Source organism: Arthrobacter sp. 210 2 (assembly GCF_059093025.1).
Genome location: NZ_JBNHIE010000003.1, coordinates 164,510 through 279,852, shown reverse-complemented (window position 1 = coordinate 279,852; position 115,343 = coordinate 164,510). Strand labels below are relative to the sequence as shown.

Sequence of the window (115,343 nt, the reverse complement as noted above, 5' to 3'; positions counted from 1 at the left end):
GCATTTGTGGTCTTCAACAAGGTGGGCTCCCCGCAGTTCATGGTGTGGCTCGCCCCCGCCGTCGCGGTCGGACTGGCGCACAGCTGGCGGGAGTGGCGCGTCCCGGCCGCCATGCTAATCGTCATCGCCGTCGCAACGTACTTCATCTACCCGCTGTTCTACGACGCCCTCAGCCACAACAACCCGTGGATGGCCCTGGTGCTGACCATCAGGAACGTCCTCCTGGTGGTCCTGTTCCTCTGGAGCGTCCGCCGGCTGTATTCGCTGGGCAAGAAGACACCGGCGGCAACCCCCGCGCTCAAGGAGTCCTGACATTTCCACGAGGTTCTTTGACCGCCTGGTCAGCATCCGCAGCAGGGTCCTTCCCGCAAAGGTGGTGGACTGGTTCGCCCGCCCTTCCAGCGTGTGGTGGGGCTTCGCCGTCGTCCATCTCTACTTCCTGGGCTGGATGGCGTCCTTCTTCCTGCACGGCGATACCTTCAGCGACACCGAGCAGTACCGCCAGTGGGCCATGGACGGCTACAACCCCGCAGACCTCAACGGCAAAATCAGCCCCTGGGTCTATCCCGTCCTGGCACAGATCCCCATCTTCCTCGCGAACATCGCAGGGCCAAGCCTCTACCTCCTGGTCTGGTTCCTGCTCATCGCAGCCCTCAACGCCGTCGGACTTTCCTACCTCACCCGCGGACGGCGGAAGGCCAGCGGAATAGCCCCCGCCTGGTGGTGGCTCTTTTTCACCGTCTTTATGGGCTACCTCAGCTTCGCCCGGGTGGAAGGCATCACCGCCCCCATTGTCCTGATCGCGCTGCTCTACGCCGCCGAGCGGCCGGTGGTGGCGGGCATCCTGCTCAGCATCGCCACCTGGATCAAGGTCTGGCCGGCAGCGGTGCTCGCACCCATCGTGATCGCCAGCCACAAGCGCATCCAGGTTGTCCTGTCCGGCGTCGCCGTCACCGCCGTCGTAGCCCTGGGCACCTGGCTTTCCGGCGGCCTGCCGCACATCATGGACTTCCTCACCAACCAGGGCGAGCGCGGCATGCAACTGGAGGCCACCTTCTCCACGCCCTGGGTCTGGCTGAGCGTCTTCAACATCGCCGGCTCCAAAATGGCGGACAACACAGCCATCAACTCCACCGAGGTCTACGGCCCGGGAGCCGGCACGGCGGCGTTCCTGATGCAGCCGCTGCTCATCCTCGCCGCCGTGGGGGCCGCCATCCTGCTGGTCCGCGCAATGAAGCGCGGCGCCGAACGTGAGGAACTGTTCCTTGAGGGTTCCCTCATGATGGTCACCGCGTTCATCGTCTTCAACAAGGTGGGCTCGCCGCAGTTCATCATCTGGCTTGCGCCGGTGATCATCGCTGGCCTCACGCACGACTGGGAGCGCTGGAAGGTGCCGGCAGCCCTGCTGATGGGCATCGCCATGACCACCTTCGTGATCTATCCCCTGTTCTACACGCCGCTCATCCATGCGCACCCCGTGATGGCGGCCATCCTCACCACCCGCAACGTGCTCCTGGTGGTCCTGCTCTGGTGGTCCGTGAAGCGGACGGCCGAGCTCGGCCGGAAGACGCCGTCGCCGGTGGCCGCGGGCGCGTAGCTAGCGGTTGCCCGCGTTCTGCAGGCCCTGCCGCCGCTCCAGGACCCAGCGCCAGCCGCGCTTCGCCAGGTCCAGCGGCCTGCCCTCGATCAGCAGCTTGCGTGTATGCACATCGAGGAATAGAAGGTAGAACGTGAAGGCAAGGGCCGTCACGAACGCCAGGGACGACGCATCAATGGGCAGCTCCACGAAGGACCACACGGAGAGCTGGTCCTGCGCGCCGAACACCACAAAGAACGTGACGCCCACATACAGGGAGCGGATCTGCCAGTCGTCCCGGATCCCGGTAACGGCCAGGAACGGCAGGAACCACAGGATGTACCACGGCTGGATGATGGGCGAGAGCATCACGACGGCGGTGAACGCCAGCGCCATCCGGCGCACCGCCCGCGAATAGTCGCCGCGGAACATCAGCAGCAGCACCAGCGCGATGGCAGCCCACTTCATGCCGGTCCGCAGCCAGGTGGCGAGTGTTCCGCCCGGCAGGCCCAGCGCGTTGGCGAGCATTTCCACCTGCTGGCCGAGGAAGCCTGAGGGCGAATAGCCTGTGTAGCCGGGGGTGGGGTCCATGATGGCCCAGGTCCAGCCGATCCCCAGGTTGTAGGGGATACCGCTCAGGAGCAGCACGCCGAAGCTGATCCCCGCCGTCGCGCCCCACATCAGGAACTTGCGCGGCCAGGACGCGGAGGCACCTGCCCACATCACTCCGATGAACGGCAGCAGCAGCACGGTGATCGGCTTGATGCCGATGGATGCGGTGACCAGGAGGATGCCCAGCAGGTAGCGGCGCGTGGCGGCGAAATAGGCGCCGGCCACGGCGAGGCCCACCATCAGGGCGTCGTTGTGGGCGCTGGCGATGAAGCTGATCAGGAACAACGGATTCGCAACGGCGATCCACAGCGCCCGCGCGCCATTGATGCCGTGCAGCCCCGCAAGCTTGGGCACGTAGATAACGCACAGCAGCACGCCGACGCCGGCCAGCAGGCGGAAGAGCAGGACGGACACGTCCGGCTGGGCTCCGGTCAGCCCCACCACGCCGCGTGCCAGCCACAGGAAGTACGGGCCGTACGGCGTCCGGTTTTCCGCCCAGGCCGGATCGGCACCGAGGGCAAACCAGTTGTTGAGCGTGGAGATGCCCACCTCGTAGGGATTCTGGCCCTCCATCACCAGCCGGCCCTGCCCCGTGTACGCGTACACGTCCCGGGAGAACACCGGCACGCAGAAGAGCAGTGGCAGGGACCAGGCAGAGATGGCGATCACCACGGAACGCAGCGAATTTTTTCCCCAGTCCGCAAGCCGTTGCCCCAGCCGCAGCCAGGACCGCATCAGCACCATGGCGCCAACGGTCAGCAGGATGGTGGAGACGGTGACGCCCCAGCCTTCGGTGCGGAGCGCGATGACCAGCGGCTGGCGGATCATGGGTGAACCGTTGGCTATCCAGCCGGTCCCGATCGAACCGACAAACATCATGAGGGAGCCAACAAAACCTTCAATGGTGGCGAGGTAGGCGTGGCCTTTTGCCGGGCCGGAGGCCTTGACGGGCGCGCCAGGCCTGCTCTCCGAAGTCCCGAGGTGTGACCCGCCTGCCGTCATGATGTCGTCTGGTCCCCTACTTCGAATACGGCGCTGGTTGGACCAGCATGAAGGCCGCCCTGCAACCCGGCCATTTTATCAGCCGCCTTCCGTGCCGCCCCGGTCCATGTCCCCCCTTGCAGGCCACAGTTTGACAACGGGGTCCGGCAGGCTGCGGGAGGGTGGTGGCCGGTTACGTCATCCGGTCGCTGCGGGCAGTCCGGTTCCTGCCCAGTGACTTGGCCCTGTACAGGGCGGCGTCGGCCGAGGCGATGAGCTCCTCCACGTCGGGGGTCCGGGAATCGTAGAGGGAGATCCCGTAACTGGCGGTGGGCATCTCCATTCCGTTCACCGTGGGGGCCGACGCCAGGCGCCGGCTGATTTCCTCGGCGATCAATTCCGCCCGTTCCGCGCTGGCCCCCGGAACAAGGAGGACGAACTCTTCCCCGCCGTACCGCCCCACCAGGTCGGTGGACCGGACGGTGGCGGTGCAGGCGTCCGCGAAGGACTGCAGGGCAAAGTCCCCGGCGGCATGCCCGTAGGTATCGTTGACCATTTTGAAGTGGTCAAGGTCGGCCAGGATCAGCGCACCGGAGCCCTTGGTGATGTCATGGTCCGTCAACTGCTCGGCAGCGAGGTCCAGGAAGGCTTTCCGGTTAAGCAGCCCGGTCAGGTCGTCACGGGACGCCACCACCCGGAGGGCACGGGTCTGCTGTTCGCTGCTCAGGGCGGCCATGCTGAAGGAAACCACCACCAGCAGGACCATGGTCACCAGGGTGGTCACCGCCGAACCGAAGACCGTGACGAAGGTGGGCCCGTGCTGGCCTTCCGCCAGGAAAACCAGCCAGCGGAAGAAGTAAAAGACAGCCAACCCGCCAGCCGCCACCGCCATGGGAACCCTGACGCGTGAATAGCCGGGTTCAAGACGCCACAGCTCCCGCGACGCCAGGCCGATGGAAAGGGTCATGGCGGCCAGGAACACCGGGCCGCCGGACCACGTGTTGGTGGCCGGGTCGTCCAGGACCGAGGCAATCAACGTAACCAGGGGGATGCCCGTAAACGCCCACTTCGGCGGCGGCACCGTACGCAGGGAGCGGGCGCCTGCCCAGACCGCCACACCGCCGTGCACCAGCATCACGTTCCCTACCGGGTTGGCCCAGATCTGGTGGGGAGTGCCGTCGAGCAGGAAAAATCCTGAACCGGCCAGGAAAAACACCAGCGCCAGGCACCACCAGCCGCTGTACGGCGACCGCGTGACCCGGTAAGCGGAAAAGTAGAAAAGGACAACCAGCACCAGCGCCATCAGGCCGAATGCGATCCGGAGGGTCGCCGTGTCCAGAGCCATTTTTCCGAAGTCCCCCAAACGCCCGAAATGCTGCCTGCCCCCAGTATCGCACCGCACTCCCCCAGGCAGCAGCAGAACCCGCACCATGAGAAATACGCGACGGACCACCTAGGGTGGTTCATAAGCATGCGTACCATCAGCATACGGACTACCCGAAAGGCCGGCCATGTTCCTTCTCTTTGGCTTCAAGACGGTACAGAAAGCACTTCAGGGCAAGGCAGCGAGCTGCCAGTACTGCCGCTCGTTCGTCCACCACCACCTTGAAGAGCGGGCCACCAAGTTCACCCTGTTCTTCATTCCGGTGCTCACCACGTCCCGTAAGTACCTCATCACCTGCAGCAACTGCGGGTACGTCTCATCCATTTCCGCCCGCCAGAAGAGGGCACTGGAGCTGCAGGGCTGACAACCGCGCGCACTGGATCCGGCTTTTCTTCCCGGGGGTCTGGCCCCCGGCGGAGGCCGCAGCTAGAGTGGGTCCCGTCCCCCTGCCGTGGCTTGGCAGAGTACGGGACCCCGAGGGAATGGAGGTGGTTTTGATGACTGCGATTGCCGCGCGCCGCGAGCGCCCTGCACCCATCAACCAGACCATTTCCCTCGACTGCACCGGCCCCGCCTGACAATTTCCGGGCGGCGTTCCTCAGCCTGGTTCCGCCAGGGCTTCCGGGTGCATCGGGGACCTTCCCGAGGTAACCACAGTGAATACTTCTTCAGGCAACGCCCTGGACAGCACCACAACCAACAATCCTTTACGCACTGACGGACCGTCCGGCTACGGGTACACAGCCGCGGTGGCCCACCATTTTGATGCCCACCCCATGCCGGAAGCGAGCGGCAGGGGGCGCGTGGTCCGGGTAGACCGGAACCTGCTGCTGGTGGCCGTGGACGGCGAACTCCTGCACCTGCCCTACCCGCTGACCGGCGAGGCTGCCGTGACCGGCGACTGGGTGTGGATCGGACCCAACCGCGCCGGGGAACGCCAGATCCTGGGCGTCCTGCCCCGCCGGTCCGAGCTCAGCCGCAAGCGGGCATTTGAGGACTCCTCAGCCGCGCAAATATTGGCCGCCAACATGGACATGGTGGGCGTGGTGGTGGCGGTGGACCGGCCCCTCACGCACAACCGGCTGGAGCGGACCCTCGTTGCCGCGTGGGACTCCGGCGCCACTCCCCTGGTGATCATCACCAAGGCGGACCTCGCCGAGGTGGCGGACGACGTCGTCGGGAAAGTCATCCTGCAGGCCGCCGGCGTGGAGGTGGTCACCACCTCGGCAGAAAGCGGCGACGGCATCGACGAACTGCTGGGCCACATCCCGCCCGGCGGGACCATCGTGCTCCTGGGCCCTTCGGGGGCGGGCAAGTCGACACTCATCAACGCAATGGTGGGGCACGAGGTCCAGCACACGGGGGCGGTGCGCTCCGGTGACTTCAAGGGCAAGCACACCACCACGTCCCGGGAACTGGTGCCGCTGCCCAACGGCACGGTCCTCATGGACACCCCGGGGGTGCGGGGCTTCGGGCTGTTCGACGCCGAGGACGGCCTGGGCGAGATGTTCGCGGATGTGGAGGACCTGGCCGGGAACTGCCGGTTCGCGGACTGCTCCCACCAGGGCGAACCGGGCTGCGCAGTCCAGGACGCCATCGCGGACGGGAGGCTTACCGATCGGCGCTGGCACAGCTACCTGAAGCTGCAACGCGAGCTGGCAGCCCTCGCCCGGCGGAGCGATGTGGCAGCCCAGCGCGCCTACCAGCGGGAGTGGCACCAGAAGGTGGTGGCGGCCGGGAAGTCGCAGCGCTGGGCCGAGCGCGGCATGGCCGAACGGCAGGAACGCTCCGGCGGCAAGGACCGGAAACGGCGCTGACCGCTCCGCGGCGCCCTGCGGACTGCAGGGCGCCGCAGACTGCGGTCCCTGCTACGCCTTTTCAACCCACTGGGACCGCCATTCAGGCGCCTCGAAGGCCTCACTCCAGTACGCCGTTTCCCTGGCAATGCGGCCGTCGCGAAATTCAAAGATGAACACCGTCTCGTACTGCGGTCCGCCGTAATCCAGCAGCGCTTCGGCGATCACCAGGTTTCCACCACTGAGCATCCGCCGCGGCGTGATGGTGGGCAACTGCGGGAAGGCGTTATAGATTCCCCTGCGGTTCTCCGCGCCCCGAACAACTTCCCCTGCCCTGCACCACGGGCCATGTCCGCCAGGGTGGTCTAGAGCTCCCGCGCCGGCTCTTCCGGCAGGGCACCCTCATCCTCCGGGTGCCGCTTCAGGTTGAGCAGCGCCAGTGCGAGCCCGCCCCAGACGGTCACGATCGCAATGATCATCATGGTGATGGCGATGGGTGTCACAGCGCTGCCTCCTTTGCGTCTTCCTCCACCAGGGCGTCATACTCGGGATCGTCATGCGCCTTGGACCTGCGGCTCCAGGGGATGAAGGTCAGCACCAGCGCCACCAGCACAAGCGCCCCGGACATACCCCAGCCAAACACGCCCACAAACCACTCCGGATACCCCTCGTAGGTGGTGGAGATCTTGCTGATGAACTCGTTAGCCACCATGTAGATCAACGCCAGGGGCACAACAGCTGCCACCAGCACCATCCACGTCCCGCGCATCTTGACAGTGGAGATCCGGTTCAGGTGGGCGGACAGCAGCGGGAGCTTGCGCAGGAACCAGGCAAGCACCACTACTGTGACCAAGGCGCCGAGGGTGATCCCGAAGCTGTTGACGAACGCGTCGGAGGTGTCCAGCAGGTACAGGCCGGTCGAGGTCGGAAAGAATGCCAGCGAAACGGCGGCCACCAGGATGCTGACCACCAGGGAGGCCTTGACCCGGCCCCAGCCGAGCTTGTCCTGCACGGCGGCCACGATGACTTCGAGCACGGAAATCAGGGACGTGATTCCCGCGAAGACCAGTGATCCGAAGAACAGCACGCCCATGACCGCTCCAAAGGGCGCCTGCGACACGATAGTGGGGAAGGCGACGAAGGCCAGGCCGATTCCCTGGGTGACCACGTCGTTCACTCCGGTCCCCGCCGCCTGGGCCATAAAACCAAGGGCGGCAAAGACACCGATGCCTGCCAGGATCTCGAATCCGGAATTGGAGAACGCAACCACCATTCCTGAGCCGGTGAGGTCCGTCCTGCGCTTCAGGTAGGACGAATAGGTGACCATGATCCCGTAGCCCACTGAGAGCGAGAAGAAGATGTGCCCGTAGGCTGCTGCCCACACTCCCGGGTCGGCGAGCGCGGACCAGTCGGGAGTGAAGAAAGCGTTGAGGCCTTCGGCTGCCCCTGGAAGAAACAGCGCCTGGATCACCAGGAGGACGAACATCACCACCAGCAGCGGCAGCAGGACGGCGTTTGCACGGGAAATGCCCTTGCGGATCCCGGCAACCATGATGAGGATGACCGCCGCCCAGATCAGCAGCAGCGGAAAGAACACTGACGGGACGAACTCGAATCCGAGGCCCGGCGCCTCGGCGACTGCCAGGAAGTTGCCGAAGAAGAAGCCTTCGGCGTCATCACCCCAAGCCTCCGTGAAAGAAAAGATGGTGTACATCAGTGCCCACGCGATGATCACCGCGTAGTACGCCGCGATCACGAAACAGACCAGCACCTGCCACCAGCCCAGCGGCTCCGCCGCACGGTGTAGCCGCCGGTAGGCCAGCGGGGCGGAACCGCGGAATTTGTGCCCAACGGCGTAGTCCAGGAAGAGCAGCGGAATGCCGGCAGACAACAGCGCCACCAGGTAGGGGATCAGGAACGCGCCGCCGCCGTTGTCGTAGGCAATGTACGGGAAGCGCCAGATGTTGCCGAGGCCCACGGCGGAACCGATAGCGGACAGGATGAAGAGCCGGCGGGAGGAGAAGGTTTCGCGTTTGACCGGTGTGTCCGGGCTGGCCGGGGAGGAAGTGCTCATGCGGTGCTCTCTCAGCTGGCGTTGGAGGTGAGTTCACGGACTACTTCCGGACTTTACTGCTGCCCGCCACCTCGCGGAACCCCTGCTTTGCCGCAGTCCGGATTCGATGGACCGTGGGCGGCCTTGGGCCGGCCGGAGTAGGGTTCCGTCATGGACATCATCCTGGTTCCCGGCTTCTGGTTGGACGCTTCCTCCTGGGAGGAGGTGACGCCGGCGCTCGAGGCCGCAGGACACCGCACGCATCCCCTGACTCTGCCGGGGCTTGAAAGCGTGGACGCCGACCGTGCCGGGATCGGCCTTCACCAGCACGTTGTTGCCGTCACGGCTGCGGTGGACGCCATCGAGGGAAAGGTGGTCCTGGTGGGACACTCGGGCGGCGGCGCCATCATCCACGCCGTGGTGGACGCCCGGCCAAACAAGGTGGAACGGGCCATCTACGTGGACAGCGGCCCCCTTGGCGAGGGCGGGGTCATCAATGATGAACTGCCGGCCGACGGGGACGACGTCCCGCTGCCGTCGTGGGAAGGGTTCGAGGACGCCGACCTGGTGGACCTCGATGACCGGCTCCGCGACGCATTCCGGGCGCGTGCCATTCCGCAGCCCAAAGGCGTTGCCTACGACCAGCAGCACCTCCACGACGAACGCCGCTACGAGGTGCCGGCCACCATCATCGCGTGCGAGTTCCCCTCCGCCATGCTTCAGGAATGGATCGCGGCCGGCCACCCGTTTGTTGCCGAACTGGCCCGCGTCCGCGATGTGGAATACGTGGACCTGCCAACCGGCCACTGGCCCCAATTCACCAAGCCTTCGGAACTGGCCCGGGCCATCCTGGCGGCGGTGGAGCGGACAACGGCCAGCTAGATTGAACGGACCACCTGCCGAGGAGTCCATATGCCGCGCCCCCGATCCCCGCTCCTTTCCGTCGACGCCATCGTTGGCGCCGCCCTCTCCCTGGTGGACGCCACCGGCGACTTCAGCTTTCCCAAAGTGGCAAGGGAACTCGGGGTCAGCCAGGCGTCCCTGTACAACTACATCGACAACCGCGAACACATCATTGAACTGATGCGGGGGCGTGTCTTTTCCGAGCGGAACCCCCTCGATGCCCAGTACCTGCCCTGGGATGAAGCGCTCCGGATCCTTGCCCACAAATACCGTGACTGCCTGGTGGACCACCCCCGGCTGGTGCCGCTGCTCGTGACGCAGACCGTGCAGGACCTCGGTGTAATGCGCATCTACGAGGACATGGCCATCGTCCTGGGCAAGGCCGGCCTGGCAACCCCTGCGATCGTCCCCGCCATCACCGCGCTGGACTACCTGGTCCTTGGTTCGGCGCTGGAACTCACTGCCCCGGACGTCGTCTGGTCTCCCCCGCCGGGGCAGTTCCCGGCACTGTCCGGGGCCATTGCCGACCTCGGGTCCCCGGCGGAACGTTCGGACACCGCGTTTTCCTTCGGACTCGAGACACTGCTGGCCGGGATTAGGGCGGTCACAAAAGCAAGTTTCTGAAAGGCTTTCACAAAAACCCTTGTGCTGGCGGCCAGGCATCTTCATAATAAATGAAGGCCATTCATTTTGTGACGGCCTTCACTCCATCCCAGCAAGGAGAAGCCCATGTCCCCGGACGATAACCACACAGGGCGCGTTCCCCTCACCGCCACCAGGGCGGTTTCCGTATTCGGCATCAGTGTTGTTGGCTTCATGACCGCCAACCTGGTGCCCGTCATGATCGTCGCCCTGACCGGAGAACTCGGCTTTTCCGATACAGAGGCGGGCACGCTGATGACCGGCTCGCTGCTCGCCTGCGCCGTCGCCTGCCTGCTCACCTCCAAGTGGGCTGCCGCGAACGGGCGGTACACCGTGGCCCGGGCCGGACTCGTCCTGACGGCGGCAGGCTTCGGCGCTGCCGCGTTTATCCCGTCCGCACCCGTCGTCGTCGCGGGCGTCCTGATTGGCGGCCTTGGAGCGGGCGGCGCTGTTTCGGCAGGCGGCGCCGCGCTCGGCGCCCTCCGCAACCCTGACCGCGCTTCCGGCATCAGCGGCTTTGCCAACCGCGCCATCGTTTCGGTGGTCCTGTTCATCATTCCCGCGCTGGGCGCAGGTATGGGCAGCGCCTTCGGCCTGCTCGCGGGCCTCGCCCTGGCCGCCCTCTTCACCACCGCCTGGCTCCCGGACCGTCCCGTCAGTTCCGACGCCGCGCCGCTGGCAGTCGCCGCTCCGGCCAAAAATTCAAAGCCCACCACCCTGGCGGGCATCGGCCTGCTGGCCTGCTTCGCCCTCTGGGCACTCAGCGAAGACTCCCTGTGGGCCGTCGCGGCCACCATGGGAGCCGACCAGGCGCAGCTCGACGAGACCGGCATGGGCCTGGTCCTGAGCCTCTCCACCCTGGGCGGACTGCTCGCCTCCGGGCTGGTGGGACTCGCCGGGCGCAGGCTCGGACGGACCGCACCGCTGGCCGTGGCACTCCTTGCCGGAGCCGCACTCAAGATGCTTTCCGGAACCGTGACGGAGCCCAACCTGTACATCGCGGTCATCATCGCCTGGAACACCATCTATATCCTGGCCTTCATCTATATCGTGGCAACCGCCGCCGCCCTGGACGCCTCCGGGCGCTGGTCCGCGCCGGTGCTCGGCGTCTACCTGATCGGATCCTCCTTCGCGCCGTTCTTCGGAACCTTCGTTTCCACTGCCGCAGGGTACGACGTCCTCGGCTATGTCCTGGCCGGGATGACCCTCGTCCTGATGGTTCCGCTGCTCCTCATCTCCCGGATCTCCGTCCGGACCGAAGAAGCCGCCGCCGCGCCGCCGTCGGACATCAACAAAGCAGCCATCGCCTGATGACCCGCCCCTTCCTGAAAGAAAGCACTCCCTTGCCTGCACGCACGCTCTATACCAACGCCACCGTCTTCACAGCCGACGGCTCCCTTTCGGAGGCCTTCGTGGTGGAAGGCGCGCGGTTCCTCTACGTCGGCACTGCAGCCGATGCCCGGAAAGCCGCCGGCGAAAAAGCCGTTGAAGTGGACCTTGCCGGCGGCTTTGTCCTGCCCGGCTTCATCGATGCCCACACGCACCTGCTGATGATGGGCCAGGCCCTGAAGAAGGTCCCCCTCCGCGAGGCCGCGGATCCGAAAGATCTGCAGCGCCGCCTCCGCGAGGCCGCTGCCGCCAGCGACGCCCCCCGGATCCTGGGCGCAGGATGGCTTTACAGTTCCCTGGACGGCCAGCGCCCCACCCGGCAGCTGCTGGACAAAGCCGTGCCGGACCGCCCCGTCTACCTCGATGCCAACGACCTGCACTCGGTCTGGGTCAACAGCGCAGCCCTGGCCGAACTGGGGATCGATGACAATACTCCCGACCCCATCGGCGGACGGATCGGCCGCGACCCGGCCACCGGGAAGGCCGACGGCATGCTGTACGAGACCGCAGTCCAGCAGATCGTCTGGCCCGCCCTGGCCGGCTACCTCACGGACGAGGACCGGGACGCCCACCTGGAAGAGGCCTTCGCGAACTACCTTGCCGTCGGTGTCACCGGAGCCGTGGACATGGCCGTGCAGGACGACGACCTTGCCGCCTTCCGCCGCGCCATGGAACGCCGGAACGGCACCCTGCCCATCAGGGTCAAGGGACACCTCCTGGTGGAGCGCCACGAATCCGAAGCCGACAACCTGGCGCAGGTGGCGAAGGCAGCATGGCTCGCTGCCGAGCATGACGGCGGGTGGCTGCAGATCTGCGGCATCAAGCTGATGGTGGACGGCGTCATTGACAGCTGCACCGCCGCGATGAAGGAACCGTACGCCGACGGCAGCACCTGCGAGCCCATCTGGGACCGGGCATCCCTGACCCCCGTGGTGGCGGCAGCGGACGCCGCGGGCCTCCAGATAGCCCTGCACGCCATCGGTGACAAGGCCTCCGACATCGCGCTGGACGCCCTCGAGGAGGCGTACCTCCGGAACGGTCCGCGGGACCGGCGGCACCGCATTGAGCACCTGGAAACGGTCACCGAGGCCAACGTGAAGCGCCTGGCCGCCCTCGGGGTGGTGGCCTCCATGCAGCCGGTCCACGCGGACCCGGCCATCCAGGACAACTGGCGGAGCGTCCTTGGCGACCACCGCATCGAGCGGGCTTTTCCCTGGACGGAGTTCACGGAAGCCGGCGCAACCCTTGCGTTCAGCACCGATGCACCCACCGCTCCGCACCAGCCGCTGCCCAACATGTACGTCGCCTCCACCCGGCGTTCGGCACTGGACTCCACCCTTGAAGCGAACCTGCCGGACTATGCCATGGAGCTTGCTGACGCGTTGTGCCATGCCACGCGCGACGCCGCCTTCTCCTGCAGGGCGGAGGAGCAGCAGGGCCGGATCGCGGCCGGCTACCTTGCCGACTTCACCGTCCTGGACACCAACCCGCTCCAGGCAGATCCCTCACAACTGCTCACCAACCACGCCCGGCTCACCGTAGTGGGCGGCACAACAGCGTACGACGCCGGCACCGCCGCAGCTTCCCGCCGCACCGCAGCCGCCTAAAGCGCACCCAGAGACAACCAGAAAAGAACGTAGGAAGACAGATGAAACCAGCCCCCGCCCCCGCTGAGGCCGCAACGGCTTTCGATCCGGCTGCCACCGGCTTTATGCCTGCCGAATGGGAAGCCCATGACGGCACCTGGATGGCTTTTCCGCCGCCGAATGAAACCTTCGGCGAAGTGGGCAGTCCCACGCTCGACCGCGCCCGGGCCGCCTGGACTAACGTAGCCCGCACCATCGCACGCTACGAGCCGGTCACCGTCCTGGCCGATCCGCGCGACGCCACCGCCGCCCGGGAGTGGCTGGGCGACGGGATCACCGTGGTGGAAGTCCCGCTGGACGACGCCTGGCTGCGTGACAGTGGACCCACATTCGTCCACCGGCCGGACGGCTCACTGGCCGCCGTCGACTGGATCTTCAACGGCTGGGGTGCGCAGGGGTGGGCCGCCTGGGGCAATGACCAGGAGGTGGCCCGGGCAGTATCGGCGGAGGCCGGGGTTCCGGTGCGGCCCGGTTCACTGGTCAATGAAGGCGGCGGCTTCCATGTGGACGGCGAGGGCACCGTCCTGCTCACCGAGACGGTCCAGCTGGATCCGGGACGCAACCCCGGAGCCACCAAAGAGTCGGTTGAAGCAGAAATCCACGCAGGCCTGGGCACCACCAAGGCCATCTGGCTGCCGCGGGGCCTGACGAGGGACTACGACGAGTTCGGAACACGCGGGCACGTTGACATCGTGGCCGCCTTCGCCGGCCCGGGCACCGTCCTGCTGCACCGCCAGGATGACCCCGCCCACCCGGACTATGAGGTCTACCTCGAACTCCGCTCCGTACTTGCCGGCGAGGTGGATGCCAAGGGCCGTCCCCTGCGGATCATCGACGTCCCCGCACCCACCGTCCTGCAGGACGAGGAAGGCTTCGTGGACTGGTCCTACATCAACCACTACGTGGCGAACAACGCGGTGGTGCTGTGCGCTTTCGACGACCCCAACGACGCCATCGCCGCCGGCATCCTGGAACGCGCCTATCCGGGACGGACCGTAGAGCTGGTGGACGCCCGCGACATCTTCGCCTTCGGCGGCGGCATCCACTGCATCACCCAGCAGCAGCCCGCGCCCGCACCGAAGGGAGCTCCGGCGTGAGCCCGTTCAATATCGTGGAAGCAGGCATCGCCCAGCTTCGTGCAGCCCTTGAGGCAGGTGAGGTGAACAGCGAGGAGCTGGTGCGCCTCTACCTGCAGCGGGTCGAGAAGTATGACTCATCAGGCATATGCCTGAACGCGCTTGTGGTGATGAACCCGGAAGCGCTGGCCGAAGCCAGGGCATCGGATGAGCGCCGGGCCAGGGGCGGCATCCTGGGACCGCTGGACGGCATCCCGTACACGGCCAAGGACAGCTACCAGGTAAAGGGCCTGACCGTCGCCGCCGGGTCCCCCGCCTTCAAGGACCTCGTGGCGCAGAAGGACGCCTTCACCATCGAACGGCTGCGGGCCGGCGGCGCTGTCCTCATCGGACTGACCAACATGCCGCCCATGGCCAACGGCGGCATGCAGCGCGGGGTATACGGCCGGGCGGAAAGCCCCTACAACGCGGACTACCTCACGGCCGCCTTCGCCTCAGGGTCCTCGAACGGGTCCGGAACAGCCACCGCGGCCAGCTTCGCAGCCTTCGGCCTCGCGGAGGAAACCTGGTCATCCGGCCGTGCGCCGGCGTCGAACAATGCCCTCTGCGCCTACACCCCGTCACGGGGCGTGATCTCCGTCCGCGGCAACTGGCCGCTGGTCCCCACCATGGACGTGGTGGTTCCGCACACCCGGACGATGGACGACATGCTGGAAGTCCTGGACGTGGTGGTGGCGGACGACGCCGAAACCCGCGGCGACTTCTGGCGCGTCCAGCCCTGGGTCCCGCTCCCCAAGGCATCCGAAATCCGACCTGACTCCTACGTGGAACTGGCGGTTCCGGACCGGGCCGCGGCTGTCCGCGTGCTGGCCGGCAAACGCGTGGGTGTTCCGCGGATGTATATCAACGCGGACCCGGATGCCGGCACGGCAAGCAGTCCCGGCATCGGCGGACCCACCGGGCAGCGCATCCAGACGCGCGACTCCATCATCGGGCTGTGGAATGCGGCAAGGCAGGACCTTGAAGCCGCCGGCGCAGAGGTCATCGAGGTGGATTTCCCGGTGGTCTCGAACTACGAAGGCGACCGTCCCGGCGCGCCCACCATCGCCACCCGCGGCCTGGTCCCGCCGGAGTACCTGCGCCGCGAAATCGTGGACCTGTCAGCCTGGGCATGGAACGACTTCCTCGACGCCAACGGGGATCCGCACCTCAGCAGCCTGGCCGACGTCGACGGCGCCGCGATCTTCCCCGCGCCGGACGGATCGCTGCCGGACCGCTATCACGGGTTCGACGACGACATCAGCGACTATCCCGCCTGGATCCGGAGGGAGGGGGTTCCGTCCCTGACGGACATCCCGCATCTTAATGACGGGCTCAACGGACTTGAAGAAACCCGCCGCGTGGACCTCGAAGAGTGGATGGACGGCCTGGGCCTGGACGCTGTGGTGTTCCCGGCGGTTGCCGATGTGGCGCCCGCCGACGCGGACCGCAACGAGGCATCCGCCGACCTCGCGTGGCGCAACGGGGTATGGGTGGCGAACGGGAACCTGGTTCCCCGTCACCTGGGCATCCCCACCGTCACCGTTCCCCTGGGAATGGCAGCGGACATCGCCATGCCCGTGGGCCTCACCCTGGCCGGCAGGGCCTACAGCGATGCCGACCTGCTGCAGCTGGCCGCGGCCTTTGAGGCCACCGGCACGCGCCGTGTCCCGCCGCCCCGCACCACGTCCCCGGAAGAGACTGAAGAGGCCTGACGGCCGGCTGCGCAAGAGGCTACGCTGGTGGCAGTGACGTTCATATCCTGCCTGTGACCCACAGCCTTCCGCAGTTCCCGTCGCTCCCCACCGGAGCGGTGATTCCGCGTGCCCAGGAGGGGAACCCGACCACGGGTTCCCCTCCTCCCCGCACCAGCATCGGAACCACTTTCGGGAGACCCCATGAACGCCCACCCAACCCCCGGCACAGCTGCACCCCTCCTCGAACAGGATGCGCTGCGCCCTGACTGCTCCAGCTGCTTCGCGCTCTGCTGCACCGCCTTTGGATTTACCCGCTCGGCCGACTTCGCCATCGACAAGCCGCCCGCCGCACCGTGCCCCAACCTGGCCACGGACTTTTCCTGCACCATCCATGACCGGCTCCTGCCCAGGGGCTTCCGCGGCTGTACCGTCTTTGACTGCTTCGGTGCCGGCCAGGCGGTCAGCCAGCGCCTGTTCAAGGGCATCAGCTGGCGGGAGGCACCGGAGTCCAAGCAGGCCATGTTCGCTTCCTTCAAAAGAATGAAGCAGCTGCACGAAATGCTGTGGCACCTTGCCGAAGCTGAAGCCCGGACATTCAGCCCGGACTCCGCGGACGAGGTCCACCGGCTGCGGTCCATCCTCCAGGCCGCGGCCGACGGCCCCGTGGAGGACCTGCTGGACCTTGACCTCGAGTCCCTCCATCAGCGCACCGGCGGGATATTGCGCGAGGTCAGCGAGGAGGTCCGGGCCGGCTATTTCGGCGGGGAAGACAGCACTGGCACAGGTCTGCGGCCCGGTGCAGACCTGGCAGGTGCCAACTTCCGCGGCGGGCAGTTGTGCGGGGCAGACCTCCGCGGCGCCTACCTCATCGCCGCCGACCTGCGGGGCGCGGACCTCACGGGCGTGGACCTGCTGGGTGCCGACCTCCGCGATGCCAGGCTCGACGGCGCCGACCTCTCCGGCGCGCTCTTCCTCACCCAGGCGCAGGTCACCGCAGCCCGGGGCACCTGGGCCACGCAGCTGCCGCGCATGCTTTACCGCCCCGGGCACTGGGCCAGGCAGGACGCGCCGGGCCCGAAGCAAAAGCACTAGCAGGAGCGGCCAGTACCCTGCCGGGTACTGGCCGCTCCCTCACAAAACCCGACGAGAAACTACTGGTCAGAGGTGCGTGATCCCGTTCCAGTCTTGGGCTCGCCTTGACAGCGCATTTGTTAGCGCTGACAGTAAGGGGAGCCAATTCGACCCCAAGCGGAAAGCCGACCGAATGAAGAACTGGGCAGGAAACCTTGAATACGCCTCAGCCGACGTCCGGCGGCCGGAGTCCGTGGCTGAGCTCGCCGAGGTGGTGGCCCGCTCATCGCGCGTGAAGGCGCTGGGCTCCCGGCACTCCTTCAACCGGGTGGGGGATACCGACGGCGTGCACATCCTGCTGGATGCCCTGCCGCAGCAGATCGACCTCGATTCGGCCAAGGGGACGGTCCGGGTCAGCGGCGGCGTGAGCTACGGTGCCCTGTGCCGCACCCTGGAGCAGTCCGGCGCGGCAATCCACAACCTTGCCTCGCTGCCGCACATCTCGGTGGCCGGGGCAGTGCAGACCGGCACCCACGGCTCCGGCGTGGACAACCAGTCGCTGGCGGGCGCCGTCGAAGCCATCGAACTGGTGAGGCCCTCGGGCGAACAGGTGCGGTTGTCCCGCGCGGACGGGGACGAGTTCCTGGCAAGCGTGGTGGGCGTGGGTGCCCTGGGCATCATCACCGGCCTGGAACTCGCAGTCCGACCCAGCTTCCGGATGCGCCAGCGGGTTCTGGTGGACCTGCCGTGGGACCGTGCCCTGGAAAGCTTCAATGACCTCGTGTCCGGCGCCTACAGCGTGAGCCTCTTTACCAACTACTCCGGGCAATCCATTAGCCAGGCCTGGTTCAAGGCATTGGATGAAGAGCCCGCGCTGGCGGACCTGTTCGGCGCCACCGCCGCCCTCACTCCCCGGCATCCGCTGCCGGACATGTCAGCCGAGAACTGCACGCTCCAGATGGACGAGCCCGGCCTGTGGCTCGACCGGCTGCCGCACTTCCGCCACGAGTTCACCCCGAGCAAGGGCGAGGAGCTGCAAAGCGAGTTCATCCTGCCGCTGGAGCACGCGCCGGCCGCAATAGAGGCCGTGCGCAGCATCGCCGACAGGTTGGCGCCCCTGCTGTTCGTTTCAGAGATCCGCACGGGCGCCGCGGACGAGTTCTGGCTCAACCCCTTCTACCGGCAGCAGAGCGTGGCGCTGCACTTCACGTGGAAGCCGCTGCAGCCGGAGGTCGAGGCCGTCCTGCCGGAGCTCGAGGACCTGCTGCGGCCCTTCGGTGCCAGGCCGCACTGGGGGAAGCTGTTCTCGCCGGAGGGCCACGACTGGGAGCAGCTCTATCCCCGCTTCGCAGCGTTCCGTTCCCTCGCGTCGGCCCACGATCCCGAGGGCAAGTTCCGCAATGCGCTGCTGGACAGCATCCTGGGCGTACCCGCCTCCAGCGCCCGCTGAGCCGTTCACCCGCGCCGGTCCCCCGGCGCACCAAGGGTTAGGCTGGACAGATGAAACGCCGCCTTGCCGCCCTGTCCGCCGTCCCCCTGATGCTGCTGCTTGCCGGCTGTGGTGCCGTGGAGGAAGCAGCAAGCAACGCAGCAAGTGATGCTGCGTCCAAAGTCGCCACCGCTGCCGCCGACGAAGTGAAGCGGCAAATCTGTGCCGTCATCGATGATGGGCTGGTCAGCGTGGAGGACAAGCAGGTGCTGGCAGGGTTGGTTTCCGCTGCCCGGACAGCGGGTGTGCCCACGGAAATTACGAAGCCGTTGGGCGAGATTGCGGCGGCCGGAGACCAGGTGCCGGCAGGCTCGGTCCAGGCCTTGAGGGACGCCTGTTCGGCGTAGGAATTGCCCTAAAAATTCCCTCTTTAACCCCCTGCATCTTGGTGCTACGGTGAAATGACGAACTAGTAAGCCTGTGATACTAATCACGCGCGAAGGAGATCGTCATGGCTGAACGAGGCAACACCAAGCACAATTCCGAGCTGGATGACCAGATGCAGCACGAAACCCAAGGGTTGGTGCGCGGAAACCAGCCCGCCCACGCGGAGGAATGGCGCGAAACCGAGCCCTTCCCGGACGACACGGACCCCAATGAGGTCCGCGAGGCCCTGAATCCCGTGGCATCACCGGACCCCCTCGACGATGAGGAGGGGGAACAGTGACCGGCAGCCTGAAGGAATACGCGGATCTGTACAAGCTGCCTGGCCCCTGGTGCACGGCCTACGTGGATGCGGGCACCGGGACAGTGGACACCCTGGAAGCGGCCGACGTCCGCCCCGGCAACGCACGCGCCCAGCTGGAGGCCCAGGGAGCGTCCGCTGCCGACCTTGACGCGGTGGAACAGTCACTCCAGCCCGAAGCCGGGATTCCCGCCCCGGTCTCAAGGTTCGTCCTGGTCCATCAGGGCAAGGCGGAGATCAATGAAGTCCTCGCGGGAGACCGCGTACTGCCGGAGCGGATTTCGGTGGACCCCATCCCCGACCTTCTGCCGCTGGTGAAACACCGGCCCGAAGACCTTCCCTATGTTGTTGCCGAGGTCAGCCGGGAGCACGGCGAAATCAGGCTGTACCACGCAGGTGCCGGCGCTCCTGACAGCACCCGGGAAGTCCAGGGCGAAACCGAGCATGTGAGCAAGTTCCAGGGCGGGGGTTGGGCGCACCTGCGGTTCCAGCACCACACCGAAGACGTCTGGCGACGGAACGCGAACGAAGTTGCCGGTGAAATTGACCGGGTGGTGGCCGAGAGTGGGGCCCGGCTGATTGTCCTGGCCGGGGATATCCGGGCGCGCGGCCTGGTCCAGGAGCAGCTCTCGAAGGCCAGCCAGGACCTGGTATCGGTGGTTGATTCGCATACCCACACACAGGGTTCCGATGACGCCCTCCTCGATGACCAGGTCAACCAGCGGGTCGCCGAACTCTGGGCAGCAGAGCAGCAGGAGGTCATGGACCGGCTGGCCATGCAGGAGGGGCAGGCCAACCCCGAGTCCGCCACCGGGATCGGCGCCGTTGTGCATGCGCTTCAGCAGGCACAGGTGGACGTGCTGATCCTGAACGATGCAGCCCTGACCGAGCGGACCCTGCTGGCCCTCGACGCAGAACCGTGGATCGCCACCGCCGAGGAGGAATCCCTGGCGGCCAACGTCCTGGGCAAGGTTCCGGCACCTGCAGCACTTTTGCGGGCGGCCGCCCTGACCGATGCACGCGTCCTGTTGGTTCCCGGCCCTGTCCTGCCGGAGGGCGTGGACGTTGCCGCCCTGCTTCGCTGGCCCACGGGACCGGCCGCGCCTGCGTCGTCGTGAGCAAATTCGCATTGCCACCCGCGAAAGTTACCGATCGGAAGGTGAAATCGTGACTACAGCAAATGAAAACCCGGACGCCGTCCCCGGCGTGATCATCCCGGAAGAGGACGCACTCCCCCAGCCCACCCGGACGGGCCATGGAAAAATGCCCGAGAATATCGACGACGACGCTTATGAGGCGGCAGCCGAGCAGGAGCGGGTAGCAGCGGGCCTTGCCGACTACGCACCTGGCGACGTTCCGCCGGCCACCGACCCACTGCCCCCGGAGGCATCAGAAGAGGCCGATCTCGCCCAGCGCGGCCTGCTCGGGGAAGATCAGGAAGGCCAGGGATAGACCCTCGAAACCGTGGTTGAGCCTATCGAAACCGAGCCGGGTTTCGACAGGCTCAACCATCGGCGTTTAACCACTGCTTCTCATCAGGACTGGGAATCCTGGTCCCAGTCCTGATGCTGATCCGGTGCGCGCCGGCCGCCGCGACCGGTGTGCTGACGGCGCACAGAACGGTGTTCGGGCGCCACAAACGGTACAACTTCAGGATCGTGGCCCGCCGGCAGCGCCTTGACGAATTTCGACAGTTCCTCCCGCAGCACCTTCCAGGCAATGCCGGGATCATCCGGATAGGCATTGATTTCGGCCGCCCGGGCGGCCTCCAGGGCTGCGTGCCCATGGTCTGTCAGCTCCACTTTCAATTGCCGGCGGTCTGCGGCGTGCCGGGTCCGGGTGATATGCCCCGAAGCTTCCAGCCGCGTGAGTACCCGGCCCAGCGTCTGGCTCTGGACGCGGACTGCTTCCGCCAGCTGCTCCTGGTTCAGCGGTCCGGCAGCCAATCCTTCCAGGGCGATCACGGCAGCCCTCGTCAGGCCCAGGTGGGCCAACGCGTCATCCTGGCGCCGTTGAACCAGGCGCGCCGCCAGAGTGATGAGGCGGTAGCTGTTCCGGGCATCCGGATCGGGATTGCTGGTCATCGGCCGCGGCCTTCCTGTAGGTGGAAAAGTGCGGGGGTTGCCTCCGTTGCTACCTACCTACAATAAGCATGCTTAGCATCATATTCGCAAGTAGGCTTACTATCCATCGCCGCAACGGCGCCTGAACAGGACGGACATCTTCACTTGCCCCTTGCGCATCAAAAGGGAAGTGTGCTTAGTATCTAATTAGTAACCTTGCTTACTAACCGCCAGCACTGCTGGTTCTTGATCGCCAGCTAACCCTTCATGGAAAGAGAGCCCGATGACAGAGAACCAATGGCCCCAGACCCCCAATACCGCTGCGACCGACCCGTTTGGCGCATCAGAGGTAGGACCTGACCAGAGCTTCACCACCTCCGCCGCCCCGGCTGGAACCGTTCCGGCTGGATCCGGAACGTCAAAGACCCAGGCGGCCAAGGAAGAAGCTTCGAACGTGGCCGGCCAGGCGGCATCGGCAGCCCAGGGTGTAGCCCAGACGGCAAAGGAAGAAGCGGCCAACGTTGCGTACGAGGCGAAGTCCAGCGCGCAGGACCTGCTGAACCAGGCGAAGTCCGGGCTGAGCAGCCAGGCCGGCACCCAGCAGCAGAAGGCGGCCGAGGGCATTCGCACCATTTCCAGCCAGCTGCAGAGCATGGCTAACGCTCCTGAGCAGCAGGGCGTGGCCAGCGACCTCATCCGGCAGGCCGCCAGCAGCACCGAGACCGTTGCCTCCTGGCTTGAAAACAAGCAGCCGGGCGACCTGCTCGGCGAGGTCCAGCGCTTCGCCCGCAACCGCCCGGGCACCTTCCTGCTCCTTGCAGCAGGAGCCGGCGTGCTGGCCGGCCGCCTGACCCGCGGCCTTGCCGCAGGCGCCACCGAGTCCCAATCCTCGGTCCAGGGCTCGCCCTCGCAGCGGTCCGTGCAGCCCGGGGTTGCTCCGCTGCGGCAGGAAACCGTCTATGCCGCCGGCACTGACGACCTCTTCACGGAGCCGGTAGTGGGCTCCCGGACGCCGGTCTCCACCTCGACGCTGCCCTCCGGCACTACGGAAGATACCCCCCTCCGCTTCGAGGATGACCCCTACCGCGATGAGGACGGCAGCTACCACGCTGCAGACGGCACGTACCGGTCAACGGAAGGACGCCAGCTGTGAGTAGTCAGATTCCGGAGATGCCCCCGAGTGAGGCGCATCAGAAGGCGGATAACGCGTCGCTGGGTGAGTTGCTGGGTGATGTGACCCGGGACCTGTCCACCCTGATGCGCCAGGAAGTGGAGCTTGCCAAGGCCGAAGCCAAGCAGTCTGCCACCAAGGCCGGGAAGGGTGCCGGGATGCTCGGCGGCGCCGGTGTGGCCGGACACTTCGTCCTGGTCTTCCTGTCCCTGGCGCTGATGTTCGCCCTGGGCGCCCTGATGCCGCTGGGCTGGGCCGCCGTGATCGTCGCCGTAATCTGGGGCATCATCGCCGCGGTCCTGGCCTCAATCGGACGCAAGGAACTCAAGCAGATCAAGGGCATGCCCCAGACCGGCGAAACACTGTCCGAAATCCCCCCAACCCTAAAACCAGGTGAGGTAAACCGATGAGCGATAACCCGGACGCAATCCGTTCAGACATAGAAGCCACCCGCGCACGCCTGGGCACCAACGTGGACGCCGTCGCGGACAAGGTCACCCCGTCCAACATCGTCCACCGCCAGACCGACAAGGTCAAAGACGCTGTCACAGGGGTCAAGGAGAAAATCATGGGAGCAGCAGACACCGCCACCACCCGGGTCCAGGACAGGGTCCACACCGGCACCGAACACACCGGCAACGCCCTGCACAGCACCGGCGACACCCTCCACGGAGCCAAGGACACCGCCGCGGCCAAACTCAGCGACGCAGGCACCGCGATCTCCCACGCACCGGACCAGGTCAAAGCCAAAACCCAGGGCAACCCCCTGGCCGCAGGCCTGATCGCGTTCGGCGCCGGAATGCTCGTCTCGTCCCTGATCCCGGCCAGCCAAAAGGAACGCGAAGCGGCCGACCAGCTCAAGACCGCCGCGCAGCCCCTGGCCACCCAGGTCACCGACGCCGCCAAGGACATGGTCCAGGACCTCAAGGAACCGGCCCAGGAAGCCATGGAAAACGTCAAGGCCACCGCCACCGACGCAGCCCAGAACGTCAAAGCCGAAGGCCAGCACGCCGCCACCGACGTCAAGGACCGCGCCACAGACGCCAAGGACCACGTCCAGAACACCTAAAACGGTGTCCTAGGCAGACAGGACAGGCCGGCTCCCCCACGGGAGCCGGCCTGTTGTCATGTCCGGTTAGCGCTTGCCCTTTTTGCGTGAGCCCTTGCCGCGGCCCTTGTCCGGGTTGGGGGCGTAGCGCTGGGCCACCTTCGGCGCCTTCTTGGTGCCGCTGCCGCGCCGGTCCGGTTTGGGTTCCTTCTTCACCTTGACCGGCTGCGCCGACGGCTGCCGTGAGCTTTGCGCGGTGCGGCCGCGGACGATCCCGATGAACTCCTCCAGCACCTCGTCGGTGGAATCTACCGGCCACACGAGGGCAATTTCCGTTGCGGGTGCGCCGGTAAGCCGCCGGGCCACGGTGTCCTTGACATTGAAATGGCGGGCCACGGACATGGGCAGGATCACCAGCCCGGCTCCGGTGGCAACCACCTCGAGGGCCGGTTCCGGCCCGCCCAGCGCGTCGACGTCCAGGAACGCTTCCTGCCCGAGGTCGTTGTAGGCAACTTCCTCGAACACCGAGATTTCGTGGCCCTTGGGAGCCACCACCACGGGCTGCTCCTCGTACAGGGGAATGACGCTGAGGCCGTCGCGCTCGATGGGGAGGCGAACAAAGGCCATGTCCGCGGAACCCGCGCGCACTGCCTCAACACTCGTGCCGCCGTCGTGCATAAATGCCTGCAGGGGAATGTCCGGCATGCGCTCTTCCCACCGCCGGATCCACTTTCCGGGCGTCACCCCCGCCACGTAGGCGATGCGGAGGGTCCGGGGCGCAGCCTGCTCCGCGGAGTCGTCAGGCTCAGCGGAAGCGTCAGGTGGGGAGGTGTTGTCGGAGGGCACGTCTTCACAGTACCGTCCGCCCGGATACCCTTGAAGCATGACCTCTGCAAACTCCCAGTCCATGAAGCCGGCCACCGTTGCCAAGAAACTTGGCATCTACCTGCCCGCAACACCCCGGGAGTTCCAGGAATCAACCATCACCCGGGAAGAATTCGCCGAACTCCAGGCCAACCCGCCGGAATGGCTCGCCGAACTGCGCCGCAACGGCCCGCACCCCCGTCCCGTGGTGGCGCAGAAACTGAACGTCTCCATCAGCGGCCTGGCCCGCGGCGGCGTTGAGGAAGCGCTGACGACGGCGGAAATCACCGCGCTGCTCCAGGCTCCCCCGCAGTGGCTGGTCACCGAGCGCGCCACGCACGCCGCGGTGCGCGCCGAAGCCCAGCGCGTGAAGGAAGAGGCCGCCAAGAAGGAAGCGAAGAAGGCCCGCGCCAAGGCGGAGTAGTCCTCCTCGTATCAGAGGCTTGTTCGCGGATCCGGACCTTGAAGGGTGGGATCCGCGAACAAGCCTCTGGCGTTTAAGGGATCAGTCCTGGTGCAGCTGGACGAAGTTGCCGCAGCCGTCGTCAAACACTGCGCTGATGCCGGACGGGTCTTCGGCCGGCTCACCCTTGAACACCACGCCGGCTTCCCGTAGCCGGTCGTACTCCGCCTGCACGTCCGGGACGCCGAAGACGATGGCGGGCATCCCGGCGTCATGGAGGGCATTCATGTAATTGGCGCCGATGGGGTTGTCACTGGGCTCAAGCAGAAGGCCCACGGACCCGGCGTCAGCGCCCTGTTCGTTGGTGCCCGGATCCTTGATGATGAACAGGTTGTACTCCGGCATGGCCATCAGGGTTTCGAAGCCCAAGGTGCCAGTGTAAAAGGCGTGGGCTGCGGCGGGGTCCTTGACGTGGATGCTGCACATTTTGAGTCTCATGGTCCCCACGGTACGCGGCAGCACTGACAGCGGAAAGGTGCTCCGGCCGGGTGCAGGCTTCGAATCCGCCAGCCCATTGACGCTGGTTCCCGGACACTGTGCAATGGAATGACCAGCCCGGGAATCCGTGGCCCGGGCGTCCGCTGGAGGTCAGGTGTCAGCCATGGGGGAAATGTTCGAGGGTTTGATCCAGGGAGCCTGGGCGCTGCTGCTCTGCGGTCCCGTACTGGTGGCCAGCATTGCCGCGACGGTCTTTGTGGTCCGCCGCCGTGCCCTTGCCGGCGGGGACACCCAGGCTGAGCGCTCGGACCAGCTGTTCTGGGACCTGTTCCTGGGGTCTGCCGTTGCGGTTCCAGCCCTGCTGATCCCTACCCTGGTGTCGCCGTGGACCGGCCTGTTCCTGGGCGGCGCGGGCGTGGCTGCCGGCATCGCCGCCTACCGGGGCACTCCCCGTTACCTGGCGCGGCGGGCCGCCCGGCGTGACTACCAGGCGCTGGAATCGGCGCACCTGGCAGCGCAGGCGCAGCATGATGCGTTGATTGCCCGGTGGCGGCGCTACGAGCTGGACCCTGCCTGCAGCATCGACTACCCGTCCCTGACGGACGTGCGGCTGCCGGAGACGTCCGCGCTCATCAAGGCCATGAAGGCTGCGGATCAGTTGCGCGGCAATCCGCACCAGGGATATCCCGACGCCGTCACCAGCCTGGCCGCCTCCCTCGCCGCTGCGGAGCGGGCAGCGGGAATTCCCGCCGAGCAGGCCTAGGCCGCGTACACCGGGGGCCGGACGTTAAGTGGTGTGTCGCCCCGGTGGAAGGGTCCGCGGCCGCGGGGATAGCATCCGAAGATGAAGCCAGAGGAAATACCAGCACGTGACCAGTTCGGCCGGCTGCTGGAGGACCGCGGGGTCTGGCGGCAGGCCACCACCCTGGAAGCCGCCGGCGAGCTGACCGCGCGGTGGCTGGAGGGTGGCAGCTCCTACCAGCCGGGTCACCTGGCGGCGGGCTTCGACGAGGAAACGCGTCCCATCGCCGGAGCTTTGGCAGAGCTGAACCGGAACGGCCTTTTCACCAAGGAATCCCAGCCCGGCCTGCTCACGGCTTCAGCGGCCCAGCGGCAGTATGTCACGGGATTCTGCGGTCCCTCCCTGGCCGGCGAATTGCTGGCACTCAGCACCCGGACGGAACTGGTCACCGTGGCCCACGCCCCCGGTGAGGCCAGCAGCGCGGCCATTCCTGTGACGTTGGCCGGAACGGAAGTAACCACCGTGCTGGGGTCCAGCGAGAACCCCGTGGACGACGACCAGATCAGTGACTGGGCCGACGAGACAAATGACGCCCTGGCACTCCTGCTGGCCGATTCCTGGTACGTGGAAATCCTGGACCCGGTATGGGGACGCAATGACGTGCTGCTGCCGGCAGTCCTCGGGGCACTGACGGGCCAGGGGTAGCGCGGCTGGCTGTCAGCCCGCCGCTACACCCGCGCCTTAGCGGAAACATGCGAAAGGCGGGGCAGCACCAGCTGCCCCGCCTTTGTTTCACGTAAATCTACAGCTCTACCGTGCCGCTTTCGCCGACGCTCATCCTGCTGTGCGTGACCTTGGACTTCACCCACTGCAGCACCGTGGCTGCGGTGCCGCCCGGGCTGGTCCAGTACTCCGCCGAGTCCGAGTCGACGCGGAGCAGGCACACCTCCGGGGTGTCCGGCCCGTCCGGGAACCAAGCCTCCACCGCCTGGTTCCACAGCTCGTGGATCTTGGCGCGGTCCGTTACAACCTCGGCCCGGCCTGCCACTGAAACCCACTCGGTGTTCTTGCCCAAGGCGACGTTGACGCGGGAGTCGGCCCGGACATGCGCAACCTGGGACGTGCCGAGCCCGGTGAAGAACCACATGTCGCCGTCGTCCTTTACTTCCTGGACGGCCAGCGGACGGCTGACGAGTGCACCCTCTTCGTTGATGGTGGTCAACATTCCGATCTTGGAATCATTGATGATTTCCGTAACCTTGCTGATGCTCTGGGCGTCAGTCATGCCTCACCTCTTTCGTCTGGGGTCGGGGACGTTCCCCATCGGCCAGCCTATTAGTAAGCATGCTTATTTACCAGCCGGCGGGAACAGTTACTTTCGCTTCTTCGGCGACCCGGGCGGCGGTGCGAAGGCCCATCCGGATGGCGCCGTCCACGTGCTGGTAGCCCTCCGCCGCCAGGTCGGAGGAGGACCAGTAGATCGGTCCGACCGGGGCGTGCTGGTCCTTGCCATAGCGGTGCAGTCCGCCCAGGTCGTAGCTGGAGGCATAGGCGCCGCGGGTCCATTCCTCCGAGCCCCAGTCGGACTCGTAGTAGACCTCCGGCGTCAGCGCCTCTTGGCCCAGGAAGCCGGCGATGGAGTTGAGGACGGCCTTCTTGCGGTCTTCGGCACTGAGCTCGAACACGGCGTCGGCCTTTTCATCGGAGATGAAGCCCACCAGGGTGCCGCGGGTATCGCCATAGTTGGTGTTGTCGTACACCTCCTGCACCAGGGCGTCGGCACCGAAGCCGGTGCCTGAGAGCCCGGCGTCACGCCAGAACGGCCTGCTGTAGACGGCGTGGACCTTGATGACCAGCCCCAGGGACTGGTGCTGATGCATCTGGTGCTGGCGGCGCGGCAGCGGCGGGTTGAAGGAGACTCGTGAGTACAGGTTGGGCGGCACGGCCATGATCACGAACCGGGCATTGACGGTGGCCTGCTCTGATTCGACGGTGACGCGGTGGCCGCCGTCCGCGTCCGGTCCCCAGTTGATGGTGCGCACCGGGGTATTGAGGACGACGTCGTCGCCGAGTTCCTGCGCCAGCAGCAGGGAAACCTGCTGCATGCCGCCCACCACGCGCCGGTCCAGGATGAAGTCCTCGTCCGTGAGGTGGGTGAAGGAACCGGCCGAGGCTGCCATCAGGACAGCCTGCAGTGCGGAGAAGGCGTGCGCGGGCTTGGTAAGCATGCCGCCGGCGATGAACAGGCCGATGTTCTTGCAGGCCTCCTCGTTGGCGGAGTTCTGCCGCAGCCAGTGATGGAAGGAAATGGTGTCCAGCTCGCGCGCCTTGGGATGCGCCCAGGGTTCGGTGGCACCGATCTCCGCCGCGAGCCCGTCCAGCAGTGCCACCAGCCTGTCCATTTCGACGGCGGTGGCGGGGTCCACCGGGAAGGTGTCGCCGGTGTAGCGAACGGGAATGCCGTCCGAGCCGATGTAGACGGACTCGCCCTGGCGGTACCGGGGGTAGGTCTTGAGGCCCAGCTCGTCCAGGAGCTCCAGGAGTACGGTCTGGTCCGGCGAGACCCATTGGCCGCCGATCTCCAGCATGGCGCCGTCCACGGTGTCCGTCCAGGTGCGGCCGCCCACGCGGTCACGGGCCTCGAGCACGGCGACGGTAAGGCCGGCCTTTTTCAGTTCACGTGCCGCGGTCAATCCGGACGGCCCGGCTCCAACGACCACAACGTCGCGGTTCAGGTTCAGCATGATGTCCTTTCTGCGGCCCGTCAGGTGACCGGGACCACTAAATGAATGCCATTCATTTATTAGAACTATAGCGGCTCTTGGCAGGGACCGGAAGTGCCCGGGTGGAATAATGCTGGAGACCACCAAAGAAAGGGCGGGAATGCCGGCAGTATCAGCCGCACAGGGGCGCGCCACCGGGACCGCCGCCGCGAATGGGTCCGGCAATGCCGAGACACGGCGGCGGCGCGCCGGCAGGCCCTCGGCCGCCGTTCTGGACAAAACCGGTATCACCGCCGCCGCATTGGAGCTCGTCAGCCGGAAAGGCTACGACGGGCTGACCATGGCCGCCCTGGCGAAACAGCTGGACGTCGCCCCTTCGGCCCTGTACAACCACGTGGCATCCAAGCGGGACGTGCTGCTCCTGGTGGAGGACCACCTTATGTCCCTGGTGGACGTCTCCGGGTTCGGCGCTTCGGAGTGGGAGGAGGCCGTGCGGACCTGGGCGTGGAGCTACCGGAATGTGTTCGCCGAGCATACGCCGCTGATTCCGGTGATTGCCGTGCTACCCGTGACGGACGCGCCGCAGACCCTGGCGATGTACGAAGCCATCAGCAAGGGCTTCCTCGACGCCGGTTTTCCAGAGTCGCGGATTGTGTCATCGATCGTGGCGTTGGAGTCCTTCATCTTCGGCTCCGCGTACGACGTCACCGCGCCTGAGGACATCTTCGAGCCCGGCACCATGGCTGAATCAACCCCGCACTTCACCGCCGCCGTGCGCAGCCTGGGCGGGCCGCCGTCGTCGGAACGTCCGGCGGACACGGCGTTCAGCCTGGGACTGGAGGCGCTGATTTCCGGTCTGGGGGCCCTGCGGGGCTGAAGCCTTTCTTACCCGGCCGGCGGACGGGGTGCGGCATCCCGCTCGCTGATGGTGCCGGCGTCGGCGTCGCTGCCGGCGCTATCGTCACCGGCGGCCTTGTCGTTGGCATTCTCCGCGGCTGCCTGGGCATAGGTGGCTGAAACACGCCGGTACACCGGGGTCAGGAAGGCGAGCAGCGCGGCGGCAATCATGATGATCCCGGCGATCAGGAACACCAGCGCGATGCCGCGGGAAACGCCTTCACCCAGCAGCGGGGCAAGTTGCGCAGATCCCTCCTCCGACCGCGCGTACGGAATGATCCAGAACTGGGCGATCGGTGCGATGAGGAACGCGGTGATCGGCGCCGCGGCAGACTCGAAGGCCATGGCGAAACCGAACACACGGCCCTGCCGGTTCAGCGGCACCACCTGCTGGATGACCGTTTGCTCGGCCGCCTCCACCACCGGGATCAGGATCAGGTACAGCCAGATGCCGGCGATGTAGAGCCACGCCCACTCCCGGATGGTGAACACCGCGCCGAGGAACCCCATTGCCACCACGGCGAGCAGCAGGCTGCGGAGCGGGTTGGCGCCAAGTCCGAACTTGCCGATGAGCGCACCGCCGATAATGAACCCGGTGGACCCCAACGCGAAGACGGCGCCCCACACCTCCACGGGAAACATTTCGAGACCGTACGGATCCATCAACGCCATGTAGACGCCGCCGATGAAGTTGTTGAACGTGGAGAACAGAATCAGCGCGAACAGTCCGGTGATGGCCATGACGGCTGCGATGGACCCGCGCAGGTCAAACGCACCGTGGGCGTCGGTGGCGGCAACGCGTACTTCCTCCGGCATCCGCAGGGTCAGCAGGTGCGCGAAGGCCAGCACAGTGAGGACGACGGCGACGACCACCGTCCAGCCCATGCCCAGCAGCCCCACCGACAGGCCGGAGAGCACCGAGGTGACGATAAACGCGAGCCCCTGCACCATGCCCACCATGCCGTTGGCGTTGGCCCGGCGGTCCGGTTCGATGAGGATGGTGACCGTGGTGGAGAGGGCGACGTTGCGCATGTTCTCCACCACCGCGCCCACCAGGATGATCATGGTGAAAATCCAGAACCACGGCTGCGTCAGGTCCAGCAGCCGGGGCGTGGGCGTCAGCAGGAACATCACGCCGGACAGCACGAACATCACCAGGGTGAAGCCCGCGGCGAAGCGCATCACGGCCAGTTTCCGGTAGCGGTCCACGAAGGTGCCGAAGCTGATGCTGGAAAGGGCAATCAGGAGCATGTACGCGCCGCCGATTACCCCGGTGGCAATGACGTTGCGGGTCTCCAGGTACACCCAGAACGTCAGGGCGAACCACAGGTAGCTGGTGGTGATGTTGGCCAGCGCGGTGTTCACCAGGATTCCCGTGAAGGTGCGGGACCGCTGTTCCGGGCTCCGCAGGGACGTGTCGACGGCGGCAGGATCGGTTGGGCGGTCTTCCCCACCCTGGCTGAATGGTGCCGCCGCTTCCTCCGAAAGGTTCGCGCCGCCGTCGTGAGCTTCAGCGGCCCCGGACGGAGCCGGTTCGTGCCCGGTCATGCGTCCCAGTGTAGTTATCGCCGGCGTCCGGGGACATGGTTATTCCGGCAATTAGGGGTAAGGGCCCTGGAAACACTTGTAATACAAGTTAGTAACTTATATCCTAAGGGTGTGGGCGAAGGAGCCCAGCCCCGCCTTTAGGAGAATCCATGAGCACCGTTGACCTGATCCGGCACGTCAAGCTGTCCACCGCCCGCCTTCCCCTCGCTGTTCCCATCAGTGACGCCAAGGTCTTCACCGGCCGGCAGAAACCCATGACCGAGGTGGTCTTCCTCTTCGCCGAGATCACCACCGAACTGGGACACACCGGCGTCGGCTTCAGCTACTCCAAGCGCGCCGGCGGTCCCGCCCAATACGCCCACGCCAAGGAAGTGGCCGAGGGCATCATCGGCGAGGACCCCAACGACATCGCCAAGATCTACACCAAGCTGCTCTGGGCAGGCGCTTCGGTGGGCCGCTCCGGCGTCGCCACCCAGGCGCTGGCCGCCATTGACATAGCCCTTTACGATCTCAAGGCCAAGCGTGCAGGCCTGTCGCTTGCCAAGTTCCTCGGCTCCTACCGCGACTCCGTCCAGACCTACAACACCTCCGGCGGCTTCCTCAATGCCACGCTCGACGAGGTCAAGGCCCGCGCCACCCAGTCCATTGAAGAAGGCATCGGCGGCATCAAGATCAAGGTGGGCCTCCCGGACAGCAAGGAGGACCTCCGCCGCGTTGCTGGGATCCGCGAGCACATCGGCTGGGACGTCCCGCTGATGGTGGACGCCAACCAGCAATGGGACCGCGCCACCGCCCTCCGCATGGGCCGGCAGCTCGAGGAGTTCAACCTCATCTGGATCGAGGAACCCCTGGACGCCTACGACTTCGAAGGCCACGCCCACCTGGCCCAGGTCCTGGACACACCCATCGCCACCGGCGAAATGCTCGCCTCCGTGGCTGAGCACAAGGGCCTCATCACCGCGAACGGCTGCGACATCATCCAGCCGGACGCCCCGCGCGTCGGCGGCATTACCCAGTTCCTGCGCCTCGCCGCCCTCGCGGACGAACGCGGCCTGGGCCTGGCCCCGCACTTCGCCATGGAAATCCACCTCCACCTCGCCGCCGCCTATCCGCGCGAGCCGTGGGTGGAGCACTTCGACTGGCTTGACCCGCTGTTCAACGAGCGCCTCGAAACCAAGAACGGCCGGATGATCGTCCCGGACCGCCCCGGCCTCGGCGTCACCCTCAGCGACCAGGCCCGCGCCTGGACAACCGAGTCCGTGGAGTTCGGCGCGTAACCTTGAAGCCATGAGCCGGAACCTCACCGCGGACCTCGCCGCCGACCTTCGAAACCGCATTGTTGACGGCGTGATCCAGCCAGGCGAGAAGCTTCCGAGCGAAAACACGCTGATCAGTGATTTCGGCGTCAGCCGCACCGTTGTCCGCGCAGCCCTTACCCGGCTCCAGGCCGAAGGGCTCGTGGAAACGGAGCGGGGACGCGGCAGCTTTGCCCTTACTCCGCCCTCCGATGGGCCCTCGGCAGCGCCGGGGGCCCGTCCGGTGGCCACCACCGAGGACCGGCTGCACATGCTGGAATTCCGGATGGGAGTGGAAACGGAAGCCGCCGCGCTGGCTGCCCGCAACCACTCCGAGCGCCAACTGCGGGCGGTGACCTCGGCGCTCGAGGAGTTCACGGCCAGCGCCGGACATCCGGCCCACGCCATGAAGTCAGACTTCGAATTCCACCGGGCCGTGGCCGCGGCATCGGGCAACCCCTTTTACTCGGACTGCCTCGCCGCGCTCGGCCAGACCATGATCGCCATGCCCCGCACGCGGCTGATGACCGACGTCGAGCATTACGCCCGGGACCACTTCGACCAGGTGGTGCAGGAACACCGCTCCATCGCCGAGGCCATTGCCGACGGCGATGAAGCAGCAGCCGCGGCCGCCATGCGCAGCCACCTGGCCAACTCCCGACGCCGGTTCAAGGCTTCCGCGCGCCCGTAGCCGCTGCAGCGGAAGCCTCCCCTGCCGAAACCTAAGCCTGTTCGCAAATCCGGACCATCAAGGGCCGGATCTGCGAACGAGCTTAGGTCCGGCACCCCTGGAGAATGCAAAAGAGCCCCGGTCCTAAGACCGGGGCTCTTTCATTTGCGTGCGCGAGGGGGGATTTGAACCCCCACACCCTTTCGGATACTGGCACCTGAAGCCAGCGCGTCTGCCGTTCCGCCACTCGCGCGCAACTTCTTTCGCCCGACAACGGCCGGTTTCCCGAATCCGCAGTCTTGCAAAAGCAGCGAGATCAAGCATAACGGACTGATGCGGAAAAACACCAATCGGGCTCCGGAAGGACCCGGGAAGCCCCGTTCAACGCAACGAAAAGAGGCCCCTTCGTGCCGCGGCAACCGGTGCCAACCCAGGGCCGGCCGTCCATGAAAACTGAACTTTTCCCGGCGCCCGGCCGTTGTGGATTAAGGTCATTCACAGGCCTGCCCAGTAGTATCGGATGTAGAGGTGGCTGCTGCAGGCAGGCGCACTGTTGAGTTGTGAACTGCACGGCAAGTGGGGTTCCGGTACGCAAACGGCCCCGCACGCGGGGGGAAAGGAGAAGAACCATGGGACTGCTGGACAAAGTTGAACGCGGCATTGAAAAGGCTGTCCGGGGCGTCTTCTCCACCGGCTCGAAGGCCCAGGTTGAACCCGTGGAGATCGCCAGCCGGCTCCGCCGCGAAGTGGACCACAAATCCCTCACGGTAGCGGCTGGACGGACACTGGTCCCGAACGTCTTTGACGTCCGGCTCAGTGACGACGACTTCCGCCGGGCCCAGGAATGGGGCACTCCGCTTGCAGAAGAACTGTGCGATGTTGTCATCAACCACGTGCGCAGCCAGGGCTACACCCTGCAGGGCTCGGTGCGGATCTCATTCCGCCGCGATGCGGAACTGCGCGCCGGGGACTTTGAAATTGCCTCCTCGACCGAAAAATCGACAGGCGCCCCCGGCAATCCACCGGCCCGCCCCAACCTTCCGGCCGCCCCCAGCCGCCAGCCCGTCAGGCTGCAGCCCGTGCTGGACATCGACGGGCAGCGTTACTCACTGAACGCCCCGTCCATCGTGCTGGGCAGGTCCTCGGAGGCCGACATCCACGTCGAAGACACCGGGGTTTCACGCCGGCACCTGGAAATCCGCACCGCAAACGGCGTCACGAGCGCCGTGGACATGGGCTCCACCAATGGAAGCTACGTCAACGGGCAAAAGGTTTCCGGAAGTACTGAACTTACTGACGGATCCACCATCACAATGGGACGGACAAAGATTATCTTCCGCCTGCTTCCTGCCAGCCCTGGTGGCAACGCATGAGCGACCTGACCATCACCGCGCTGCGGTTTGGCTTCCTGCTGCTCCTCTGGGTTCTGATCTTCAGCATCGTTTCGGCGATGCGCCGCGACCTCATGGTGGGCCGCAAGGCTGCTGCCGGGGCACCCACTGCGCGCCAGGTCCGCAAGAATCCGGAGCTCGCCGAGGCCCCGCCGCAGCCCGTCAAGCAGCAGGCCCGGCAACTCGTGGTGGTCGAGGGTCCGTTAAAGGGAACCACCCTTCCGCTGGCTGCCAGCCCCATCCTGCTGGGACGGGCGCAGGAAGCCACGCTGGTACTCGAGGACGACTACGCCTCCGGCCGTCACGCCAGGCTGTTCCCGCAGGGCAGCCGCTGGTTCATCGAAGACCTGGGCTCCACCAACGGAACCTACCTGGCGGACCAGCAACTTACCCGTGCGCTGCCCGTCGAGCCAGGCGTACCTGTGAGAATCGGCAAGACGGTCATTGAATTGAGGCCATAGCCGTGGCCGTCCCCGAGAACCCCGCTAACGGGCAGAAGCCCGCGGAGCGGCCCCTCATCATGCGGTTCGCCGCCCGGTCCGACGTCGGCCGGATCCGTTCCAAAAACGATGACTCGGCCTATGCCGGGCGCCACCTGGCCGTGGTGGCTGACGGCATGGGCGGCCATGCGGGCGGTGACGTCGCCTCCGCTGCCACCGTCCTGGACATGATCCACCTGGACCGCGATGACTACGACGGCGACGCCGGGACCATCCTCGCCGACGAGATCCAGACGGCGAACTCCCTGCTCTCGGAACTCGTGCACATCAACCCCAAGCTGGCGGGCATGGGCACCACGGTCACCGCCCTCCTGCTGGCCGAGGGAAAACTGCACTTCGCCCACATCGGCGACTCCCGGGCGTACCGCCTCCGGGACGGCGAGTTCGAGCAGGTCAGCGTTGACCACACCTTTGTGCAGCGGCTCATTGACGAAGGCAGGCTCAAGCCCGAGGAAGCGGAAACCCACCCGCACAAGAATGTCCTGATGCGCGTGCTCGGCGATGTTGATGCCAGCCCCGAGCTGGATCTGGACACCCTGGACGTGAAGCCGGGCGACCGCTGGCTGCTCTGCTCCGACGGCCTCAACTACGTCGCCGGCCATGCCGTGGAGCGCACCGTCAAGGAAACCAAGGACCTCCGGGAGTGCGTGGAAACCCTCGTTGACCTCACCCTTGAAGCGGGATCCCCGGACAACGTCACCGTCGTGATGGTGGAGATCGTGGAGGAAACGCCCGACGACGTCAGCACGGCCGCCGTCGACGTCATCCCTTCCGTCGGCGCCGCCAAGCCCGCTGCCGCGGCTGAGGCTCCCGGCGCACCGGCCGGGAACCAGTCCGAGGACGACGGCGAGCCCGATGCAGACAGCGCAGCGGAGCCGGCCTCGGAAAGGTCAGGGTCCAGCGTTGTGGAGCCGGCTTCCACCGACCCCCACCTGGGTGAACATCTGACCGCAGAGGTCCTCCGGGAAGAATTGTCCTCGCGTCCCCATGAACTTGTGGGGGCTGCGGCCTCGGCGGCCGAGACCGGCTCCATCCCCACCATCGGCGGACGCACCGTCGCTCGACGGGCGGCCACCCTCCTCACCCACAAGGCAGAACCGGCACAGGGCGACGAGGACGAAACCCTCGTCCCGCTGAAGCCCCGCCGGTGGATTACTTGGTCCATTGCCGGCCTGGTCCTCCTGGTTCTTGGTGTCGGACTGTGGCTGGGCTATGCCTGGACCCAGACCCGCTACTACGTGGGAGAGTTCGATTCGCGCGTAGCCATCTACAACGGCGTGTCCCAGCGGCTCGGGCCCATCCAGTTGTCCCGCCTTGAAACTGTCACGGAACTCCCGATGAGTTCCCTGCCTCCGTTCTCCCAGCAGCGGGTCCGCCAGACCGTTCCGGCCAATGACCTTTATGACGCCCAGCGGATCGTAAAGAACCTGGAGCTCACCGGCACCACGTCGCCGGAGGAGGGGTGCCCCACGGCGTCGGCTTCCGCCCCCGCCACGCAATCCGCTCCCGCCCCAACACCGACGGATCCGGCGGCCAGCCCCGCTGCCGAGGCATCTGCCTCTACTCCGGCAAGCCCGTCCCCCTCAGCCACTCCCACTGTTACCTGCGAGGTGGGCCAATGAGCCAGCTCAGCACTACTCCCAAACCACGCCGCAATGTGGAGCTTGCACTGCTCCTGCTGGCCCTCACCATCGGCATCGGCGCGAACATGCTGGTGGGCGTGGACCAGGAGAAGGCCTTTGACTCCGATTTCTGGTTCCAATCCAGCCTCCTGGCCGTAGCCGCGCTGGTCTTCCACGGCGTCCTTCGCTTCCGCGCTAAATATGCTGACCCGGTAATACTTCCGCTGGTGGTCGCCCTGAACGGTATTGGCCTGGCCATGATCCACCGGCTGGACGCGCCGGGCGACGACACCGGAAACAACCAGCTGCGCTGGACCCTGATTGCGATGGCCGTGGCCATCGCCGTGATCTGGTTCCTTAAAGACCACCGGATCCTGCGCCGGTTCACCTTCATCTCCCTTGCGGCCAGTGCACTCCTGCTCGTCCTGCCGCTGGTTCCGGGCATCAGCGCCGGCGAGATCCTGGGTGCCCGGGTGTGGATCAGGCTTGGCCCCATGACGTTCCAGCCCGGTGAAGTCGCCAAGATCACCCTGGCCATATTCTTTGCCGGGTATCTTTCCTCCAACCGGGACCTCATCCTGCTGGCGGGCCGGAAGATCGGGCCCCTGCAGTTCCCTCGCTTCAAGGACATGGGCCCCATGATCACGGCGTGGCTGGTCAGCATCGGCGTGCTCATCTTCCAGCGCGACCTGGGCTCCTCCATCCTGTTCTTCGGCCTGTTCATCGTGATGATCTACGTGGCCACCAGCCGGATCAGCTGGGTAGTCATCGGCCTGGCCCTCATCGCGGGCGGCGGGTTCGTGGCAGCCCAGGTGTTCTCGCACGTGCAGCTGCGCATCGACGGCTGGCTCAACGCCTTTACACCGGAGGTCTACGACCGCTTTCCCGGCGGAAGCCGGCAGATCATTCAGGGGCTTTTCGGTATGGCCAACGGCGGCCTGGTGGGCACCGGTCTGGGCCAGGGGCGCCCCGACCTGGTTCCCTTCGCCAACAGCGACATGATCATTGCCTCCCTGGGCGAGGAGCTGGGGCTGATTGGCCTCTTCGCCGTCGTCCTGATGTACCTCCTGCTGTTCACGCGCGGCTTCCGCGCTGCGCTGGGCACCCGGGACGCGTTCGGGAAACTCCTGGCGTGCGGCCTGTCCTTCGCGGTGGCGCTGCAGTGCTTTGTGGTGATCGGCGGTGTGACCCGCCTGATCCCCCTGACGGGCCTGACCACGCCGTTCCTGGCGGCGGGCGGTTCTTCCCTGCTGGCCAACTGGATCATTGTTGGCCTGCTGCTGATGATTTCGCATACAGCCCGCGGCCCTGTGGACACCACTCCCTTGCCTGCTGGCAAAGGTTCTGAAGCAACCGGCATTGATACTCCTACCGAGGCGGTGAAGCACCTGTGAACCAGGCAATACGGCATTCATGGGTGGCGGCCATCGCCATGTTTGCCCTCATCTTCGGGGCCATCAGCTACGTCCAGGTGATCGGCGCCGACGAACTCAAGGCGAACCCCTGGAACCAGCGCGCTGTCCTGCAAAGCTTCTGCAACGACCGCGGCGCCATCATCGTGGGTGGATCACCCGTGGCAGAGTCCGTGGAGACCGGTTCGGAGACCTGCGCCTTCCAGCGCACGTATCCGCAGCCGGAACTGTATGCGGGCATCACCGGTTACTTCTCGCAGAATTTTGGTGCCACCGCCCTGGAACAATCGATTGGAAGCGAGCTGGCCGGCGAGTCCGACCAGCTGTTCCTGGACCGGGTGGGGCAGCTGTTCCTCGGCAACCAGCCCAAGGGTGCGTCCGTGGAACTCACCATCGACCCCGAAATCCAGCAGCTCGCCTACAGCCTGATCCCGGACGGGCAGCGCGGATCCATTGTGGTCACCAACCCCAAGACCGGCGCCATCCTGGCCATGGTGTCCAAGCCCTCCTACAATCCGAACCTGGTGGCCACCCAGGACCTCACCGCGGCTGACGCCAGCATGGATGAACTGATCAAGGTTCCCGGAATCAACCTGAACCCGAACGTCAGCGGACCCACCGGTGAACAGCTCGCCCCCGGATCCGTGTTCAAGCTGGTGGACACCGCAGCGGCCCTTGCATCCGGCAAGTACAACAAGGACAGCGTGCTGCCCAACCCTGCGGAACTCCCGTTCGAAGGCATCCAGTACCGCCTGCCCAACTATGCGGGCGGAAACTGCTATACCCGGGACACGGCCAGCTTCGCTTTCGCGCTCCAGCAGTCCTGCAACACCCCCTTCGCAAGCATTGCCCTGGACCTGGGACGGGACGCCATCGCCGAACAGGCGGAGAAGTTTGGTTTCGGCCAGGACATGGGCGACCAGCTGAAGCTGGACTATGCCAGAGGCAACACCTTCCCCGACGACCTCGACGGCCCCGGGCTGGCGCAGTCCGTCATCGGCCAGAAGGACGTCCGTGCCACGCCCCTGCAGGTGGCCATGATGACTGCCGCGATCGCGAACGACGGCGTCCAGATGCAGCCCACCCTCATCAAGACCCTGCGGTCTCCGGACCTGCGGGTGATTGACGAACCGCAGCCGAAGTCGCTGCGGACCTCCACCACCCCGGACATCGCCAACCAGATCACGGAATGGATGGTGAGTGCGGTCAGCGAAGGCATCGCGAACCGGGCCGCCGTTCCCGGTGTCCAGGTGGCGGGAAAGACCGGAACCGCCGAACTGGGCAACGGGAGCAACAACTCCTGGTTTACCGGATTTGCCCCCGCAAACAACCCGCAGGTGGGTGTCACGATCGTCATGGAGGGCGTAGACATCACCACCGGCGCACAGCTGACCAGTCCGAACGCGAAGAGAATTTTTGAGGCGGTGTTGAATAAGTGAGGCCTACAACCGGAATCACCCTCGGCGGCAGATTCCAGCTGACCACGCGGATCGCGATCGGCGGCATGGGGGAAGTCTGGAAGGCGAAAGACCTCGTCCTGGGCCGCATCGTCGCCATCAAGGTGCTGAAGGAGGAATACACGGGTGATCCCGGGTTCCTTCAGCGTTTCCGTGCGGAGGCCCGCCATACAGCACTCCTGAACCATGTGGGCATCGCCAATGTCTTTGACTACGGCGAGGAAGAAGGCTCGGCCTACCTGGTCATGGAACTCGTTCCGGGCCAGCCGCTGAGCAGCATCATCGAACACGAGCAGGTGCTGTCCCCGGACCGGACCCTGTCCATCATCGCGCAGACCGCCCGTGCCCTGTCCGTGGCGCACGCCCAGGGCCTCGTGCACCGCGACATCAAGCCGGGCAACCTGCTGATCACGCCCGAAGGGCGAGTCAAAGTCACGGACTTCGGCATTGCCCGCCTTGCCGACCAGGTGCCCCTCACCCAGACGGGCCAGGTCATGGGCACCGCCCAGTACCTCGCTCCCGAGCAGGCAACGGGCCAGACCGCCACGGGATCCTCGGACATCTACTCCCTGGGCGTCATTGGCTATGAATGCCTCAGCGGGCACCGCCCCTTTTCTGGGGAATCGCAGATCGCCATCGCCCTGGCCCAGGTCAACGATGCTCCGCCGCCGCTGCCGGAAACCCTGCCCACGCCGGTACGTGCCCTCCTGATGTCCATGCTGGCCAAGGATCCCAAGGACCGGCCGGCCAACGCCATCAAGCTGGCCGAAGCCGCCGAAGCCATCCGCAACGGCGACGTCAGCGCCGCGCGCGCCGCCGTCCCCGGCATGCTGCTTTTTGACGCCCCGGATACGGGCCCCATTACTGCCCCTGTGGATACAGCCACGGCACCGACCGGAATCATCGGCGCCTCACGGGATTCATCACCAACTCCCACGTCTGCCTTGCCGGTGCTTGGTGCCGGCGCGGCCGGTGCAGCTGCCGGGGTGGCAGCCGGCGCTGCCGGTGCCTCGGCGGTTGATCCGGAGGGCCCCCAGAGCCAGCTGGCCCGCGCGAATGCCTTGGCCGCTGAGCGTACGTGGGTTCCGGAAGAAACAACGTACGACGACGAGCCCGCCGATGAGCCTGAACGTCGCGGCCGCAGCCCGTGGACTTGGCCGCTGATCGCGCTGATCCTGCTGGTGCTGTTCGCCCTGGTGGGGTTTTTCCTGAACCAGCAGGGAGTCCTCTTCCCCTCCAATAACGCCACGTCCAGCGCGCCGTCCAGCAGCCCGCCCGCCACGAGCGCAACCCCCACCAGCGCAACACCAACTCCCACTCCAACCCAAACGCGGAATACGCCGACGCCCACGCAGGAGCCCACGCCGGAGACTGTCAACGTGATACCTGCTGCTTACCTGGGCAAGGATTACCGCCAGGTCCAGTCGGAGCTGTCAAACCTGGGGCTTGCCGTGACGGTGGAGCCGCTGCAAACCAGCGAGGCCGCACCGGGAAGGGTAGTGGGACTAAACCCGACTGGACCCTTGCCCGTGGGATCGCCCATCACCGTGACCTACGCCGTGGCACCGCCACCAGCCACGACCAGCAGCGCTCCAGTTCCGGTCCAGACTGCGTCGCCCACCACCGCCCAATCTGCTCCTTCGCCCCGGCTGACCCTGCCCACGTGTGCCCCCGGCGAGACCCCGGGAACGCCGCCCACCTGCACGCCATAACCGCCAGGACGATCAGTGAACGAGTCACCGCGCACACCGTTGCACCGTGAGGACAGCCTCCCGGTGGATAACCAGCGTGTCCTGAGCGGCCGCTACGAACTGGGTGGCCTGATTGGCCGTGGCGGCATGGCGGACGTGTACCGCGGTGTGGACACCCGGTTGGGGAGGACCGTCGCCATCAAGCTGCTGCGGCCGGACCTGGCACGGGATCCCCAGTTCCAGGCGCGGTTCAAGCGCGAGGCCCAGGCTGTTGCCGCCCTGAACCACTCGTCCATCGTCGCCATCTATGACACCGGTGAACACCTGGTTCCCGACGGGTCGGCGGAAAACGTCCGGGTGCCCTACATCGTGATGGAGTTCGTCGAGGGCAAGACCATCCGCGACCTCATCCGGTCGAACGACGTCACCATTGACCGGGCCATCGACTACTGCCTCGGGGTCCTCGGTGCGCTGGAATACAGCCATAAGGCGGGCATCGTCCACCGGGACATCAAACCGGCCAATGTCATGTACTGCGAGGGTACCGATTCCGTGAAGGTGATGGATTTCGGCATCGCCCGCGCCATCGCCGATTCCTCAGCCACCATGACCCAGACACAGGCAGTGGTGGGCACCGCACAGTATCTCTCGCCGGAGCAGGCGAGGGGCGAGACCGTGGACGCCCGGAGCGACCTGTACTCGGCCGCCTGCCTGCTCTACGAAATGCTGACGTCCCGGCCCCCGTTCATCGGCGACAGCCCGGTATCCGTTGCGTACCAGCACGTCCGCGAAATCCCCGCGCCTGCCAGCAGCTTGAATCCGGAAGTAACGCCGGCACTGGACACCGTGCTGGCCAAGGCCCTGCAGAAAAACCGGGATGACAGGTTCCAGGACGCTGCCGCCTTCCGGCGTGCCCTGCGCGCCGCACGGTCCGGCGTTCCGGTGCCTGCCGTGGCCGCCTCCGAGGCTCCCACCGACCCGAACGACCATGTACCGGCGGCCGCTCCGGCGACCCAGGCTTTTGCGGCCACAGGAGCCAGCTTCCTGGACGATGCGCCCACTGGCCGGCTGGCCGTCACGGCATACGAGCCCGACGGCGGACCGGCCGTTGGGATGGAGGATCCCCGGGACGCCGAACCGCTGCCCCTGGGCCTTGTTCCGGAACGTGAGCCGACCGCCCGCCAGAAGTCACGCCGTCGTGCGTGGATCGCCACCCTGGTGGTTCTTACCCTGCTGGTCCTGGCCGGAGGCGGGCTGTGGCTGTACAACACGGTAAACCGGCCCGAACCGGCACCGCCCAAGGTGCAGATTCCGGTGGTGGCCACCTTGACCGAATCGGCGGCACTGCAGGAACTCTACAACGCGGACCTGAAGCCGCGGATTGTCCGCAGCCAGAACGACACCGTCCCCAAGGGCCAGGCCATCGGCACCGACCCGGCATCCGGTGTTTCCCTGGATCCCGGCGCCGAAGTGGTCCTGAATATCTCCGAGGGGCCCAGTGCGGTCAAGATCCCGGAGAGCCTCCCGGGCAAGACAGAAGCGGCAGCGCGCGATATTTTGCGGCAAAGCGGCCTGGTGGGGGCGCCGTCCACCACGACAGCCAACAGCGCCTCTGTACCTGCCGGAATCGTCATCACCACCAGTCCTGCCCCCGGGCAGATGGTGGGAGTGGGAACCAGTGTTGAACTGGTGGTGTCCACCGGCAAGGTGGCTGTCCCCGAACTGCGCGGGCGTACCCGTGAGGAGGCCGAGGCTGCCCTCAAGGAGCTGAGCCTGGTTCCCGCCGTCATCGAGGCGGAGAATGCCCAGGTGGAGCCGGGAAGGGTGATGGAGCAGAGCGACCCAGTCAACGCCGCCGTGGAGCAGGGCAAGACCGTGACCATCGTGGTGGCCAAGGCGCCGCCTCCGCCGCCGTCGCCCTCCCCGACACCAACCCCCACGCCCACGCCCACGCCCTCACCCACGTCGTCCCGGAGGGGATGAGCCGGAGCGGGGCGCCCGGGGGCGTGCCAGGGTCAGTGCTGTCAGGCCGGTGCTGTCAGGTTGGGGCTGTCAGTTCAGTGCTGGATGAGCGGGCTCAGTTTGGCTGCCCGCGCGGCTGCGCCCGCCATGCCCAGCGACTCCAGCCAGTTGCCCAGCATCTGGTAGCCGCCCTCGGTCAGGACCGATTCCGGGTGGAACTGCACCCCGCAGAGGGGGGCGGTGCGGTGCTGGAGGCCCATGATGACGCCGGAGGCCGTTTCAGCGGTGACCTCAAGGACATCGGGAATGGACTCCCGGACAGCGGCAAGCGAGTGGTAGCGCGTGGCCGTGACGGGGGAGGGGAGCCCGGCGAAAACGCTGGTTCCGATGTGTTCAACGAGTGACGTCTTGCCGTGCATGAGCTCGGGGGCGTGTGTCACCTTGCCGCCGAATGCCTCCGCCAGCGCCTGGTGCCCCAGGCAGACGCCAAACATCGGGACGCTGTTTTCACCGCACCACTTGATCAGCTCAATGCAGACGCCGGCCTCGGCCGGGTTGCCGGGGCCGGGCGAGATCAGGACGCCGTCGCGGGTGCTGGCCAGCTCGATGGCCTCGGCCAGGGTGACGTCGTCGTTGCGGACCACGGTGGTCTCGGCGCCGAGTTCCTGGAGGTAGCCCACCAGGGTGTAGACGAAGCTGTCGTAGTTATCCACCACGAGGATCTTGGTTGTGGTCATGGCTGGCTTGCTGCACCAATCGTTGAGTCAGTGAACTGGGTGTACTCGGACATCCACGGAAAAAGGAACTGCACCATCAATACCAGTGCGACGGCGATGAGTACCAGTGAGGTGACGATCCTGAGCCACAGCGGCCCGGGAAGGTGGCGGAAGATCCAGCCGTACATGCTCAGCCCTTTCCGATCGCTGCGGCCACCTGGGCTGCGATTTCCGCCGGCGGCCCGGCCGATGCGGGGCGCCAGCTGTCCAGCAGGGCGTAGGCAATGATGCGTTCTTCCGCACCGAAGCGCGGGTTGCAGCTGGTCATGGTCAGGAAGCTTTCGGTGGGGGTGACGCCCGGAAGGGTCGGCACGGGTTCCAGGACGTCGGTGCGGGAGGGCATCACGATCTGGTTGTTGCGGAACACATAGACGTAGTAGCCGTCCTTGGTCTGGACGTAGATCTTGTCGCCGGGGACCAGGGTGTGGATATTATCCAGCACGGCACCGTGCGTCTGCCGGTGCCCTGCGACCGCGAAGTTGCCCACGGCGCCCGGCATGGCGGTGTTGGCGTAGTGGCCCAGGCCCAGGGTGTCCAGGACATCCCCGGTGGTTCCCTGCACGATGGGCCGGGTGTAGTTGGCGCCGAACCGGGGGATGTACATGATGCCGATCGTCCCTGCGTGGCCGGGGGCGGCCGCCACTACGGGCGCCCCGAAATCCTCGACGGCCGGCGGAGCGGCAGCATCAGGGGTTTCGGGGGCTGCGCCGCCGAAGTCCTGGGCGAATTCCTTGATGACTTCACTCTGTTTGGCGTCGGATTCCACGTTGGTCCACCACAGCTGCCAGGCGACGAACAGCAGGAGGATGATGCCGGCGGTAATCAGCAGCTCACCGAGCACCTGGATGGTTCCGCGCAGAATTCCGCCGCCGGCAGCTGGCGCAGCGGCCGGCCTCACCTTCTCCTGCAATACCACGCGTTCTCCTCGGGGCGGTTCCGGTGGGCACCGGCGGCCCGTGAACTCCGGCTAGAATTGGCTGCTAGTAAGAATCCAGATTTGACCAAGATCGCGCAGACCGCTGGCAATTTCCTTCTTGCAGGATATCAAGCCCGGGACGCCGAGCTTGCCTCAGCCCGCCAAGGAGAGCCAGTGCCCGAGTCAAAGCCGCGCAAGAAGACTGCCAGCACAGCCGAGAAGGCTTCCCCCCAGGCATACAAACCAAATCCGGTGTGGTTCAAGCCCGTGATGTTTGGCTTGATGATTATTGGCCTGTTCTGGATCATCACGTTCTACATCAGCGAGGGACGTTTTCCCGTCCAGGCGTGGGAATCATGGAACATCGTGGCCGGCTTTGGCATCGCCATCGTGGGCTTCCTGATGACCACGCGCTGGCGCTCCTAGACTTTTCCACACCACCCACGGGCCCATTCCGCCGGGAGATACGTATGGCAGCTGACACGTCAGGCGTGGTGGTGGGCGACGACGGCCTGGCCCGGCCGGCCTGGGCATCAGTGGATCCGCTGATGCGGGACTACTACGACCATGAATGGGGCCTTCCGGTCACGGACGAACGTGGCCTGTACGAACGTATTTGCCTGGAAGGCTTCCAGTCGGGGCTTTCCTGGGCCACCATCCTGCGGAAGCGTCCGGCTTTCCGTGCCGCCTTCGCGGACTTTAATCCCGATGCCGTGGCGTTGTTTACCGACGCTGACGTGGAACGCCTCCTGCAGGACCCCGGCATCGTGCGGAACAGACTGAAGATCCTGGCCGCCATCAGGAACGCCCGGGCCACTCTCGCCCTGCGGCAAGAGGGCGGCCTGGTGGACTTCGTCTGGAAATTCCAGCCTGCAGAGACTCCACAGCCGGTGGTACACACCGATATCCCCACCCAGTCCGAGGAGTCCGTAGCGCTCTCCAAAGCCCTCCGCAAAAAGGGCTTCTCCTTCGTTGGGCCAACTACCATGTTCGCCTTGATGGAAGCCATTGGAATGGTGGACACACACCTCGTGGACAGCCACCGGAGGGGTTCATCAGGGGTATGGACCGTCTCTACCGGCTAGCGGGTTCTCCCCAGCTGTTGGGAAAGTTATCCACAGTGTTGAAAACCTGCGGATAACCATGGGCAGCCCGGGCCGAGGGCCAGAACTGGGGCCAACTTCCGAATCACGCCCCCGAAATGCAGTTATTAACAGTGTGGAATACCTGTGGATAAACAATCGCGGGCGCGGAGAGCCGCTCCAGGTCAGCGCTCCCGGCGCACAGGATGGTGGCTGGTGATGGAGATGCGGTTGAAGGCGTTCATGCTGGCAGCCGCCCAGCTCACTACCGAGAATTCCTCTTCGGTCAGATAGTCACGGGCAAAACCCTCCTCCTGCTCACGCCGCCGCTCGGAGGGGAGTTCGGTGATGCTTTCGACCAGGGCCAGTGCGGCGCGTTCCTTCTCCGTGAACAGTGCCGTGTCCCGCCACGCCGGAAGCACGGCCAGCCGCTGGGAAGTTTCACCCGCCTTCAGCGCGTCCCTCACGTGGAGGTCCAGGCAGTAGGCGCAGCCGTTGATCTGGGAAATCCGCACGTTGAGGAGTTCCAGGGTCTTCGCGTCGATGCCGGCGTCCTGCGCAGCTTCCTTGATTTTGAGTGCCAGCCCGTTAATGGCCCGCCAGAGCGCAGGATGCTGCTTGTCGAGGAAGATGTGCTTGGTGGTGGCGGTCAAGGTTTCCTCCTGGAAGCCGGCGGCAGGATAAGACCATCAGAAGCTTATCCACTTACCAACATCCCGATACCCACAAGTTATCCACAACTGTGGAAACAGCTGGGGGAAAATTCGGCGTCCGAGGCCTGCACGTTGCCATCCGCCGGGATTCTCCAAGCGGAATGACATGGGCGGAACTTATTAACAGTGTGCATAAGGCTGTTGATTCACACCCTCTCGCGGCACGGCGGGCACGGAAAAGCCACAGCTAAGCGCGACTTTTCCACAGTTCGGCGCAGCAGGGGCATTTTGTCCACTTAAGCACATGCCTATCCCCAAGAGTTATCCACAGGTGTGGAGAAATACAGGCGCCAAACGGGGAAAACCCCGGCAACGCGGCGCGAAAGTTGCTGGTTCTTATGAATCACAGGCGTGTAAGTTACCAACACTGTGGATAACGGCTGTGGAAAACAAAAACCCCCGGCGCCGTGAGCGCCGGGGGTTTTGTGATGGAAACTGTCCAGGTGGGGGTTCGCGGGTATTACATGGAGACGCGGGCCCATACCGCCACTGCGAGCAGGACCAGTACCGCCACCAGGCCTGCGGCCTGGATCAGCCCCTGGCGGCGTCCGCGGGGTGTGTAGGCGAGCACCGCCGCACAGAGCCCGCCCGTGATGAGGCCTCCCAGATGCGCCTGCCACGCGATTTGGGGGATGAGGAAGCCGATGACGCCGTTTATCGCGATCAACACCCACAGCTGGCGGGTGTCGCCGCCCCGGTGCCGCTGGACCAGCAGCATGGCGCCGAAGAGCCCGAAGATGGCGCCGGAAGCACCCACCACACCATAAAGCGGAAGGCCCGGCTGGTACAGGGGAGTGAGCAGGAGATAGCCCACAGAGCCGCCGATCGCGGAAATCAGGTAGAGCGCCAGGAACCGGGCCCGCCCCAGCAGCGGTTCAAGGGCCTGGCCAAACGCCCAGAGCATGTACATGTTCAGCGCGATGTGAAGGATGAACCCCTGGGAGTGCAGGAATGCGGCCGTGAGCATCCGCCATGGCTCAAACTGCCCGTAACGCGGCTCGGCATAGATGTTCGCAAAGCCCAGGCTCTGGTAGACGGCGTCGTTGGGGATCAGCCACTGCAGGACGTACAGCACCGCGCAGACGGCGATGATCCCAAACGTCACCATAGGTTTGCCGGTGGCAACGGCGCCGCCGTAGACGGTCCGTACTTCCGGCGTCGTACGCCTTGTTTCGTTGACGCAGTCAACGCATTGGAATCCGACGGCGGCCGCCCGCTGGCAGTCGGGGCACGCGGGGCGCCCGCACCGCTGGCATCGCACATACGAAGGCCGGTCCGGGTGCCGGGGGCACACCGGGACCTGGGCGGACGGCTCAGCCGACGGAATTCCGTAACTCATGGTGCGGTATTACAGCTGTTCGATGTCGATGCTGTTAATGGTGACGTCCTCCACCGGGCGGTCGCCCATGCCGGTGCGGACACCCTCGATGGCGTCAACAACCTTCTTGGATTCGTCGTCCGCCACCTCGCCGAAGATGCTGTGCTTGCCCTGAAGCCAGTCGGTGGGGATGGTGGTGATGAAGAACTGTGAGCCGTTGGTGCCCTTGCCCATCTGGATGCCGGCGTTGGCCATGGCCAGCTTGTAGGGCTGGTTGAAGCTGAGCTCAGGGTGGATCTCGTCGTCGAACCGGTAACCGGGGCCACCCGTTCCGCGGCCCAGCGGATCGCCGGCCTGGATCATGAAGTCCTTGATGATGCGGTGGAAGATGGTTCCGTTGTACAGCGGGGTGCCGGTCTTGTCCTCGCCGGTTTCGGGGTGGGTCCACGCCTGCTCGCCGGTGGCGAGGCCGATGAAGTTCTTGACGGTCTTGGGCGCATGGTTCCCGAAGAGGTTAACCCTGATGTCGCCGAGGCTCGTGTGGATGGTTGCTGTTGCAGTTGCGATGGCAGTCATAGGGCCCATTCTTCCACGCCGTCCAAGGGCGCAGGCGGCCTCGGCAACAGTTCCGCGCTGGGTGAAATCTGCCTAAAATCCGCCGTGTGAATAGCCGGTGATGACCAAGCCACGTAGGCTAACCACAAACCGTCACATTAATCGGGAGGTAGTTGTGAAGAAATCGGATCGTATTGCCCGTGACCTTGAGCTGTCAGTCATTGGCGCCGTTGAGAATGCCAAGGATTGGGCGGGCCCCCGAGTGGAAGCAGCTGTGGACTGGGCTGTTCCTCGCCTCCAGCACAGCCTGGACACCGCATCTCCCAAGATCCAGGAAGGCCTGAAGTCGGCGGCGCACAACCTGGCGGACGGCGTGGCCACCGTGACTCCCCGGATCCAGGACGGCCTGGCGCAGCTCGCCCCCAGGATCAATGACGCCGTGGAAGGCGCCTCCCCGCGGCTGCATGAAGCGCTGGACAAGGCCACCCCGGTGGTCTTGAGCGCCCGCGACCGCGTCGTCGTGGAGTACCTGCCCCGGCTGTCGGACCAGATCGGCCACGCTTCCGAGGCCGTGCATCGCACCCTGGAGAACACCCCGGCCCGCGTTGACGCCGTCGCGCAGAAGCTTGGTGACGTGGGAATCGTCCACATCATCCAGGAGCAGGCCCAGGCCACGGGCAGCCAGCTGAAGGCGGCCGCCACCGGAGCAGGACGTACCGTCGGCATCCAGCTGGCACAGCCGGAGCCGCCCAAGAAGCAGCGCGGCTGGCTGGTCTTTGGCGTCATCGCCGCGGCGGTCGCTGCAGGAGTTGCGGCCTGGAAGGCCTCCAAGCCGGTCGAGGACCCCTGGAAGACCCCGTCGCCCGTCACGTCCACGCCGGCTCCGGTCCCCGCAACGACGGTCAATGACGTCAAGGAAACCACCCTGGACGCCTCGGACAAGGCGGCAGACGCCACCGCGTCCTTCGCAGCCGCCGGTGGGGACAAGACCTCCGGTGCTGCGGACGCCGCCAAGGAAAAGGCCGAGGACGCTTCCGACAAGGCCAAGCACGTGGCCGAGGATGTTTCCGACAGCACTGCCACGGTTGCCGCCGACGCCAAGTCGGCCACCAGGAGCAACGCAGACAAGGGCAGCACCCAGGCCTAGTCACAGCATGCACCGGAAGGGGTCCCGTTGTACGGGGCCCCTTCTGCTGTCTCCGGGACTCCTAATCTTCATTCGATGTCCTGCTTCCCCTTCCGGGCAGGACTGCCGGGCGGTGCTAGATTTGAGGTGATGTCAGCCGATCAATCCCTTGGGGATGCCTTGAACGACGCAGCCGAGCTGCCCCGTGTGTCCATCGTTATCCCGGCGTACAACGAGGAGAGCGTCATCCGGCAGTGCCTTATAGCTGCCATCTACCAGTCCGTCCCTGCCCACGAAATCATCGTGGTGGACAACCTTTCCAAAGACCGCACAGCTGACATCGTGCGGCAAATGCAGCTTGAGTATCCGGAAAGCCCCCTTATCCTGTTGAGCCAGGACCGGGAACAGGGACTGATTCCCACCCGCAATTTCGGCCTGGACAACGCAACGGGTGACGTCCTGGGCCGCATCGATGCTGATTCGGTGCTGGAGCCCGACTGGGTGGAGCAGGTGCAGCGGGCGTTCCTCGATTCCTCGGTCCAGGCAGCCACCGGCCCGGTGGTCTACTACGACATGCCCATGCGCCGCTTCGGGCTCAAGGCCGACGACAAGATGCGCCAGCTGATGCTGAAGCTGGCCAAGCACCAGTACCATTTCCTGTTCGGGTCAAACATGGCCTTGCGCGCCTCCGCCTGGGCAACCATCCGGGCTGAGACCTGCCGCGATGAGCGGGATGAGATGCACGAGGACATCGATTTGTCCCTGCACCTGGCCGACCACGAACTCAAGATCCAGTACTGCCCGCAGATGGTCTCCGGGATGTCCGCGCGGCGGCTGGAGGACTCACCCCGGGACTACCGCTACTACGTGACGCGGTTCGACCGCACCTACAAGGCGCACAACGTCAAGAAGATGGCGCTGAAGGCTCCCATGGTGGTCTTCTTCTCGGTGTATTTCCCGGCCAAGATCCTGCGGGCCATCCACACCGTCAATACAGCACAGCCGGTCCGCCGCGGCGGCCAGTAGCCGCCACTCTGCTAGTCGGTGCCCAGCTCCGCCAAGGGACGGTCCGACGGCGGTTCGTCCCCGGGTGCCCTGTTCCGCCGCCCTGCCCTCCCGGGCTTCTGTCCGAGGACGACGACGGCGAGTCCCGCCAGGATGAGGCCGAGCCCGGCATAGGTGCCGGCGGGAAGCGTCTCCCCGAGGAAGACGGCCGCCAGCAGGGCGGCGCCCGGAATCTCGAGGAGGATGATCATTGAGACCAGGAGCGGGCTCATGGTGGCCAGCAGGTGGTTGAAAGCAGTGTGGCCCACCAGTTGCGCGCACACGGTGATGGCAAGGATTCCCAGCCATCCCGCCGCCTCGAAGCCCGCCAGCGGCTGGCCTGCCAGCACTGCCATCAGTGCCACCAAGGCAGCGCACATCCCGTAGCACAGGGTTGTGTACGTTCCCGTGGTCATGCTCTGCCGGGCCTTGCCCCCTGCCAGGGTGTAGAGGCCGGCAAGCGCTCCGCCGGCCACGGCGAGGAGGTCACCCAGCAGCACGTTCGGGGACGAGCCCATGTCGAACCCCGTGATGGCCACGACGCCCGCGAAGGCGATGCTGAGCCCCGCCATCACCTGCCAGCGGTGGCGGATGCCGCGGAACAGCTGGAAGACGGCAATCCAGGCTGACTGCAGGCAGACCAGCGCGGTGGCCGCGGCAACGGACGTCAGTTGCAGCGAGGTGATGAAGCAGGCGAAGTGGAGGGCCAATGCGACGGCGGCCAGCAGCGACCAGTGGAACTCACCGCGGGTGACCCTGCCGAACTGGCCGGGTTCACGGACAAGGGTGGGGGTGGCCATAACGGCCGCTCCGATGGCATTCCGCCAGAAGGCGATAGCCAGGGCACTGACGCTGGTGGCACCCAGGGTAGCCGCAATCAGCGGGCCGGAAGAGGCAACACCCAGGACACCCAGGGCCGCGAGTAAGAGGTTCACTGTCCAACCCTAATGTCGGTACCTGCGGGGCAAAACAAAAGTCCCGGCCGGCGTTTCCGCTGACCGGGACTTTCCTATGGTGGAGGCACGGGGACTCGAACCCCGAACCCCCTGCTTGCAAAGCAGGTGCGCTACCAATTGCGCCATGCCCCCATAAGAAGCAACCCGTCAATCATACCCTAGAACCGGAGAGCCTTTGACCAGCTCCCGGGCCGGGCGTCCAGGCTAGTCCACCGTATCGGTTGACTTGCTCCAGACATCTTTCCGGGCTTCGGATTCCTGTGCTTTCCGGTAGACCAGGACGCCTGCGATTGCAGCTGCAAGTACCAGCAACTTCTTCACATGCTCCCCGTTCCGGCCCGGCTGCGGGTTACCCCGAACCAAACCTCCAGTTGAACCTGCACAGGTTCCGTGGGCGTACCAGGACTTGAACCTGGGACCTCTTCGTTATCAGCGAAGCGCTCTAACCGCCTGAGCTATACGCCCCGATGCCTCATCGGGCCGAGACATGACTTTACAGCACATCCCGGCCCGATCTCAAATCGGGCCTTTCCGCCGGCCTGAAGCCGTCGGAAACGGGGTCCTAATCGTCGGTGAGGGTAACGCCGATGCCGCCCACAAGGGTGGCGGAGATGTTGTACAGCACGGCGGACAGCATGGACAGCGCCGTCAGGAGGACCACGTTCACCACGGCGATGATGGTGGCGAATGAAGCCACCTGTCCCAAGGATGCGACCTTCTTCAGTTCGAAGCCGCCGCCTTCGGAGCCGGCCAGCGTGCCGAGCAGGCTGTCCACTTGGTCGAAGATGCCGGTGAGGTCAAGGACGGTCCACAGGACGATGGCAGCCACCACTGTGACGATTCCCAAAGCCACGGACAGCAGGAACGCCATTTTCAGGACGGACCAGGGGTCAACCCTGCTGACCAGCAGCCGGGCCCGCCGGACTTTTGCCTTTGGCGCCGGCTTGACCAGCCCCGGCGTTCCCTGCCCGGGAGCCACAGCGGCAGGACGGGGGCCCTGCGCCGGCCGCTGGCCGGGCTGGCCCTGCGTTCCCTGCGGGCCCTGGACGGGACGCTGGCCGGGGACGGCAGGACGCTGGCCCGGCGCACCGGCAGGCGCTGCCGGCCGCTGCTGCGGACGAACGGGGGCGTTCACGCGGGGCGCCGCCGAGGGCCGGTTTCCGTCGGGAACAGTACTGTTCGGCTTGGGAAATGAGTCGGAATTACTCACTCGTTACCTCCGTGTTGTCTTCGTTCGGCTCAGCGTCGCCCGAGGCGTCCTCTGACTCAACGGCCGGTGATTCTTCTGCCATTGCTGGCGCGGCGGATTCCCCGGGGGTCCCGCCATCTTCAGCCAACGTTACGTCATCCTCCAGCGATTCCTCGCCCTCAAGACCCCGTTCGCTGTTCCGTGCCACTTCGATGATCCGGTCGTTCTTGTCCGGCTTCGCAAAGATGACGCCCATGGTGTCGCGCCCCTTGGCAGGCACGCCGGCCACCGAGGACCGTACAACCTTGCCGCCTTCCATGACCACCAGCACTTCATCTTCCTCCTGGACGATGAGCGCCCCCACCAGGTCGCCGCGTTCCTCGGCAAGCTTGGCCACCTTGATGCCCAGGCCGCCGCGGCCCTGGAGGCGGTATTCCTCCACTGCGGTGCGCTTGGCGTAGCCTCCCTCGGTCACGATGAACACGTAGGAACCGTCTGTGACCACGTTGGCGGCGAGCAGCTCGTCGTCTTCGCGGAACTTCATGCCGGTGACGCCGGACGTGGCCCGGCCCATGGGCCGGAGCGCGTCCTCGGTGGCAGTGAAGCGGATGGACTGGCCCTTGCGCGACACCAGCAGCAGATCGTCGGTTTCGGACACCAGCTGCGCCGAGACCAGTTCGTCGCCGTCGCGGAGGTTGATGGCGATCACGCCGGCGGAACGGTTGGTGTCGTAATCCTCAAGCCGCGTCTTCTTGACCAGGCCGCGCTTGGTGGCGAGGACCAGGTACGGTGCCTGCTGGTAGTCCTTCAGGTCCAGGACCTGGGCAATGTGTTCGTCAGGCTGGAACGCCATCAGGTTGGCTACATGCTGACCCTTGGCGTCCCGGCCGGCTTCCATCAGCTCATAGGCCTTGGCGCGGTACACCCGGCCGAGGTTGGTGAAGAACAGGAGCCAGTGGTGGGTGGTGGTGACGAAGAAGTGTTCCACCACGTCGTCCCCGCGGAGCTGCGCGCCCTTGATGCCCTTGCCGCCGCGCTGCTGGGAGCGGTAGTTGTCGCTCCGCGTGCGCTTGACGTAGCCGCCGCGGGTGATGGTGACCACCATCTCCTCTTCGGGGATGAGGTCCTCCATGGACATGTCGCCGTCGTAGCCCATGAGGATCCTGGTGCGCCGGTCATCGCCGTGCTTGTCCACGATCTCGCCGAGTTCGGTGCTGATGATCTCGCGCTGCCGCTGCTCGGAGCCCAGGATCGCGTTGTACTCGGCGATCAGTGCCTCGAGTTCGGCGTGCCGGTCCTGGATCTTCTGGCGTTCCAGGGCGGCGAGGCGGCGCAGCTGCATGTCCAGGATGGCCCGGGCCTGCAGTTCGTCGATGTCCAGGAGCTCCATGAGTCCGTCACGTGCTGCTTCGGTGGTGTTCGACGCGCGGATGAGGGCGATGACCTCGTCCAGCATGTCCAGGGCCTTGAGCAGCGCCCGAAGGATATGTGCTTCTTCTTCCGCCTTGCGCAGGCGGTAGCGGGTGCGCCGGGCAATGACGTCCATCTGGTGCGTCACCCAGTGGCGGATGAAGGCATCCAGGCTCAGGGTGCGGGGCACGCCGTCCACAATGGCCAGCATGTTGGCGGAGAAGTTGCTCTGCAGTTCGGTGTGCTTGTAGAGGTTGTTCAGGACAACCTTGGGCACGGCGTCGCGCTTGAGGACGATGACCAGCCGCTGGCCGGTGCGGCCCGACGTTTCATCGCGAAGGTCGGCGATGCCCTGGATCTTGCCGTCCTTGACCAGTTCGGCGATCTTGATGGCCAGGTTGTCCGGGTTGGCCTGGTACGGAAGCTCGGTAACCACAAGGCAGGTGCGGCCCTGCAGTTCCTCAACGTTAACCACCGCACGCATGGTGACGGAACCGCGGCCGGTACGGTAGGCGTCCTCGATGCCCTTGTGGCCCAGGATGGTGGCGCCGGTGGGGAAATCGGGGCCCTTGACCCGCAGCAGGAGTTCTTCGAGCAGTTCCTCGCGGCTGGCGCCGGGGTTGGCCAGGTACCACTGAACGCCGTCTGCCACTTCGCGGAGGTTGTGGGGCGGGATGTTGGTGGCCATGCCGACGGCGATGCCGGAGGACCCGTTGACCAGCAGGTTGGGGAACCGGGCCGGAAGGATGGTGGGTTCCTGGTTTTTGCCGTCGTAGTTGTCCTGGAAGTCGACGGTTTCCTCGTCAATGTCCCGGACCATCTCCATGGCCAGCGGCGCCATCTTGGTTTCGGTGTAACGCGGTGCGGCAGCCCCGTCGTTGCCGGGGGAACCGAAGTTTCCCTGGCCGAGTGCCAGCGGGTAGCGCATGGTCCAGTCCTGGATCAGGCGGACCAGGGCATCGTAGATCGCGGTGTCGCCGTGGGGGTGGTACTGGCCCATGACTTCGCCCACCACGCGGGCGCACTTGTTGAAGGAACGGTCGGGGCGGTAGCCGCCGTCGAACATCGCGTAGAGAACGCGTCGGTGGACGGGCTTGAGTCCGTCACGGACGTCGGGGAGGGCACGGCCCACGATGACGGCCATGGCGTAGTCCAGGTAGGACCGCTGCATTTCCGTCTGCAGGTCCACCTGCTCCACACGGTCAATCAGCACGTCGCCTTCAAGAACGGTGTCCGGGGTCCCGGCGTCTGATGCCGGGGTCTCGGGTGTTTCGTCGCTCATTTATTTATTTCCGTTTCAGGTATATGTCAGGTTCTGAATATTTAGGAGCGGCGCTCTAGATATCCAGGAACCGGACGTCCTTGGCGTTCTGCTGGATGAAGTTGCGGCGTGATTCCACGTCTTCGCCCATGAGGACAGAGAAAATCTGGTCAGCGGCGAGGGCGTCGTCCATGGTGACCTGCAACAGGGTACGGTTGTCCGGATCCATGGTGGTGTCCCACAGCTCGGTGTAGTCCATCTCGCCAAGACCCTTGTAGCGCTGAATGCCGTTGTCCTTGGGAATCCTGCGGCCTGCGGCCTGGCCGGCCACCAGCTTGGCGTCGCGTTCCCGGTCGCTGTAGACGTAGTCGTGGGCCGCATTGGACCACTTGATCCGGTACAGCGGGGGCTGCGCCAGGTAGACGTAGCCGTTTTCGATGAGGGGCCGCATGTAGCGGAACAGCAGGGTCATCAGCAGGGTGGTGATGTGCTGGCCGTCCACGTCGGCATCGGCCATCAGGACGATCTTGTGGTACCGCAGCTTCGAAAGGTCGAAGTCTTCGCCGATGCCCGTGCCGAAAGCGGTGATCATGGACTGGACCTCGGCATTGCCCAGGGCCTTGTCCAGGCGTGCGCGCTCCACGTTCAGGATCTTGCCGCGGAGGGGCAGGATGGCCTGGGTTTCGGGGTTGCGGCCGCGCTTTGCGGATCCGCCTGCGGAGTCACCCTCCACGATGTAGACCTCGCACTTCTCCGGGTCCTTCGAGGAGCAGTCGGAGAGCTTGCCGGGCATGCCGAAGGATTCCAGGGGGCTCTTCCGGCGGGCGTTGTCCCGTGCCTTACGTGCCGCCATGCGGGCCTGCGCTGCGGAAATTGCCTTACGGATGACATCACGGGCCGGGCCCGGGTTTCGTTCCAGCCAGTCGCCGAGTCCATCAGTGACCACGCGCTGGACGAAGCCCTTGACCTCGGAATTGCCGAGCTTAGTCTTGGTCTGGCCCTCGAACTGGGGCTCGGACAGCTTGACGGAGATGACGGCGGTCAGGCCTTCGCGGATGTCGTCACCGGTGAGGTTGTCGTCTTTTTCCTTGATGATCCCCTTTTCCCGCGCATAGCGGTTGATCAGGGAGGTCATGGCAGCGCGGAAGCCCTCTTCGTGGGTTCCGCCCTCGTGGGTGTTGATGGTGTTGGCGTAGGTGTGGACGCTCTCGGAGTAGGCGTTGGTCCACTGCATCGCCATTTCCAGGGCAATCCGGCGTTCCTTGTCCTCGGTTTCGAAGGCGATGACGTCTTCGTGGACAACGTCCACCTTCTTGCCGGAGTTCAGGTGCTTGACGTAGTCCAGGAGGCCTTCGTCGTACTGGTACACCACGGTGCGGTGCTCCGCGCTGACCTCGCCTTCGGTGGCGATGGCGTCCAGGTCAAGATCGGCATCGGCTTCATCCTTGGCGGGTGCGCGTTCGTCCGTCAGAGTGATGCGCAGGCCCTTGTTGAGGAAGGCCATCTGCTGGAACCGCGCGCGGAGGGTCTCAAAATCGAACTCGGTGGTTTCGAAGATTGCCGGGTCCGGGTAAAAGGTCTGGGTGGTGCCGGTGCGGTCGGTCTCTTCGCCCTTGACCAGGCTGCCCTGGGGCTTGCCGCCGTCAGCGAAGGACATGCGCCAGACGTGGCCCTGGCGGCGGACCTCGGTGTCCACGCGGCTGGACAGCGCGTTGACCACCGAGATGCCCACGCCGTGCAGGCCGCCGGAAACCGCGTAGCCCGCGCCGCCGAACTTGCCGCCGGCGTGCAGGATGGTCATGACCACTTCGACGGTGGGCTTGTGCTCTGTGGGGTGCATATCCACGGGGATGCCGCGGCCGTCGTCCACGACTTTGACGCCGCCGTCGGCCTGCAGGACGATCTCGATGTGCGTGCAGTACCCGGCCAGGGCCTCATCGACGGAGTTGTCCACCACTTCGTACACCAGGTGGTGGAGCCCGCGCGGTCCGGTGGAACCGATGTACATGCCCGGTCGCTTCCGGACTGCTTCGAGGCCTTCAAGGACAGTGATGTCGCTGGCGCCGTACTCGCGCGGCTTCGCGGATTCAGCCGGGGTGTCAGGGGTACGGGCATCCTCGACTGCGGGTTCAACTGCCAGAATATCTGTATTGTCGTTAGCCACAGGCGCTGTCGACTCCTCTGTTCTCGATGATGGCCGGCCGGTTTCCCTTCCGTCCGGAAAAGTCACCCGCCAACAGGCACAAACTTATGGCGCCGGTGACTTGCTGACGGTTGGGGGCCCGCACTCCGTGTGCCGGATGCGCACGGAGAACGGACTCAGTCAACGTTTCACCCGCGCCCAGTTATCTGCAACGATTCTACCGCGAAACAGGCCATAACCCCGCATTCCAGGGGCGTGGACAGGCGGCAACGTGGCCGTGTGAGGCCGTTGACCGCGCCTAGGGCGCCCCAGAAGGACGGCCTCCGGGTGCCTATACACCCTCCGGCCCTTTCAGCGCTCTACACGCCGTTGGGGGTATTTTCAAGAGTCGGCAGCGAAGCTAGCCGTAGGTATCCCGGGGGCCGCGGCCGTTGACGGTCCGGCCGCCCTTGCGCCAGCTCGGGGCCGAGGGGCCCAGCACCTGGATGCTGGTGACCACTCCGTCGCCGAGTTCCACCCTGAATTTCTCGAGCAGGCTGGCGCTCAGCAGGCGGAGCTGGGTTGCCCATGCGGTCGAATCGCAGCGGACGTGGAGCGTGGTGGCCGTAAAGCTTTCAGGAGTGCAGTGGGCTGAGATTTCCGGTCCCACCAGGGTGGCCCATTCGGCCATGACGGAGCCGACGGCCACAGGTGATGTCCAGCCGCGTTCGGCTACCAGCCGGCCCACCACTTTGCCCAGTCCCAGGGGGTCGCGGCCGGTGGCGTGGAACTGGCTGAAGCCGCGGGTGTCCCGGATTCCGTTTTTGGCTTTTGCGGACCCCGGGCGCACTGCCTTCCTGCGGATTTCGCCGCGCGCCGCGGCGGCCTCCCGCATTCTGTTCAGTGCTGCCTGCGGGGCATCAATGTTGTCGGGATCGCGGCCGGGCTGCAGCCCGCCGTCTTCACTGTCCCTGACCATCAATTCCTCCCGGGATGACTTTCACCCGCCGTCCGGACAGCTCTTCCGGGATATCGGCGTCGACGGCGGCGGTCACCAGGACCTGTTCCGCGCCGGAGACTATAGCGGCCAGTTTACGCCGCCGCTGCACATCCAGTTCGGCAAAAACGTCGTCGAGGATCAGGATGGGGGCGGAACCGCCCGTGCGGGCGTCGTCGAGCATCACATAGTAGGAAGCGAGCCGAAGGGACAGGCACATGGACCAGGTTTCACCGTGCGAGGCATAGCCTTTCGCCGGCGCCTGTCCCAGGACAAGTTCCAGGTCGTCCCGGTGCGGGCCCACCAGTGAAATACCGCGCTCCACCTCCTTTTTCCGTGATTCGGCGAAGGCCCTGACGTAGCGTTCGGTGAGCTCTTCCACGGATAAGGCGCGCAGGTCGTCCGGTTCGACGGCGGTGCCTGGCAATGCGGTGCGTGGCCCACCTGGCAGCGGCGCGCCGTCGTCGTCCATTTGGTTCTGCAGGGTGGAACGGTACGTGGCGTCAGCGGATTTGGACCCGTCAGTCAGTTCGGCATAGGCGCGTGCCAGGTGCGGGCGCAGGCGTTCCACAAGTTCGAGGCGCGCGTGGAGCAGTTCGGCGCCCGCTTTTGCCATGTGCTGGTCCCATACGTCCAGGGTTGCCTCGTGTCCGGAGGTGAACTTTCCGCCGCGCGCCGATTTGAGCAGGGCGTTGCGTTGTTTCAGCACCCTGTCGTAGTCGCTGCGGGTGGCAGCGTGGTGCGGGATGAGGCTGGCGAGCAGTTCGTCCAGGAAACGCCGGCGGTTCGACGGGTCACCCTTGACCAGCGCCAGGTCCTCCGGAGCGAAGAGGACGGTCTGGCAAATGCCCAGCAGATCGCGGGCACGTACCGGGTTGCTGCGGTTGATGCGGCCGCGGTTAGCCCGCCCGGCATTGATTTCCAGTTCCAGGACCGTGGTTTGCCCGCCGCGGACAAGCCGTGCCCTGACGAGTGCGCGGTCTGTACCGAACCGCAGGAGGGGTCCGTCTGAACTGACCCGGTGGGAGCTCAGCGTGGCAAGGTAGCCAATGGCTTCCATCAGATTGGTTTTGCCGATGCCGTTGTATCCCACCAGGACGGTGACGCCCGGTTCGAAGGCAAGGTCAACCTGGGCGTAGCTGCGGAAATCGGTCAGGGAAAGGTGTTCCAGATACACGCGGGTTTCGACAATTCTGGGGACAGCAGCTGTCCCCGGTGGATGCTACTTGGCCGGACGGGTTGCGTGTCCGCCGAATTGGTGCCGGAGGGCAGACACCATTTTCATGGCAGGGGAACTGTCTTCACGGGACTCGAACCTGGCGAACAGTGCGGCCGTGATGGCCGGGGCGGGGATGGCGTTGGCGATGGCCTCTTCCACCGTCCATCTGCCTTCGCCGGAATCCTCGACGTAGTCGTCGATGTTCTGCAGCCCAGGGTCCTCTTCCAGTGCCTTGACCAGCAGGTCAAGGAGCCATGATCGGACCACGGTGCCTTTTTGCCAGGCGCGGAAGGTCCCGGGCAGGTCATTGATGATGTCCTTGGAAGCGAGCAGCTGGTAGCCCTCGGCGTAGGCCTGCATCAGGCCGTATTCGATTCCGTTGTGGACCATCTTGGCGTAGTGGCCGGCGCCGATGCCGCCTACGTGCACAAAGCTGTCCTCGCGTTCACCTTCGGGACGCAGTGCATCGAAGACCGGCAGTGCACGTTCGATGTCTGCGGCGTCACCGCCGGCCATCAGGCCATAGCCGTTCTGCAGCCCCCAGACACCTCCGGAAACTCCGCAGTCAACGAACCGGATGCCTTTGGCGGCGAGGAGTTCGCCATGCTTCTGGTCCTCGGTGAAGCGGGAGTTGCCGCCGTCGACCACCAGGTCGCCCTCGTCCAGCTTCTCCGCCAGTTCCATGATGACGGCATCGGTGACCGCGCCGGCCGGAACCATCACCCAGACCAGCCGGGGCGCCGGGATGGCGGCGAGGAGTTCATCCACCGAGGCGACGTCGGTGACGTCCGGGTTGCGGTCATAACCCGTGACGTCGATGCCGCCCTTGCGCAGCCGTTCGCGCATGTTGAATCCCATTTTGCCAAGGCCGATCAGTCCAATGTGCATGATGGAACTCTTTTCTGCGCTAGGGATGGGAGGTTGCCCAACTGGGTAGCAGTAACTGTCGTTGTGGGCCTCCAAAACGACAGTTGGCGCTATTTAGTTGGGGAGGCGGACGGGCATCACCAGGTAACGGTAGTCATCCTGGTCCTCGCCGTCGGCGTCTGCCTGGGCGGTGATCATTGCGGGCTTGGGAGCCGAGGTGAAGGAGAACCGGACGAACTTGGTTTCGATGACGCTCAGGCCTTCCACCAGGTAGTGCGGGTTGAAGGCCACCGTGATGTCCTCACCGGAAAGCTGGGCTTCAAGTTCCTCTGATGCCTGGGCGTCTTCGCCGGTACCGGCGTCCAGGTTCAGCTGGCCCTCGGTGAAGGCAAGCCGGACCGGGGTGTTGCGTTCGGCCACGAGCGACACGCGGCGGACAGCCTCCACCAGTTCCTGGGTCTGCACCGTGGCGTGGATGGGGGTGGATTCCGGGAAGAGCGAGCGGATCTTCGGGTAGTCGCCGTCAACCAGCAGGGACGTGGTGGTGCGTCCGCCGCTTTCGAAGCCGATCAGGCGGCTGTCGTCGTCGGAGAGGGCCAGGTTGATATCTCCGCTGTTGCCGAGCGTTTTCGCTACTTCGTTCAGGGTTTTTGCCTTGACCAGGGCGCTGGTGGAGATGCCGGGGGTCACCGGCTTCCACGGAACCTCACGCATGGCAAGGCGGTAGCGGTCCGTGGCGAGAAGGGTGATCAGGTCGTCTTCGATTTCCATCCGGACACCGGTCAGGATGGGGAGGGTGTCGTCCTTGCTGGCAGCGATGATCACCTGGGAAACAGCCTGGGCGAAGGAGTCCCCGGGCACGGTTCCGCTGATAGCCGGCAACGCCGGCAGCGGCGGGTATTCGGCTTCAGGCATTGTGGCCAGGTGGAAGCTGCTGCGGCGGCAGGTGAGAGTCACCTTGTTGCCGTCGGTTTCGACGTCGACAGGAGCCGACGGGAGGCTGCGGCAGATATCGGCAAGCAGGCGCCCGGACACCAGGATGGTGCCTTCGTCCCGGATGTCGGCTGCGATTTCCAGGCGGGCCGAGGTTTCGTAGTCAAAGCTCGAGAGGCTGACTGTTCCGGCTTCAGCCTTCAAAAGCAGCCCGGAAAGGACGGGCACAGGCGGCCGCGGAGACAAGGACCGGGCTGTCCAGGTGACGGCTTCTGCCAGGACGTCCCGATCGACTCTGAACTTCACGGAAGGGTGCCGCCTTTCATTGCTGCTGCCATGTGGACTGGAAACTCCCGTGGGGGAATCCCAAAAAGTGGTGCCCCACACCCGGAACGTGCATGGTCCCTGCTGATGGAAACCACGCAGGAACCCGGGGATGGGAGCGCTGCTGACAGCTTAGCCGGAAGATCCGGGATTAACCCATCCCCCGAGTCCGTCCTGGGGAAGGCCGGGGCCGCCCGGCCCGACCCTCCTAGGGTGCGAATCGATCTTGTTGTTTGAGGGATTTCAATTTTCTGGGATTAGTAGTGTTAATAACTGCTGTGGAAACTGTGGATAACCTCGTCCCGCCCCGCGTTCCGGCGGTTAAGCCCTGTTCATGGACTGTGGGCGCAGCAGGTTTTAAACAGGGTGTGGATGGGGATAAGAATTTTGGCGATTTTGCCGATCCACAGGCGGCTTAAGGGTTTTAAGCCCATTAACCGCGGTTGTCCCCTTAACTATCCACAGGCTTATCCACATGCACCTGTTAATAAGGTATAGGCGGGGCGCTTAGGAGTCGCGCTGCTGCTGCTTGATGCGGTTGGTCAGCTCTGTCACCTGGTTGTAGATCACACGGCGCTCGGCCATCAGCTCGCGGATCTTCCGGTCGGCGTGGATGACGGTGGTGTGGTCGCGGCCGCCGAGCTCCTGGCCAATCTTGGGCAGGGACATGTCCGTCAGCTCCCGGCACAGGTACATGGCGATCTGCCGGGCAGTTACCAAAGTGCGGGTCCGTGACTTACTGCAGAGCTCTTCCATGCTGAGCTTGAAGTAGTCGGCCGTCTGCTGCAGGATCTGGCTCGAGGTGATCTCCTGGGCGCCGTCGTCGGTGATGAGGTCCTTGAGGACCATTTCCGCCAGCGCCACGTCCACGGCCTCCCGGTTGAGGCTGGCGAAGGCCGTGACGCGGATCAGGGCACCTTCGAGTTCACGGATGTTGCTGGAGATCTTGGAAGCGATGTACTCGAGGGCATCATCGGGCGCGGACAGACCTTCGCTCAGGGCCTTCTTGCGGAGGATGGCGATGCGGGTTTCAAGTTCCGGCGGCTGGATATCTGTCAGCAGGCCCCACTCGAAGCGGGACTTCATCCGGTCTTCGAATCCCGCGAGCAGCTTGGGCGGCTGGTCCGAGGTGATGACCACCTGCTTGTTGTTGTTGTGCAGCGAGTTGAATGTGTGGAAGAACTCTTCCAGCGTCCGGTCCTTGCCGGCCAGGAACTGGATGTCGTCGATGAGCAGGACGTCCACGTTCCGGTAGGTGGTCTTGAAGCTGGCGCCTTCGTCATCGCGAATGGAATTGATGAAGTCGTTGGTGAATTCTTCGGAGTTGACGTAGCGGACGCGGATACCGCTGTACAGGCGGCGGGCATAGTGGCCGATCGCGTGCAGGAGGTGGGTCTTGCCCAATCCGGAATCGCCGTAGATGAACAGCGGGTTGTATGCCTTTGCCGGGGCCTCGGCGACGGCGACGGCGGCCGCGTGGGCGAACCGGTTGGAGGAACCGATCACGAAGGTGTCGAAGACATACTTCGGATTCAGCCGGCCGAACTCATGGGAGGTGCTGGGAAGCATGGGCTGCGGCTTTTGCTCGATCAGCTGGTCCGAAGCGAAGGACGGCTCGACGGCAGGTTCGGGCTCCTCGTGGATGGGAACCAGGTCCGTGTCGACGTCGATGGCGCACCGGATGTCCTCGGAGAAGACGTTGTGCAGGGCATCATCGAGGGCGTCCTTGACCTGCGTCTGGAGGACTTCACGGGTGAGTTCATTGGGAACCGCCACCAGGAGGGTGGAGCCAATCAGGCCCTGCGCCTGGGCGAGGATGACAAAGCCACGCTGCCGCGGTGAAACACGGTGGTCCTGTTCCAGCAGGCTGACAACGCGCCGCCAGGAACTTCCGACAGTATTGGCGTGGTTGGCTTCGTCTACTGTCATCAATCGGTTCCCTCAAAACTTGCTTTGCCTGCATTGCCTGCAGCCGCAAGTCGTGAACCGCTATCGGTTCAGCTTCATCCACAGGGTTATGCACAGTCCGTGGATAATCGGCTACTGAGCCACTCTAGGGGATGAAAAGCCTAGAAGATAGCTGGCAAGTAGCTTGTGGATAATTACACGGCTGTTGTTCGAAAAAGGGGCTTGTGAGCCACTTCATCCACAGGCACGGCGGGTGGGTTAGGCACAGCTGGGGATAGCGTGGGGGCGACCAGCCGGTTTGACTCGAAGGCTTAAATTGCCCTAACGTTGTGAAGTCCTTTGTGTCCGCTTTTTGGCCCCATCTGAATCTCTCAGGCGCTCCGCGTTTGAGCAGCCGGGGGAAGCGTGCATATACAAAACTTAGCGTCGGCCAGTTCTTCCCCATACTGATCGGGTGGGCGCACCTTTGATCCACTGGAGTAACTAACGTGAGCAAGCGGACTTTTCAGCCGAATAACCGCCGTCGAGCCAAGAAGCACGGCTTCCGCCTTCGTATGCGTACCCGTGCCGGCCGCGCCATCCTGGCAGCCCGTCGTGGCAAGGGCCGTACCGAGCTGTCGGCTTAAATAACTGAACTTTTCGGTAGACATCTCTTTGCGAGTTTAAGGTGCTGGCCACCCGCAACCGCTTAAGGACTGCATCCGATTTTTCAACAACTGTACGTTCCGGTGTCCGCAATGGGCGCCGGAACGTAGTGTTATATGCGGCAGCTATTGCTGCCGACGAACCCAGCCGGATCGGGTTCATCGTTTCCAAGAGTGTAGGGAACGCTGTGGTCAGGAACCTCGTTAAGAGGAGACTAAGAGAAGCAGGTGCTGCGTCGCTGCGCGAGCATGGCACAGGCTTCGCCATAGTGGTCCGGGCGCTTCCTGCGTCCGCGACTGCCAGCTGGGATCAGCTGCTGTCGGACTACAACGCTGCACTGGAATCGACGCTGACCCGGCTGGCCGGCCGCCTCCCGAAGGCTGCCGCCAACGGTTCGGCCGGTACAACACAGGAGGGGACACCGCGTGCGTAACGCCACCGCCGTCGTCGCCCGTCCCCATCCTGTTGCCGCCGCCGTCGGGATGTTCTTGTGGAACCTGCCCAGGAACATCCTCATCGTGTTGCTCAAGGCCTACCGCAAGGTGATTTCTCCCTTGTACGGCCAGGTCTGCCGATTCTTCCCTTCATGCTCGGCCTACGCCCTTGAAGCGGTTACTGTCCATGGAGCCGTCAAGGGCAGCTGGCTCGCAGTCAGGCGCCTTGGCCGCTGCCATCCATGGAATGCCGGCGGCGTGGACCCTGTCCCCGCCGGTAAGCGGGATTGGCCGGAGAGCCAAGCCCCCACAATTGTTGTGCTGAACAACCCGGACAAGTACCTGGCTGCTCGGACTGATGAAGAAGGCCGCAGTGCGGCCTGACGAATAGGGATAAGTATGGACTTCTTTGAAACAATCATGTTTCCGTTCAAATGGCTTGTGTCCATCATCATGGTGGGCTTCCATGAGGGCCTGACTGCTATTGGGCTTCCTGAAGCCTCCGGCTGGACCTGGACCTTGTCCATCATTGGCCTCGTGCTGGTGATCCGTGCCGCCCTGATTCCCGTCTTCGTCAAGCAGATCAAGGCCCAGCGCGGCATGCAGTTGCTGCAGCCGGACCTGAAGAAGCTCCAGGACAAGTACAAGGGCAAGACGGACCAGCTGTCCCGCCAGGCCATGGCGCAGGAACAGATGGCCATGTACAAGAAGCACGGGACCAACCCGTTCTCGGCCTGCCTGCCCATGCTGATCCAGATGCCGTTCTTCTTCGCCCTGTTCACTGTGCTGTCCGGCATTTCGACGGCGAGCCGCGAGGGTGAGGGCATCGGCGCGATGAGCCACGAGCAGGTGGTGCAGTTCGACCAGTCCACCATCTTCGGCGCTCCGCTTTCCGCGACTTTGCTCCATGGGACTCCTCCTGGCGGCAACGTCGTCGCTGTCTGGATCCTCTCCATCCTGATGATCCTGGCCATGACGGCCTCGCAGTTCATCACCCAGAAGCAGATCATGGCCAAGAACATGTCTGAAGAAGCCATGGCCAGCCCCTTCATGCGCCAGCAGAAGATGATGCTCTACATCCTGCCCATCGTCTTTGGCGTGGGTGGCATCAACTTCCCCATTGGCGTCCTGATCTACTGGACCACCACCAACCTGTGGACCATGGGCCAGCAGTTCTTCGTCATCCGCCGCATGCCGACGCCGGGATCCCCCGCCGCCAAGGCCCTCGCCGAGCGCCGTGCCGCCAAGGGCCTTCCGGCCCTTTCGATCCTGAGCGGCAAGAAGGATGAAGCAGCGGACGCTGCTGCTGCGGCCGCCGTCGCTGAATCCAAGGGCCAGCGTGTCCAGCCACAACGCAAGAACAGGAAGAAGAAGTAATGTCAGCCGAGAGTACCGAACACGCCCTTTCTGAAGAGATCCTCGAAGATCAGGACGAGTCCGTGAACGAAGAAGCTTCCTCCCCCAAGGTTTCAGCTGTCAGCCGTCTTGAAGAAGAAGGCGACATCGCGGCGGATTACTTGGAGGAACTGCTCGACATCGCTGACATCGATGGTGACATCGACATTGAGGTCCGCAACGGCCGCACCTATATTTCGATCGTTGCCGAAGAGGAGACCGAAGGCCTGGACAGCCTGGTGGGCGAGGACGGGGAAGTCCTTGAAGCCCTTCAGGAGCTCACCAGGCTTGCTGTGCTGTCCGCGACGGAGAACCGTTCACGGCTGGTCCTGGATATCAACGGCTACCGGCAGGAACGCACCGGCCACCTGCAGAAGATCGCGGAAGACGCTGCGGCTACGGTGAAGGAGACCGGCCAGTCCGTGGCGCTGGAACCGATGAGCGCCTACGAGCGGAAGATTGTTCACGACGCTGTTGCTGACCTGGGCCTCGTCAGCGAGTCCGAGGGCGAAGGCACCGGACGCCACATTGTTGTTTCCGCAGACTAGAGAATTGCTGACCCGCTAATCATGGTTGACATCACGGCAGCTGAGCTTCTGGCCGCTGAGAAGATTTTCGGCGACCGGCTGGTCCTGGCCAAGCGCTACGTCGAACATCTGGCTACTTCCGGAACAGAGCGCGGGCTGATTGGTCCACGGGAAATTCCGCGGCTCTGGAGCCGGCATGTACTCAACTGCGCCGTCATCGAAAGCGAGATTGCCCAGGGCAGCCACGTGGCCGACGTCGGAAGCGGCGCCGGGCTGCCCGGCCTCTGCCTCGCGATTGCGCGGCCGGACCTGGAACTGACCCTGATCGAGCCGCTGGAACGCAGGGTGATCTGGCTCCAGGAAGTGGTCGACGACCTCGGACTGGATAACGTGACGGTGATGCGGACCCGTGCTGAGCTGGCAGTGGGCCAAGTGGAAGCCGATGTGGTGACAGCGCGGGCAGTTTCTGCTTTGAGCAACCTGGCCGGCCTCACCATCCCCCTCCTGGCCGGCCATGGCGAGGTTGTTGCCATTAAAGGCCGCAGCGCGGCCGAGGAAATCGAGAAGGCCGCCAAGGTCATTCGAAAATTGGGCGGTGTTCAGACGTCTGTACTTACAGTTGGTGACAACCTGCTTGAGGAGCCCACCACCGTAGTCCGCATCGTTGTGAACAAGTCCCAAAAGAAATCCTAATCAAGGCCCGGTGACCGAAGTCTGCCGGGTCAAGCAGTTAGGCTAGTCAACGGCAGCAAAATTGGCTGAACGAGAGTGAGTGTGCCCCAGTGACCAGTAGTGAAGCCTCCGCACAACGGATACCACCGTTTGTGTCATTGGGGTCAGCTCGTTCTGTCGCTGGCCCGTTTTCGGTCCCCGGCAGAGGGGGAATTCACCCAAAACAAGTATCAAACCTTGGAACTTCCTCGCTTGTTTCACGTGAAACAACCTCAGCAGGTCGAACCAACATCATTGATGCAATCGACGATTCCAGCCCTATTGCCCGGGAGCTGGCCCATGAAACGAAGCGCCGTGAGCGCCTGATGGGACGTAAACTGCCGCGTCCCGAAAAGACACGCATCTTCACCGTGTCCAACCAGAAGGGCGGCGTGGGTAAGACCACCACCACCGTCAACATCGCCGCCGCTTTGGCAGCAGCGGGACTGAACGTCCTGGTGATCGATATCGATCCCCAGGGCAATGCCTCCACCGCGCTGGGTATTGAGCACCATGCCGATGTGGACAGCATCTATGACGTCCTGATCAACGATGTTGCCCTGGCAGATGTGGTGGCCCAGTGCCCCGATATCGACAAGCTCATCTGCGCGCCGGCCACCATTCACCTGGCAGGTGCCGAGATCGAGCTGGTATCGCTGGTAGCGCGGGAGCAGCGACTGCGCCGGGCGATCGACGTCTACGCAAAGACCCGTGAAAAGAACGGCGAAGAGCGTCTCGACTACATCTTCATCGACTGCCCGCCAAGCCTGGGGCTCCTCACCGTCAACGCCTTCTGCGCAGCCAATGAAGTCCTGATTCCTATCCAGTGCGAATACTATGCCCTCGAAGGTTTGAGCCAGCTCCTCAAAAACATCGAGATGATTCAGAAGCACCTCAATGCTGATCTCGTCGTCTCAACCATCCTGCTCACCATGTACGACGGCCGCACCAATCTGGCTGCGCAGGTTGCTGCCGAGGTGCGGACGCACTTCCCCGACCAGGTGCTGTCTGCAGTGGTCCCCCGTTCGGTACGGATCTCAGAGGCACCGAGCTACCAGCAGACGGTCATGACGTACGACCCATCCTCCAGTGGAGCCCTGTCTTACTTGGAAGCCGCTGCTGAAATAGCAGAACGCTAATATCTTCAACACTGCAACGACCGGAGCCGGCTCACGCCTGGTTCTACCACTGGAGGGATTTACCCATGAGCGAGAAGCGACGGGGCCTAGGCCGCGGTCTTGGCGCGCTGATTCCAAGTTCCGCCGCGTCCAATGGGCAGGGTAACGGTGCAGCCGTATCCCGTCCTGTAGATCTCTTCTTTCCCGAGGGCAGAAGGAAGACCGAACCCTCGGAAGAAAATGCCGCGGGTACAGCAAAGACCGTAGCGGAGAAGTTGACCGCCCCGCCGGCCCGGAAGGCCCCGGCGAAGTCGACTGCCAGGAACACCGCCTCCCCGGCTGCCGAAGCTACTTCCCGATCTTCCAGTGCTGCCACAGCCAAGAAGGCTGCCACTCCACCGGCTCCTGCAGCCGGGAAAGGCGAGTCCGACAATGCTGAGTCCGGCCAGGAGCCTGAGGTATCCCCCGAGGTCCGCCCGGACGTTGCTGCCGCCGAGCCTTTGGATGAGTTCGTCGGATCCAATGCCGATGTTGAGCTTGTTGAAGTTCCGGGTGTCCGTTTTGCCGAAATACCCGTTTCCGAGATCCATCCCAACCGGAAGCAGCCGCGTTCCGTCTTCGATGAAGATGACATGGCCGAGCTTGTTCACTCGGTTCGGGAGATCGGCGTCCTGCAGCCAATTGTCGTCCGTAAATCAACCGAATCCGGTGGTGAGCCATATGAGCTCGTCATGGGTGAGCGTCGGTGGCGTGCCGTTCAGGCTGCGGGGCTCGAAACCATTCCCGCGATCGTCAGGGATACCACCGACGACGATCTCCTTCGCGACGCATTGTTGGAGAACCTGCACCGCAGCCAGCTGAATCCCTTGGAAGAAGCTGCGGCTTACCAGCAGCTTCTGGAGGACTTTGGCACGACGCATGAGCAGCTGGCTGACCGTATCGGTCGCTCACGCCCCCAGGTGTCAAACACCCTCCGGCTCCTCAAGCTTCCTCCGTTGGTGCAGCGTCGTGTTGCTGCGGGCGTCCTGTCCGCCGGTCACGCCCGCGCGCTGCTGTCGCTTCCAGACGCTGCCGCAATGGAGCGTCTGGCCCAAAAGATCGTCGCCGAGGGTATGTCGGTACGGGCCACAGAAGAGGCTGTCACCCTTTACCAGGACGCGACGAAGCAGCCGAAAAACAATGTGCCTCGTCCCGGCGCGCGTCATGAGCGTCTTGATTACCTCGCATCATCCTTGTCAGACCGCCTCGATACCAACGTGAAGATTTCGTTGGGTGTCAGGAAAGGAAAGGTCAGCATCGAATTCGCGAGTGTAGAAGACCTGAACCGCATCATGGATGTGTTGGCTCCCGGTTCAACAAACTAATCTTTTCCTAAGGGCCCGGTTCACCACGAACCGGGCCTTTTTCGGCCTGAATATAGTTCTTTTGAATACGGGCGTCGTCATTCAGATCCACATGCTGACCGTTGTCCGTTCGGTCATACACAAAGGCATTCAAGGATCCTCTTCGATCTGCTGCATCAAAAGCATGCGCAGCCTTTCCATGGATGGGACAGACACCGATATGCGAAGCATATGGGCCGGCCGTGGGAGCACTGCCGCCCCGTGTGCACTCCCCTCAGGTCGCACTTCTTTCAGCGCTTTTATGGGAAGTGACAGCTGGTCCATTTGTTCGCCGCACAGCAATTCAGGTGTGACTTATCGGAGATGGCACCCGGGAGCCTGAGCGACTTTGATAACCCGTCGTATGGCAACCCTACTGTTTCACGTGAAACGGCCCCGCTAGACGGGTGGCAGTGTTCGGCATGATGCCCGCCATGGAGCGGACCCGAGTATCCACCCTGAGATCATTCAAGAGTCTCGAGGGCATTATGGTCCTGAAGGGCGATCAACAACGTTAGGAACTTTGATGGCCGCCGCTAGGGGTAGGCCGCTCCGGCCTATCGGTTCTGGAGCATCAGAACTCGCGCTCGATCACGTGATCCGAAGCGAAGGATGGCTCGACGGCCGGTTTCGGGCTTCTCGTGGATGGGGACTCGTTCCGGACGCGGGTCTCTCCCCTGATCGTTCGGCCCAGCAGAATCCTTTATGGGGTTCTTGGGGCGCACCCATGCAGGCGTGGGGCGAAGCAGAATACAGGTGTCACCAGACGCGGAAAAGTCACGGCATCTCGTTTTCCTGTCAGGCGGGCACCAGTGTGCGTCCGGCACGGCGACAGCTGCACTGCGCGTATGCCATCCTGATGAGATCAAGCGGGAGTTGTTCACGTGGGTTTGCACCAAAGGTGTTGGTAGCCTCTACGCATCAGCGCTTCCTAAGCATGATGCGGAGCAGGCCATAGTCGAGACCTACGCAGCAGGCCGCGTACCCATCGTTCGCATGCTCCTTATGTCAGTATGGTGTTTTTCGCTCTGAGCCCGTGAGCCCCAGCCGCTCATTTGGCGCGGGAATTTGAGGCTCTCCATCCCCTCCCTCATGGACGGTGACGCGTCAGTGGTCGCGGCGCCCTCGATGTTTCACGTGAAACGGCGCCAGTCTCGCTGGCACCTTAGGGCGCCATCCCTGTGCCCTAGTGCTTTCCGAGCTCACTGGTGTCTAAACTCTCGATAGACCTCCGCTCAAAGGGCTGCCATCACTAGAACTGATGGTCGCCGAGGCAAGCGTTCGTAGGCCCCGATCGATGGCACCGCACGGAAGGCTGTACTAGGAAGAAGGATCAGACGCCACCAGGACGACACGGTCCCAGCGTTATGCCTTGATGAGCGGATTGGGGTCGAGCGGCAAGTGCGCAGGCCTCCCAGGGGGGAGGGGGCGACCTGGAAATTTGGAGTTGCAGCAAATCCGGCCGTGAGTCGACCATATCGTCAGGGCCCTGGCCCCACGATCTCTCACGTCCTCCTGTTAGTCATAGATGAGTGTTTCACGTGAAACATGATCCCCGTCCTATTCTTCCCCCCTGCTTGGATTCCACTAACCCCGCGCGCTGCTTTTGTGGTCGCCGAGGTAGAACCCCTGCGCCGAGATCACATCAAGCCTGCGTTCACTTTGTGCCGACGTGAAGGCACCAGTCTCAAAATGGACACTAGCTCGATGCTCTTTATCCGCCGCGATACTGGCGCCGACAACGGCGGAGTTCGAGGGAGACCACTCCTTGCATTCGCGCTGTCCTTTCAGTTTGGCGTACAAGGACGCGAATGATGGGTTGCAGCGACCAGGCACCCTTCGAAGCTGGGTGAACTACTTTCGTATGGTGCCGCGGCTCGCGATCAGCAGGGCGGCAGCACGGTCGAGACCTAAGGCGGGCCAACAACGTGTCGCAGTCGGGTGAACTTCTGGTCACAGCCAGCACTTCCAGTACAACGTCTTGTCACGATCCTTTAGGTCGAACGGGACGACAAGGCCAGTCGGATTTCCACGCTGACCTGCGAGTATGAGCAACATCATAGGCAGTGGATATCGCTGTGGATAACTTTGTGGATTACAAGGCGTCCAACCGTGGATAAGCGGCAAGGACTGTATGCGGGTGCGGGGCGCCTGGAAGGATAGGTCCCAATTTTGTGACATCCAGTTCGCCTAGCGCCCGTTCCCCGCGCACTCCTGTTTCACGTGAAACACCAAAGAAGACACCGGAATGGGGACTATACAGCCAATATTCGCATCAATGCGGTGGTTTTAGAGGCGTTTAGCTGCGTCTTGTAATGCTGTCGGTTCAGATTGAAGGGCGGACCATAGGCGGATAGAGCCGCCTACCCTGCCCGGCGCTACGCCAATGAGGGGAGGCGGCTACCCGGACCACAACAAGCACGCATCGTAGGGCTGTGGATAACTACGTGGATAACCAGGGTCACCGCTTGTGGATAACCTGTGGATTGGGGTTGCGCATAGGAGTCTCCTGACCCGTATCAGGGGGGTATCGGCAGCGCGTCTCTCGCCGGACAAGGACGACTTGGAGTCGACTTTGTCTCCGTGTCGGGTCGGTAGGTGTGGTCGTCGGGACGGCGTGATGTACCGGGAACATGGATGTTTGAAGTGGAAGGCCCGGCTGAGCTTGTGTCTACTCGCCGAGGTGTGGATGCCCCTATGGTAGGAACGCATCTGCCTGCGAGGCCAGGGTAGTTCAGGAGCGAGGCCTTCGGACAGATGAAGTGGTCTTCCTCTGAAAGCTCGTTGTGCAACACGGCTCAGGCAGTAACTGTAGTTGAGCCTCCAGTCGTAATGCACGTATGTTCCGCCCATCTCCCCCAGTTCTTGGTACGGCGCCCCATCTTGGCCCTCTACATCCTTCTTTCGCTACGGAGGGCCATTCCCGGCCTGTGCATTGGCAAGGTGCCGAGCGTCGTGGTTATCCATCGACAGCGGGCGGCCAGTGGTAGGCCGGGTTACGGGTGACTTTCTGGATGTCGGCCGACTTGAAGATTTGTCGTGGTTCAAGAGCGGGTGCAGCTCGTGCTTCTTGGCACCTCCCGCTGGCGGCCTTTCGTTTCACGTGAAACATTTAGAGATGCCGTTCCTCTACGGCTTCCTTGCGGGGTCTGCTCGGTCGCACTAGTCAGTCCTTGCTGAGGCAAGGCTGCCTAGGCCCGTACCGACTGTCGTGCCCTGATCGTCTGTATCCTCTGAGTCACGGCCAGTAAGGACACCACACACGTTAGGGTTGGGCTCCAAGTTGATACCGCTGGCCAATCTCCTGGTGTCCCTGAGAACCGATAGGGCGGCAGTCGTTGCTATGTGGCAGCGATGGATCAGGCGCGTGGGTCGAAAGTCTCGGCTGAAGCTCCAGCTTTTCAACGACGTGGCGACGTTGCCGGCGGCTGCCATGTTATTTCACGACGAAGGTGACGGTACGCAGCTGAAGCTGTGTCGCCTTCTTCCGGAACAGCTGGAAGGGCCCTTCGACTCGTCCAGTCTTTAGGCGGAACACGCTTCTCCCGCTTGACTTGACCGTCTGTCGTCAAACACGTCGCTGGCCGATGTTCCTTCTGGAGGCCTAGGCCCGGGGCCCGAACGGTTTTAGAAGTTGGACCTTGTAACGTGCTCTCGTATTCCGCGCTTGGAGTGGGATTTGGAGCTGGCGCGTCGAAAGCGTGTGTCGACGGGCTGCACCTGAGAGGAAGGTCGCGATGGGTGCGAGACTCGTCCGGGTTCCCCCTGGTTCGGGTCAAACGAAGAAGCTGCGATCGACGTGCGCGCACTCTTCGAACTAATGGTCCACTATCGTTTGCGGCCTAGGGATCCCGTAACAGCTCCTAGGGGATGCCAAATTCGCTTCGCCGTTGGCGGAGAAGGGCGTCGATGCAATCAAGCTTGCATACGTGAAAGTAGGAAAAACGACATGTAGGCCTGCTTACATGCTCCCTAGCTACTTTCCCCCGGGTGGTGCGCTGTTTCACGTGAAACATGAGTCGCTCGCACCACGGCTGGCATCTCGGCATCAGCGGAGACTGAAAGGTTCGTGGATATACGAAGAGAGCACAATCTGGCTGTCAGCGGGCGCTTATGAAGCGATGTGCAATTCACCGGGCGGTGGATGATGGCGCTACCAGGTGCATCGGCAGAATGCCCCCTTCCCCACGGCGGAGCTGGGCAACGCGTGCATGGTAGGCCTAATGTTTCACGTGGAACACTACAACAGCGGCCTCGTTGGCCTGAGCCAAGTTGAACCATTGGGGGGTGCCTTTATGAATGGGATGCCAATCGCAGGCGTATGAGCAGCACTCTGCTCGTCGAGCGCTAAAGGACCAAGCCCTCGTCGCTAGATGAGTCCCTTGACGTTTCCTCCTTGAAGTTGTGACGAGTACCGCCTACGTGTCGTACTCCGCGATGATTATAAACGCACGCTCTTGATGTTGCCTGATTAGCATTCGCTGGGTTTCTGGCAGCCGTAGGCGCACTAGGACGCAGCTCTTTCCTACGATCTTCACGAAGCTGGGGTCTGCGGTATCGGGAAGCAGAAGACCATTTGCGGCCATCTAACAGGACCAGGGCTTTAACGGTCACGCGTGTTTCACGTGAAACATGGGGTAGGCGAACGTTTGGATTCGACGACACCTCTGCGTCTCAACGTTGGCAGAGCAGGTGCTGTATCTGGATCGAAGGCCAACCGAAAGGATCATCGCACTGAAGAACACAGGATCCGATGTGCAGGACAACCAAAAATGGCCACTACCCGAGGGCAGTGACCACTTTCGCATGTCTCAGATGGCAATCTGAGAATCGGAATCCCTAGGAAAGGACGTCGGAGAATTCCTTTTCAAAGAACTGCTTCGGCTTCGCACCGATAACCGTGTTCTTCACTTCGCCGCCCTGGAACAGGTAAACGGCAGGAATGGACGTGATGCCGTACTCCGCGGCGATGGCGGGGTTGTCATCAACATTCACCTTCACGACATCAACCTTCTCGCTGTACTCAACGGAGATCTCGTCGAGAATCGGACCGAGCTTGCGGCACGGACCGCACCATTCCGCCCAGAAATCCACGATAACCGGCTTGTCGGAGGACAGTACGTCCGTCCCGAAGCTTGCGTCAGTTACATCTTTTGCGTTGCTCATATACCTTGTCTTTCTTTCCGATAGCGATGGGCGAAACTTATGCGGCCAGGTCTGCCAGGTAGTGCTCCACGTCGATGGCGGCTACACAACCTGAGCCGGAAGCTGTGATTGCCTGCCGGTAGGTGGGGTCAACAACGTCGCCGGCAGCGAATACTCCGGGAATGCTGGTACGGGAGCTGCGCCCCTCCACGGCAATGGTTCCCTCCGGGGTCAGTGCCAGGACGTCCTTCACGAGGTCGGTCCTCGGGTCGTTGCCGATAGCTACGAACACACCCGTAACGGCAAGATCGGAGACAGTTCCGTCAACCAGGTTCTTCAACTTAAGTCCGGTGACTTTGTCTTCGCCAATAACGTCATCCACAGTGCTGTTCCAGATGAAGTTGATCTTCTCATGGGCCAGCGCACGGTCCGCCATGATCTTGGAAGCCTTGAGCGAATCACGGCGGTGTACAACCGTTACCGATTTCGCGAACTTGGTCAGGAACAGTGCCTCTTCCATTGCGGAGTCTCCGCCACCGATCACCGCGATGTCCTGGTCCTTGAAAAAGAAACCGTCGCAGGTTGCACACCAGCTGACGCCGTGCCCTGAAAGGCGCTTCTCGTTCGGCAGTCCCAGTTCCCGGTATGCAGAGCCGGTGGAGAGGATAACGGCCTTTGCCCGAAAGGTCTCCCCCGTGGCGATGGTCACCGTCTTGACCGCGCCATCGAGCTCAAGTGCGGTGACATCCTCAAACTGGATTTCGGTGCCAAAGCGGGCAGCCTGCTTCTCGAAGTTCTCCATGAGGTCCGGACCCATGATGCCGTCGGGGAAGCCCGGGTAGTTCTCGACATCAGTGGTGTTCATCAGTTCACCGCCGGCGGTTACGGAGCCAGCGAGCAGCAAGGGCTTGAGATTTGCACGGGCCGTGTAGACGGCAGCCGTGTAACCCGCCGGACCGGAGCCGACAATGATGACATCACGCACTTCGGACGCGGTGTTTTCTTCGATGGTCACTGAACGGTGAACCTCTTCCTTATTTGACGCACCTCCCTCTGGAGGCCGGCCATATGGCACAACTGCTACTGGATGCTGGATATTCCGGCGACTGGACATGGAAGACCGCCGGTAGACGGCATCATGCCATCTCCGCCAGACGCTCTTTCCAGATTACCGTCCCACAGCAGTTCCCCATCACCGGCTGTAAAGAGCGCAACCCGGAAGCGTATTAAAAGCCAGCGGCCCTCCCCCAGTTGAAGGGAAGGGCCGCAGGTGGTGAAGAGCGGAAGACTACTGGACTTTGATCTCCGCCAAACGGATGCCGTAGCCGTACCGGGTCTTCGGTGCAGCGAGCCGGGGAAGGGAGTTGACCGAAACGATGACATACTCCGCTTCCACAGGCGCTGCCAACGGCATGTTGAGGTCCGTGGAAGTAAAACTGTTGGTCCCAACAGCCTTGGCGCCGTCCAGGGATGGCTGGTCGTTGGTGTAAACGGTGATGTTTCCGCCAGAGCCACCAAGCTGAGAGAGGGTGATGGAAGAAACAGTGGCAGGGCTCTCGAGCTTCACCACCAGCGGAACGCCCTGTGCTGCCAGGCCGCCCCAGTTGTCGGTGGCGAATTCCATGTCCGACCAGTAGCTTGCGGCATTGCCGTCGTACGCCTTGACCAGGTCGCCGTCGAACGTGGCGGCAAAGTCGAAGTTGCCCTGCCGGGTCACGCTCTCAATGACGGGCGGCGCGGCAGGCGGAGCGGAACTGGGAGCTGCGGAGGGAGCGGCCGAACCTTCCGGTGCGCTTGTGTTGGTGGCTGGAGCCGGATTATTTGCCTGGGGCTGGGAAAAGAGGCTGCCCAGATTGGTTACGGCGAACACGAGACCGGCGATAAGGACAACAGCCAGGAGTCCGCCCACCAGCCAACGCATGGACCGCGGTTCACGTTCAGGCTCGTCCCGGTCGCCGTCGTAGTCACCAGGGTCGGCAAAAGAAACTCCCGCGGCCGCCGGGGCTGCTGCCCGGGCAAAGACGGCTGATTTCTTGTTCACCGGCTGGGGCTCATCCACCGGTTCTTCGTGGTGGTTGTAGCCCTCCTGGTCCGACTGCACGTAATCGTCGTCCGACCACAGGGATACCTTGGGCTTCCCGGAGCCTGCTGCTTCGGCTGAAGTACCGGACGAAGCACCGGCATCGGCGCCACGGGAAGCGTCTTGAACCGGATGCGCGGCGGTGGCGTCCGGATCAGCTTCGGGCGCAGTCGCGCCACCGCGTGATGCCCCACCGGCACCGGAGGCAGCAGCCGCAGTGGCAGCGCCGCCAACAGCCGCAGCGCCGCCAACAGCGGCGGCCCCACGATCTGCCGAGGACCCACGATCAGCCGAGGACCCACGATCAGCCGAGGACCCACCGACTGCGGAGGCTCCAGACCGGCCAACCCCAGGCGATGCTGCGGGCCGGACGGGAGGCCTGGGCGGCACAACGGGTGCAGTCCGGTAAGGGTCCACCTGGCTGGGGTGTGTTTGGCCGTAGTTGATGTAGCCGGCGTCGACGTGATCTTCATCGTCGTAGGGTTCCGGCTCGTGTGACCGGGGCTGGCCAAAGATTTCGCTGCCCAGGGTGTCGGTGAAAAAGGGCTCCACGTACGGAGGATTTGATGCCACCACAAGGTCCAGCAGATCAGCGGCGGATGTGTGGTTGGTGATGAGGTAGGTGGCTGCCTCAGTGACGCCGAGGTCCAGCACCTGTACGGTGCCGGGCCGTTCACCGGTGGCAACCTCGCGGGCGCTCTGGGCAACCTGCTCTGTGTTTTCGGGTCCGGCGACCAGGATGCTGACGGGCCGGTTCAGGACCTGGTCCACACCATCCAGCACCAGATCGTGGTCGTGCGAGGCCAATACGGTGGCTGTGACCTTGTAGCGGCCGCCCAGTACTGATCCGACATCGATCGGGTTGGACACGTGTTCCTCCTAGATTTTCCGGGATTGCCGGCATAGATGACGCAACCGCCGTTCAGGGACTGCCGCGCGGCCTGCCCCTGGATACAACTCCCCCTGTACCTTTTCGATCCTAGCGGATTGCGTCCGGCGCGCCGTGGACAAAGACCTCCGGAAACGGCAGGGCAGTCACTTTTTACGCGGCCGCCGCCGCTTGAAATAAGGGTTTTCCCCTGCCTTGCCCTGGAACGTGCGCCGGCCGGGCAGCGGGATCTGCTCACGGAGCAACCCGCCGCGTGCTGTCCCCGGCTGGTCCTCGCCCGGCAGGTAGCCGCCGTCGGACGTTCCCTGGCCGCCGCCGTCGTAAGAATCCGGGCGGCTGCCCACACGCTCCGGCTCGGGGCCGGCGCGGAAGGAAGCAGCATCAAACTCGCCGGAAATCCGGGGAATGAGCCCCGTGTCCACGGAGGTCGTGGCCCGCTCGGGACGGACGGGGCGTTCTGCGGCGACCGCACCTTCCACGGAGGGCGTTCCCTCTGGAGAGGACGACGGCGGGGCCCCGCCTGCCGCCGCGGGCACAGCGGGGCCGCCGCGGCCCAGGCGGCCGAGCAGGGGGCGGAGGAGGTCGCGCAGTTCGGCCACGCGGAACAGTTTGAGCAGGAAGAAGTAGACCACCAGCATCACGGGACCTACAACGATGACCGTGATCAGCGCGGTCAGCCGGTCATGCCAGGCGAAGCCGTTGGGGTCGTAGCTGCCCATCAGCCACAGCGCACCGGCACCGGCGATGGCGGATCCGAGGGCGGCGTAGCCCATCCGGATGTAGGAGCTGGCGATCCGGGCCCCGTCAAGGTGTCCGAGGAGCCGGCGCAGGAAGTACGCGCTGATGACCACGGACAGGATGTTGCCCACCATGTAGAGGACCGCGATGGCATAGATGATCTGGTTGACCGGCAGGAACTGGATGGCAAAGGCGCCGGCAACGTAAACCACCGCGAGCAGCAGCTGAATGTAGAAGGGGGTGCGTGCGTCCTCGTTCGCGTAAAACACCCGGGACATCATGAAGTTTGCGCTCATGAACGGTGTGCTGAGCGCCAGGATGGTGAGCGTCTGCGCCAGCATCACGCCGTCCTGCCTGTCCCCGCCCGAGAAGAACATGCCCAGCGGGCCGGCGAGGGCGAACAGGGCCAGGGCACCGAAAACGGTGGCAACGGCCATGGTCCGCAGCCCGTGCGAAAGGGCATCCCGCAGCTCGTCCCGGTTGCCGTCCTGCGAGGCCCTGGTCATCCGGTTGAACAGCACCGTGGCCAGGGACAGCGCAATGATGGAGTGCGGCAGCAGGTACAGCTGGCTGGCCACTTCCAGCACGGCGTTGCCTGGCAGCATCTCCGCGGCCGGGGCGCCCGCCTCCTGCAGCCGGAGGCGTTCCGCACCCGGGATGGTGGCGATGCGCATGACATACAGGAACGCGAGCTGCCCGACGGCGGCAGTCAGCAGGGTCCAGACGCTCAGCTTGGCTGCCTGGCCCAGTCCCACGCCGCGCCAGCCAAAGCGTGGCCGGAGTCCCAGCCGGAGCCGGAATACGGGTATCAGGAGGATGGCTGTCTGGGAGATGACGCCGATCGTGGAGAACCCGGCCACGAACAGTGTTTGCGTCTCACCCCAGTTCTCCAGGGTGTGCGGACTGAACTCGTTGGTGCCGAAGATCCAGATGAACATTCCGAGGCCGGCGATGGCCACGAGGTTGTTGAGGATGGGCGCCCACATGGCAGGACCAAAGGCGCCGTTGGCGTTGAGGACCTGGGTCAGGAGGGCATAGAGGCCGTAAAAGAAGATCTGCGGCAGGCACCAGAAAGCGAACGTGACCGCCAGGGCCTTTTGCTGCGGGGTGTATCCCTGCGTGGTGAGTTCAATGACCGCCGGGGCTGCCAGGGTGACCAGCGCCGTCAGGCCCAGCAGGAGCAGGACAGCAAGCGTCAGCAGCCTGCTGATGTAGTCCGCTCCCCTGTCCGGAGCCTTGCTGGCCTTGATGATCTGCGGAACCAAGACGGCGTTGAACACGCCGCCGGCCACCAGCAGGAAGATCAGGTTGGGCAGGTTGTTGGCGTTGATGAACGTGTCATTGACCGTGGAGCCAAGCCCCAGCGCCGTGCCCAGCATCCAGGTCTTGCCGAACCCCAGGAACCGCGACACGAGCGTGCCGGCGGCCATGATGGCGCTGGAACGGGTTTCGCTGGCGCCGACGGCTACTGGACCGGTGTCCGGCCCTGCCGGTTCCATGGGTACACCCTCGGGAACCGCATCGCCGGGCCGGCCGGGTTTATCGGAAGGAAAATTGGAAGCTGACATCGAGTTCATCGTCTCACCCGGACGCCGCTATCGCCGCAACGCCGCCACGGGCAGTGCGGCGCTACAGGTGTCCGGGCAGGACTTCGCGGGCAAGGTCGGCGATGCGCCGCTCATTCGGAAAGGACAGTTTCCGGGCCAGCTCCTGGATAGGCACCCATGCCACGTCCACGGCTTCCTGGTCGGGATCGTTTTCGATGGTCAGCTCACCGCCGGTGGCGCGCAGGAGGTAGTGGTGGACCGTTTTGTGGACCCGGTGCCCGCTGACGGTAAACCAGTAGTCGATGCTGCCCAGCGGGGCGAGGATGCTGCCCTCGATGCCGGTTTCCTCGGCGATCTCCCGGACCGCCGCTTCCTCGTTGTTTTCCTTGCCCTCCGGATGGCCCTTGGGCAGGCACCATTCAAGGCGTCCGCCCCTGTTAAGGCGGGCGATGATCGCAACCCTCAACTCGGCGTCGGACGTGTCCACCACCACGCCGCCGGCGGAGACTTCCTCCACCGTCGGCAGTGAAGCCGGCGCCGAATGCTGGGCAGGCGCAACGTGCGCACCGATTGCCGACGGCAATGGTGCGTTCGTCCTCCTGCCTGGAGCGCTCGGTACTGGATGGGCCATGGAGTCCACTCTAACGACTGTTGCCCGCTCGTGATGACCGGAACATGACACCAACATGGACGGCATATGACGCAGTTTCCCGGCGGCGGACCGAATCCACGGGATCTTGACGCTTTTTTGGCCTGCCGGGCGGCAGGTTTCTGCCAAGCTTAAGTAACTATGGCGCACGCACATCACAAGACTGATTCCCACACCGTCGATTTCCAGGTGGACCCGGTGGTCCTGGAGCTCGGCCAGCGCTTTGTGGACGCCGGCCACGAACTGTCCCTGGTGGGCGGGCCGGTGCGGGACCTGTTCCTGGGGCGGACCTCCCCCGACCTGGACTTCACCACGGACGCAACGCCGGACCAGACCGTGGCCCTCATCAAGAAGTGGGCTGACAACTTCTGGGAGATCGGGCGCGCCTTCGGAACCATCGGCATGCGCAAGGACGGGTTCCAGATTGAGATCACCACCTACCGGGCGGAGGCGTACGATCCCGAATCCCGCAAACCCGTGGTGGCATTCGGTTCATCCCTGACCGACGACCTGCTGCGGCGGGACTTCACCATCAATGCCATGGCCTTGAAACTGCCCGCCATGGAGCTCGTGGACCCCTTTGGGGGCGTCCGCGACCTGCACGCCTCCGTGCTGGCCACCCCTGGCGCGCCCGAGGCCTCCTTTTCCGATGACCCGCTGAGGATGATGCGGGCCGCCAGGTTCGCGGCGCAGCTGGGCGTGTCAGTTTCCGACGACGTCCGGGAAGCCATGACCCGCATGGCCGAACGCATCACCATCATTTCCGCCGAGCGGGTGCGCGACGAACTGGTCAAGCTCATCTGCGGGGCACAGCCCCGGGTCGGCGTGGACCTGCTGGTGGACACGGGCCTCGCCGAGTTCGTGCTGCCCGAAGTTTCCGCCCTCCGCCTTGAGTCCGATGAGCACCACCGCCACAAGGATGTCTACCAGCACTCCCTGCAGGTGCTGGAACAGGCAGCGGAGCTGGAGACGGACGGTGACGGCCCGGTGCCCGGGCCCGACTTTGTGCTGCGGTTCGCGGCATTGATGCACGACGTCGGCAAGCCGGCGACGCGGCGCTTCGAACCTGGCGGGGCGGTCAGCTTCCGCCACCACGACATGGTGGGGGCAAAGCTCACCACCAAACGCATGAAGGCCCTGCGTTTCGACAACGACACCACCAAGGCCGTGGCCCGGCTGGTGGAGCTGCATATGCGCTTCTACGGCTACGGCGACGCAGGCTGGAGCGATTCGGCGGTCCGCCGCTACGTCACGGACGCCGGGCCCCTGCTGGAACGCCTGCACCGGCTCACCCGCTCAGACGTCACCACACGGAACCAGAGGAAGGCCGAGCGCCTGGCCTTTGCCTACGACGACCTTGAAGACCGCATCGCCGCATTGCGGGAGCAGGAGTCCCTGGATGCTGTGCGGCCGGACCTGGACGGCGCCCGGATCATGGCACTGCTCAGCCTCAAGCCCGGACCCGTGGTGGGCAGGGCGTACAAGTTCCTGCTCAATGAGCGGATGGAACACGGTCCCCTGCCCGTCGAGGACGCGGAGGCCCGGCTGCTCCGCTGGTGGGCCGGACAGCCCGAATCAGCTCCTGCCGCAGCGGAGGCCGGAAAGTCTCCCGCCGCCGTCGAACCTTCCCCGTCTGAGGAGACCAAGTGACCGATCCCGCCCTTGCCCCCCGCCCCCAGCTCTGGATCCTCCGGCACGGCGAGACCGAGTGGTCCAAGAGCGGCCAGTACACCGGGCTCACGGACCTCCCGCTCACGGTCGAAGGCGAACAGCAGGCTGTGGAAGCCCGTAAAGTGCTCGACGCCGTCGACTTCGACCTGGTGCTCACCTCGCCGCTGCGGCGTGCCCGGCGGACCGCGGAACTGGCGGGATTTCCGGACGCGCAGCACGAACCGCTGGCAGTGGAGTGGAACTACGGCGACTACGAAGGCATCAGCTCGGACCTGATCCGCAAGGACAACCCCGACTACCTCATCTGGACGCACGGTGTTCCCAACGGCGAGACGCTGGACGAGGTTGCGGCCAGGGCGGATAAGATCATTGGCCGGGTCCTGGAATCGGGAATGGACAATGTGCTGATCGTTGCACACGGCCATTTCTCGCGGATCCTCACGGCACGGTGGCTGGAACTGGCGCCCACAGAGGGCAGGCACTTCATCCTGGGGACCGCAAAAGTCTGCACACTGGGGTGGGATAAGAGGACGCCCGCAATTGTCCGCTGGGGCCTTTAATTCCCTTTTTGTAAATTAGCGTTGCTGAATTCCCCAAAAGCAGTAGTCACCGGAAGAATCCTGGTGTACTTTTATTCCTGACCCCAGAGCCAACTGCCGGGGTCAGCGCCCGGGTTGCACGCTTTGTCTGCAGCGAACAGAGGAAAAGGAGGTTGGGAGAAATGATGACTTTGACTGGCGGACGGAAGACCACCATCACCGCGCACCCGGCCTCCGCGCACAATGCGCACCTGTTCGGGGGCCAGCCAGGCTGCTGACGCCTGCCCTTGTCCTCCGTCCCCTGCTGGGGCGGCAAGGTATTCACGGTATATTAGGCGGAATTTCGCGTCCCTAGGCCTGCCTCCCCTTTCTGGGTGGCGTGCAGCTTGCGGCGGTTCCGGGCATTTCCTGTGAGCGCGGACTCCCGCATCCCATAATTCGGAACCATTTTTCCGATGGGTCTCGGTCGCCTGCCGGAAATCCCGTTTCCGCCAAAATACCCTCGATTAGTTCGGCGAATTTGTAGCGCCATTATGTGGGCGCTAATTCCTTTTCAACGCGGCCTTATTTTGTTATGCCCATTTATAAGGCTGGCTATCACCCCGTAGGGAGGTGAGAACCAATGATCCGAAAACTCCGGAAGTTCCTGTTCACTGCACCACGGCGGACCAGGAGCAGGATGCTGTTCAACCAAGACCTCTTGGAGCGGCAGCGGAATGACGTTTTTGTCCTGATGCACCAACAGATGAGCGGGCTGCGCTGACATGTACGGCCGCAAAGGTCCTGCCGCATGTGCGGCGGGACCTCTGCGGCCGGGACTTTCAGGAGCAGGTGAAGGAGATCAGGACCAGCCGCTGGAAGGGCCGGTTGCCGGTCTCCCGGCACTGCGCGGCGGCGAAAGCGGAGAGGTCGCTGGGGGCGGCATTTCCGAGCCCGACAAACAGCACTTCGCCGCGGCCGGACAGTTCAGCGGCGGTGACGGGGGCATCCAGGCCCCACAACGTCCCGGACTCTGCCGGCGTTTCCTCCAGGGACAGGTCCTGGACGCCGTCGAAACGTTCCGGATAGGCAAGCACCATGTCACGGAGGTACGGCTCGCCGAACACCATGGCGGCGGGTTGCGGCGCCTGCTGATCCAGCAGCGCCGCAATCCGGCGTTCGGTATCGGCCGGCTCATTCACCAGGCTCTTGAGTGTGAGCTGCGGGACCAGGCTGCAGCAGATAACTCCAGCTACCACCATGGGACGGAGCCATGTGTGCTTGGCGGGAAGCCTGGAAATCCCCAGTCCTACCAGCAGGGCAAACGCAGGGGCGGTGAATGTCAGGTACCGGGCGACGTAGACGGGCTGGGCCACGACGCTGACCAGCAGGAGCCCGGCAACGGGGACTGCTACGCCTGCCAAGCACAGGACCAGAAGGGGACGCAGGGCAGTGCTGCGCCGGGCGGACCAAAGGCCCCACGCCAGCAAGCCAATCTCCACCACGCCGAGGAGCACCACAAACGCCAGAACCCATTGCGGAGGCATGTTCCCGGTGGGACGGTCGTCGCCGTAAAAGTACTGTTTGACGGCCGCGGTCATCAGGTTCTGCAACAGGGAACGGTTCTGGATCCAGTCCACCTGTGCCTTTTGCCCCAGGGCGTAGATCAGGAACGGCAGCACACAAGCCCCGGCCGCGGAGCAGGCCACCAAAGTGGCCAGCATCCGGCGCCGGAGTATGACCGCTGCGGCTGCGTGCGCCGCGACGGCCAAGCCGAAGAACATGAACATCCATACGCCCACCACTGCGCAGAGAGCGTAGAGGACCCAGTCGAGGATCCGGTTGGACTCCCATGCCCGGAGCAGCAAGAGGGTGAGGGCCACGGCCAGCAGGGCGGTGAAAGCAGACTGCCGGGCCTCGGTTCCGGCCCACACCATGCGGGGAAGGACGGCCAGCACCAGGCCGGCGGCAAAACCCAGGGATTCGGACCCCAGTTTCCGCCCGATGAGGGCCGTCCCGGCGCAGGCAAGCCCCACCGCAAACGCCGACGGCATCCTCATGGAAATTTCCGAGAAACCAAAGACGGACGTCCAGAAATGCATGATTAGGTAGTAGAGGCCGTGAACCGCGTCCACCGACTGCAGCAGCAGAAGCAGCTCTTCCGGAGACCGGCCGGCCGCGGAAATGGTGGCGATCTCGTCATCCCAGAACGAGGGAATCCACGATCCTATGAACGCCGCGCAGAAGCCCAGCAGGCCCAGGGACGCCGGCATCCACCACTGCGCAGCAGCCGGGCCCGGCACTGCGGCCAGCCGGGAGCGTCGTCCGGCAGCATGGCCGCTGACCCTTTGGCTCTCCACCTATAACCCCCTGAAGACTGCTGGTTCCCTGCGGCAAGCAGCCGTACATTCGTTCACGATTGGAAGGACAATTGCCGGGAAAATACTGCCCGGCACACCTTGCGACGATACAGGCCCTTCCGACGTTAAACCTCATCCTGCAGCCACACGGGTAAGCTCAACTCCATGGAGGAGACCCAGCCCCCGGGGCGCCGAGGACGGTCCCGACTGGTGGTTCCCAGCCGCAGCGACATGCTGCTGCGGAACTTCACGGAGGTCATTGGCGGTCCGCTGGGCCGCAGATCGGACCCCGGCGTTATTTCACCCGGGATATTCACCGTGGAACGGGTCCTGATCCTCCTCACCCTTGCCGCCGCGCTCGTCGGCGTCCTGCTTAAAGGCTATTGCCGCGCCAATGGCTGGGAGTCCCCCACCCAGTTCTACGCCACCTGCTATTCGGATTTTCCCGAGCTTTTCTCACACCGCGGTCTGGCTGAGGGAGGCTTCCCCGTCCTCACCAATCAGTTCGAATATCCCGTCCTCATAGGACTGATCGCCGGGCTGACGGCGTGGCTGGTCCCGGGAACCGGCGTGACGGACGGACGGGTCCTGGCGTATTTCGACATCAACGCGGCACTGTTGGCAGGGGCGGCCATGATCGCCGTCCTGGCAACAGCGAGGATGTCAGCCCGCCGGCCCTGGGACGCAGCGATGGTGGCCCTGGCCCCGGGGATCATTCTCGCGGGCACCGTGAACTGGGACCTGTGGACGGTTTGCCTGCTCGCTGTGGCCATGTACTTTTTCGCGCAGCAGCGGCTGGTGCCGGCCGGGATCCTGATCGGACTCGCCACGGCCACCAACCTGTACCCGTTGCTGCTCCTGGCAGCCATCCTGCTGCTCGCCCTTCGCACCGGCCGGCTCCGCGCCCTGCTGGTCACGGGCGGGGCGGCGGCCGGCAGCTGGATTGCAGTGAACCTGCCGTTCGCGGCCACAAACTTTGACGGCTGGGCCCACTATTTCAGGTACACGGCTGACCGCGATGCGGGCTACAGTTCGCCCTGGTTCGCCTACAACCTGGTGGCCGGCAGGCTGCGCTGGCCAGAGCTGAGCCCGGCCGCTGTGGACCTGCTCTCGCCCGCACTCCTGGTGGTGGCATGTGCCGCCATTGCCGTTATTGCCCTCAACGCTCCCCGGCGGCCCCGCCTTGCCCAGGTGGCCTTTCTTCTGGTGGCCGCCTTCATCCTTACCAACAAGGCGTATTCCCCGCAGTTTGTGGTGTGGCTGATCCCGCTCCTGGCGCTGGCGCGGCCCCGGTGGCGCGATTTCCTGGTCTGGCAGGGAATTGAGGGCCTGCATTGGGCCGCCGTGTGGATGTACCTTGGACAGGTGACCAGCGCAGGCTCCTCCCAGCACAACCTGGATATGCCCTACTACGTCCTCGCCGTGGCTGCCCACATGTTTGCGGTGGCCTATCTCATGGCCCGCGTTACGTGGGACATTTATGACCCGAATTATGATCCCATCCGGCGCCACCACACCGATGATCCCCATGGCGGGCCCTTTGCCGGCGCGCCGGACGGATTCGGTTGAGCCTGCGCCGGCCGGCGGATTCACTCCTGCCCTGGAAGGAACCTTCGAATGCCTGATGTTGTGGTGGTGGGAGCCGGCCCCAACGGGCTGGCGGCAGCGGCAGTCATGGCCCGCGCCGGACTTTCGGTGGAGGTCTTCGAGGCAGCCGCTTCCATCGGCGGCGGGACACGCACCACCGAACTGATGCAGCCCGGCCACTTCCACGACGTGTGCTCGGCTGTCCATCCGATGGCCCTCGCCTCGCCCTTCTTCCGGGCATTCGAACTGGCCCGCCGGGTGGAAATGGTCACCCCGGAGATCTCCTACGGTTCGCCGCTGGACGGCGGACGCGCCGCCCTGGCCTACCGGTCCCTCGACCGGACGGCAGCGGAACTCGGGCGGGACGGCGCCGCCTATCGCAGACTCATGGCGCCCCTGGTCCGGAACGTGGACGGGATCATGGACTTCACACAGAACCAGCTCTTCCGGATTCCGCGCAACCCTGCAGCCGCCGGTATTTTTGGGCTGCGGACCATGGAACAGGGAACGGGGGCCTGGAACGCCAGGTTCCGCGAGGAGAACGCTCCCGCCCTGCTCACCGGCGTTGCCGCCCACGCCATCTCCCGCCAGCCCTCCCTCGCCGGCGCCGGTGCCGGACTCATGCTGGGCGCCCTCGGGCATGCACAGGGATGGCCCATCCCGTTGGGAGGCTCCGTTTCGATCGCTGCCGCACTTGCCGAGGATTTTAAGGCGCACGGGGGCGCCATCCATACGAACGCTCCGATAGACAGGCTTGCAGACCTTCCCACTGCCAAGGCCACGCTGCTCAACGTTTCGCCGCGCGGACTGGTCGCCATGGCCGGCCAGTCGCTGCCTGACGGCTACCGGCGGGCCTTGGAGTCATTCCGCTACGGAAACGGCTCGTGCAAGGTGGACTTCATCCTGTCCGGGCCGGTGCCCTGGCAGGCGCCCGAACTGGCCGACGCCGGCACGGTCCATGTAGGCGGTACCAGGAGGGACCTGGCCCATTCAGAGAATGAGGTCAATGCGGGCCGCCATCCGGAACGGCCGTACGTCCTGGTGGCACAGCCCTCGCGGTTCGACGCCGGCCGGGCGCCGGAAGGACACCACACAGTGTGGACCTACTGCCACGTTCCGGCAGGTTCAACCAAGGACATGACCGAGGCCATCACCGCGCAGCTGGAGCGTTACGCGCCGGGCTTCCGCGACCTCATAGTGCAGACGAATGCGGTCACCGCCGCTGGATTGGCCGAATACAACCGGAACTACATTGGCGGTGATTTCAGCGTGGGGACCATGGACCTGCGGGGCCTGGTCCAAAGGCCGGTGGTTTCCCGTGCCCCATGGCGCACCCCCTTGCACGGCGTGTACCTATGTTCGTCATCCACTCCGCCGGGTCCGGGGGTCACCGGAATGCCCGGACTGCACGCCGCGACACATGCCCTTAAGGACATATTCGGGATGGGAGTGCCGGCGCTGGGAATGTCGGCTTCGCGAGGAAAGTGAGCCGAAAGGCACCCGTCGCAATGTGGGCAAAAGGAGTGGCGAAACCGGGGCATAATGGCGCGATGGGGAAAAAAACAAAACTTTCGGCAGCCGTAGCTGCGCTCATTCTCGGAACATCGCTGGTAGCCTGCGACGACGGCCGCAGTGGTGCCGAGGCGGCAGCCTCACAGCTGGCCACCGCCGTTTCGGGTCTGGATATCGCGTCGGTGGAGTTCGACGGCAAGGATGCCGGAGCTGCCAACGACCAGCTCAAGACCGTTTTTGCTGCCCTTGATCCGCAAAAGCCCACCGTCGAAGCCGGCGAACTCACCCTGGACGGCGACAACGCGTCGTCGCCCCTGAACTACACCTGGTCATTCGGTGACGCGCAGTGGAAGTACACGGTGTCGGCCAAATTCAAGAAGTCCGGCGACAAGTGGCTCACAGTCTGGGAGCCAGCCCTCCTGGTGCCGGGCCTCGCGGATTCCGAAATCCTGACCAAGGGTGCCCAGTCTCCGCAGCGCGCCGATATCCTCGGTGCCGGCGACGTCCCGCTGGTCACGTACCGCCCCGTGGTGAACGTAGGTATCGACAAGCCGCAGCTGGGTGCTGCCGATCCTGCCGATTCAGCCGGAAAGCTGGCCGCTTTGGTTGGCATTGATCCCGCCGGATATGTGGAGCAGGTCAAGGCATCCGGTGCCTCCGCCTTCGTGCCGGCAATCACCCTGCGTGAAGAGGGCCGGACCATCACGAATGAGCAGATTGCCGCCATCCCGGGCGCACGGGCCATTCCAGCGTCCATGCCGCTGGCGCCCAGCCGGACTTTTGCCCGCGCTGTGCTCGGCTCCGTTGGTGAGGCGACCGCTGAGCAGATCGAAGCCTCGGAAGGAGCGCTGACGCCGGGCGATGTGACGGGCATCGGCGGCCTGCAGCAACAGTACGACGAGCAGCTGAGGGGGACGGACGCCGTCGTCATCCGCGCCCAGCGTGCAGACCTGACCCGCGAACAGATCCAGTCGTCAGCCACCGACCCCAGGCGCGTGCTCTTTGAGGTGGCGCCGACGCCGGGGACGCCCCTGAAGACCACCCTGGACCCGGGGCTGCAGACGCTCGCCGAAAGCACCCTGGAAAAAGTGGGTCCCGCCTCCGCCATCGTGGCCCTGCGCCCCTCCACCGGAGCGGTCCTTGCGGCCGCCTCCGGGCCGGGCAGCAACGGCTACAACACCGCAATGCTGGGGCAGTACGCCCCGGGCTCGATCTTTAAGATGGTGGACTCGCTGGCGATGTTCCGCAACGGCCTCACTCCCGAATCCAAGGTTGAATGCACGCCTACCCTCACGGTGGACGGCCGGACGTTCAAGAATGCGGAGGGGTATCCCGAGGGTTCCCTCGGTTCCGTCACCCTCCGCGATGCCTTCGCGCATTCCTGCAACACCGCCTTCATTGCCGCGCGTGACAAGGTGTCTCAGGGGCAGCTCGAAGCGGCAGCCATGGCCATGGGCCTGGCCGTGGAGGCACCCGCACTTGGGGCGGAGGCATTCCTCGGTTCCGTCCCCGCCGAAGCAGCCGGAACCGAGCATGCCGCCTCCATGATCGGCCAGGGCAAGGTACTTCTGTCACCGTTGGCGGCGGCGATGATGGCAGGTTCTGTGGCCAAGGGCGCGCCTGTCTCGCCGCAGCTGGTCCTGAACCCCGACGGCGGTGCTGCCGCCGCCGGGACCACCAGCGGTTCCACAGCTCCGGCCGCCCAGCCGTCTGCGACGGCGACAGCTGAAGCACCCTCGACGGCGTCCGGCCAGCCGATCACGGCGGCCGAGGCCGCTTCCCTCGCGGACATGATGCGCGCCGTCGTCACCTCCGGACACGCCGGGTTCCTCTCGTCCGTTCCGGGTGAGCCCGTGGGCGCCAAGACCGGCACCGCCGAGTTCGGCAAAGAGAATCCGCCCAAGACCCACGCCTGGATTGTGGCCGTGCACGGAGACCTTGCCGTGGCCGTCTTCGTGGAGGATGGCGGACTGGGAGCAACAACATCCGGGCCGCTGCTGAAGGAGTTCCTCACCGCCGCCGGCTGACCGTCAACCCGACGGGCCGCGTGGGAAGATGGACTGCGTGGCCCATATTGACGTTTCCGGTATCGATTACTTTCTCTCCGACGGCACGCAGCTGCTGAACGGGGTGACCTTCAAGGTTCCGGATGGCACCAAGACGGCGCTGATCGGACCCAACGGGACGGGAAAAACCACTCTTTTCCGGATCATCGCCGGCGACCTCACCCCGGACGAGGGCGTCATCGGACGGTCCGGAAACATGGGCATCATGCGCCAGTTCGTGGGCCAGGTCCGGGACGAATCCACCGTGCGTGACCTGCTCGTGTCCGCAGCACCGCCTGCCTTGGCTGCCGCCGCCCGCGAGGTTGACGAGGCCGAACTGGCCATGATCGAGCACGACGACGAACCCACCCAGATGCGCTACGCGCAGGCCATCGTGGACTGGGGCGACGCCGGAGGCTACGACGTGGAGACCGTCTGGGACGAGGTCTGCATGGCCGCGCTGGGACTCCCCTTTGACCGCGCGCAGCACCGCCCGGCGTCGAGCCTCTCCGGCGGTGAGCAAAAGCGCCTGGTCCTGGAGGCACTCTTCGCCGGACCGGACGACCTCCTGCTCCTGGACGAACCGGACAACTACCTGGACGTGCCCGGTAAGCGCTGGCTCGAGGACAAGCTCAACGAGTCCAGGAAAACCGTCTTCTTCATCAGCCACGACCGTGAACTGCTGAACAACGCCGCCGGGCGCATCGTGACCCTGGAGCCCGGAATCAACGGCGCTGCGGCCTGGATCCACGGCGGCGGATTCGGCTCCTACGTGGAGGCGCGCGCTGACCGGAACGCCCGTTTCGAGGAGCTCCGCAAACGCTGGGACGAGGAGCACGTCAAGCTCAAGGAACTCGTCAATATGTACAAGAACAAGGCTGCCTTCCGCTCGGACATGGCCAACCGGTACCACGCGGCCCAGACCCGCCTCGCGAAGTTCCTCGAGGCGGGCCCGCCGGAAGCGCTGCCCATTGAGCAGAACGTGCACATGCGGCTCAAGGGCGGCAGGACTGCCAAACGCGCCATCGTGGCCGAACGGCTGGAACTGACCGGGCTCATGAAGCCGTTCTCCACGGAAGTCTGGTTCGGCGACCGCGTGGGCGTCCTCGGCTCCAACGGCTCGGGCAAAAGCCACTTCCTCCGCCTGCTGGCCACCGGGGGCACCGACCCCGAGCGCGAGCACCTGCCGGTATCTGACGTCGAGATCGCCGAAGTTCCCCACGAGGGCACGGTAAAACTCGGGGCCCGCATCCGGCCGGGATTCTTTGCCCAGACCCACGTGCGCCCGGATCTCCTGGGCAAGACACTGCTCGAGATCCTGCACCGCGGCGACGAGCACCGTTCCGGTCTTGGCCGTGAGGCCGCCGCCGGGGCGTTGGACGGTTACGGGCTGGCAGGACAGTCGGAGCAGAAGTACGAGTCCCTCTCGGGCGGCCAGCAGGCACGGTTCCAGATCCTGCTGCTGCAGCTTAGCGGAGCCACCCTGCTGTTGCTGGACGAGCCCACGGACAACCTGGACCTGCACTCCGCGGAGGCGCTGGAGCGGGCCATTGACCACTTCGAGGGGACGGTCCTGGCGGTCACGCACGACCGCTGGTTCGCCCGCACGTTCGACCGCTTCCTGGTGTTCGGCTCCGACGGAAAAGTGTACGAATCAGACGAGCCGGTCTGGGACGAGCAACGGGTGGTGCGCGCCCGCTAACCCCGGACGCTCTCTCACCTTTCGCGGGTTTTCCCGCGATGCCCCATCAGCTTTCGCGGGTTTTTCCGCGACGCTCCATCACCTCTCGCGGTTTTGTACCGACACCGGCCTTGCGCACGCTGGTGATTAAATGATCATTAATTGCTAGCATTTGATCATGAAGACGGACGAGCGGCATCGCACCATTGCAGAGATGCTGCGCAAACGGTCCGAGGTCAGCGTGGATGAGCTGATCCTCGCCTGTGATGCGTCCGGGGCGACGATCCGGCGCGACCTTGAAGTCCTGGCCGCCAACGGTGTCCTGCGGCGCATCCACGGCGGAGCCAGAAGCCTCATAGTCCACGGCGGGAACCCGGGTTACGGCCAGCGCGAGCTGGAGGACCAGGACGTCAAGAAGCGGATTGCAACGGCCGTTGCCAAGCTTTTGCGGGACGGTGAACACGTATGGCTGGACAGCGGCAGTACGGCCACGGAGGTGGCACGCGCCGTGGCTGGCAGGGACCTGACGCTGATGCCCATGTCTCTACGATCGCTCAATGCTGCAGCCGGTGAGGAAGGCGGTGCCGGTGTCCGCCCATCGCTCCTCTTGCCCGGCGGAAACCTGGTCCCCGGGGAACTGTGCTTCCGGGGCCCGCTGGCAGAGTCAAACATTCGGTCCCTGCGTTTTGACACCGCCGTTGTTACGCCCTGCGCGGTGGATTTCAAGGACGGCCTGCTTGCGCACGACCTGGAGGATGCGGCGGTAAAACGCGCAGGCCTCGAAGCCGGCGCACGTGTGGTGCTGGCAGCCGCTGCGGCCAAGTGGCGCGCGCACGCAAGGGTACTTGTGGCAAGCCTGGAGCGGGTAGATGTAATGGTGACGGACAAAGATTTCAGCGCCGAAGAGCGCGCACAACTCGATAAATACTCAGTGGAAGTAGTGAATGTATGAGCCTGAATACCGGCACGGCACATGAAGCGGGATTAAAGGCAGCAGCGGTGGCCACATTCGTGGTCTTTGGCATCAACGGCCTGGTCTTTGCGAGCTGGGCTGCACGAATTCCGGCAGTCACCGAAACGCTGCAGATCACCTCGGGCCAGATGGGGACGCTCCTGCTGTGCACCGCCGTCGGCTCACTGCTCGCGCTGCCCACGGCCGGCCTGGTGGTGGGCCGGCTGGGAACGGCCAATACTGTCCGTTTAGGCGGGCTGCTGGCCGCCGCAGCGGGTACCGGCATCGCCCTGTCACTGGCCGTCGCATCGATTCCCGGCACGGCCGTCTCCCTGTTCTTCTTCGGCATCGCCATCGGCCTGTGGGATGTGTCCCAGAACATTGAGGGGGCCGACGTTGAACACAAAATGCGCCGCACCATCATGCCGCAGTTCCACGCAGCATTCAGCGGCGGCGCCTTCGTGGGCGCGCTTATCGGCGCGGGGCTTTCTAACCTGGGCGTGGACCTTCCCGTGCATCTGCTGGTCATCGTCGGCATCGTCGTTGTGGTCACCATGATCGCTCCCCGCTACTTCCTGCCACACATCCCAACTGCCACCCCCGCCGGCGAAGCGAAGCCCGCCAAGGGACCCTCCGCATGGCGGGACAGCCGCACCCTGCTCATCGGTGTTGTGGTCCTGGGGGCGACCCTGACAGAAGGCGCCGGAAACGACTGGATTGCCAAAGCATCGGTCGACGGACTCGGAACATCAGAGTCAACCGGCGCACTGATGTTTGCCCTCTTCGTCCTGGCCATGACAGCCATGCGGTTCTTCGGCGGCCAGGTCATCGACAAGTACGGCCGCGTTGCCGTGCTGCGGGCCAGCATGGCGGCGGCCGCCGCCGGTCTTTGCCTCTTCGTCCTCGCCGGGAACGTTTGGCTGGCCGCAGCTGGTGCTGCGCTGTGGGGCGTCGGAGCAGCGCTGGCATTCCCAATGGGAATGTCCGCCGCGGCCGACGACCCGAAGCACGCCGCCGCAAGGGTATCCGTTGTATCCACCCTCGGTTATATCTCGTTCCTCGCCGGTCCTCCCCTGCTGGGGTACCTCGGGGACCTCACCGGCATCCACCTGGCGTTGCTTGCGATCCTGGCGCCGATTCTCCTGGCACTCTTGCTCGCCGGTGCAGCCAAGCCGCTCAAAACGAAGCAGGCGGCTGAAACCACGTAAGCCGCTGGACCTGCGAGAGCGTTCCGAGTTTCGCCGCCATAAGTGAGAGAGCGTTCCGGGTTTCGCCGCAACAGGTGATGGAGCGTTGGGGTTTTAAGCCCCAAAGGTGATGGGGCGTCCGTGCCTGCCATGGCGGTAGGGTGAGGGCATGCACAGCACATGGCGTAAAAGCCATCGATGGATCGGCCGCCTGGATAAATACCTTGTAAAGCATGTTTCCGATCTGCCGGGCGGCAACCACGACGACTTTTTCCGCAGGCTCTCGGCTTCGGGCAATCATGGGAAGCTCTGCATTGCGGCGGCCGCCGTGATGGCCGCTTTCCCGGGAAAGACCCGCCGGGCAGCCCTGCATGGTTTGCTGGCCCAGGCTGTTGCATCGGCTGTGACCAACGGCGTCTTCAAAACGCTGCTCCCCCGCACCCGGCCGCTGCCGGAGCATCTCCCGGTGTTCAGGTTCGTCCATCCCCAACCCACCAGCTCCTCCATGCCGTCGGGACACTCCGCGTCAGCCGTGGCGTTTGCCGTGGGAGTGGGCCTGGTCCGGCCCGCCCTAGGCGCTGCCCTGGCGCCGGCCGCCCTGGGGGTGGCCTACTCCCGGGTCCACACCGGGGCGCACTGGCCCTCGGACGTCTTCTTTGGCTCAGCGCTGGGGGCAGGAGCAGCGTTGGTAACCCGCAGGTGGTGGCCGGTCCGTCCACCCTTCCCGCAGCCCGCGCGGACCTGGACGCCTGCGCCCGAATTGCCGGGAGGCGAGGGCCTGAGCATCGTAATGAACACCCTGGGTGGCTCGTTCAGGGAAGAGACGGCCGCCGCACTCAAAGAAGTATTCCCGAAGGCGCATATCAACACCGTTCAGCCCGAGGATGAGCTGCTGGCGCAAATCGCTGCAACTGCGGACTGGCCGGGCACCCGCGCCCTCGGTGTGTGGGGAGGCGACGGCACGGTGGGCGCAGCGGCCGCGGCCGCCGTCGAACGTTCCATCCCCCTCCTGGTCCTCCCGGGCGGGACGCTCAACCATTTTGCCCGCGACGCAGGAACAGGAAGCCTCAAGGAAGCCGTTGCGGCCGCCTCCAGGGGCGAGGCCGCGTTGGCGGACATCGGCATTGTCGCCGTGGAGCGCGGGCTCGCGGGACAGCCTGAAGTCGCGAAGCTGATCATGTTGAACACGTCCAGCATCGGCCTCTACCCGGACCTGGTGCGGCGGCGCGAGCAGTTGCAGTCAGCGCTCGGGAAACCACTCGCCGGCGTTGTGGCGATGATCAGGACCTTCGCCGCGGGGACGCCCGTCACTCTCACGGTGGACGGTGTCCTGCACAAGGTGTGGATCGCTTACCTGGGGCGGGGCCGCTACTATCCCCGGGACCACGCGCCGCTGCTCCGCCCGGTCCTGGACGACGGGGTCCTGGACGTCAGGCTGATCACGGCCGATGAATCGTTTGCGCGGCTGCGGCTCCTGTGGTCGGTGCTGACCGGAACGGTGGCAGGTTCGCGGATCACCCACCTGAGGGAGGCAACTGAGGTCCGCATCGACGCCGGCGGGGCACCCATGGCGTTGGCGGTGGACGGCGAGGCCTTGGCCGGTGTGCGCAGCGTGAAGTACAGCGTGGTTCCCCGGGCCCTCGCCTACTACACGCCCCACTCCTAGGAGAGCGGGCCGCCTGTTGGGCTGACGGTCATCCACGGGGACTACCCTGAGTTGCCCCTGAATCATCCCTGAGACAGGCGAAATGGGGCATCGGCATCGGTAGCGTAAGGGGTACACCGCGTACCTGAACCCATCCGCAGCCCTGCGCTGCCGTCCGAAGGAACATATCCATGATTGAGGCAAAAGACCTGGCCAAGGTCTATGGCGCGAAAACCGCCGTGGCCGGAGTCAGTTTCACTGTCAGGGCAGGGCAAGTCACCGGCTTCCTGGGCCCCAACGGCGCCGGTAAATCCACCACCATGCGCATGATCATGGGACTGGACCGGCCAACGTCGGGATCCGTCACGGTGAATGGGCTGCCCTACGCGCACCACAAGGCGCCGCTCCACGAGGTGGGTGCCCTGCTGGACGCCAAGGCCGTGCACACGGGCCGCAGCGCATACAACCACCTCCTGGCCATGGCTGCCACGCACGGCATCCCCAAGGCGAGGGTCCATGAGGTTATTGAGATGACCGGCCTGGATGCCGTGGCAAAGAAGAAAGCCGGCGGCTTTTCGCTGGGTATGGGGCAGCGGCTGGGCATCGCCGCCGCCCTCCTTGGCGACCCGCAGACGCTCATCCTGGACGAGCCGGTCAACGGCCTGGATCCCGAAGGCGTCCTCTGGGTGCGGAACCTGGTCCGTTACCTGGCGAACCAGGGCAAAACCGTCTTCCTCTCCTCGCACCTCATGAGCGAAATGGCCCAGACCGCCGACCACCTGATCGTCATCGGCCGCGGCCGCATCATCGCCGACGCCCCTGTACAGGAAATCATCGCCGGCACCCGCCAGTCCAGGACGCTGGTCCGCACGGACTCCGCCCCGCAGCTTTCTTCACTGCTGGCAGGAGACGGAGTCACCGTGGACCAAAGCGAACCGGAAACCCTGACGGTGACCGGCATCGGGCCGCGCGAAATCGCGGAGGTGGCGCTCCGCAACGGTGTCCTGGTGTACGAACTCACGCCGCAGGTTTCGAGCCTGGAAGACGCCTACTTCGACCTCACCAAGGACGAAGTTGAATACCACTCGCACCTGACCGGAGGGCCTGCCCTGGCCTCCCCGGCGACGGCAGGAAAGTAAGGACCATGAGCACCCAAACACCAACCGCTGCCGCCCCCGCCCGTTCCTCGGCAGGGTCCCACGGCGTCACTTTCGGCGGCGTACTCCGCTCCGAATGGATCAAACTCTGGTCCCTGATGTCCACCCGCATCCTGCTGTTGCTCACACTGGTGGCCATCGTGGGCGTGGGAGCCCTGGCCGTCCTGATCCGCTACACATTCCTGGACGAGATGATCCGCAATGCGAGGGACCAGGGCCAGACCCTGACCCCTGAAATGATGGAACAGACGTTCCCGCCGGGGTCCGGATTCGACCTTTACAACCTGCCCAACGCCGGCCTGCAGATCGGCATCCTGGTCCTCGGATCCCTGGCGGTGCTGTTCATGTCCTCCGAATACGCCACCGGCATGATCCGTTCCACCATGAATGCCGTTCCGCGCCGCACACCGGCCTTCGTTGCCAAGGCCATCATTCTTGCGGTGATCTCGTACGTCATCACCACCATTGCGGGCGTGGCCACGTTCCTGATCGCCATGCCGGTGTTCCAGGGCATCGGCTTCGACCTGGACTGGTCCACCGACGGTGTGCTGTACAGCATCTTCACCGGCGGCCTCTATGTGGCGGGCGTTGCCCTGATCGGACTCTCGCTGGGAACCCTGCTGCGGAACTCGGCCGGCGGCATCACCGTCCTGGTGGGCATCTTCTTCGTCCTGTCCATTGCCGCGAGTTTCCTCACGCTCATCCCCGGCGACTTCTGGAAGTACGTTCCGCAGTACATTCCGAGCGACGCCGGCGGACGGTTCCTGTCCATTGGCCACACGGACGGCGTGATCGATCCATGGCAGGGCGGCCTGATCTTCCTGGGTTACGTGCTGCTGTTCCTCATTCCGGCCATGATCGTGCTGAAGAAACGCGACGTCTGACCCGTATGAACCAGGGGGGACCAGCAATGGACGCGGCAGCCGGACAGGCTGACGCGTCCTTTGCCGAGCTCACGGCCCGCCGCCGGGGACTTGTCCGGCGGTATCTCTACCAGCACCCGCGCGTCATGGATGCGGTGGTGGCGCTGGGTTATGCACTGCTGGTGACGCCGACAGTGGTTGATGCCGTCATCTCCGGCAACTGGCCCGCGGCAGCCCTGCTGGCGGTGGTGGCGGCAGCGATGTTCCTTCGCCGGGCCCACCCGGTAGGCCTGGTGGCCTTCGTGGCGGTGGTGGAGGTGGCCGTTACGCTGCTGCATCCCTGGGGCTCCAACGTCTCCGCCGGGCTGTGGTTCTCGCTTTATGCCGTGGCCGTGGTCCACACCCGCCGGTTCGCGCTGATCACCATGGCGGTGGCCACCGCGCCGCTGGCCCTCCTCTACCTGCTGGCCGCCGTGGGTACCCACACCCACCCCATGGAAAGCTCCTTCGTCCACGACGTGGGGGCCAACCCGGGCGACTTCAACCTCCTGACCAGCATTGCCACCGGTGCCAGCATCGCGCTGTCCAACGTCATCGCCACCGGCATCGGCATCGGCGTGAAGCAGCGGCGGGAACACGAGCAGGAGGTGGCGGCCTGGGCGGCACGGACAGCCCGCCTGGCGTCGGTCAACGAACGGAACCGGATCGCCCGGGAAATGCACGACGTCGTTGCCCACTCGCTGACGGTGATGATCAGCCTGTCGGACGGGGCCGCCGTCGTTGTCCGGAAAGACCCGGGACGCGCCGGTGACGTGCTGGGCGAGCTGTCCCGGACCGGCCGCACCGCCCTTGCCGATATGCGGCGTGTACTGGGCGTCCTTCGGGATGATGCCGGCGCAACCGCCCCCAGGCTGCCGATCGCCGCCGGGAACAGCCTGGCCAAGCTGCTGGAAGGGTTCCGCACGGCCGGGCTGCCGCTGCATTACTCCCACAGCGGCCCGGCGTTGCCCGATGACGCCGCCTTCCAGCTCACCGTCTACCGGATCGTCCAGGAGTCGCTCACCAACGTGCTCCGCTACGCCAGGTCACTGGGCCGGGTGGACGTCAGCATCGTCCGGTCCGGTTCCACGGTCACCATTGAAGTGCTCGACGACGGCGCGGGGGTTCCGGGGCAGCAGCCCAGTGAGGGAGGCGTCCAGGGCGGCTCCTACGGAACCGGCCAGGGGCTGGCGGGGATGGCGGAGCGTGCGCGCATTTACGCCGGCACGGTGGAGGCCGGTCCAACCGGCCGCGGCTGGCGCGTCCACGCCGTGCTGTGCTGGCCGGGCGATGACCAGCCGGAACTCAGTCCCTATCCGCACGAACTGCAAGGCAAGGTATGACCGAAAACGCCCCGATCACCGTCCTGCTGGTTGATGACCAGCCCCTGCTGCGGATGGGTTTCCGCCTGATCCTGGAAGGCGAGGAGGACCTGCGGATTGTGGGTGAGGCGTCCGACGGCGCCGAGGCCATCCGGCTGGTGGGCGAGCTGAACCCGGATGTGCTGCTGATGGACGTCCGGATGCCTGTCCTGGACGGTATCGAGGCAACCCGGGCCATTACCGCCACCGGCTCCTGCGCCCGGATCATCATCCTGACCACGTTCGATGTGGACGAGTATGCCTTCGCCGGTCTCCAGGCAGGTGCGTCGGCCTTCCTCCTGAAGGATGCGGCGCCGTCGGACCTGATCAATGCCGTCCGCGTGGTGGCCAGCGGCGACGCCGTGGTGGCGCCCCGGATCACCCAGCGCCTGCTCGAAACGTACGTCCGCGGCTCGGCCCGGCCGGCACCTGCCGCGCCCGCACCGGACCCCCTGCTGGCAGACCTCACGCCGCGGGAGACGGAGATGCTGGAGGCGATGGCTGAAGGTCTTTCCAATGCTGAAATTGCCCACCGCTACTTCCTGTCCGAGGCCACCGTCAAGACGCATGTCCGCCGGATCCTCACCAAGCTGCACCTCCGCGACCGCGTCCAGGCAGTGGTCTATGCGTATGAGACCGGCCTGGTGGTCCCCAGCAACCCGGACTACTGATACAGATCTATGCACGGCTGATACGGACCTATGCAAGGCACGCGTGGTGGCCTTTGATGGAGTCATGACCACTTTCCGCACGCCCGAAGATCCCGGCGCGGACGGCAGACAGCCGCATCCGAACCATGACCGGGGACTCGACTTCGACCTGTCAACGATGATGAGCCGCCGTTTCCTTGGAAGGTTCCTTGGCGCGGGCGGCGCCGTGGCAGCCCTGGCTGCCTGCACGCCCGGGCAAGGCACACCAGCCGGCCGGTCGCCGTCGTCCGTTTCCCCCTCCCCGGCCGCCCCGGCACCTGGCGGGATAGTGCCCGCTCCGGCCAGCCCCACGGTAACCCGGGCGATTACAGAGTGCGGCGTAGACATCCCCAAGGAAACGGCAGGGCCCTTCCCGGCCGATGGCTCCAACGGACCGGATGCACTGACAGCCTCCGGAGTGGTCCGCCGCGACATCACGTCAAGTTTCGGTGCCTTTTCCGGCAAGGCGGAAGGCGTCCCGCTGACCTTCACCCTGACACTCCTGGACAACGCGAACGGATGCCGGCCGCTGGCCGGGGCGGCCGTTTATGCCTGGCACTGCGACCGGGACGGGAAGTACTCCATGTACGACTCCGGTTTGGCCAATGAAAACTACCTTCGCGGGGTCCAGGAAGCGGACGCCAACGGTCAGGCCACCTTCACATCGATCTTCCCCGGCGCCTATCCGGGCCGCTGGCCGCACATCCACTTTGAGGTGTTCGAGTCCATGAGCAATGCCACCACGGCGGGGCAGGTGCTGGCCGTTTCCCAGATTGCCCTCACCCAAGCGGCCTGTGACGACGTCTATGCCACTTCCGGGTATGAGGACAGCGTGGCCGCGATGCGTCGCACCACCCTGCAGTCGGACAGCGTCTTTCGGAACGACGGCGGCATCTACCAGCTCGCCACGATGACCGGATCGGCAGCGCAGGGGTACACGGCGGGGCTTAACGTGACCATCTAGACTCGGGAGCATGCCTTTCGATTCCTCCGCCGCAGACCACATTCGGGACCTTGGCGCCTATGTCAGCGCATCGCCGTCAAGCTTTCACGCGGTCCGCGAGGCGGGCCGGCGGCTGGAGGACGCGGGGTTTACACACCTTGATGAGCTGGAGCCGTGGGAGGGCGGGCCGGGCTCGTTCTTCATCATCCGCGACGGCGCCCTGATCGCGTGGGTGGTTCCGGGGGGCGCAGGACCCACCACCGGATTCAACATCCTGGGGGCCCACACCGATTCGCCGTCCTTCAAGCTCAAACCCAAGCCGACCACCGGCGCCCACGGCTGGCTCCAGGCGGGTGTGGAGGTGTACGGCGGGCCGCTCCTGAACTCCTGGCTTGACCGGGAACTGCAGCTTGCGGGCCGGCTGGTGATGCTGGACGGCACCGAGCACCTGACGGAAACCGGCCCCCTGCTCCGGTTTCCGCAGCTGGCCATCCACCTGGACCGGGCCGTCAACGAGGGGCTCACCCTTGATAAGCAGCGGCACATGCACCCGGTGTGGGGGCTGGGCAACCCGGCTGATTTTGACCTGCTGGACGTTTTGGCTTCTTCTGTGCCTGATGCTTCCGTGGATCCTGCACACATTGGCGGGTACGACGTCGTTGTTGCGGACACGCAGGCCCCTGCGGTTTTCGGGGGCTCAGGTGAGTTCTTCGCATCCGGGCGGCTGGACAACCTTTCGTCCACCCATGCGGGGCTTGCTGCGTTGATTTCGCACGCCTCCGGTGGGGTTGCTTCCGGGCCCATCGCCGTCCTTGCCGCCTTTGACCACGAGGAGATCGGCTCCAACTCCCGCTCCGGCGCCTGCGGGCCCATTCTGGAGGATGTTCTGGTACGCATCTCCGACGGCCTGGGGGCCTCGGTGAGCCAGCGGCGGCAGGCGATGTCGGCGTCGTTCTGCGTCTCGGCAGACGCCGGGCATGCGGTACACCCGAACTATGCGGAACGGCACGACCCCGCCAACCACCCGGTGCTCAATGGCGGGCCGCTGCTGAAGATCAATGCGAACCAGCGGTATGCGACGGACGCGCCTGGCGCCGCGTTCTGGGCCCGGCTCGGTGGTGAGGCCGGCGTGCCGTTCCAGGAATTCGTCTCCAATAACGCGATTCCCTGCGGTTCCACCATCGGTCCGTTGACGGCCACACGGCTGGGAATCCGTACGGTGGACGTTGGGGTTCCGCTGCTGTCCATGCACTCGGCCCGGGAGCTGTGCGGTGTGGAGGATCCGCGGCGCCTGGCGGCCGTGACGGAGCTGTTTTTCCGGACGGCTTACGGTTCCGCCGGCCAGTAACTTTCCAAAATGACGTGGGGCCAACAGCTCGCCGAGTGCGGGTAGCCACAACGCGCCGCACCAGGCGTTTGAGTGCAGCATGGTTCTGCGGTACGCAGGGGCATCCTCGAGGGCTCCTTCTTTGATTAGTGGTGCCTTGCCATGCCCTCGTGCGGTTCTGCTCAGGCGACACCCGGCTTTCCCCGCTGTTTGAGGACTGACCAACGCCGTTCGTGTCAGGCCGATTCCCGCAGTTCCCGCAGCTTCCCCAATGAACCACCCATTACCCGCACCGTGGTCCACCCGCGCGGATGATTGGGCTCCAGCCATGCCTAGCTTGGAGGCAGTAAGACTGCCCGGCAGCATTTTCGAGCTCAGGACTACGGTGAAAATGGCTCCTCCTCTCTTTCAGGACACGCACAGCGGCCCCGCCCCTGCAGCTGTGAGGGTCTTCCCACAAGTGAGAAAAATGACCACGAATCCTCTGGTCGGCCGGATGACCAGATTCGCGGCCGTGGGTGCTTTCGGCACTGTCCTGAACCTGGCGATCATGGCGGCGATGCTCGGCTTGGGCTCGCATTACCTTCCGGCTGCGATCGTGGCCACCGAGCTGACCATCCTGAGCAATTTCCTGATGCAGGAGCGGCTGGTCTTCCAGGACAATCGCGGGGGCCGACCGTTGCGGCAGCGCATCCTGGCGGCTTTCGGCTTCAACAACATAGAGACGCTCGTGCGGATGCCGGTGCTGGTACTCCTGGTGAGCGTCCTGCTCGTTCCCGGCCTCGTCGCGCAGGCCGCCACCCTCGCGGCCGCGTTCCTGATCCGCTTCGCCTTTACGTCCCGGGTCATCTATCGCATTCGTCCGGATGCGGGCCGCCTCTTGCCCGCCCCTTCAGTTCGCGAGGAGCAGCTCTCATGACCACCACCAACGACGCCGTCGTGAAACTCGGCAATGACCGCAGCGAAAGCCCGCTCGCCCAAGCGACAGACAAGCTGCGGCCGCCTGCGAGGGTGATCGCGATCATCCCTGCACACAATGAAGAGATCGGGATCGCACAGACGATCGACAGCCTGCGCCGCCAGACCCAGGCCCCGGACCGTATCCTCGTCGCCGCAGACAACTGCACCGACGGCACCGTGGACATCGCCAGGGCAATGGGGGTGGAGGTCCTGGAAACCCGGGACAACACCGCCAGGAAAGCGGGCGCGCTCAATCAGGGGCTCGCCATGGTCCTTCCTGATCTTCTGCCTCATGACGTCGTACTGATGATGGATGCAGACAGCCGGCTAAACCATGATTTCGTGTCTGCCGGCATGGCCTACTTCGAGTGCTGGCCGCTAAGGGGCGGGATCAGTGGCTCCTATGTTGCCGCCGACCACCCATCCCGCGTGGCCCTCCTTCAAAAGATCGAGTACACGCAGGGGCTTCGCACAGTGCACCGACGTGCCGGGCGCATCCATGTGCTATCGGGCGCCGCCACCATGTTCACGGTCGCATCCCTGCGCAAGGTGGCCGGGATGCGAGGCAGCACTCTCATCCCCGGAGTGAAGGGACTGGTCTACGACGAGTCCTCCCTGACTGAGGACTATGAACTGACCGTGGCGCTGAAGCGGGTGGGCTACGACCCCCGCTGTGCCATCGACTGCGTCGTGGTCACCGACGTAATGCCAACGTGGCACGACTGGATGGTCCAGCGACTGCGCTGGCAGCGGGGAACGCTGGAGACCCTGTTCACCTATGGGTTCGTGGAGCATACCCGCAAGGCCTGGGCGGTGCAGGCGTGGACATACTTCCGCAGCGTCATCCCCCTGCTGATGCTGATGACCTGGGGCTACGCCCTGGCCTTTGAGGGGGTGGCGTTCTACCCATTCTGGCTGCTCATCATCCCGGTATTCATGCTTGACCAGCTGGTAGCCACCTGGAACGCGGGATGGAGAGCGCGCATCTACGCCACCCTCATCATTCCTTTGTGGATTTACGAAACATACCAATCGGTTGCGTACTGGCAGGCACTTCGCCTTGCGCTGCGCGGTGGAGAGAAGGAGTGGCTGACCTGATGGACACATTTCTGGGCCTCCTTGAAGAGGTCACACACGACGGCTTCATGGCTGGGGTCGCTGCGCTGACAGCTCTCACGCTGTTGATCCTCGCGATCGCCATCCGCCGCATCCTGCCCAAGCACAAGCACGACAGCACTCTGCCTCCGAGGAGGGAATCCACGTGACTGAGGCCCTCACCCGCACGGTCGACGCCTACCGCCGCCCACCCTGGAACGAGGCCGTCAGCCAGGCCCTGCCGCCCAGGCTGCGGGTCGCGGGCACACCACGGTGGGTGGGCCTTGCCCCGCTCATCACGCTGCTGGCCCTGCTGGCCGCACTCAGCCTGCGGCTGTCCAACACAGCCTTCATCGATGAAGCGCTCTACATCAACGCCGGGCACGACTACCTCAGGCACTGGCTGACAGGCGACGGCGTCGAGGCGTACGGCGACTCGTTCTCCGGCGTACCGTTCGTCTACCCCGTGCTCGCTGCCGTCCTGGACACCCTCGGAGGGCTCCTCCTGGTGAGGGTGTTCAGCCTGCTCTGCGTGCTGGCGGCGACGATCTTCGTCTACCGGGCGCTGGCCGACCTGGGATACCGGAGTGAGGGCATGCTCGCCGCTGCCGTCTTCGCTCTGACCGGACCGGTCGTGTTCGCTGGCGCACTGGCCACCTTTGACGCTTTGGTCATCGCCATGCTCGCCGGCGCCTTCTGGACAGGCGTTCAGAAGGGCTGGCCATCGGCAGTGGCCACCGGCGCCATCCTCGGCATGGTCCCCGTCATGAAGTACACCGGCGCGATCTTCATCCCGGTGGTGCTCGGCGTGGTGTTCCTGACCTCGCCGCGCTGGCGGGCAGGGGTGGCTGGGATCATTGCGGCGGCGATCCCTGCTGCCGCATGGCTCGCCTGGTCCCCCCAAATCGCGGCAGGCATCGCCTTCACCACCGCCGATCGATCCGCGCTCAGCCCCCACTCCACGGAGGATCTCCTGGCGTGGATGGCGCTCGACATCGGCATCCTGATCCTTGTCGCACTGGCGGGAGGACTTATGCTTGCCCGGCGCGGGAAGGGTCACGCCCTGCTGGGACTGGGGCTGCTCGGTGGCGGCATGGCGCTGCCCGCCGCGCAGCTGATTCTTGGCGAGGGCGTCTCCTTCGACAAACACATGGCCTACTCCGCGCTCTTCCTGGCTCCGCTGGCCGGCTACGCGCTGGCCAAGCTGTCCAGGCGCACATGGAAGCTGCTCCCGGTCTCGGTGCTGCTGCTGGCGGCCCTGCTGTTCGGCGTTTCCCGCTCTGAGGCCATGTTCGCCTCCTGGGTCAGCGTCCAGCCCGTACTTAACGTAATTGGGGACAGCCCCAGGCCGGGCATCTACATCTCCTCGGCGACGGACTCCCTGAAGTACCACCTGCGTGACCGCCCGGAGATCACCTGGGAAACCACCTTCTCCCTTTACCCCCAAGGGGAGGAGGCCATCAGGGTGGCTGTGGAGGATCAGCGGTTCCAATCCGTCATCCTTCGCTCCGCCAGCACCGGTGCACCCGACCAGGATGCAGGACAGGCCGTGCTGCTCCAGGCCCTGCGGGACAGCCCTCACTACAAGCTCACCGCAACCATGCCCGCCCGCGAGCACTCCGAGACGGATATGTGGCTCGTCTTCACCAAGAAAGAGACAAAATGAACACGCGTCCAAAGCGAGCCGCCGCGTTCGCTGCCGTACTGAGCCTGGCGGTTTTGACCGTGCCGTCGGCGCTGGTCACGTCAGCCCACGCGGCCCCGTGCCCTTGGGTGGAGGTAGGCCCCACCGTCTGTATCGACGTCCAGCTGGTCGCCCCCAAGGATGGTGCTGTTCTCGCCGGAGCCGTCGCCCTGGAGTCGACGGCGCGCCAACTCCAGGAGGCGCGTGGCAACATCGTGAAGGTCGAGTGGTGGCTGTACCACCCGAGCTTCATCGAGCAGAACCCGAACAACCATGAGGGCAAGGTCCTCATGGCAGAGACCCTCGCGCCGTCGACCGGAACCCGGCTCAACGGGACCTGGCGCGGCACCTGGACAGTACCAGCCAACCGCACGGTCACGACGCGTGACGGGGACTACGAGCACCCCGGCACCAGGACCTATACGCTGCCCACCACCGGCACCTACAAGATCGAGTCCCACGTCCTGGACGAGGAGTGGACCCGCACCGCCGGTGGCCCTGCCGGTCGCACGCCGCCCATCACGGTGACCGTCCCGGGCGACGGGACTGCGCCACCCCCGTCCCCTCCGACGGAGGTCAACGATTCGACGGCCACCATCAACGGCCAGTCCCATGCCATCAACGGCACCAATATTTATCGTGCGGCGGACTTCCTGGTCCGCTACACCAAAACTGCGAGCCAGACCGCTTCTCCTGCAAACCAGTGGGGTGCCGAGGCAGCGGTCGTCGGTGGCAAGGTCACGGACTTCAATGATCGCCAGGCCACCGGTGCGCCGGGCCTGGCGATTCCCGAGGGCGGCTTCGTGTTGTCAGGCCACGGGGAGTCGCGCAGCTGGCTCATCGCCAATGCCAAGATCGGTGCCACGGTGACTTCTCCTGCCTCCGGCGGCGCCCCGCCGCCCCCGCCGCCACCGCCGCCCGGTGAGTGCACCGGCTTCACGGGCCAGTATTTCAACAACATCGATTTGGGCGGCACTCCCGCCCTGACCCGGTGTGACGCCGAGATCAATTTCTCCTGGCCCGGAGCAACCGGGGCCGGAGCGGGGCTGGATGGGACAGAGGACTCCACCCGGTGGACCCGGACGCTCGACCTCCCCGCCGGCGACCAGACGTTCACGATTACCAGTGACGACGGCGTGCGCGTGAAGCTGGACGGGACAACCATCATCGACGCTTGGAAAGACCAGGGCGCGTCCACCTACATGGCCACCCGGAACGTGGCCGCCGGTCCCCACACAGTGGTGGTGGAGCACTACGAGCGCTATGGCGACGCCGCCGCGCGGTTCACCATGACAGGCGGGGCAGCGACGCCACCCCCGACCACCGGCTTCGCAGCCACGGGCCGCTGGACCACTCCGTCGAGCATGCCGGGACGCGCGATGCACGCGACCCTCCTGCGCGACAGCCGGATCCTGCTGATCTCGGGCTCGGGCAACGACTGGGAGGGCCAATTCCTGCCGGGCACGTTCCAGACGCACATCTGGAATCCGACGACCAACACCTACACCAGCGTTCCCACGCCGTCGGACATGTTCTGCTCCGGGCATGTGACCCTGCCGGACGGGAAGATTCTCGTCCAGGGCGGCACGGAAGCTTACGCGGGTACCCCGGAAAGCGCGTCGTACAAGGGCTTGAAGTCGTCTTACGTCTTCGACCCGGCCACGAATGCCTACACAAAGACGAACGACGCGATCGACGGCCACTGGTACCCCACCCTCACCAAGCTCGAGACCGGTGACATCTGGATGGCCGGCGGCTACGACCAGAACGGCGGCGGCTCGACCGCGACCGAGATCTTCAGCTTCTCGCAGAACCGCTGGCTCGCTCGCAACGAAGTCCCTCAGACTAACCGGTACCTGGGCACGTACCCGCACATGTTCCTGATGGCGGACAGCCGGATGTTCTACACCGGAGGCCATACCTTCGGTGATGCACAGCCCGGTTCCGGGTCCTTTATCTACGACTGGCGCCGGGCGCGGATCGGCGACATCCCCGGGTTGCGCGTGCCGCAGCTCCGCGACCAGGCAGGCTCCGTGCTGCTGCCGCCGGCCCAGAACCAGAAGTTCATGATCGCCGGCGGTGGCAGCACGGAATTCGGCGGCGCCACCAACACCGTGGACATTGTGGATATGAACCAGGCGAACCCGGCCTGGGTACCTGGCCCCAATCTGCCCGGGACCGAGGGCCGCATGTACCTGAACCTGACGAACCTCCCGGATCGCAGCGTCCTGGCAAGCCATGGATCCACAGGCAACCGGACCGGTGACGTCCGGCGTGCCGCGATCTATTCGCCGGCCGGCAACAGCTGGGCTGAGGTGGCTGCCGACCCGGTGGGGAGGAACTACCACTCCTCGACGCTCCTGTTGCCCGACGGCCGCGTCGTCGCCATCGGGTCCAACCCGGTCGACAACTCCTACGAGAAGCGGCTCAGCGTCTACGAGCCGCCCTATCTGTTCAAGGGTGCGCGCCCGACGATTACAGGCGCGCCGGCCAACGCAAAGTATGGGCAGGCCTTCGCGCTGGGCACAACGGGCAACGTCATAAGCGCCTCCCTCACGAGCCCGGGATCGGCCACGCACCAGACGGACACCAACTCCCGTCTTGTGGACCTGCCTCTGTCAGGCGGGGCCGCTAAAACCGCCACCATCCCCACCAACCGGGCGCTCCTGCCGCCGGGGCCGTACATGCTCACAGTCCTGGACGACAAGGGAGTCCCCTCGGTGGCTCGCTGGATCAACATCCGATGAGGAAGAAGACCATGAGTGGACAAACCGTGACGAAGCAGCAGCGCACGAGCACTTGGCGCAGGAGTGCGGCCGGAACCCTGGTCGGCGTCGTAACGCTCCTCGCCACCTGGGCCACCGCAGGCGGGATGCTGGCAACGGCCGCGCCGCCGCCCGGCAGCGAAGGGGCTGTCAGCGAGCCCGTCACCAGGCCGCATGCCGTCGTCGAGCCCGAGGCCCAGGCAGTGAATGCCGGCCACCAGGGGCAGGCCACCGGCGTAAAGATGCGCGAGGCACCAGAGGTCGACACCAAGAAACTGAAGGCCGGCGGAAACGGTGGCTGCGTTATCGGCTATGGGGACCCCGGTCAGTGCCTGCCGGTCGTTCCACCCAGCCACGCCGCCCACGGCATGGTGGGCACCTGGACCTGCCGGGAGACGCGCACCATATTCGTGAAAGGCATCAAGGTTGACCCGGGCAAGGACACGCTGAAGCTGGACAGCAATAAGGATGGCGTGGCCTGTGGGGAGGGCGACACTCCATGATTCGAACCCGTCGTACGACGACGGCTGTGGCCGCTTCGGTTGCCTTCGCCCTTGCCCTTGCCGGAGCAATCCATACGGTAGTCCAGGAACACTCAACCCCGGCTGCTGCTGCCACCAATGCATCGCAGAGCGCCCCCGTTGTCGAGCGCCCACTGAACAGCAGCTGCTCGGCCGGCCTCGTCACCTTTACCTTCGATGACGGCCCCCGCGAGAACACCGGGAGGGTGCTCGATGCGCTTAATGGATTCGGCATTGATGCGGTCCTTTTCTGGAACGGTAACAAAGTCAAGGGGCGTGAGCACACCGTGGCCCGCGCCCTTGCCGAGGGCCACGTCATCGGCCATCACACGTGGGACCACGCCAACCTCACGACCGGTGAGAAACCCGATGGCAGCAAGGAAACCTGGGGGACGCAATGGGTGCGTAGCGAGCTGGAGCGGACGAACGCGGCGCTAACGGCGGCCGGCGTCCCCCGCCCCACGCTCTACCGCCCGCCCTACGGCGCGGTCAACAGCCAGGTGGACGGGATCGCCCGGGATCTCGGCTTGCGTCTCGTGATGTCTTGGGGAAACGCCAACGACAACATCGTGAACACAAGGGATAACGAGGGTGCAACCACACAGGAAATAGCCGACGTCACGATCCGATCGATGCGGGATGGCTCGATCATCACAATGCACGACGGGCCCGGAATCGAGTCCCTTGACGCGCTTCAGGCCATCGTGGACGCAATGAACGAGAGGGGCCTGTGCGCCACCACAGAGGTGCGCGGGGATGCTGTCAGCCCAGCCTTGGAAATGGACGGCTGAAGAGCTCCGGGCACCCGTCCGGGCGGAAAGCAGGAGGAGGGCGTCATAGCCGAATTGCCCAGCAAGGTCGTCGGCGTCTACTGGACACGCTGGAATTCCGGCATCCACCTCACGCAGCTACCCCAGGCGTACAACGTGCTTTACCTGTTCGCGGCCGGCCGCTCCGGTGACGTTGGGGGCATCGCGTGGGGAATGAATGAGATCGCCGCCGACATCCGGACTGTCCGCGCCAGGGGTCAGCGTGTGGTGCTTTCCGCTGGTGGCGCGGGTCAGGAGATCAGTTTTTCCTCCCGTGAGGTGAGCCGGCGCTTCGTTGACAGTGTTGTGCGTATCAACACCGAGCTGGGAGGTACCACGGCCCGGCCGGCGATCGACGGCGTAGACTTCAACACCTTCGAATCCGACGCCACGCCGAACACCGACGAATACCTGTGGATGTTCAGAGAGCTGAAGCGCCGGTTCGGCCAGGAGTTCGGCATCACCTGCCCACCTGCCCCTTGGAAGACCCAGGACAAGGCCATGATCCAGGAAGCCCTGTCAAAGGACCTCATGACCTACGCCGGGCCCCAGTTCTACGACGGCCCGGAGTTGGCGGACCCGGCGTACATCATCAAGAGCACGCGCGAATGGGTGGAAAAAGTCGCCGGTGGGGACGCGAGCAAGATCGTGGTGGGCTTCGGCATGGACAGCGGGACGAACTACTCCTCCCTGGATGAGGTCCGCGCAGCATGGCGGATGGTCGAGAAGGAGTTCCCGACAATCCGGGGGGCATTCTTGTGGCAGCACAAGACCGACTTTGACCGGGGATGGGCCTTCGCCAAGCAGGCGGCGCCCCTTGTGATGGACAACACCGTTCCGGATCAGCCCGTGCCTTCTACCGTGCCGGCAGGGACTGGACGGCGACGGCGGCAATCACGTCCACGCGTGAGGTGACACTTTCGAGCGACTCTCCCGCGTCCTGCGGCCGGGAAGGATGGGACTAGAGAACCGGCAAGACGTACTGTTGCCGCGACGGGGTCTCCTTGCTGGCCGCCAAGGCGGTCAACTGTGCCCGCGATTCCACTCCCAGCTTTCGGTAGATGGCAGTAAGGCGCACTTCCACGGTCCGGACGGAGACGAACAGCTTGGCGGCGATTTCCTTATTGCGCATGCCGCGGGCCACCATGTGTGCAAGGGCACGTTCATGGTCTGCGAGCATCAGCAACGCCGGGTTGCCGGCACTGCGGGACGGCTCCACCCGTTCGTCCAGAAGGAGGGCGTCAATAAGGTGGGTCCAGGCATGCGCTCCGGCCTCGTCAAACAGCACCTTTGCGCACAACAGCCGGTCCCTGGCCTCCCGCAGCTGGCCCAAGGCGCCCAGCCGCTCGGCGTAGCACAGCAAAGTCCGGGCCCGTTCCAGGAGCGAATCGTGGCCGGTTCTGCTCTCCAGGGCCTGGTTGAACAGCTGAAGCGACTGCTCCCCGTCGGCCAGCATCGCGCGACTGCGGGCAACAGTGGTGAACAGCCAGGGTGACCGCAGCCCAACGGAACGGGCTTCCAGGCGCTGCAGGGCCTGCGTTGCCTCGCGGTGCCGGCCCAGCCGGATGAGGACCTCCACGAGGTCCGGCTCACACCGCAGCAGCGTTGGATTGCCAAAACCCATGCCGATCTCCGCCGCGCGGGACAACTGGGCAAAGGATTCCGCGAGGTCTCCCCGGAGGAGGGCAAAGTGGCCCTGGCAGGCAGCGAGCTGGGCGCTGATGGCCGGGTGGCTTTCCGCGCCCGAGTAGCGCTGCGCCTCAAGGGCGTACCCTTGCGCCAGCGCCTCGTCGCCCAGGGCATGGGCGCGCCAGAGCCGGAAGACATGCCGCATGCCTCGGTGGTACTTCATTTCAGGTTCATGGCGTTCGAGGTCATCAATGAGTTCGACAGCCGCACGCACGTTACCCGCACGGATCTCGTTGTCCACCGCCAGGAACAGTGCGGTTTGCCGCCAGATGGTGTTGCTTGCCCCCGCAGTGCTCCGCACCAAGGCGAATGCTTCCCGCGCATGATCGTAGCGCTCCGCGTAGCTGAGGGAACGCCCCTGAACCAGGAGGCTGGGCATGCGGGCGTTTCCCGCCGGCTCGTGCTTCCTGCTGACGTTGCCGGTGTCTCCGCCCATGGCAGCTGTCAGCAGTTTGGCGCGGTCAGCAATGGCCAGGCTCTCAGCCGATGCTGAGCCGTGGAAGTCCGCCCCTAAGCGGAGAAGTTCTGCGGCGTCCTTCGGCTCCCAGCGTTCGGCGTAGTAGAGGGCGGCGCCGGCCAGCAGGCTGGCCGCATAAGCCGGGTCATGCTGGCCACATTCCTTCACCAGGCGCTGCACCATGCTCGAACGGACCGTCCCGCCCTGGACGAACTCGATCTCGAATGACAGGCCGGTCAGCCGGAGGATCAAGGCGGGGTTGTGCGTAACCCGCTGCGCCCAGTCCAGGTAACGCCGGGCGTAGACGAACTCGCCCCGGTGGAACAGAAGCTCCGCCAGGGTGGTGAGGCGGGCCGCGGTTTCGGCTTCCCACGGATTGATGGTGAGGGCCCGTTCGATGTACTCCACCGCGAACGGCACTTCCCCTCCCCGGATCAGGCCCACCGCGCTGCGGAGCAGCCCAAAGGGGGTCTGCCGTTCGAGGGTGGTGAAGCTCAGGTGCCAGCGGCGCGCGTAGGGGTCGGTGGCTTCGGAGGCCTGCGCCAGGGCCCGGTGGCCGGCTGTGCGGACGGCCGGCGTCATGCCGGCGAAGACATAACCGCGGAGCAGTTGGTCCCGGATCGCCAGGTGTGGCCCGGACCTGCTGACCATACCGGTGGCCAGCAGTTCGTCCAACCCGGCCCAGGCATCCGGGCTGACTTTCTCCAGGGTGGCGATGTCAGTGCGGCAGGACAGCGAGAGCAGGTCCAGGACGTGGCGCGCGCCCGGCGACAGCGTGCCCACGGCGGACGCGTATTCGGCTTCAAAGCTGCCCTTGCAGGGCAAGGGGACGGGCAGGGCATATTTGCCCTCCGCCTGCCGTTCCAGCAGCCGGTGGTAAAGCTCGACGGCGGCGAGCGGGTTTCCCAGGGTGGCTGCGGCAACCGCGTGGGCCGCCGCCGTCGTGGTGTGCCGCCCGGGCATTGCCTCCAGCATCCGCACACTGTCGCAGTAGCTCAGGGCAGCAAGCTGCAGGGTCGGCAGCCCGCTGAAAGGGCTGTCCTGGATGTCTTCGCGGACACTTAGAAACAGCGCGATGTCCGTTCCGGAAAGCCGCCGGGCCAGGAAACCAATGACGGCCTGGCTGCCGGGATCCAGCTGGTCTGCGTCATCGATCACAATGACGGTCCGGGACGATGAGCGCTGGCACAGGGCGTTGAGGAGCATGCTCGACACCACTGGCACGTTCATGGTTCCGGCGGCGTCGCGCAGGAGCTCATCGCTGATCCGGTTCAGGACGGGCTCGTCCATGCCGTTGAGGAGGGCCGTGAGCCCCGAGAGCGGCCAGTCCGACTCCGCAGCACTGGCGCCCAGGAAGACCGTACGGTAATCGCTCAAGGTGGGAATCTCGGACAGCAGGGCAGATTTTCCCGCCCCGCGTCCACCCGCCACCGTGAGGGCGGACTCCTTGGGGCCCCGGATGACCGAAAGGATCCGGTCCAGTTCTTTGCTTCGGCCAATTAAGGACATGCGGTCTCCCCATCAGAAGGAGACCGTTATCCAGCGCTACCAGTTCCAATACGAAGCCGCGCCGTCCGGTCACTTCCGTAACCGGGGGTTCGGCAAGCTGTCGGCTCATCACCTACAGCACGGTACCCAGCCGTTAGAAGTGAATATAGCGCCGCGCAAGGACGGGCTGGCAGTTGAATAACCGCTGGATTAGATCAAGATTGGCGCATTCGTTTCCTCGACGTTTCACAGTTGCCCCACGGTAATCTCTTGGTTCACAGAACGGCGTGTTCCTGTGGGAAGATCTGATTTGGCCTCCTGCCGTCTGTGCCGATGCACATGAGCCTCCCGCCTCCTCCGCGTCTAGGGTGGGAGGAACATGTGACCCGCAGCACTGGACGCCGCCTTGCCCGGAGGCCCCCCAGCCTGTTGCCCCCGGCGCAGGTTCCCATCCATTCGCAATGACCCAAAGGACGGCGCACCCATGCCCGCTGACCAACAGTTAGCAAAGTCGCTCAAGCCGCGGCACCTTTCCATGATCGCGATAGCCGGAGTCATCGGAGCCGGCCTCTTCGTGGGCTCCGGCGCGGCCATCCAGCAGGCTGGTCCCGGAATCCTGGTGGCCTACATGGCCGCCGGCGTCGTGGTGATCCTGGTGATGCGCATGCTGGGCGAAATGGCCGCAGCGAACCCCGAAACCGGCTCGTTTTCCACCTACGCAGACAAGGCGCTGGGCCGTTGGGCGGGATTCAGCATCGGCTGGCTCTACGCGTGGTTCTGGATCATCGTGCTGGGCATCGAGGCTACGGCCGGCGCAGCGATCATGCACCGGTGGGTGCCCGGCATTGACCAGTGGATCTGGGCCCTGATCCTGACGGTCCTGCTCACGCTGACCAACCTCGGCTCGGTGAAGTCCTACGGCGAGTTCGAGTTCTGGTTTGCCTCCATCAAAGTTGCGGCCATCGTGCTGTTCCTGCTGTTCGGTGCCGCGGCCATCCTTGGCCTGGTGCCCGGCGTCCCGGCGCCCGGCCTTACCAACCTGCTCGATAACGGCGGGTTCATGCCGAACGGTCCCGGCGCGGTCCTGGCCGGCATCCTGGTTGTGGTCTTCTCCTTCTTCGGCGCGGAAATCGCCACCATCGCAGCCGGCGAATCCGAGAACCCAGTGGACGCCGTCAAGAAGGCCGTGAAGTCGACGGTGTGGCGCATCCTGGTCTTCTACATCGGTTCCATTGCCATCGTTGTCACCCTGCTGCCGTGGAACGATGCCAGTGTCGCCAAGAGCCCCTACGTTGCCGTCATCGAACTCTTCGGCATCCCCGGTGCCGGCACCATCATGGACGTCGTGGTCCTCACCTCCGTCCTG

The 115,343-nt window shown here is 64.8% G+C and carries 102 protein-coding genes, 3 tRNA genes and 1 pseudogene (2 of these 106 running past the window's edge); 69 read left to right on the top strand and 37 right to left on the bottom strand.

Translation table 11 applies throughout. The features are described from left to right. Positions 1 to 312 carry the final stretch of a glycosyltransferase family 87 protein gene (locus tag AC5RWA_RS08605; RefSeq protein ID WP_494057259.1) on the top strand. Its footprint begins 1,056 nt before the window's first position, so only the last 312 of its 1,368 coding nucleotides appear in the window; the start codon falls outside the window, past its left edge; the stop codon is at positions 310 to 312. A gap of 61 nt (positions 313 to 373) precedes the next feature. Further along, on the top strand, positions 374 to 1,597 hold the full coding sequence (locus AC5RWA_RS08600; protein ID WP_494057258.1) for a glycosyltransferase 87 family protein: 1,224 nt from the start codon (positions 374 to 376) through the stop codon (positions 1,595 to 1,597). Here the strand turns inward: AC5RWA_RS08600 and mptB are convergent, their stop codons facing one another. Continuing rightward, positions 1,598 to 3,190, bottom strand: a complete 1,593-nt coding sequence (gene mptB, locus AC5RWA_RS08595) for a polyprenol phosphomannose-dependent alpha 1,6 mannosyltransferase MptB (protein WP_494057257.1) — start codon at positions 3,188 to 3,190, stop codon at positions 1,598 to 1,600. A gap of 172 nt (positions 3,191 to 3,362) precedes the next feature. Beyond that, positions 3,363 to 4,514, bottom strand: a complete 1,152-nt coding sequence (locus tag AC5RWA_RS08590; RefSeq protein WP_494057256.1) for a GGDEF domain-containing protein — start codon at positions 4,512 to 4,514, stop codon at positions 3,363 to 3,365. A 166-nt stretch (positions 4,515 to 4,680) separates the two neighbouring features. Here AC5RWA_RS08590 and AC5RWA_RS08585 point away from each other — a divergent pair, with 166 nt between their 5' ends. After that, positions 4,681 to 4,917, top strand: a complete 237-nt coding sequence (locus AC5RWA_RS08585; RefSeq protein ID WP_079599044.1) for a zinc-ribbon domain-containing protein — start codon at positions 4,681 to 4,683, stop codon at positions 4,915 to 4,917. A 292-nt stretch (positions 4,918 to 5,209) separates the two neighbouring features. After that, complete coding sequence (gene rsgA, locus AC5RWA_RS08580; RefSeq protein ID WP_494057255.1) at positions 5,210 to 6,370, top strand: ribosome small subunit-dependent GTPase A; 1,161 nt, start codon at positions 5,210 to 5,212, stop codon at positions 6,368 to 6,370. Positions 6,371 to 6,421: 51 nt separating this feature from the next. Here the strand turns inward: rsgA and AC5RWA_RS08575 are convergent, their stop codons facing one another. The 3 genes from AC5RWA_RS08575 to AC5RWA_RS08565 form a co-directional block, all read right to left on the bottom strand. After that, positions 6,422 to 6,622 (bottom strand): nuclear transport factor 2-like protein, encoded by a 201-nt coding sequence (locus tag AC5RWA_RS08575; RefSeq protein ID WP_494057254.1) that lies wholly within the window; start codon positions 6,620 to 6,622, stop codon positions 6,422 to 6,424. Positions 6,623 to 6,714: 92 nt separating this feature from the next. After that, the gene (locus AC5RWA_RS08570; protein WP_079599046.1) at positions 6,715 to 6,852 is read right to left on the bottom strand and encodes a methionine/alanine import family NSS transporter small subunit; all 138 of its coding nucleotides are present in this window, start codon (positions 6,850 to 6,852) and stop codon (positions 6,715 to 6,717) included. Next, the gene (locus AC5RWA_RS08565; protein ID WP_079599047.1) at positions 6,849 to 8,423 is read right to left on the bottom strand and encodes a sodium-dependent transporter; all 1,575 of its coding nucleotides are present in this window, start codon (positions 8,421 to 8,423) and stop codon (positions 6,849 to 6,851) included. Before AC5RWA_RS08565 ends, AC5RWA_RS08570 begins: the two co-directional genes overlap by 4 nt. Positions 8,424 to 8,573: 150 nt before the next feature. Here AC5RWA_RS08565 and AC5RWA_RS08560 point away from each other — a divergent pair, with 150 nt between their 5' ends. The 12 genes from AC5RWA_RS08560 (at position 8,574) to AC5RWA_RS08505 (ending at position 20,491) form a co-directional block, all read left to right on the top strand. After that, entirely contained in the window at positions 8,574 to 9,284 is a 711-nt protein-coding gene (locus tag AC5RWA_RS08560; protein ID WP_494057253.1) for an alpha/beta fold hydrolase, read from the top strand. Between the two features lie 30 nt (positions 9,285 to 9,314). After that, a complete protein-coding gene (locus AC5RWA_RS08555) occupies positions 9,315 to 9,929 on the top strand; it encodes a TetR/AcrR family transcriptional regulator (protein ID WP_494057252.1) in 615 nt (204 codons plus the stop codon). Positions 9,930 to 10,034: 105 nt separating this feature from the next. After that, complete coding sequence (locus AC5RWA_RS08550; protein ID WP_275730384.1) at positions 10,035 to 11,258, top strand: MFS transporter; 1,224 nt, start codon at positions 10,035 to 10,037, stop codon at positions 11,256 to 11,258. Positions 11,259 to 11,290: 32 nt separating this feature from the next. Further along, positions 11,291 to 12,943 carry an amidohydrolase gene (locus AC5RWA_RS08545; protein WP_494057251.1) on the top strand — a complete coding sequence of 551 codons (1,653 nt, stop codon included), beginning with the start codon at positions 11,291 to 11,293 and terminating at the stop codon, positions 12,941 to 12,943. 41 nt (positions 12,944 to 12,984) lie between these two features. Continuing rightward, positions 12,985 to 14,079: an agmatine deiminase family protein gene (locus AC5RWA_RS08540; protein WP_494057250.1), complete on the top strand. Its 1,095-nt coding sequence runs from the start codon at positions 12,985 to 12,987 to the stop codon at positions 14,077 to 14,079. Continuing rightward, complete coding sequence (locus AC5RWA_RS08535; protein WP_494057249.1) at positions 14,076 to 15,812, top strand: amidase; 1,737 nt, start codon at positions 14,076 to 14,078, stop codon at positions 15,810 to 15,812. Before AC5RWA_RS08540 ends, AC5RWA_RS08535 begins: the two co-directional genes overlap by 4 nt. A gap of 183 nt (positions 15,813 to 15,995) precedes the next feature. Beyond that, positions 15,996 to 16,886, top strand: coding sequence for a pentapeptide repeat-containing protein (locus tag AC5RWA_RS08530; RefSeq protein WP_494057248.1), 891 nt, complete (start codon positions 15,996 to 15,998; stop codon positions 16,884 to 16,886). A gap of 172 nt (positions 16,887 to 17,058) precedes the next feature. Further along, positions 17,059 to 18,315: a D-arabinono-1,4-lactone oxidase gene (locus AC5RWA_RS08525; protein WP_494057247.1), complete on the top strand. Its 1,257-nt coding sequence runs from the start codon at positions 17,059 to 17,061 to the stop codon at positions 18,313 to 18,315. A 50-nt stretch (positions 18,316 to 18,365) separates the two neighbouring features. Next, on the top strand, positions 18,366 to 18,701 hold the full coding sequence (locus tag AC5RWA_RS08520; RefSeq protein WP_494057246.1) for a hypothetical protein: 336 nt from the start codon (positions 18,366 to 18,368) through the stop codon (positions 18,699 to 18,701). A 104-nt stretch (positions 18,702 to 18,805) separates the two neighbouring features. Beyond that, positions 18,806 to 19,021 (top strand): hypothetical protein, encoded by a 216-nt coding sequence (locus tag AC5RWA_RS08515; RefSeq protein WP_494057245.1) that lies wholly within the window; start codon positions 18,806 to 18,808, stop codon positions 19,019 to 19,021. Then, the gene (locus AC5RWA_RS08510; protein WP_494057244.1) at positions 19,018 to 20,157 is read left to right on the top strand and encodes a baeRF2 domain-containing protein; all 1,140 of its coding nucleotides are present in this window, start codon (positions 19,018 to 19,020) and stop codon (positions 20,155 to 20,157) included. The genes AC5RWA_RS08515 and AC5RWA_RS08510 overlap by 4 nt, the downstream gene beginning before the upstream one ends. 49 nt (positions 20,158 to 20,206) lie before the next feature. Next, positions 20,207 to 20,491, top strand: a complete 285-nt coding sequence (locus AC5RWA_RS08505; RefSeq protein WP_494057243.1) for a hypothetical protein — start codon at positions 20,207 to 20,209, stop codon at positions 20,489 to 20,491. Between the two features lie 83 nt (positions 20,492 to 20,574). Here the strand turns inward: AC5RWA_RS08505 and AC5RWA_RS08500 are convergent, their stop codons facing one another. After that, a complete protein-coding gene (locus tag AC5RWA_RS08500) occupies positions 20,575 to 21,123 on the bottom strand; it encodes a MarR family winged helix-turn-helix transcriptional regulator (protein ID WP_079599060.1) in 549 nt (182 codons plus the stop codon). 262 nt (positions 21,124 to 21,385) lie between these two features. Here AC5RWA_RS08500 and AC5RWA_RS08495 point away from each other — a divergent pair, with 262 nt between their 5' ends. The 3 genes from AC5RWA_RS08495 to AC5RWA_RS08485 are packed head-to-tail and all read left to right on the top strand — an operon-like array spanning position 21,386 to position 23,342. Beyond that, a complete protein-coding gene (locus tag AC5RWA_RS08495; RefSeq protein WP_079599061.1) occupies positions 21,386 to 22,255 on the top strand; it encodes a hypothetical protein in 870 nt (289 codons plus the stop codon). A gap of 17 nt (positions 22,256 to 22,272) precedes the next feature. Next, positions 22,273 to 22,683 (top strand): phage holin family protein, encoded by a 411-nt coding sequence (locus AC5RWA_RS08490; RefSeq protein ID WP_275726975.1) that lies wholly within the window; start codon positions 22,273 to 22,275, stop codon positions 22,681 to 22,683. Then, positions 22,680 to 23,342, top strand: coding sequence for a DUF3618 domain-containing protein (locus AC5RWA_RS08485; protein WP_494057242.1), 663 nt, complete (start codon positions 22,680 to 22,682; stop codon positions 23,340 to 23,342). Before AC5RWA_RS08490 ends, AC5RWA_RS08485 begins: the two co-directional genes overlap by 4 nt. 66 nt (positions 23,343 to 23,408) lie before the next feature. Here the strand turns inward: AC5RWA_RS08485 and AC5RWA_RS08480 are convergent, their stop codons facing one another. Next, positions 23,409 to 24,242, bottom strand: coding sequence for a LysR family transcriptional regulator substrate-binding protein (locus AC5RWA_RS08480; protein WP_494057241.1), 834 nt, complete (start codon positions 24,240 to 24,242; stop codon positions 23,409 to 23,411). Between AC5RWA_RS08480 and AC5RWA_RS08475 the strand changes: the two genes are divergently transcribed. Next, positions 24,205 to 24,609 (top strand): DUF5997 family protein, encoded by a 405-nt coding sequence (locus tag AC5RWA_RS08475; protein WP_079597973.1) that lies wholly within the window; start codon positions 24,205 to 24,207, stop codon positions 24,607 to 24,609. The two genes, AC5RWA_RS08480 and AC5RWA_RS08475, sit on opposite strands and share 38 nt — an antisense overlap. Before the next feature lie 81 nt (positions 24,610 to 24,690). Here AC5RWA_RS08475 and AC5RWA_RS08470 read toward each other — a convergent pair whose 3' ends face one another. Further along, on the bottom strand, positions 24,691 to 25,086 hold the full coding sequence (locus tag AC5RWA_RS08470; RefSeq protein WP_079597979.1) for a VOC family protein: 396 nt from the start codon (positions 25,084 to 25,086) through the stop codon (positions 24,691 to 24,693). A gap of 163 nt (positions 25,087 to 25,249) precedes the next feature. Between AC5RWA_RS08470 and AC5RWA_RS08465 the strand changes: the two genes are divergently transcribed. Further along, positions 25,250 to 25,849, top strand: coding sequence for a hypothetical protein (locus AC5RWA_RS08465; RefSeq protein ID WP_494057240.1), 600 nt, complete (start codon positions 25,250 to 25,252; stop codon positions 25,847 to 25,849). Between the two features lie 81 nt (positions 25,850 to 25,930). Then, positions 25,931 to 26,533, top strand: coding sequence for a DUF6919 domain-containing protein (locus tag AC5RWA_RS08460; RefSeq protein ID WP_079597972.1), 603 nt, complete (start codon positions 25,931 to 25,933; stop codon positions 26,531 to 26,533). Between the two features lie 97 nt (positions 26,534 to 26,630). On the opposite strand, the gene AC5RWA_RS08455 is transcribed toward AC5RWA_RS08460, so the two are convergent. Further along, a complete protein-coding gene (locus AC5RWA_RS08455; protein ID WP_494057239.1) occupies positions 26,631 to 27,113 on the bottom strand; it encodes a pyridoxamine 5'-phosphate oxidase family protein in 483 nt (160 codons plus the stop codon). 67 nt (positions 27,114 to 27,180) lie between these two features. Further along, entirely contained in the window at positions 27,181 to 28,572 is a 1,392-nt protein-coding gene (locus AC5RWA_RS08450; protein WP_494057238.1) for a flavin monoamine oxidase family protein, read from the bottom strand. Positions 28,573 to 28,711: 139 nt separating this feature from the next. Here AC5RWA_RS08450 and AC5RWA_RS08445 point away from each other — a divergent pair, with 139 nt between their 5' ends. Continuing rightward, positions 28,712 to 29,428, top strand: a complete 717-nt coding sequence (locus AC5RWA_RS08445; protein ID WP_494057237.1) for a TetR/AcrR family transcriptional regulator — start codon at positions 28,712 to 28,714, stop codon at positions 29,426 to 29,428. An 8-nt stretch (positions 29,429 to 29,436) separates the two neighbouring features. Here the strand turns inward: AC5RWA_RS08445 and AC5RWA_RS08440 are convergent, their stop codons facing one another. Further along, positions 29,437 to 30,996 carry an MFS transporter gene (locus AC5RWA_RS08440; RefSeq protein ID WP_494057236.1) on the bottom strand — a complete coding sequence of 520 codons (1,560 nt, stop codon included), beginning with the start codon at positions 30,994 to 30,996 and terminating at the stop codon, positions 29,437 to 29,439. Between the two features lie 149 nt (positions 30,997 to 31,145). Between AC5RWA_RS08440 and AC5RWA_RS08435 the strand changes: the two genes are divergently transcribed. Both AC5RWA_RS08435 and AC5RWA_RS08430 read left to right on the top strand, forming a co-directional pair. Continuing rightward, positions 31,146 to 32,273: an L-talarate/galactarate dehydratase gene (locus tag AC5RWA_RS08435; protein ID WP_494057235.1), complete on the top strand. Its 1,128-nt coding sequence runs from the start codon at positions 31,146 to 31,148 to the stop codon at positions 32,271 to 32,273. Positions 32,274 to 32,283: 10 nt separating this feature from the next. Further along, positions 32,284 to 32,982, top strand: coding sequence for a FadR/GntR family transcriptional regulator (locus AC5RWA_RS08430; RefSeq protein WP_494057234.1), 699 nt, complete (start codon positions 32,284 to 32,286; stop codon positions 32,980 to 32,982). Between the two features lie 149 nt (positions 32,983 to 33,131). Here the strand turns inward: AC5RWA_RS08430 and AC5RWA_RS08425 are convergent. Next, positions 33,132 to 33,214 (bottom strand) — tRNA-Leu (locus tag AC5RWA_RS08425). Positions 33,215 to 33,590: 376 nt separating this feature from the next. Here AC5RWA_RS08425 and AC5RWA_RS08420 point away from each other — a divergent pair. Genes AC5RWA_RS08420 through pknB form a run of 7 tightly spaced genes read left to right on the top strand, consistent with a single transcriptional unit; the run spans position 33,591 to position 43,017 of the window. After that, a complete protein-coding gene (locus AC5RWA_RS08420) occupies positions 33,591 to 34,334 on the top strand; it encodes an FHA domain-containing protein (RefSeq protein WP_079597966.1) in 744 nt (247 codons plus the stop codon). Continuing rightward, on the top strand, positions 34,331 to 34,813 hold the full coding sequence (locus AC5RWA_RS08415; protein ID WP_079597965.1) for an FHA domain-containing protein FhaB/FipA: 483 nt from the start codon (positions 34,331 to 34,333) through the stop codon (positions 34,811 to 34,813). Before AC5RWA_RS08420 ends, AC5RWA_RS08415 begins: the two co-directional genes overlap by 4 nt. 2 nt (positions 34,814 to 34,815) lie before the next feature. Next, entirely contained in the window at positions 34,816 to 36,474 is a 1,659-nt protein-coding gene (locus tag AC5RWA_RS08410) for a PP2C family protein-serine/threonine phosphatase (protein WP_494057233.1), read from the top strand. Continuing rightward, positions 36,471 to 37,868 carry an FtsW/RodA/SpoVE family cell cycle protein gene (locus tag AC5RWA_RS08405; protein ID WP_476244361.1) on the top strand — a complete coding sequence of 466 codons (1,398 nt, stop codon included), beginning with the start codon at positions 36,471 to 36,473 and terminating at the stop codon, positions 37,866 to 37,868. The genes AC5RWA_RS08410 and AC5RWA_RS08405 overlap by 4 nt, the downstream gene beginning before the upstream one ends. Then, complete coding sequence (locus tag AC5RWA_RS08400; protein WP_275725740.1) at positions 37,865 to 39,325, top strand: peptidoglycan D,D-transpeptidase FtsI family protein; 1,461 nt, start codon at positions 37,865 to 37,867, stop codon at positions 39,323 to 39,325. Before AC5RWA_RS08405 ends, AC5RWA_RS08400 begins: the two co-directional genes overlap by 4 nt. Further along, on the top strand, positions 39,322 to 41,055 hold the full coding sequence (locus tag AC5RWA_RS08395) for a protein kinase domain-containing protein (RefSeq protein ID WP_494057232.1): 1,734 nt from the start codon (positions 39,322 to 39,324) through the stop codon (positions 41,053 to 41,055). Before AC5RWA_RS08400 ends, AC5RWA_RS08395 begins: the two co-directional genes overlap by 4 nt. 15 nt (positions 41,056 to 41,070) lie before the next feature. Beyond that, entirely contained in the window at positions 41,071 to 43,017 is a 1,947-nt protein-coding gene (pknB, locus tag AC5RWA_RS08390; protein ID WP_494057231.1) for a Stk1 family PASTA domain-containing Ser/Thr kinase, read from the top strand. Between the two features lie 74 nt (positions 43,018 to 43,091). Here pknB and AC5RWA_RS08385 read toward each other — a convergent pair whose 3' ends face one another. Genes AC5RWA_RS08385 through AC5RWA_RS08375 form a run of 3 tightly spaced genes read right to left on the bottom strand, consistent with a single transcriptional unit; the run spans position 43,092 to position 44,688 of the window. Beyond that, the gene (locus tag AC5RWA_RS08385; protein ID WP_079597959.1) at positions 43,092 to 43,733 is read right to left on the bottom strand and encodes an aminodeoxychorismate/anthranilate synthase component II; all 642 of its coding nucleotides are present in this window, start codon (positions 43,731 to 43,733) and stop codon (positions 43,092 to 43,094) included. Then, complete coding sequence (locus AC5RWA_RS08380) at positions 43,730 to 43,900, bottom strand: hypothetical protein (RefSeq protein ID WP_165976935.1); 171 nt, start codon at positions 43,898 to 43,900, stop codon at positions 43,730 to 43,732. The genes AC5RWA_RS08385 and AC5RWA_RS08380 overlap by 4 nt, the downstream gene beginning before the upstream one ends. 2 nt (positions 43,901 to 43,902) lie before the next feature. Beyond that, complete coding sequence (locus AC5RWA_RS08375; protein ID WP_494057230.1) at positions 43,903 to 44,688, bottom strand: class E sortase; 786 nt, start codon at positions 44,686 to 44,688, stop codon at positions 43,903 to 43,905. A 174-nt stretch (positions 44,689 to 44,862) separates the two neighbouring features. Here AC5RWA_RS08375 and AC5RWA_RS08370 point away from each other — a divergent pair, with 174 nt between their 5' ends. Together AC5RWA_RS08370 and AC5RWA_RS08365 are read left to right on the top strand one after the other, a co-directional pair. Continuing rightward, entirely contained in the window at positions 44,863 to 45,114 is a 252-nt protein-coding gene (locus AC5RWA_RS08370; protein WP_079597957.1) for a cell division protein CrgA, read from the top strand. 44 nt (positions 45,115 to 45,158) lie between these two features. After that, entirely contained in the window at positions 45,159 to 45,773 is a 615-nt protein-coding gene (locus AC5RWA_RS08365) for a DNA-3-methyladenine glycosylase I (protein WP_115526021.1), read from the top strand. A 182-nt stretch (positions 45,774 to 45,955) separates the two neighbouring features. Here AC5RWA_RS08365 and AC5RWA_RS08360 read toward each other — a convergent pair whose 3' ends face one another. From AC5RWA_RS08360 to AC5RWA_RS08350, 3 genes are all read right to left on the bottom strand, one after another. Beyond that, positions 45,956 to 46,423 (bottom strand): carboxymuconolactone decarboxylase family protein, encoded by a 468-nt coding sequence (locus AC5RWA_RS08360; RefSeq protein ID WP_494057229.1) that lies wholly within the window; start codon positions 46,421 to 46,423, stop codon positions 45,956 to 45,958. Between the two features lie 520 nt (positions 46,424 to 46,943). Continuing rightward, positions 46,944 to 47,822: a rhomboid family intramembrane serine protease gene (locus tag AC5RWA_RS08355; protein ID WP_115526022.1), complete on the bottom strand. Its 879-nt coding sequence runs from the start codon at positions 47,820 to 47,822 to the stop codon at positions 46,944 to 46,946. A gap of 9 nt (positions 47,823 to 47,831) precedes the next feature. Continuing rightward, positions 47,832 to 48,377 carry a peptidylprolyl isomerase gene (locus AC5RWA_RS08350; RefSeq protein WP_494057228.1) on the bottom strand — a complete coding sequence of 182 codons (546 nt, stop codon included), beginning with the start codon at positions 48,375 to 48,377 and terminating at the stop codon, positions 47,832 to 47,834. 154 nt (positions 48,378 to 48,531) lie between these two features. Here AC5RWA_RS08350 and AC5RWA_RS08345 point away from each other — a divergent pair, with 154 nt between their 5' ends. Further along, positions 48,532 to 49,503 (top strand): hypothetical protein, encoded by a 972-nt coding sequence (locus AC5RWA_RS08345; protein WP_494057227.1) that lies wholly within the window; start codon positions 48,532 to 48,534, stop codon positions 49,501 to 49,503. A 129-nt stretch (positions 49,504 to 49,632) separates the two neighbouring features. Next, positions 49,633 to 50,508: a glycosyltransferase family 2 protein gene (locus AC5RWA_RS08340; protein ID WP_079597951.1), complete on the top strand. Its 876-nt coding sequence runs from the start codon at positions 49,633 to 49,635 to the stop codon at positions 50,506 to 50,508. Between the two features lie 11 nt (positions 50,509 to 50,519). On the opposite strand, the gene AC5RWA_RS08335 is transcribed toward AC5RWA_RS08340, so the two are convergent. The 12 genes from AC5RWA_RS08335 to dnaA all read right to left on the bottom strand — a co-directional run bounded on the left by AC5RWA_RS08335 (position 50,520) and on the right by dnaA (position 63,733). Continuing rightward, positions 50,520 to 51,461, bottom strand: a complete 942-nt coding sequence (locus AC5RWA_RS08335; protein WP_494057226.1) for a DMT family transporter — start codon at positions 51,459 to 51,461, stop codon at positions 50,520 to 50,522. Between the two features lie 77 nt (positions 51,462 to 51,538). After that, positions 51,539 to 51,614: transfer RNA gene (locus AC5RWA_RS08330), tRNA-Ala, on the bottom strand. A gap of 72 nt (positions 51,615 to 51,686) precedes the next feature. Then, on the bottom strand, positions 51,687 to 51,803 hold the full coding sequence (locus AC5RWA_RS08325; RefSeq protein ID WP_217700331.1) for a DLW-39 family protein: 117 nt from the start codon (positions 51,801 to 51,803) through the stop codon (positions 51,687 to 51,689). Positions 51,804 to 51,873: 70 nt separating this feature from the next. Further along, positions 51,874 to 51,947 (bottom strand) — tRNA-Ile (locus tag AC5RWA_RS08320). Positions 51,948 to 52,044: 97 nt separating this feature from the next. Further along, positions 52,045 to 52,692 (bottom strand): DUF3566 domain-containing protein, encoded by a 648-nt coding sequence (locus AC5RWA_RS08315; RefSeq protein WP_494057225.1) that lies wholly within the window; start codon positions 52,690 to 52,692, stop codon positions 52,045 to 52,047. Further along, the gene (gene gyrA / locus AC5RWA_RS08310; protein ID WP_079597948.1) at positions 52,685 to 55,363 is read right to left on the bottom strand and encodes a DNA gyrase subunit A; all 2,679 of its coding nucleotides are present in this window, start codon (positions 55,361 to 55,363) and stop codon (positions 52,685 to 52,687) included. Before gyrA ends, AC5RWA_RS08315 begins: the two co-directional genes overlap by 8 nt. Before the next feature lie 55 nt (positions 55,364 to 55,418). Continuing rightward, positions 55,419 to 57,506 (bottom strand): DNA topoisomerase (ATP-hydrolyzing) subunit B, encoded by a 2,088-nt coding sequence (gene gyrB / locus AC5RWA_RS08305; RefSeq protein ID WP_115526027.1) that lies wholly within the window; start codon positions 57,504 to 57,506, stop codon positions 55,419 to 55,421. Positions 57,507 to 57,885: 379 nt separating this feature from the next. Further along, positions 57,886 to 58,443, bottom strand: a complete 558-nt coding sequence (locus tag AC5RWA_RS08300; RefSeq protein WP_079597946.1) for a DciA family protein — start codon at positions 58,441 to 58,443, stop codon at positions 57,886 to 57,888. Continuing rightward, the gene (gene recF, locus AC5RWA_RS08295) at positions 58,427 to 59,638 is read right to left on the bottom strand and encodes a DNA replication/repair protein RecF (RefSeq protein ID WP_494057224.1); all 1,212 of its coding nucleotides are present in this window, start codon (positions 59,636 to 59,638) and stop codon (positions 58,427 to 58,429) included. The genes AC5RWA_RS08300 and recF overlap by 17 nt, the downstream gene beginning before the upstream one ends. 45 nt (positions 59,639 to 59,683) lie before the next feature. After that, a complete protein-coding gene (gene gnd, locus AC5RWA_RS08290) occupies positions 59,684 to 60,568 on the bottom strand; it encodes a phosphogluconate dehydrogenase (NAD(+)-dependent, decarboxylating) (RefSeq protein WP_115526030.1) in 885 nt (294 codons plus the stop codon). 93 nt (positions 60,569 to 60,661) lie between these two features. Next, positions 60,662 to 61,786 carry a DNA polymerase III subunit beta gene (gene dnaN, locus AC5RWA_RS08285; protein WP_079597943.1) on the bottom strand — a complete coding sequence of 375 codons (1,125 nt, stop codon included), beginning with the start codon at positions 61,784 to 61,786 and terminating at the stop codon, positions 60,662 to 60,664. Between the two features lie 525 nt (positions 61,787 to 62,311). Then, positions 62,312 to 63,733, bottom strand: coding sequence for a chromosomal replication initiator protein DnaA (gene dnaA / locus AC5RWA_RS08280; RefSeq protein WP_079597942.1), 1,422 nt, complete (start codon positions 63,731 to 63,733; stop codon positions 62,312 to 62,314). A gap of 467 nt (positions 63,734 to 64,200) precedes the next feature. On the opposite strand from dnaA, the gene rpmH reads away from it, so the two are divergent. From rpmH to AC5RWA_RS08240, 8 genes are all read left to right on the top strand, one after another. Continuing rightward, on the top strand, positions 64,201 to 64,338 hold the full coding sequence (gene rpmH / locus AC5RWA_RS08275) for a 50S ribosomal protein L34 (protein WP_003800212.1): 138 nt from the start codon (positions 64,201 to 64,203) through the stop codon (positions 64,336 to 64,338). A 41-nt stretch (positions 64,339 to 64,379) separates the two neighbouring features. Next, a complete protein-coding gene (gene rnpA, locus AC5RWA_RS08270) occupies positions 64,380 to 64,790 on the top strand; it encodes a ribonuclease P protein component (protein ID WP_079597941.1) in 411 nt (136 codons plus the stop codon). Beyond that, a complete protein-coding gene (yidD, locus tag AC5RWA_RS08265) occupies positions 64,783 to 65,175 on the top strand; it encodes a membrane protein insertion efficiency factor YidD (RefSeq protein ID WP_494057223.1) in 393 nt (130 codons plus the stop codon). The genes rnpA and yidD overlap by 8 nt, the downstream gene beginning before the upstream one ends. Before the next feature lie 15 nt (positions 65,176 to 65,190). Continuing rightward, the gene (yidC, locus tag AC5RWA_RS08260) at positions 65,191 to 66,168 is read left to right on the top strand and encodes a membrane protein insertase YidC (RefSeq protein WP_275725797.1); all 978 of its coding nucleotides are present in this window, start codon (positions 65,191 to 65,193) and stop codon (positions 66,166 to 66,168) included. Further along, entirely contained in the window at positions 66,168 to 66,734 is a 567-nt protein-coding gene (locus AC5RWA_RS08255) for a Jag family protein (protein WP_079597938.1), read from the top strand. The genes yidC and AC5RWA_RS08255 overlap by 1 nt, the downstream gene beginning before the upstream one ends. 21 nt (positions 66,735 to 66,755) lie before the next feature. After that, positions 66,756 to 67,406 carry a 16S rRNA (guanine(527)-N(7))-methyltransferase RsmG gene (gene rsmG / locus AC5RWA_RS08250; protein ID WP_494057222.1) on the top strand — a complete coding sequence of 217 codons (651 nt, stop codon included), beginning with the start codon at positions 66,756 to 66,758 and terminating at the stop codon, positions 67,404 to 67,406. Between the two features lie 89 nt (positions 67,407 to 67,495). Next, positions 67,496 to 68,563 carry a ParA family protein gene (locus AC5RWA_RS08245; protein WP_303048429.1) on the top strand — a complete coding sequence of 356 codons (1,068 nt, stop codon included), beginning with the start codon at positions 67,496 to 67,498 and terminating at the stop codon, positions 68,561 to 68,563. Positions 68,564 to 68,628: 65 nt separating this feature from the next. Next, on the top strand, positions 68,629 to 69,906 hold the full coding sequence (locus AC5RWA_RS08240) for a ParB/RepB/Spo0J family partition protein (protein ID WP_494057221.1): 1,278 nt from the start codon (positions 68,629 to 68,631) through the stop codon (positions 69,904 to 69,906). A gap of 4,857 nt (positions 69,907 to 74,763) precedes the next feature. Here AC5RWA_RS08240 and trxA read toward each other — a convergent pair. The 5 genes from trxA to AC5RWA_RS08215 form a co-directional block, all read right to left on the bottom strand. Next, a complete protein-coding gene (gene trxA, locus AC5RWA_RS08235) occupies positions 74,764 to 75,090 on the bottom strand; it encodes a thioredoxin (protein ID WP_079597934.1) in 327 nt (108 codons plus the stop codon). Between the two features lie 37 nt (positions 75,091 to 75,127). After that, positions 75,128 to 76,084: a thioredoxin-disulfide reductase gene (gene trxB / locus AC5RWA_RS08230; protein WP_079597933.1), complete on the bottom strand. Its 957-nt coding sequence runs from the start codon at positions 76,082 to 76,084 to the stop codon at positions 75,128 to 75,130. Between the two features lie 273 nt (positions 76,085 to 76,357). Then, complete coding sequence (locus AC5RWA_RS08225) at positions 76,358 to 78,019, bottom strand: ABC transporter substrate-binding protein (protein ID WP_494057220.1); 1,662 nt, start codon at positions 78,017 to 78,019, stop codon at positions 76,358 to 76,360. A gap of 165 nt (positions 78,020 to 78,184) precedes the next feature. After that, positions 78,185 to 80,344, bottom strand: a complete 2,160-nt coding sequence (murJ, locus tag AC5RWA_RS08220; protein WP_494057219.1) for a murein biosynthesis integral membrane protein MurJ — start codon at positions 80,342 to 80,344, stop codon at positions 78,185 to 78,187. Positions 80,345 to 80,405: 61 nt separating this feature from the next. Next, positions 80,406 to 80,906 (bottom strand): NUDIX hydrolase, encoded by a 501-nt coding sequence (locus AC5RWA_RS08215; RefSeq protein ID WP_058269716.1) that lies wholly within the window; start codon positions 80,904 to 80,906, stop codon positions 80,406 to 80,408. Positions 80,907 to 81,113: 207 nt separating this feature from the next. Between AC5RWA_RS08215 and AC5RWA_RS08210 the strand changes: the two genes are divergently transcribed. The 3 genes from AC5RWA_RS08210 to AC5RWA_RS08200 all read left to right on the top strand — a co-directional run bounded on the left by AC5RWA_RS08210 (position 81,114) and on the right by AC5RWA_RS08200 (position 83,945). Continuing rightward, positions 81,114 to 82,622: a CCA tRNA nucleotidyltransferase gene (locus AC5RWA_RS08210; RefSeq protein ID WP_494057218.1), complete on the top strand. Its 1,509-nt coding sequence runs from the start codon at positions 81,114 to 81,116 to the stop codon at positions 82,620 to 82,622. Then, the gene (locus AC5RWA_RS08205) at positions 82,619 to 83,203 is read left to right on the top strand and encodes a histidine phosphatase family protein (protein ID WP_079597928.1); all 585 of its coding nucleotides are present in this window, start codon (positions 82,619 to 82,621) and stop codon (positions 83,201 to 83,203) included. Before AC5RWA_RS08210 ends, AC5RWA_RS08205 begins: the two co-directional genes overlap by 4 nt. 601 nt (positions 83,204 to 83,804) lie before the next feature. Beyond that, positions 83,805 to 83,945 (top strand): hypothetical protein, encoded by a 141-nt coding sequence (locus tag AC5RWA_RS08200; protein ID WP_494057217.1) that lies wholly within the window; start codon positions 83,805 to 83,807, stop codon positions 83,943 to 83,945. A 58-nt stretch (positions 83,946 to 84,003) separates the two neighbouring features. Here the strand turns inward: AC5RWA_RS08200 and AC5RWA_RS08195 are convergent, their stop codons facing one another. Beyond that, positions 84,004 to 85,521, bottom strand: coding sequence for a glycosyltransferase family 39 protein (locus AC5RWA_RS08195; RefSeq protein WP_494057216.1), 1,518 nt, complete (start codon positions 85,519 to 85,521; stop codon positions 84,004 to 84,006). A 165-nt stretch (positions 85,522 to 85,686) separates the two neighbouring features. Between AC5RWA_RS08195 and AC5RWA_RS08190 the strand changes: the two are divergent. The 21 genes and pseudogenes from AC5RWA_RS08190 (at position 85,687) to AC5RWA_RS08090 (ending at position 111,258) form a co-directional block, all read left to right on the top strand. Next, positions 85,687 to 87,146, top strand: a pseudogene (locus AC5RWA_RS08190) (glycosyltransferase family 87 protein). Further along, entirely contained in the window at positions 87,139 to 88,596 is a 1,458-nt protein-coding gene (locus tag AC5RWA_RS08185) for a phytoene desaturase family protein (protein WP_494057215.1), read from the top strand. The pseudogene AC5RWA_RS08190 and the gene AC5RWA_RS08185 overlap by 8 nt, the downstream one beginning before the upstream one ends. 62 nt (positions 88,597 to 88,658) lie before the next feature. Further along, positions 88,659 to 90,647: a penicillin-binding transpeptidase domain-containing protein gene (locus AC5RWA_RS08180; protein ID WP_494057214.1), complete on the top strand. Its 1,989-nt coding sequence runs from the start codon at positions 88,659 to 88,661 to the stop codon at positions 90,645 to 90,647. Between the two features lie 37 nt (positions 90,648 to 90,684). Beyond that, positions 90,685 to 92,367: an ABC-F family ATP-binding cassette domain-containing protein gene (locus tag AC5RWA_RS08175; protein WP_079597976.1), complete on the top strand. Its 1,683-nt coding sequence runs from the start codon at positions 90,685 to 90,687 to the stop codon at positions 92,365 to 92,367. Positions 92,368 to 92,524: 157 nt separating this feature from the next. Beyond that, positions 92,525 to 93,298 carry a DeoR/GlpR family DNA-binding transcription regulator gene (locus AC5RWA_RS08170; RefSeq protein ID WP_494057213.1) on the top strand — a complete coding sequence of 258 codons (774 nt, stop codon included), beginning with the start codon at positions 92,525 to 92,527 and terminating at the stop codon, positions 93,296 to 93,298. Then, complete coding sequence (locus tag AC5RWA_RS08165) at positions 93,295 to 94,506, top strand: MFS transporter (protein ID WP_494057212.1); 1,212 nt, start codon at positions 93,295 to 93,297, stop codon at positions 94,504 to 94,506. The genes AC5RWA_RS08170 and AC5RWA_RS08165 overlap by 4 nt, the downstream gene beginning before the upstream one ends. A gap of 148 nt (positions 94,507 to 94,654) precedes the next feature. Then, positions 94,655 to 96,151, top strand: coding sequence for a bifunctional phosphatase PAP2/diacylglycerol kinase family protein (locus tag AC5RWA_RS08160; RefSeq protein WP_494057211.1), 1,497 nt, complete (start codon positions 94,655 to 94,657; stop codon positions 96,149 to 96,151). A gap of 170 nt (positions 96,152 to 96,321) precedes the next feature. Then, on the top strand, positions 96,322 to 97,269 hold the full coding sequence (locus tag AC5RWA_RS08155; RefSeq protein ID WP_079597920.1) for an ABC transporter ATP-binding protein: 948 nt from the start codon (positions 96,322 to 96,324) through the stop codon (positions 97,267 to 97,269). A gap of 5 nt (positions 97,270 to 97,274) precedes the next feature. Then, positions 97,275 to 98,171: an ABC transporter permease gene (locus tag AC5RWA_RS08150; protein ID WP_494057210.1), complete on the top strand. Its 897-nt coding sequence runs from the start codon at positions 97,275 to 97,277 to the stop codon at positions 98,169 to 98,171. 26 nt (positions 98,172 to 98,197) lie between these two features. Then, a complete protein-coding gene (locus AC5RWA_RS08145) occupies positions 98,198 to 99,532 on the top strand; it encodes a sensor histidine kinase (protein WP_494057209.1) in 1,335 nt (444 codons plus the stop codon). Continuing rightward, positions 99,529 to 100,221 carry a response regulator gene (locus AC5RWA_RS08140; protein ID WP_275725153.1) on the top strand — a complete coding sequence of 231 codons (693 nt, stop codon included), beginning with the start codon at positions 99,529 to 99,531 and terminating at the stop codon, positions 100,219 to 100,221. The genes AC5RWA_RS08145 and AC5RWA_RS08140 overlap by 4 nt, the downstream gene beginning before the upstream one ends. A 64-nt stretch (positions 100,222 to 100,285) precedes the next feature. Continuing rightward, positions 100,286 to 101,203: an intradiol ring-cleavage dioxygenase gene (locus tag AC5RWA_RS08135; protein WP_494057208.1), complete on the top strand. Its 918-nt coding sequence runs from the start codon at positions 100,286 to 100,288 to the stop codon at positions 101,201 to 101,203. 10 nt (positions 101,204 to 101,213) lie between these two features. Next, positions 101,214 to 102,530 carry a M18 family aminopeptidase gene (locus AC5RWA_RS08130; RefSeq protein ID WP_494057207.1) on the top strand — a complete coding sequence of 439 codons (1,317 nt, stop codon included), beginning with the start codon at positions 101,214 to 101,216 and terminating at the stop codon, positions 102,528 to 102,530. A 448-nt stretch (positions 102,531 to 102,978) separates the two neighbouring features. Next, positions 102,979 to 103,428, top strand: a complete 450-nt coding sequence (locus tag AC5RWA_RS08125) for a GtrA family protein (protein WP_181884878.1) — start codon at positions 102,979 to 102,981, stop codon at positions 103,426 to 103,428. After that, positions 103,425 to 104,567, top strand: a complete 1,143-nt coding sequence (locus AC5RWA_RS08120) for a glycosyltransferase family 2 protein (RefSeq protein ID WP_494057206.1) — start codon at positions 103,425 to 103,427, stop codon at positions 104,565 to 104,567. Before AC5RWA_RS08125 ends, AC5RWA_RS08120 begins: the two co-directional genes overlap by 4 nt. Continuing rightward, positions 104,567 to 104,734 carry a hypothetical protein gene (locus AC5RWA_RS08115; protein ID WP_181884879.1) on the top strand — a complete coding sequence of 56 codons (168 nt, stop codon included), beginning with the start codon at positions 104,567 to 104,569 and terminating at the stop codon, positions 104,732 to 104,734. The genes AC5RWA_RS08120 and AC5RWA_RS08115 overlap by 1 nt, the downstream gene beginning before the upstream one ends. Beyond that, positions 104,731 to 106,230, top strand: coding sequence for an ArnT family glycosyltransferase (locus tag AC5RWA_RS08110; protein WP_494057205.1), 1,500 nt, complete (start codon positions 104,731 to 104,733; stop codon positions 106,228 to 106,230). Before AC5RWA_RS08115 ends, AC5RWA_RS08110 begins: the two co-directional genes overlap by 4 nt. Beyond that, positions 106,227 to 108,995, top strand: a complete 2,769-nt coding sequence (locus AC5RWA_RS08105) for a galactose oxidase-like domain-containing protein (protein ID WP_494057204.1) — start codon at positions 106,227 to 106,229, stop codon at positions 108,993 to 108,995. The genes AC5RWA_RS08110 and AC5RWA_RS08105 overlap by 4 nt, the downstream gene beginning before the upstream one ends. An 11-nt stretch (positions 108,996 to 109,006) precedes the next feature. Further along, on the top strand, positions 109,007 to 109,516 hold the full coding sequence (locus tag AC5RWA_RS08100) for a hypothetical protein (protein ID WP_494057203.1): 510 nt from the start codon (positions 109,007 to 109,009) through the stop codon (positions 109,514 to 109,516). Next, positions 109,513 to 110,325: a polysaccharide deacetylase family protein gene (locus AC5RWA_RS08095; protein WP_494057202.1), complete on the top strand. Its 813-nt coding sequence runs from the start codon at positions 109,513 to 109,515 to the stop codon at positions 110,323 to 110,325. Before AC5RWA_RS08100 ends, AC5RWA_RS08095 begins: the two co-directional genes overlap by 4 nt. Positions 110,326 to 110,379: 54 nt before the next feature. Continuing rightward, entirely contained in the window at positions 110,380 to 111,258 is an 879-nt protein-coding gene (locus AC5RWA_RS08090; RefSeq protein ID WP_494057201.1) for a glycosyl hydrolase family 18 protein, read from the top strand. Between the two features lie 46 nt (positions 111,259 to 111,304). Here AC5RWA_RS08090 and AC5RWA_RS08085 read toward each other — a convergent pair whose 3' ends face one another. Further along, positions 111,305 to 113,998 (bottom strand): LuxR C-terminal-related transcriptional regulator, encoded by a 2,694-nt coding sequence (locus AC5RWA_RS08085; RefSeq protein ID WP_494057200.1) that lies wholly within the window; start codon positions 113,996 to 113,998, stop codon positions 111,305 to 111,307. A 463-nt stretch (positions 113,999 to 114,461) separates the two neighbouring features. Here AC5RWA_RS08085 and AC5RWA_RS08080 point away from each other — a divergent pair, with 463 nt between their 5' ends. Next, positions 114,462 to 115,343 carry the 5' portion of an amino acid permease gene (locus tag AC5RWA_RS08080; RefSeq protein ID WP_494057199.1) on the top strand. Its footprint extends 534 nt past the window's final position, so only the first 882 of its 1,416 coding nucleotides appear in the window; it begins with the start codon at positions 114,462 to 114,464; its stop codon lies off the right edge, out of view.

What these genes read in the sequence shown, in the direction of transcription:
- mptB (WP_494057257.1), bottom strand. Translation starts at nt 3,190, where the DNA reads ATGACGGCAGGCGGGTCACACCTCGGGACTTCGGAGAGCAGGCCTGGC.
- AC5RWA_RS08590 (WP_494057256.1), bottom strand. Translation starts at nt 4,514, where the DNA reads ATGGCTCTGGACACGGCGACCCTCCGGATCGCATTCGGCCTGATGGCG.
- AC5RWA_RS08585 (WP_079599044.1), top strand. Translation starts at nt 4,681, where the DNA reads ATGTTCCTTCTCTTTGGCTTCAAGACGGTACAGAAAGCACTTCAGGGC.
- AC5RWA_RS08565 (WP_079599047.1), bottom strand. Translation starts at nt 8,423, where the DNA reads ATGAGCACTTCCTCCCCGGCCAGCCCGGACACACCGGTCAAACGCGAA.
- AC5RWA_RS08560 (WP_494057253.1), top strand. Translation starts at nt 8,574, where the DNA reads ATGGACATCATCCTGGTTCCCGGCTTCTGGTTGGACGCTTCCTCCTGG.
- AC5RWA_RS08555 (WP_494057252.1), top strand. Translation starts at nt 9,315, where the DNA reads ATGCCGCGCCCCCGATCCCCGCTCCTTTCCGTCGACGCCATCGTTGGC.
- AC5RWA_RS08550 (WP_275730384.1), top strand. Translation starts at nt 10,035, where the DNA reads ATGTCCCCGGACGATAACCACACAGGGCGCGTTCCCCTCACCGCCACC.
- AC5RWA_RS08540 (WP_494057250.1), top strand. Translation starts at nt 12,985, where the DNA reads ATGAAACCAGCCCCCGCCCCCGCTGAGGCCGCAACGGCTTTCGATCCG.
- AC5RWA_RS08530 (WP_494057248.1), top strand. Translation starts at nt 15,996, where the DNA reads ATGAACGCCCACCCAACCCCCGGCACAGCTGCACCCCTCCTCGAACAG.
- AC5RWA_RS08525 (WP_494057247.1), top strand. Translation starts at nt 17,059, where the DNA reads ATGAAGAACTGGGCAGGAAACCTTGAATACGCCTCAGCCGACGTCCGG.
- AC5RWA_RS08520 (WP_494057246.1), top strand. Translation starts at nt 18,366, where the DNA reads ATGAAACGCCGCCTTGCCGCCCTGTCCGCCGTCCCCCTGATGCTGCTG.
- AC5RWA_RS08515 (WP_494057245.1), top strand. Translation starts at nt 18,806, where the DNA reads ATGGCTGAACGAGGCAACACCAAGCACAATTCCGAGCTGGATGACCAG.
- AC5RWA_RS08500 (WP_079599060.1), bottom strand. Translation starts at nt 21,123, where the DNA reads ATGACCAGCAATCCCGATCCGGATGCCCGGAACAGCTACCGCCTCATC.
- AC5RWA_RS08495 (WP_079599061.1), top strand. Translation starts at nt 21,386, where the DNA reads ATGACAGAGAACCAATGGCCCCAGACCCCCAATACCGCTGCGACCGAC.
- AC5RWA_RS08490 (WP_275726975.1), top strand. Translation starts at nt 22,273, where the DNA reads ATGCCCCCGAGTGAGGCGCATCAGAAGGCGGATAACGCGTCGCTGGGT.
- AC5RWA_RS08485 (WP_494057242.1), top strand. Translation starts at nt 22,680, where the DNA reads ATGAGCGATAACCCGGACGCAATCCGTTCAGACATAGAAGCCACCCGC.
- AC5RWA_RS08475 (WP_079597973.1), top strand. Translation starts at nt 24,205, where the DNA reads ATGACCTCTGCAAACTCCCAGTCCATGAAGCCGGCCACCGTTGCCAAG.
- AC5RWA_RS08470 (WP_079597979.1), bottom strand. Translation starts at nt 25,086, where the DNA reads ATGAGACTCAAAATGTGCAGCATCCACGTCAAGGACCCCGCCGCAGCC.
- AC5RWA_RS08465 (WP_494057240.1), top strand. Translation starts at nt 25,250, where the DNA reads ATGGGGGAAATGTTCGAGGGTTTGATCCAGGGAGCCTGGGCGCTGCTG.
- AC5RWA_RS08460 (WP_079597972.1), top strand. Translation starts at nt 25,931, where the DNA reads ATGAAGCCAGAGGAAATACCAGCACGTGACCAGTTCGGCCGGCTGCTG.
- AC5RWA_RS08455 (WP_494057239.1), bottom strand. Translation starts at nt 27,113, where the DNA reads ATGACTGACGCCCAGAGCATCAGCAAGGTTACGGAAATCATCAATGAT.
- AC5RWA_RS08450 (WP_494057238.1), bottom strand. Translation starts at nt 28,572, where the DNA reads ATGCTGAACCTGAACCGCGACGTTGTGGTCGTTGGAGCCGGGCCGTCC.
- AC5RWA_RS08445 (WP_494057237.1), top strand. Translation starts at nt 28,712, where the DNA reads ATGCCGGCAGTATCAGCCGCACAGGGGCGCGCCACCGGGACCGCCGCC.
- AC5RWA_RS08440 (WP_494057236.1), bottom strand. Translation starts at nt 30,996, where the DNA reads ATGACCGGGCACGAACCGGCTCCGTCCGGGGCCGCTGAAGCTCACGAC.
- AC5RWA_RS08435 (WP_494057235.1), top strand. Translation starts at nt 31,146, where the DNA reads ATGAGCACCGTTGACCTGATCCGGCACGTCAAGCTGTCCACCGCCCGC.
- AC5RWA_RS08430 (WP_494057234.1), top strand. Translation starts at nt 32,284, where the DNA reads ATGAGCCGGAACCTCACCGCGGACCTCGCCGCCGACCTTCGAAACCGC.
- AC5RWA_RS08420 (WP_079597966.1), top strand. Translation starts at nt 33,591, where the DNA reads ATGGGACTGCTGGACAAAGTTGAACGCGGCATTGAAAAGGCTGTCCGG.
- AC5RWA_RS08415 (WP_079597965.1), top strand. Translation starts at nt 34,331, where the DNA reads ATGAGCGACCTGACCATCACCGCGCTGCGGTTTGGCTTCCTGCTGCTC.
- AC5RWA_RS08405 (WP_476244361.1), top strand. Translation starts at nt 36,471, where the DNA reads ATGAGCCAGCTCAGCACTACTCCCAAACCACGCCGCAATGTGGAGCTT.
- AC5RWA_RS08385 (WP_079597959.1), bottom strand. Translation starts at nt 43,733, where the DNA reads ATGACCACAACCAAGATCCTCGTGGTGGATAACTACGACAGCTTCGTC.
- AC5RWA_RS08380 (WP_165976935.1), bottom strand. Translation starts at nt 43,900, where the DNA reads ATGTACGGCTGGATCTTCCGCCACCTTCCCGGGCCGCTGTGGCTCAGG.
- AC5RWA_RS08365 (WP_115526021.1), top strand. Translation starts at nt 45,159, where the DNA reads ATGGCAGCTGACACGTCAGGCGTGGTGGTGGGCGACGACGGCCTGGCC.
- AC5RWA_RS08355 (WP_115526022.1), bottom strand. Translation starts at nt 47,822, where the DNA reads ATGAGTTACGGAATTCCGTCGGCTGAGCCGTCCGCCCAGGTCCCGGTG.
- AC5RWA_RS08350 (WP_494057228.1), bottom strand. Translation starts at nt 48,377, where the DNA reads ATGACTGCCATCGCAACTGCAACAGCAACCATCCACACGAGCCTCGGC.
- AC5RWA_RS08340 (WP_079597951.1), top strand. Translation starts at nt 49,633, where the DNA reads ATGTCAGCCGATCAATCCCTTGGGGATGCCTTGAACGACGCAGCCGAG.
- gyrA (WP_079597948.1), bottom strand. Translation starts at nt 55,363, where the DNA reads ATGAGCGACGAAACACCCGAGACCCCGGCATCAGACGCCGGGACCCCG.
- AC5RWA_RS08300 (WP_079597946.1), bottom strand. Translation starts at nt 58,443, where the DNA reads ATGGTCAGGGACAGTGAAGACGGCGGGCTGCAGCCCGGCCGCGATCCC.
- gnd (WP_115526030.1), bottom strand. Translation starts at nt 60,568, where the DNA reads ATGCACATTGGACTGATCGGCCTTGGCAAAATGGGATTCAACATGCGC.
- dnaA (WP_079597942.1), bottom strand. Translation starts at nt 63,733, where the DNA reads ATGACAGTAGACGAAGCCAACCACGCCAATACTGTCGGAAGTTCCTGG.
- yidC (WP_275725797.1), top strand. Translation starts at nt 65,191, where the DNA reads ATGGACTTCTTTGAAACAATCATGTTTCCGTTCAAATGGCTTGTGTCC.
- AC5RWA_RS08255 (WP_079597938.1), top strand. Translation starts at nt 66,168, where the DNA reads ATGTCAGCCGAGAGTACCGAACACGCCCTTTCTGAAGAGATCCTCGAA.
- rsmG (WP_494057222.1), top strand. Translation starts at nt 66,756, where the DNA reads ATGGTTGACATCACGGCAGCTGAGCTTCTGGCCGCTGAGAAGATTTTC.
- AC5RWA_RS08240 (WP_494057221.1), top strand. Translation starts at nt 68,629, where the DNA reads ATGAGCGAGAAGCGACGGGGCCTAGGCCGCGGTCTTGGCGCGCTGATT.
- trxA (WP_079597934.1), bottom strand. Translation starts at nt 75,090, where the DNA reads ATGAGCAACGCAAAAGATGTAACTGACGCAAGCTTCGGGACGGACGTA.
- murJ (WP_494057219.1), bottom strand. Translation starts at nt 80,344, where the DNA reads ATGTCAGCTTCCAATTTTCCTTCCGATAAACCCGGCCGGCCCGGCGAT.
- AC5RWA_RS08210 (WP_494057218.1), top strand. Translation starts at nt 81,114, where the DNA reads ATGGCGCACGCACATCACAAGACTGATTCCCACACCGTCGATTTCCAG.
- AC5RWA_RS08200 (WP_494057217.1), top strand. Translation starts at nt 83,805, where the DNA reads ATGATCCGAAAACTCCGGAAGTTCCTGTTCACTGCACCACGGCGGACC.
- AC5RWA_RS08185 (WP_494057215.1), top strand. Translation starts at nt 87,139, where the DNA reads ATGCCTGATGTTGTGGTGGTGGGAGCCGGCCCCAACGGGCTGGCGGCA.
- AC5RWA_RS08180 (WP_494057214.1), top strand. Translation starts at nt 88,659, where the DNA reads ATGGGGAAAAAAACAAAACTTTCGGCAGCCGTAGCTGCGCTCATTCTC.
- AC5RWA_RS08170 (WP_494057213.1), top strand. Translation starts at nt 92,525, where the DNA reads ATGAAGACGGACGAGCGGCATCGCACCATTGCAGAGATGCTGCGCAAA.
- AC5RWA_RS08165 (WP_494057212.1), top strand. Translation starts at nt 93,295, where the DNA reads ATGAGCCTGAATACCGGCACGGCACATGAAGCGGGATTAAAGGCAGCA.
- AC5RWA_RS08160 (WP_494057211.1), top strand. Translation starts at nt 94,655, where the DNA reads ATGCACAGCACATGGCGTAAAAGCCATCGATGGATCGGCCGCCTGGAT.
- AC5RWA_RS08155 (WP_079597920.1), top strand. Translation starts at nt 96,322, where the DNA reads ATGATTGAGGCAAAAGACCTGGCCAAGGTCTATGGCGCGAAAACCGCC.
- AC5RWA_RS08150 (WP_494057210.1), top strand. Translation starts at nt 97,275, where the DNA reads ATGAGCACCCAAACACCAACCGCTGCCGCCCCCGCCCGTTCCTCGGCA.
- AC5RWA_RS08145 (WP_494057209.1), top strand. Translation starts at nt 98,198, where the DNA reads ATGGACGCGGCAGCCGGACAGGCTGACGCGTCCTTTGCCGAGCTCACG.
- AC5RWA_RS08140 (WP_275725153.1), top strand. Translation starts at nt 99,529, where the DNA reads ATGACCGAAAACGCCCCGATCACCGTCCTGCTGGTTGATGACCAGCCC.
- AC5RWA_RS08135 (WP_494057208.1), top strand. Translation starts at nt 100,286, where the DNA reads ATGACCACTTTCCGCACGCCCGAAGATCCCGGCGCGGACGGCAGACAG.
- AC5RWA_RS08130 (WP_494057207.1), top strand. Translation starts at nt 101,214, where the DNA reads ATGCCTTTCGATTCCTCCGCCGCAGACCACATTCGGGACCTTGGCGCC.
- AC5RWA_RS08125 (WP_181884878.1), top strand. Translation starts at nt 102,979, where the DNA reads ATGACCACGAATCCTCTGGTCGGCCGGATGACCAGATTCGCGGCCGTG.
- AC5RWA_RS08120 (WP_494057206.1), top strand. Translation starts at nt 103,425, where the DNA reads ATGACCACCACCAACGACGCCGTCGTGAAACTCGGCAATGACCGCAGC.
- AC5RWA_RS08115 (WP_181884879.1), top strand. Translation starts at nt 104,567, where the DNA reads ATGGACACATTTCTGGGCCTCCTTGAAGAGGTCACACACGACGGCTTC.
- AC5RWA_RS08105 (WP_494057204.1), top strand. Translation starts at nt 106,227, where the DNA reads ATGAACACGCGTCCAAAGCGAGCCGCCGCGTTCGCTGCCGTACTGAGC.
- AC5RWA_RS08100 (WP_494057203.1), top strand. Translation starts at nt 109,007, where the DNA reads ATGAGTGGACAAACCGTGACGAAGCAGCAGCGCACGAGCACTTGGCGC.
- AC5RWA_RS08095 (WP_494057202.1), top strand. Translation starts at nt 109,513, where the DNA reads ATGATTCGAACCCGTCGTACGACGACGGCTGTGGCCGCTTCGGTTGCC.
- AC5RWA_RS08085 (WP_494057200.1), bottom strand. Translation starts at nt 113,998, where the DNA reads ATGTCCTTAATTGGCCGAAGCAAAGAACTGGACCGGATCCTTTCGGTC.